Origin of the sequence: Botrimarina mediterranea (assembly GCF_007753265.1) — a bacterium.
Taxonomy (GTDB): Bacteria; Planctomycetota; Planctomycetia; order Pirellulales; family Lacipirellulaceae; genus Botrimarina; species Botrimarina mediterranea.
In genome coordinates this window covers 4,652,545-4,767,887 of sequence record NZ_CP036349.1, presented here as the reverse complement: position 1 = coordinate 4,767,887, position 115,343 = coordinate 4,652,545, and the positions used below count along the sequence as shown (strand labels likewise).

General features: G+C 65.7%; 88 protein-coding genes and 1 tRNA gene (2 of these 89 only partly in view). 43 read left to right on the top strand and 46 right to left on the bottom strand.

The features are described from left to right. On the bottom strand, positions 1-980 hold the 5' end (the start) of the coding sequence (glgP, locus tag Spa11_RS18335) for an alpha-glucan family phosphorylase (protein ID WP_145114949.1). 1,222 nt of this gene lie to the left of the window's left edge; only the first 980 of its 2,202 coding nucleotides appear in the window; it begins with the start codon at positions 978-980; the stop codon falls past the left edge of the window. 444 nt (positions 981-1,424) lie between these two features. Between glgP and Spa11_RS18330 the strand changes: the two genes are divergently transcribed. From Spa11_RS18330 to Spa11_RS18310, 6 genes are all read left to right on the top strand, one after another. Further along, the gene (locus tag Spa11_RS18330) at positions 1,425-2,387 is read left to right on the top strand and encodes an aminotransferase class IV (RefSeq protein WP_145114946.1); all 963 of its coding nucleotides are present in this window, start codon (positions 1,425-1,427) and stop codon (positions 2,385-2,387) included. Between the two features lie 225 nt (positions 2,388-2,612). Next, positions 2,613-3,479, top strand: a complete 867-nt coding sequence (metF, locus tag Spa11_RS18325; protein WP_145114942.1) for a methylenetetrahydrofolate reductase [NAD(P)H] — start codon at positions 2,613-2,615, stop codon at positions 3,477-3,479. 317 nt (positions 3,480-3,796) lie between these two features. Then, positions 3,797-5,308 (top strand): serine/threonine-protein kinase, encoded by a 1,512-nt coding sequence (locus Spa11_RS18320; RefSeq protein WP_145114938.1) that lies wholly within the window; start codon positions 3,797-3,799, stop codon positions 5,306-5,308. Between the two features lie 202 nt (positions 5,309-5,510). Beyond that, positions 5,511-5,651, top strand: a complete 141-nt coding sequence (locus Spa11_RS23075; protein WP_197529496.1) for a hypothetical protein — start codon at positions 5,511-5,513, stop codon at positions 5,649-5,651. A 138-nt stretch (positions 5,652-5,789) separates the two neighbouring features. Then, positions 5,790-6,077: a helix-turn-helix domain-containing protein gene (locus Spa11_RS18315; protein ID WP_145114935.1), complete on the top strand. Its 288-nt coding sequence runs from the start codon at positions 5,790-5,792 to the stop codon at positions 6,075-6,077. Between the two features lie 450 nt (positions 6,078-6,527). Further along, positions 6,528-7,811 carry a citrate synthase gene (locus tag Spa11_RS18310; protein WP_145114932.1) on the top strand — a complete coding sequence of 428 codons (1,284 nt, stop codon included), beginning with the start codon at positions 6,528-6,530 and terminating at the stop codon, positions 7,809-7,811. 331 nt (positions 7,812-8,142) lie between these two features. On the opposite strand, the gene Spa11_RS18305 is transcribed toward Spa11_RS18310, so the two are convergent. Next, a complete protein-coding gene (locus tag Spa11_RS18305) occupies positions 8,143-8,640 on the bottom strand; it encodes a c-type heme family protein (RefSeq protein ID WP_145114928.1) in 498 nt (165 codons plus the stop codon). Positions 8,641-8,651: 11 nt separating this feature from the next. Next, positions 8,652-9,089 (bottom strand): RrF2 family transcriptional regulator, encoded by a 438-nt coding sequence (locus Spa11_RS18300; RefSeq protein WP_145114925.1) that lies wholly within the window; start codon positions 9,087-9,089, stop codon positions 8,652-8,654. Positions 9,090-9,149: 60 nt separating this feature from the next. Here Spa11_RS18300 and Spa11_RS18295 point away from each other — a divergent pair, with 60 nt between their 5' ends. Then, positions 9,150-10,991 carry a DUF885 domain-containing protein gene (locus Spa11_RS18295; protein ID WP_197529495.1) on the top strand — a complete coding sequence of 614 codons (1,842 nt, stop codon included), beginning with the start codon at positions 9,150-9,152 and terminating at the stop codon, positions 10,989-10,991. A gap of 52 nt (positions 10,992-11,043) precedes the next feature. Here Spa11_RS18295 and Spa11_RS18290 read toward each other — a convergent pair whose 3' ends face one another. After that, a complete protein-coding gene (locus tag Spa11_RS18290; protein ID WP_145114923.1) occupies positions 11,044-11,802 on the bottom strand; it encodes a hypothetical protein in 759 nt (252 codons plus the stop codon). 135 nt (positions 11,803-11,937) lie between these two features. Between Spa11_RS18290 and Spa11_RS18285 the strand changes: the two genes are divergently transcribed. Beyond that, the gene (locus tag Spa11_RS18285) at positions 11,938-13,233 is read left to right on the top strand and encodes a glycosyltransferase (protein ID WP_145114920.1); all 1,296 of its coding nucleotides are present in this window, start codon (positions 11,938-11,940) and stop codon (positions 13,231-13,233) included. Between the two features lie 85 nt (positions 13,234-13,318). On the opposite strand, the gene Spa11_RS18280 is transcribed toward Spa11_RS18285, so the two are convergent. Next, positions 13,319-14,056 (bottom strand): tetratricopeptide repeat protein, encoded by a 738-nt coding sequence (locus Spa11_RS18280; RefSeq protein WP_145114917.1) that lies wholly within the window; start codon positions 14,054-14,056, stop codon positions 13,319-13,321. A 315-nt stretch (positions 14,057-14,371) separates the two neighbouring features. Here Spa11_RS18280 and Spa11_RS23070 point away from each other — a divergent pair, with 315 nt between their 5' ends. Beyond that, entirely contained in the window at positions 14,372-14,938 is a 567-nt protein-coding gene (locus tag Spa11_RS23070; RefSeq protein WP_197529988.1) for a hypothetical protein, read from the top strand. A gap of 325 nt (positions 14,939-15,263) precedes the next feature. Here the strand turns inward: Spa11_RS23070 and Spa11_RS18270 are convergent, their stop codons facing one another. The 10 genes from Spa11_RS18270 to rnr form a co-directional block, all read right to left on the bottom strand. Then, positions 15,264-15,542, bottom strand: a complete 279-nt coding sequence (locus Spa11_RS18270) for a hypothetical protein (protein ID WP_145114914.1) — start codon at positions 15,540-15,542, stop codon at positions 15,264-15,266. A 36-nt stretch (positions 15,543-15,578) separates the two neighbouring features. Then, positions 15,579-16,301 (bottom strand): FHA domain-containing protein, encoded by a 723-nt coding sequence (locus Spa11_RS18265; RefSeq protein WP_145114911.1) that lies wholly within the window; start codon positions 16,299-16,301, stop codon positions 15,579-15,581. Between the two features lie 415 nt (positions 16,302-16,716). After that, complete coding sequence (locus Spa11_RS18260) at positions 16,717-17,556, bottom strand: lipoate--protein ligase family protein (protein ID WP_145114908.1); 840 nt, start codon at positions 17,554-17,556, stop codon at positions 16,717-16,719. 93 nt (positions 17,557-17,649) lie between these two features. Then, positions 17,650-17,862, bottom strand: coding sequence for a hypothetical protein (locus Spa11_RS18255; protein WP_145114906.1), 213 nt, complete (start codon positions 17,860-17,862; stop codon positions 17,650-17,652). 165 nt (positions 17,863-18,027) lie between these two features. Beyond that, the gene (gene gcvPB, locus Spa11_RS18250) at positions 18,028-19,494 is read right to left on the bottom strand and encodes an aminomethyl-transferring glycine dehydrogenase subunit GcvPB (RefSeq protein ID WP_145114903.1); all 1,467 of its coding nucleotides are present in this window, start codon (positions 19,492-19,494) and stop codon (positions 18,028-18,030) included. A 295-nt stretch (positions 19,495-19,789) separates the two neighbouring features. Next, positions 19,790-20,395 carry a DUF1877 family protein gene (locus Spa11_RS18245; RefSeq protein WP_145114900.1) on the bottom strand — a complete coding sequence of 202 codons (606 nt, stop codon included), beginning with the start codon at positions 20,393-20,395 and terminating at the stop codon, positions 19,790-19,792. A 218-nt stretch (positions 20,396-20,613) separates the two neighbouring features. Further along, positions 20,614-22,038, bottom strand: a complete 1,425-nt coding sequence (gcvPA, locus tag Spa11_RS18240; RefSeq protein ID WP_145114897.1) for an aminomethyl-transferring glycine dehydrogenase subunit GcvPA — start codon at positions 22,036-22,038, stop codon at positions 20,614-20,616. 94 nt (positions 22,039-22,132) lie between these two features. After that, complete coding sequence (gene gcvH, locus Spa11_RS18235; RefSeq protein ID WP_145114894.1) at positions 22,133-22,528, bottom strand: glycine cleavage system protein GcvH; 396 nt, start codon at positions 22,526-22,528, stop codon at positions 22,133-22,135. A gap of 98 nt (positions 22,529-22,626) precedes the next feature. Next, complete coding sequence (gene gcvT / locus Spa11_RS18230; RefSeq protein WP_145114892.1) at positions 22,627-23,730, bottom strand: glycine cleavage system aminomethyltransferase GcvT; 1,104 nt, start codon at positions 23,728-23,730, stop codon at positions 22,627-22,629. 217 nt (positions 23,731-23,947) lie between these two features. After that, positions 23,948-26,452, bottom strand: a complete 2,505-nt coding sequence (gene rnr, locus Spa11_RS18225) for a ribonuclease R (RefSeq protein ID WP_145114888.1) — start codon at positions 26,450-26,452, stop codon at positions 23,948-23,950. Between the two features lie 363 nt (positions 26,453-26,815). Here rnr and Spa11_RS18220 point away from each other — a divergent pair, with 363 nt between their 5' ends. Further along, positions 26,816-27,175, top strand: a complete 360-nt coding sequence (locus Spa11_RS18220; RefSeq protein ID WP_145114885.1) for a hypothetical protein — start codon at positions 26,816-26,818, stop codon at positions 27,173-27,175. Positions 27,176-27,317: 142 nt separating this feature from the next. Here the strand turns inward: Spa11_RS18220 and Spa11_RS18215 are convergent, their stop codons facing one another. Further along, positions 27,318-28,289: a 3'-5' exoribonuclease YhaM family protein gene (locus tag Spa11_RS18215; RefSeq protein WP_145114882.1), complete on the bottom strand. Its 972-nt coding sequence runs from the start codon at positions 28,287-28,289 to the stop codon at positions 27,318-27,320. Between the two features lie 156 nt (positions 28,290-28,445). Between Spa11_RS18215 and proS the strand changes: the two genes are divergently transcribed. The 11 genes from proS (at position 28,446) to Spa11_RS18160 (ending at position 45,864) form a co-directional block, all read left to right on the top strand. Continuing rightward, a complete protein-coding gene (gene proS, locus Spa11_RS18210) occupies positions 28,446-29,948 on the top strand; it encodes a proline--tRNA ligase (RefSeq protein WP_145114879.1) in 1,503 nt (500 codons plus the stop codon). Positions 29,949-30,227: 279 nt separating this feature from the next. Further along, entirely contained in the window at positions 30,228-31,454 is a 1,227-nt protein-coding gene (locus Spa11_RS18205; protein ID WP_145114876.1) for a DUF1573 domain-containing protein, read from the top strand. A 103-nt stretch (positions 31,455-31,557) separates the two neighbouring features. Beyond that, complete coding sequence (locus Spa11_RS18200) at positions 31,558-33,315, top strand: cytochrome c family protein (protein ID WP_145114873.1); 1,758 nt, start codon at positions 31,558-31,560, stop codon at positions 33,313-33,315. Positions 33,316-33,701: 386 nt separating this feature from the next. Further along, a complete protein-coding gene (locus Spa11_RS18195; RefSeq protein ID WP_145114870.1) occupies positions 33,702-34,631 on the top strand; it encodes a PEP-CTERM sorting domain-containing protein in 930 nt (309 codons plus the stop codon). Positions 34,632-34,781: 150 nt separating this feature from the next. Continuing rightward, positions 34,782-35,489 (top strand): AIM24 family protein, encoded by a 708-nt coding sequence (locus tag Spa11_RS18190; RefSeq protein WP_145114867.1) that lies wholly within the window; start codon positions 34,782-34,784, stop codon positions 35,487-35,489. Between the two features lie 218 nt (positions 35,490-35,707). Further along, positions 35,708-36,751, top strand: coding sequence for a linear amide C-N hydrolase (locus Spa11_RS18185; RefSeq protein WP_145114864.1), 1,044 nt, complete (start codon positions 35,708-35,710; stop codon positions 36,749-36,751). Between the two features lie 376 nt (positions 36,752-37,127). Beyond that, positions 37,128-38,519 (top strand): transcription termination factor NusA, encoded by a 1,392-nt coding sequence (gene nusA / locus Spa11_RS18180; RefSeq protein ID WP_145114862.1) that lies wholly within the window; start codon positions 37,128-37,130, stop codon positions 38,517-38,519. 465 nt (positions 38,520-38,984) lie between these two features. Continuing rightward, positions 38,985-41,861 (top strand): translation initiation factor IF-2, encoded by a 2,877-nt coding sequence (infB, locus tag Spa11_RS18175; RefSeq protein ID WP_145114860.1) that lies wholly within the window; start codon positions 38,985-38,987, stop codon positions 41,859-41,861. A 120-nt stretch (positions 41,862-41,981) separates the two neighbouring features. Further along, entirely contained in the window at positions 41,982-42,443 is a 462-nt protein-coding gene (gene rbfA, locus Spa11_RS18170) for a 30S ribosome-binding factor RbfA (protein WP_145114858.1), read from the top strand. A gap of 89 nt (positions 42,444-42,532) precedes the next feature. After that, positions 42,533-43,621, top strand: a complete 1,089-nt coding sequence (locus tag Spa11_RS18165; RefSeq protein WP_145114856.1) for a hypothetical protein — start codon at positions 42,533-42,535, stop codon at positions 43,619-43,621. A gap of 53 nt (positions 43,622-43,674) precedes the next feature. Further along, a complete protein-coding gene (locus tag Spa11_RS18160) occupies positions 43,675-45,864 on the top strand; it encodes a tetratricopeptide repeat protein (protein ID WP_145114854.1) in 2,190 nt (729 codons plus the stop codon). 137 nt (positions 45,865-46,001) lie between these two features. Here the strand turns inward: Spa11_RS18160 and Spa11_RS18155 are convergent, their stop codons facing one another. Continuing rightward, positions 46,002-47,327, bottom strand: coding sequence for a serine hydrolase domain-containing protein (locus Spa11_RS18155; protein WP_145114852.1), 1,326 nt, complete (start codon positions 47,325-47,327; stop codon positions 46,002-46,004). A 204-nt stretch (positions 47,328-47,531) separates the two neighbouring features. Here Spa11_RS18155 and Spa11_RS18150 point away from each other — a divergent pair, with 204 nt between their 5' ends. From Spa11_RS18150 to Spa11_RS18135, 4 genes are all read left to right on the top strand, one after another. Then, entirely contained in the window at positions 47,532-48,878 is a 1,347-nt protein-coding gene (locus Spa11_RS18150) for a hypothetical protein (RefSeq protein WP_145114850.1), read from the top strand. 250 nt (positions 48,879-49,128) lie between these two features. After that, entirely contained in the window at positions 49,129-49,878 is a 750-nt protein-coding gene (locus Spa11_RS18145; protein ID WP_145114848.1) for a YebC/PmpR family DNA-binding transcriptional regulator, read from the top strand. Between the two features lie 109 nt (positions 49,879-49,987). Continuing rightward, positions 49,988-50,644 carry a hypothetical protein gene (locus Spa11_RS18140; protein WP_145114846.1) on the top strand — a complete coding sequence of 219 codons (657 nt, stop codon included), beginning with the start codon at positions 49,988-49,990 and terminating at the stop codon, positions 50,642-50,644. Between the two features lie 274 nt (positions 50,645-50,918). Continuing rightward, a complete protein-coding gene (locus Spa11_RS18135; protein WP_145114844.1) occupies positions 50,919-52,388 on the top strand; it encodes a hypothetical protein in 1,470 nt (489 codons plus the stop codon). Positions 52,389-52,546: 158 nt separating this feature from the next. On the opposite strand, the gene Spa11_RS18130 is transcribed toward Spa11_RS18135, so the two are convergent. Continuing rightward, entirely contained in the window at positions 52,547-53,857 is a 1,311-nt protein-coding gene (locus Spa11_RS18130) for an NAD(P)/FAD-dependent oxidoreductase (RefSeq protein ID WP_145114841.1), read from the bottom strand. 294 nt (positions 53,858-54,151) lie between these two features. On the opposite strand from Spa11_RS18130, the gene Spa11_RS18125 reads away from it, so the two are divergent. Further along, positions 54,152-55,075 carry a hypothetical protein gene (locus tag Spa11_RS18125; protein WP_145114839.1) on the top strand — a complete coding sequence of 308 codons (924 nt, stop codon included), beginning with the start codon at positions 54,152-54,154 and terminating at the stop codon, positions 55,073-55,075. Between the two features lie 60 nt (positions 55,076-55,135). Here the strand turns inward: Spa11_RS18125 and Spa11_RS18120 are convergent, their stop codons facing one another. The 9 genes from Spa11_RS18120 to rpmF form a co-directional block, all read right to left on the bottom strand. Continuing rightward, entirely contained in the window at positions 55,136-56,086 is a 951-nt protein-coding gene (locus tag Spa11_RS18120; RefSeq protein ID WP_197529494.1) for a diacylglycerol/lipid kinase family protein, read from the bottom strand. Positions 56,087-56,341: 255 nt separating this feature from the next. After that, positions 56,342-57,709, bottom strand: a complete 1,368-nt coding sequence (locus Spa11_RS18115; RefSeq protein WP_145114836.1) for a hypothetical protein — start codon at positions 57,707-57,709, stop codon at positions 56,342-56,344. Positions 57,710-58,114: 405 nt separating this feature from the next. Next, positions 58,115-59,278, bottom strand: coding sequence for a matrixin family metalloprotease (locus Spa11_RS18110; RefSeq protein ID WP_145114834.1), 1,164 nt, complete (start codon positions 59,276-59,278; stop codon positions 58,115-58,117). A gap of 150 nt (positions 59,279-59,428) precedes the next feature. Next, a complete protein-coding gene (locus Spa11_RS18105) occupies positions 59,429-61,000 on the bottom strand; it encodes a hypothetical protein (protein WP_145114832.1) in 1,572 nt (523 codons plus the stop codon). Between the two features lie 247 nt (positions 61,001-61,247). Next, positions 61,248-62,486: a beta-ketoacyl-ACP synthase II gene (gene fabF, locus Spa11_RS18100; RefSeq protein ID WP_145114830.1), complete on the bottom strand. Its 1,239-nt coding sequence runs from the start codon at positions 62,484-62,486 to the stop codon at positions 61,248-61,250. A 129-nt stretch (positions 62,487-62,615) separates the two neighbouring features. After that, complete coding sequence (locus Spa11_RS18095) at positions 62,616-62,858, bottom strand: acyl carrier protein (RefSeq protein WP_145114828.1); 243 nt, start codon at positions 62,856-62,858, stop codon at positions 62,616-62,618. Positions 62,859-63,189: 331 nt separating this feature from the next. Beyond that, a complete protein-coding gene (gene fabG / locus Spa11_RS18090; RefSeq protein WP_145114826.1) occupies positions 63,190-63,969 on the bottom strand; it encodes a 3-oxoacyl-[acyl-carrier-protein] reductase in 780 nt (259 codons plus the stop codon). A 114-nt stretch (positions 63,970-64,083) separates the two neighbouring features. Further along, entirely contained in the window at positions 64,084-64,992 is a 909-nt protein-coding gene (gene fabD, locus Spa11_RS18085) for an ACP S-malonyltransferase (protein ID WP_145114824.1), read from the bottom strand. Between the two features lie 232 nt (positions 64,993-65,224). After that, on the bottom strand, positions 65,225-65,401 hold the full coding sequence (gene rpmF, locus Spa11_RS18080; protein WP_145114822.1) for a 50S ribosomal protein L32: 177 nt from the start codon (positions 65,399-65,401) through the stop codon (positions 65,225-65,227). A gap of 427 nt (positions 65,402-65,828) precedes the next feature. Between rpmF and Spa11_RS18075 the strand changes: the two genes are divergently transcribed. Next, positions 65,829-66,158 (top strand): DUF6793 family protein, encoded by a 330-nt coding sequence (locus Spa11_RS18075; protein WP_145114820.1) that lies wholly within the window; start codon positions 65,829-65,831, stop codon positions 66,156-66,158. Between the two features lie 73 nt (positions 66,159-66,231). Here Spa11_RS18075 and Spa11_RS18070 read toward each other — a convergent pair whose 3' ends face one another. The 4 genes from Spa11_RS18070 to Spa11_RS18055 all read right to left on the bottom strand — a co-directional run bounded on the left by Spa11_RS18070 (position 66,232) and on the right by Spa11_RS18055 (position 71,072). Then, positions 66,232-67,299 carry a hypothetical protein gene (locus Spa11_RS18070; RefSeq protein WP_145114818.1) on the bottom strand — a complete coding sequence of 356 codons (1,068 nt, stop codon included), beginning with the start codon at positions 67,297-67,299 and terminating at the stop codon, positions 66,232-66,234. A 333-nt stretch (positions 67,300-67,632) separates the two neighbouring features. Continuing rightward, the gene (locus Spa11_RS18065) at positions 67,633-68,244 is read right to left on the bottom strand and encodes a superoxide dismutase (protein WP_145114816.1); all 612 of its coding nucleotides are present in this window, start codon (positions 68,242-68,244) and stop codon (positions 67,633-67,635) included. Positions 68,245-68,544: 300 nt separating this feature from the next. Further along, the gene (locus Spa11_RS18060; protein WP_145114814.1) at positions 68,545-68,796 is read right to left on the bottom strand and encodes a hypothetical protein; all 252 of its coding nucleotides are present in this window, start codon (positions 68,794-68,796) and stop codon (positions 68,545-68,547) included. 17 nt (positions 68,797-68,813) lie between these two features. Continuing rightward, positions 68,814-71,072, bottom strand: a complete 2,259-nt coding sequence (locus tag Spa11_RS18055; protein ID WP_145114812.1) for a diguanylate cyclase domain-containing protein — start codon at positions 71,070-71,072, stop codon at positions 68,814-68,816. Positions 71,073-71,375: 303 nt separating this feature from the next. Here Spa11_RS18055 and Spa11_RS18050 point away from each other — a divergent pair, with 303 nt between their 5' ends. From Spa11_RS18050 to Spa11_RS18040, 3 genes are all read left to right on the top strand, one after another. Then, positions 71,376-72,569 carry a hypothetical protein gene (locus Spa11_RS18050; RefSeq protein WP_145114810.1) on the top strand — a complete coding sequence of 398 codons (1,194 nt, stop codon included), beginning with the start codon at positions 71,376-71,378 and terminating at the stop codon, positions 72,567-72,569. Positions 72,570-72,667: 98 nt separating this feature from the next. Continuing rightward, positions 72,668-74,254: a glutamate--tRNA ligase gene (gltX, locus tag Spa11_RS18045; RefSeq protein ID WP_145114807.1), complete on the top strand. Its 1,587-nt coding sequence runs from the start codon at positions 72,668-72,670 to the stop codon at positions 74,252-74,254. Between the two features lie 240 nt (positions 74,255-74,494). After that, a complete protein-coding gene (locus tag Spa11_RS18040) occupies positions 74,495-76,078 on the top strand; it encodes a VWA domain-containing protein (RefSeq protein WP_145114805.1) in 1,584 nt (527 codons plus the stop codon). Between the two features lie 110 nt (positions 76,079-76,188). Here Spa11_RS18040 and Spa11_RS18035 read toward each other — a convergent pair whose 3' ends face one another. After that, the gene (locus Spa11_RS18035) at positions 76,189-79,143 is read right to left on the bottom strand and encodes a secretin N-terminal domain-containing protein (protein ID WP_145114803.1); all 2,955 of its coding nucleotides are present in this window, start codon (positions 79,141-79,143) and stop codon (positions 76,189-76,191) included. Between the two features lie 137 nt (positions 79,144-79,280). Further along, on the bottom strand, positions 79,281-79,700 hold the full coding sequence (locus Spa11_RS18030; protein WP_145114801.1) for a hypothetical protein: 420 nt from the start codon (positions 79,698-79,700) through the stop codon (positions 79,281-79,283). Between the two features lie 755 nt (positions 79,701-80,455). Between Spa11_RS18030 and Spa11_RS18025 the strand changes: the two genes are divergently transcribed. From Spa11_RS18025 to Spa11_RS18010, 4 genes are all read left to right on the top strand, one after another. Next, on the top strand, positions 80,456-81,895 hold the full coding sequence (locus Spa11_RS18025; RefSeq protein WP_145114799.1) for an RtcB family protein: 1,440 nt from the start codon (positions 80,456-80,458) through the stop codon (positions 81,893-81,895). A 96-nt stretch (positions 81,896-81,991) separates the two neighbouring features. Further along, positions 81,992-82,174: a CPXCG motif-containing cysteine-rich protein gene (locus Spa11_RS18020; protein WP_145114797.1), complete on the top strand. Its 183-nt coding sequence runs from the start codon at positions 81,992-81,994 to the stop codon at positions 82,172-82,174. Between the two features lie 97 nt (positions 82,175-82,271). Beyond that, positions 82,272-83,075, top strand: a complete 804-nt coding sequence (locus Spa11_RS18015) for a polyphosphate kinase 2 family protein (protein ID WP_145114794.1) — start codon at positions 82,272-82,274, stop codon at positions 83,073-83,075. 233 nt (positions 83,076-83,308) lie between these two features. Further along, entirely contained in the window at positions 83,309-84,031 is a 723-nt protein-coding gene (locus Spa11_RS18010) for a uracil-DNA glycosylase family protein (RefSeq protein WP_231933028.1), read from the top strand. A gap of 565 nt (positions 84,032-84,596) precedes the next feature. Here the strand turns inward: Spa11_RS18010 and Spa11_RS18005 are convergent. From Spa11_RS18005 to Spa11_RS17995, 3 genes are all read right to left on the bottom strand, one after another. Further along, complete coding sequence (locus Spa11_RS18005; RefSeq protein ID WP_145114792.1) at positions 84,597-85,205, bottom strand: DUF488 domain-containing protein; 609 nt, start codon at positions 85,203-85,205, stop codon at positions 84,597-84,599. A gap of 7 nt (positions 85,206-85,212) precedes the next feature. After that, positions 85,213-86,319: a protein arginine kinase gene (locus Spa11_RS18000; RefSeq protein WP_145114790.1), complete on the bottom strand. Its 1,107-nt coding sequence runs from the start codon at positions 86,317-86,319 to the stop codon at positions 85,213-85,215. A gap of 101 nt (positions 86,320-86,420) precedes the next feature. Then, positions 86,421-86,927: a UvrB/UvrC motif-containing protein gene (locus tag Spa11_RS17995; RefSeq protein WP_145114788.1), complete on the bottom strand. Its 507-nt coding sequence runs from the start codon at positions 86,925-86,927 to the stop codon at positions 86,421-86,423. A gap of 347 nt (positions 86,928-87,274) precedes the next feature. Here Spa11_RS17995 and trpE point away from each other — a divergent pair, with 347 nt between their 5' ends. The 6 genes from trpE (at position 87,275) to Spa11_RS17960 (ending at position 95,785) form a co-directional block, all read left to right on the top strand. Further along, complete coding sequence (trpE, locus tag Spa11_RS17990; protein ID WP_145114786.1) at positions 87,275-88,816, top strand: anthranilate synthase component I; 1,542 nt, start codon at positions 87,275-87,277, stop codon at positions 88,814-88,816. Between the two features lie 74 nt (positions 88,817-88,890). Next, entirely contained in the window at positions 88,891-89,439 is a 549-nt protein-coding gene (locus Spa11_RS17985; RefSeq protein ID WP_145114784.1) for a YqgE/AlgH family protein, read from the top strand. Positions 89,440-90,238: 799 nt separating this feature from the next. Further along, entirely contained in the window at positions 90,239-91,567 is a 1,329-nt protein-coding gene (locus Spa11_RS17975) for a serine/threonine-protein kinase (protein ID WP_197529493.1), read from the top strand. A gap of 51 nt (positions 91,568-91,618) precedes the next feature. Next, positions 91,619-92,401: a PP2C family protein-serine/threonine phosphatase gene (locus Spa11_RS17970; RefSeq protein WP_197529492.1), complete on the top strand. Its 783-nt coding sequence runs from the start codon at positions 91,619-91,621 to the stop codon at positions 92,399-92,401. 480 nt (positions 92,402-92,881) lie between these two features. Continuing rightward, on the top strand, positions 92,882-93,850 hold the full coding sequence (locus Spa11_RS17965; protein WP_145114778.1) for a serine O-acetyltransferase: 969 nt from the start codon (positions 92,882-92,884) through the stop codon (positions 93,848-93,850). Positions 93,851-93,958: 108 nt separating this feature from the next. Beyond that, on the top strand, positions 93,959-95,785 hold the full coding sequence (locus Spa11_RS17960) for an ABC transporter permease subunit (RefSeq protein ID WP_145114776.1): 1,827 nt from the start codon (positions 93,959-93,961) through the stop codon (positions 95,783-95,785). Here Spa11_RS17960 and Spa11_RS17955 read toward each other — a convergent pair. The 6 genes from Spa11_RS17955 to Spa11_RS17930 all read right to left on the bottom strand — a co-directional run bounded on the left by Spa11_RS17955 (position 95,749) and on the right by Spa11_RS17930 (position 104,447). Beyond that, positions 95,749-97,083, bottom strand: coding sequence for a LysM peptidoglycan-binding domain-containing protein (locus tag Spa11_RS17955; protein ID WP_145114774.1), 1,335 nt, complete (start codon positions 97,081-97,083; stop codon positions 95,749-95,751). The genes Spa11_RS17960 and Spa11_RS17955 overlap by 37 nt on opposite strands. Positions 97,084-97,653: 570 nt before the next feature. Beyond that, positions 97,654-100,992 (bottom strand): protein translocase subunit SecD, encoded by a 3,339-nt coding sequence (secD, locus tag Spa11_RS17950; protein ID WP_145114772.1) that lies wholly within the window; start codon positions 100,990-100,992, stop codon positions 97,654-97,656. Between the two features lie 104 nt (positions 100,993-101,096). Continuing rightward, positions 101,097-101,486 (bottom strand): preprotein translocase subunit YajC, encoded by a 390-nt coding sequence (yajC, locus tag Spa11_RS17945; protein ID WP_145114770.1) that lies wholly within the window; start codon positions 101,484-101,486, stop codon positions 101,097-101,099. A 180-nt stretch (positions 101,487-101,666) separates the two neighbouring features. After that, positions 101,667-102,812 (bottom strand): tRNA guanosine(34) transglycosylase Tgt, encoded by a 1,146-nt coding sequence (gene tgt, locus Spa11_RS17940; protein WP_145114768.1) that lies wholly within the window; start codon positions 102,810-102,812, stop codon positions 101,667-101,669. Positions 102,813-102,940: 128 nt separating this feature from the next. Beyond that, positions 102,941-104,266 carry a DNA-directed RNA polymerase subunit alpha C-terminal domain-containing protein gene (locus Spa11_RS17935; protein WP_145114766.1) on the bottom strand — a complete coding sequence of 442 codons (1,326 nt, stop codon included), beginning with the start codon at positions 104,264-104,266 and terminating at the stop codon, positions 102,941-102,943. 107 nt (positions 104,267-104,373) lie between these two features. Beyond that, positions 104,374-104,447, bottom strand: a tRNA-Thr gene (locus Spa11_RS17930). Positions 104,448-104,843: 396 nt separating this feature from the next. On the opposite strand from Spa11_RS17930, the gene metH reads away from it, so the two are divergent. After that, positions 104,844-108,611: a methionine synthase gene (gene metH / locus Spa11_RS17925; protein WP_145114764.1), complete on the top strand. Its 3,768-nt coding sequence runs from the start codon at positions 104,844-104,846 to the stop codon at positions 108,609-108,611. A 113-nt stretch (positions 108,612-108,724) separates the two neighbouring features. After that, positions 108,725-109,453, top strand: a complete 729-nt coding sequence (locus Spa11_RS17920) for a heme-binding protein (RefSeq protein WP_145114762.1) — start codon at positions 108,725-108,727, stop codon at positions 109,451-109,453. A gap of 9 nt (positions 109,454-109,462) precedes the next feature. Here the strand turns inward: Spa11_RS17920 and Spa11_RS17915 are convergent, their stop codons facing one another. The 3 genes from Spa11_RS17915 to msrA form a co-directional block, all read right to left on the bottom strand. Next, positions 109,463-110,374 carry an alpha/beta hydrolase gene (locus Spa11_RS17915; RefSeq protein ID WP_145114760.1) on the bottom strand — a complete coding sequence of 304 codons (912 nt, stop codon included), beginning with the start codon at positions 110,372-110,374 and terminating at the stop codon, positions 109,463-109,465. A gap of 180 nt (positions 110,375-110,554) precedes the next feature. Then, entirely contained in the window at positions 110,555-111,220 is a 666-nt protein-coding gene (gene msrB / locus Spa11_RS17910) for a peptide-methionine (R)-S-oxide reductase MsrB (protein ID WP_231933026.1), read from the bottom strand. After that, positions 111,217-111,861, bottom strand: a complete 645-nt coding sequence (gene msrA / locus Spa11_RS17905) for a peptide-methionine (S)-S-oxide reductase MsrA (RefSeq protein WP_231933024.1) — start codon at positions 111,859-111,861, stop codon at positions 111,217-111,219. The genes msrB and msrA overlap by 4 nt, the downstream gene beginning before the upstream one ends. A gap of 466 nt (positions 111,862-112,327) precedes the next feature. Here msrA and aroF point away from each other — a divergent pair, with 466 nt between their 5' ends. Continuing rightward, positions 112,328-113,329 (top strand): 3-deoxy-7-phosphoheptulonate synthase, encoded by a 1,002-nt coding sequence (aroF, locus tag Spa11_RS17900; RefSeq protein ID WP_231933023.1) that lies wholly within the window; start codon positions 112,328-112,330, stop codon positions 113,327-113,329. A 682-nt stretch (positions 113,330-114,011) separates the two neighbouring features. Here the strand turns inward: aroF and Spa11_RS17890 are convergent. After that, positions 114,012-115,343 carry the 3' portion of a hypothetical protein gene (locus Spa11_RS17890; protein ID WP_145114754.1) on the bottom strand. It continues 561 nt past the right edge of the window, so 1,332 of the gene's 1,893 nt are visible here — the last part of the coding sequence; the start codon falls outside the window, past its right edge; its stop codon occupies positions 114,012-114,014.

The following is a 115,343-nucleotide window of genomic DNA, read 5'->3' as shown; positions in this document are numbered from 1 at the left end:
GGGGTGTGCGTCGTGAAGACGGTCTGCTGGGCGACTTCACGCAGGGCGTCGTCGAACGACAGGCCGTCGTACTCCATCCGCTCGTGGATGACCTCTAGCGGCGCGAACGCGCTGTGGCCCTCGTTGAGGTGATACGCGCCCGGCGTGATGCCGAGGGCCTTGAGCGCCTTGACGCCGCCGATGCCGAGAACGAGTTCCTGGCGGATACGCGTGCGGGTGTCGCCGCCGTACAGCCGGCTGGTGAGCTCGCGGTCTTGCGGGCTATTGCCCTCGACGTCGCAGTCGAGCAGGTAGAGGCTGATGCGGCCGACGTGCATGAGCCACACCTTGGCGCACAGCGCGCCGTTGCGGGTGTCGATCTGCACGGTGATCGGCTTGCCGTCCGGGCCCGTGGCGGGCTCCATCGGCTGAACGGCGACCTTGGTGTCGACGTACTCTTCCTGCTGATAGCCTTCGCCGTCGAGGTGCTGACGGAAGTAGCCTTGGTCGTAGAACAAGCCGATAGCGATCAGCGGGATGCCCAGACCGCTGGCCGACTTGATGTGGTCGCCCGACAGCACGCCGAGGCCGCCGGAGTAGATCGGCACCGACTCGTGGATGCCGAACTCGGCGGAGAAGTAGGCGACGGGCTTTGATCCGAGGACGCCCGCCTCGCGAGCGCCCCAGGTGTGCTCGGTCTTAGTGAGGTAGTCGTGCAGGCGGCGATGGGCCTGGTTGATGCGGGTGATCATCGCCATCTCGCTGGCCCGCTCGGCGACCTGCTCGGGAGTCATCTCCGAGAGCAGGGCGATCGGGTTATGGTCCAGCTGGCGCCACCGCACCGGGTCGAGGTCGCGGAACAGCTGGCCGACTTCGGGCTTCCAGCTCCACCACAGGTTGCGCGCGATCGTCGTCAACTTGTGGTAGAGGGCCTGAGGCGTGACTTCGGTCCAGTTCTCGCGGGCGGCGGAGGCGAGGGGAGCGGCTTCGACTTTGCTCATATTCAGCTGCCTTCTTAATGGGTGTTCAGCTGTCGGACGACGCGGCGGGGCTCGGCTCGGGGTAGCGACTCAAGTTGTCGGCCCCTTCACAAGCGGTCGCCGTCCGGGGCGGGGACCGGAGTATAGCGGAAATCGCCGGGGCACTTTCCAGTCCTAAATCGTTGTAGGAAGAAAAGGGACGGGGGGCGAGGGACGGGGCAAAACGGAGGGGTACGCTTGCGCTTCCCCCGTCCCTAGACCCTCGTCCCTCCCCGTGTCGCCTACCGTAATGGGGGGGCGACAGTAGAATGCGGTTTCGGCACGCGGCTGCCCGCTGACGCAACGAAATTGCCCGTTTCGTCGGGAGCCTCTGCGCAGATTGCCGATCTTGCCACGCGAGCCGCCCCGCCTACCACGTCCCACCGCCGCGTCGCCACAACGACGCGCCTTGAAGAGGATTTCCGCATGTCTGTCGCCAGCTCGGTGACCGTCCGCTCGACCGCCAACATCGATGGCGTCGTCACGCCGCTGGAAGACGCCCGCATCCCGGTGCTCGACCGAGGGTTCTTATACGGCGACTCGGTCTACGAGGTCTTCCGAACCTACGACGGCGTGCCGCTGTTTTGGCGCGAGCACTTCGAGCGGATGGAGAACTCGGCCCGGCTGATCCACATGCCGATCACGCAGAGCCGCGACGAACTGATGGCCGAGATCCGCCGTGCCGTGGCCGCGGCGGGCGGCGGCGACTCGGCCGACGGCTCGGGCGAGGTTTATGTCCGCTGGCACGTCTCACGTGGCGTCGGGCCGGTGGACCTCTACCCGGACCCGAACCTCAAGACGAGCTACATGATCCTCGTGAAGGGCGTCCCGGTCTGGAAGCAGGAGCACCGAGAGGTCGGCATGAAACTGGCGGTCACCACCGTCCGCCGCAACGCCGACAACGCCCTCAGCCCCAACATTAAGAGCGGCAACTACCTGAACAACATCCTCGGCCTCGCCGAGGCCGTGGAACTGGGCGCCGACGATTGCCTGATGCTCAACGCCACCGGCTACGCCACCGAAGCGAGCAACAGCAACACGTTTTTTGTGATTGATGGTCGCGTCGTCACGCCGGCGGACTCGGACGGCAACCTCCGCGGCATCACGGGGGCGGCGCTGCGGAAGATCGGCGCGAAGGCGGGCTGGCCCGTGCACGAAGAGCACGTGTCGGTCGAGGACCTGGCCCGCGTCGAAGAGGCGTTCGTCACCAGCGCCACGCGCGAGGTGATGCCGGTTGCCGCCATACGACTGCCTGGCAGTACCGGGGCCGACGGCAATTGGCGTGAGCTCCCACCCGGCGGCGGCCCGACGACCCGCAAGATCGCCCAGGCGTACAAGGATTATGTCGCCGAGTACGTGGCGGAGAACGCGGCGGCTCGGTTGTGGTGAGGGGGCTGTCGGCTGTCGGCTGTCGGCTGTCGGCTGTCGGCTTATACTGACGCGGGCTTGGATGCGGTCATAGCATCGACACGATGCTGTGGGAGGGGTCTCCAGACCCCGATGACGCGCACCATGCCGTTTCGCGATGGATACCGTAATCGGGGTCTGGAGACCCCTCCCACAGATGTAAAACATCCGGCTTAACAAGCTGACAGCCGATAGCCCCTGTACTTCATGCGTCTTCCTGATATCTACGCCGCGAACAAGTTCGCCCTCTCGTTTGAGCTCTTCCCCCCCAAGACCGAGGCGGGGGTGGAGGCTCTGTTCGGGCACGCCCAGACGCTGGTGGGCTTCAAGCCGGCTTACATCACTTGCACGTATGGGGCGGGCGGCTCGACCCAGGACCGGACGCTCGAGATCGCCGCGCGGGTGCGCAAGGAGTTCGGCCTGCCGGTGGCGACACACCTCACGTGCGTCGGCCGGACGGCGGATCAGGTCCGCGACTACCTACGCCGCGCACTCGAGGCGGATGTGACCAACGTCGTCGCGCTGCGGGGTGATCCGCCGGCGGGCGAGAAGGTCTTCACTGTTACCGAAGGCGGCTATCGTTACGCCAACGAGCTGGTCGAAATGATCCACGCCGACTTCCCATCGATGGGCGTCGCGGTGGGCGGCTACCCCGAGGTGCACCAAGAGGCGCCGTCCCCGGAGGCGGACCTCGATAACCTCAAGAAGAAGATCGACGCCGGCGCGCACGCGATCATCACGCAGCTGTTCTATAACAACGAGGACTTTTATCGTTTCCGCGACAAGTGCGAGGCCGCCGGCATCCGTGTGCCGCTGATCCCGGGCCTGCTGCCGGTGACGAACGTCTCGCAGATCAAGCGGATCGCTTCACTGTGCGGCGCGAAGTTGCCGCAGGAGTTCCTGTCGCAACTGGAAGCCTGCGGTGAAGATGCCACCGCCCAGTTCGAGGTCGGCGTCGAGCAAGCGACGGCGCAAACGCAGGGCCTCGTGGATGCGGGCGTCCCGGGGATTCACTACTACGTGTTGAACAAGTCGGAAGCGGCGAGCCGGGTTCTGACGAACGTGACGTTGTAGAGGCTAGAGGACCGCGCGCGGTTGCATCCCAGCGATGTCGAAGCCGTCGCCTTTGTTCCCCTCCCTTTTTAGGGAGGTCATGTCTCAGGAAAGCGGGGGGAGGGTGAAACGCGTCCAAACATGGGTGCGGACTGTGTGCTAATTCTGCTTGGACCGTACTCGACAAGTTCGCGACATGGTTACGGAGAACTAAGACCCTCCCCTAACCCCTCCCTAAAAGGAGGGGGACAAAGGCGGGCGCTTTGCTTCCGATAAGTTTCCAACGTCGTCCCCTAGTCCCTCGCCCCTCAACCCCTAACCCCCGGGCGTAAGCCCCCGTGGACGACCTCACCGGCCATCGCCTTAACGATTACCAACTGCTGCGGCAGCTGGGGCGTGGGGCTATGGCGGCGGTTTATTTAGCGGAGCAGCAGTCGCTGGCCCGTCGGGTCGCGGTGAAGGTCTTGGCGGCCGAGTTGTGCCGCGATCAGGCGTACGTCGATCGCTTTCAGCACGAGGCCCGCTCGGCGGCGTCGCTGTCGCACCCGGGGATCGTGCAGGTCTACGAGGTCGGCTCGGCCGAGGCCGAGGGGGTCCGCCGCCACTATATCGCCCAGGAGTACGTCCCCGGCGGCACACTGGGACGCGAGATGCAGCGCCACGGCCTGCTGAGCCCGGGGCGGATGCTCGAGGTGCTCTGGCAGGTCGGTTCGGCGCTGGCGGCGGCGTCGGAGCGCGGCCTGGTGCATCGCGACATCAAGCCCGACAACCTGATGCTCGACCGCTCGGGCGCCGTGAAGGTCGCGGACTTCGGCCTTGCCAGACTCGTCGAGACCGACGGCCCGCGGATGACGCAGGTCGGCGTCGCGATGGGGACTCCGCTCTACATGAGCCCCGAGCAGATCGAAGGGCGCGAGGTCGATCCGCGGAGCGACCTCTACTCGCTTGGCGTGACGGCGTACCAGCTGCTGACGGGCGACCCGCCGTTCAAGGGCGACACGCCGCTGTCGGTCGCGGTGCAGCACCTCAACAACCCGCCCGAGCCCGTCGCCAGCCGACGCCCCGAGACGCCCGCAGCGCTGGCGGTGGTGATCGACCGGCTGATCGCCAAGAAGCCCGCCGATCGCTACCAGAACGCCGCCGAGCTGCTAGAGGCCCTCGCCGAGGCGGCCCGCATCGGGCAGTCGGAGGGCTGGGTCGCCCAGTCGGGTGGGCTTAGCTCGACGATCACCGGCGCGGGCTTCGCCAGCGCCTGGACGCCGCGCACCAGCGACGACGCGGCGGCGCTGGAACAGCTGACCAAGGCGATGCAGAGCGAGTCCCAGCGAGAGGCCGTCAGACGCTCCCGGTGGCGTCGTGTGGCGGCCGCGCTGCTGGTGGGGCTTTGTGTCGGCGGGGCGGTCGGAGGGGTGGTGGCGCCCCGTACGTTGCTCCAATCGGGCGTGAACGTCCCTCAGTACGACGACGTCAAGACGCAGCTCTTCCACGCCAAAATGGCCGACACGCCCGACGCCTGGCGGGCGGTGCTCGACAAGTTCCCCGAGGCCGACTCGACGTACCACCGCTTCGCCCTGCGGGGGCTGGCGCTGTGCCTCCTGCGGCGGGACGACCTGCGTGGCGCGGCCCAGGCGCTCGAGTCGCTGCCGCCGTCGGGGGACCTAGGGAGCGGCCCGGACCTCGTTGTGGCCGCGGCTCGGGTCGTCGTCTACGAACGGCTCGGCGAACGCGACCAAGCCCGCACCGCGGGCGCTACTCTCTCCGCCGCTTCTCAGGCGGAACTCGACCTGCTCCGCCAGTCGGCGCCGGAACTCATCGACGGGGCCGACGCGGCCCGCCAGCGGCTGCGGTGATTCGGGGCGGGGGGTCGCCTGGCTCCGCTTTTCTGACGGGGCTTCCTGACAGGCGCGGCTCGAGCGCCGTCGGCGTTGCCAACTTTTCTGGTAGGCATGAATAGCGCACAAAACGGCGCCTTTTTTGGTGGAAATTGGCCACTGCCTTTGCTACATTCGCGTCTGCGTGGAGTGATCAAAAGTTCACTATCTGGAGGCGGCCATGCGGGGACCAGGCATGCGGGGAATCGGGCGAGCGGTGGTGGCGTTGGGGGACGCGGACTGGGACTTCTTCTTGCTGGACGACGAGGAGACGTACCCCGAACCGGGGGATTTTTGGATGGAGCCCACAGCGGACGACTAGGGCGTCGGGAGGCTTAACGGCGTCGGGGGAGGACGTCGGGCAATTTGGCGAGGGAGGCCGGGGGGGAGGTGACGCTGGTGGTTTGAGGTTTGTCGTTCGTCTTTTTCGTAGGAGCCATTTTCGTAGGAGGAGGGGGTCGTGCTGACGATCGAGCAGGTGGTGGAGGTGAAGCGGTTGTTGGACGAGGGGCGCCTGTCGCGGCGGGGGATCGCTCGGGCGGTGGGGGTCAGCCGGGGGACGGTCGACAAGATCGCCAACGGCAAGCGAGGGCTGGTCGGAATACCGCCCGCGGAGGACCTGTTGGAGCGTTCGGCAATCGCCCAGCGCTGCCCGGGGTGTGGCGGGAGGGTTTTCATGCCGTGCGTCTATTGCGAGGCGGTCGCCCACCGCGGGGCGGTGGCGGGCGTTGAATCAAGGGCGGCGTAGCCCGCGCCATTTAGCCCCCGGTCAATGACCGGGGGCTAAGTGGGATGACCTTCGCGAAGTGGACCAAGTGGACCCAGTGGACAAGTAGAGAGGGACCCAATGAAACGCATGCGTAATCGGAGTGGACGGCCCAACCGGCAAGGCCGGCCTCACGCCGCGACGGCGTCCTGGAGAGAATCCCGCGCCGTGACGCCGGTTCGTCACGCATGCTTGGGCAGCCTTGCCACTTGGCTACCACGTCCGAGGGCCCCGCTCCGAGTTGCGCCGGAAATAGCGGGGCCCTCACTTTTTTCCCGCCGGCGCGGCGTAGGATCGGGAGTTGCCGCCGATTGGCAGCCCCAACCGAGGCCGGTAGACTGCGGTCTCGCCCCTTCGACGGTCTCGTCATTCGAGGGGGCGGCCGCGCACGCAAGCGCCCTTGTTGCACCCCAATTCGGAGAGAGGATGTCGATGGCCGACGCCAAGCTGACTGTTGGCGACAAGAACGTTTCGTTGCCGATGATTGTTGGCAGCGAGGACGAGGTCGGACTGGACGTCTCGAAGCTGCGCGCCGAGACCGGCGCGATCACTGTCGACGAGGGGTTCGTCAACACCGGCTCGACGCTCAGCGCGATCACCTTCCTCGACGGCGAGAAGGGGATCCTCCGCTACCGCGGCTACCCGATCGAGACGCTGGCCGAACACTGCGACTTCGTCGAGGTGTGCTACTTGCTGCTGCACGGCGAGCTGCCGACGGCGGACCAGATCGCCGCGTTCCGGACCGACCTCCGCCAGCACACGATGCTGCACGAGGACATGCGGAAGTTCTACGACGGCTTCCAGCACGACGCCCACCCGATGGCGATCCTCAGCTCGGTGATCCACGCGCTGTCGACGTTCTACGCCGACTCGCTCGACGTCACCGACGAGAAGGACGTGCAGCGCTGCACGATGCGGCTCTTGGCCAAGGCGCCGACCATCGCCGCCTACGCGCACAAGAAGTCGATCGGCCACCCGTTCGTCTACCCGAAGAACGACCAGGGCTACTGCGAGAACTTCCTGCACATGATGTTCTCGGTCCCGGCCGAGGATTACGTCGTCAACCCGATCCACGCCCAGGCGCTGAACCTGCTGCTGATCGTCCACGCCGACCACGAGCAGAACTGCTCCACCAGCACGGTGCGGATGGTCGGTTCGAGCGACGCGAACCTGTTCGCGTCGATCGCGGCGGGCGTCGCGGCATTGTCGGGCCCGCTGCACGGCGGCGCCAACGAGGCGTGCGTCTCGATGCTCGAGCGGATCCGCGAGGACGGTGGCGACGTCGACAAGTACGTCCGCATGGCCAAGGACAAGTCGAACGGCTTCCGCCTGATGGGCTTCGGCCACCGAGTCTACAAGAGCTTCGACCCGCGGGCGACGATCATCAAGAAGACCTGCCACGATTTGCTCGACTCGGGCCACATCGACGACCCGATCTTCGAGATCGCATTGAAGCTTGAAGAGGTCGCCCTCACCGACGAGTACTTCGTCGAGCGGCAGCTCTACCCGAACGTCGATTTCTACTCGGGCGTCATCTACCGCGCGCTGGGCATCCCGGTCGACATGTTCACGGTCCTCTTCGCGATGGGCCGCATGCCGGGCTGGATCGCCCATTGGCAAGAGATGCGTCAGAGCCCCGGCAAGCGCATCTACCGCCCGCGGCAGATTTACACCGGCCCGACCGAGCGCGAGTTCGTGCCGATGGAGAAGCGGTAGGGTCCGCTGGACGGACCGTGCGAACGACGTTGCCGTGCGACCAACGCCCCCGACCGTTTGCTGGGGAGCCGGAACGCGTCAGCGCCCGGAGTCGAAACACCGAGCGACTCAACCTTGGAGCAACTCGGGACGCTGACCAGCATCTGCATCCGAAGTCTCATCGGGCTTCGAAGAACCGGACGCTAAGACGTGCCGGCTGATCTTGCTGGCTAGCACGTCTTAGCCGCGGGGCCTTAGCCCCCGGTTCTTTGCCTCTCGAAAAGACTTTTCAAGTTGCTCCACGTGCGGGGTAACCCAACTCTCCGGTTCGCACAGCGGACCCTACGAAGGATCACTCGATCGGGATGCGGTAGCTCATCGCGCCGATGGCGGCGCCGGGCTTGGCGTCTTCGTAGTGGGGGTGGCACATCACGCACTTGGGCATCACGACGGGGATCGCCGTGGCGGCTTGGAGGTAGCGCTTGCCCTCTTCGGTGATCTCTTCGTCGTAATAGGCCTCGCCCTGCTTGAGCTGTTCAACGGCGCGGGTCTCGAAGCCTTCGGCGGGCGAGTTCTCGTCGTTGTAGGGTTCGCCGGTGACGTCGAGCAGCCGCACTTCGTGCCAGCCGTTCTTCTTCGCCGCCTCGAAGAGCTGCTTGAAGGCCACGCCCGCGGGGACATCCGAGTCCTCGGTCACGTAGTTCTTCGTGATCAGGACGATGCCGCCCTTGTAGAGATCATCGAGCATGCGGACCTGCTTGCGGGTGCGCTCGAGGGCGGCGTCTTCGGCGAGAGCCGGCCCGGCGACGGCGAGCAGTAACAGAGCAGCGGCAAAGCGATGGATCGACATGAGAGGGACGCCTATTCGGGTTCGAGAGGGAGGTTCGCCATCCCGCCGCGCCGTTGGTGGAGGCAGAGGTCCGCAACCGTCGTCCCCGCAAGCGTCTTGTAGAAGGCGTCTTCGGCGCGGATCAACAGTCGGCGGAGCCGGCAGCCGGGCTCCAGCGGGCAGGTTTCGGGATGGGTGACGCAGTCCAGCACCGTGTGACGCTGCTCGATCCGCTCGATCACCTCGCCGACGTCGATCTCGTCCGGCGGCATGGCCAACGAGACGCCGCCGCCGCGGCCGGGCGTGGTCCGCACGTACCCCAGCTTGGCGAGCAGTTGGATCACCTTCACGAGGTGGTCTTTCGAGATGACGAACTGATTGGCGATGTCCTCGGCGCGGGCCGACCGGCCCGTGTACCCGAGGTACATCAGCGTGCGCAGCGCGTAGTCGGTTTGGATGCGTAGCTTCATGGGTGAAACTGGAGTGAAATTTACCAGATAAATAGCGGGCGGTGAAAAGGTGGCGCCAGAATGCTACTTTGGCAAGGCGCCCGTCTTGCTAACGCCGCCGCCCACGGCGGCATGAGTCTCTCCCCGAGTCGCAACGTCATGCTCAAGAAGACCCTCGCCCTGCTGTTCGTGATCGCCCTCTCGACCGCCGCGCTGGCCGGGCCGAGCGAATCGCTCGAGAAATTGCTCGACGACGTTTGGCAGTGGCGGATGCAAGAGTGGCCGCAGTACGCGACACGCACGGGCGACCACCGCTACAACGACCGCCTTGGCAAAGTCTCGCTCGCCGACGCCGACCGTGCGGCGAAGCAAGACGCCGAGTTCCTCGAGCAACTGCGGGCCATCGACCGCGACGCGCTCTCTAAGGAGTTGCGACTCGAGCGCGACCTGCTCGAACGAGAGCTGACCGACTCGCTCGCCGATTACGCCGCGGGTCAGCATCTACTGCCGATCAACAACCGCAGCGGCTTCCACATCCAGTTCCCGGAGCTCCCGGACTGGTCGCCGTTCGACACGGTCAAGGACTACGAGAACTACATCGCGCGGCTGAGAGCGTTCGCCGCTTACACCGACGGCCACATCGAGCTGATGCGCGAAGGGGTCCAGCGCGGCCTGACCGTACCGGCCATCATCATGGAAGGGTACGAGTCGTCGATCGACTCGCATGTCGTCGATGATCCAACCGAGAGCCTGCTTTACAAACCGTTCAAGAAGTTTGCGGTCGGCGTTCCCGAGTCGGAGCACGAGCGCCTGCGCCGCGAGGCGCGCGAGGCGATCGCGCAGTCGGTCGTCCCGGCGTATCGGCGGTTCGGCGTCTTCATGGCGGACGAGTACGTCCCCAACTGCCGGTCGTCGATCGGCGCGTCGGCGCTGCCGGGTGGGAGGGACTTCTACCGCCACTGTGTCCGCAAGTTCACGACGCTCGACATGACGCCCGAAGAGGTGCACCGCGTGGGCCTGGCTGAGGTGGCGCGGATCCGACGAGAGATGGAGGACATCATCGACCGTAGCGGCTTCGAGACCGACGAGGAGGATCGCTTTGCCGCGTTCGTCGAGCACCTCCGCACCAGCCCGCAGTTCTACGCCGAGACCGACACAGAGCTGATGGCCTACACGGCGGCGATCCTCAAGCGGATCGACGGCGAGCTGCCTTCGCTGTTCGGCCGGCTGCCGCGGATGCCGTATGGCCTGAAGCCGGTGCCGGACTACATCGCGCCGAAGACGACGTTCGCCTACTACCAGAGCCCGCAAGGCGACGGCACGGTGGCGGGCTTCTTCTTCCTCAACACGTACGACCTCAAGGCGCGGCCCAAGTACATGATCGAGGCGCTGTCGATGCACGAGGCGGTGCCGGGGCATCACTTGCAGATCGCGCTGCAGCAAGAGCTCGATGGGCTCTCGCCGCTCCGCAAGTACGGCGGCTTCACGGCGTTCGTCGAGGGCTGGGCCCTGTATGCCGAGCGGCTCGGGCTGGAAGCGGGCTTCTACGAAGACCCGTACAGCGACTTCGGGCGGCTGACGATGGAGATATGGCGTGCGGCGCGACTCGTCGTCGATACCGGTATGCACTACAAGGGATGGAGCCGCCAGCAAGCGATCGACTACATGGCCGACAACTCGGCGATGTCGCTGCACGAGATCCGTTCGGAGGTCGATCGCTATATCGGCTGGCCGGGCCAAGCGCTGGCGTACAAGACGGGCGAGCTGAAGATCCGCGAGCTCCGCGAACTGGCGGAAGAGAAGCTCGGCGATCGCTTCGACGTCCGCGCGTTCCATGACGCGGTGCTGGTGAACGGCGCCGTGCCGCTGGTGACGCTCGAGGAGTTGATCCGTGAGTGGATTGATGAGCAAGCGGCTCTGTAGGAGGCGTCTCTAGGCGCCGATGACGCGCACGCTTCCGGCTCTCCTCGCTGCGCTAGAGGACAAACGACACGACGGTCAGCAGGCAGAAGCCCACGAGTGACAGCCAGAACGCCAGCACTAGCGGTCGGGGCACGTCGATCTCGGCGGCTTGCAGCGCGAGGCCGGTGATCGCCACCGCGCCGAGCGCCGCGGCGCCCTTGAGCGGCGACTCGGTGAACGCCAGCAGGGCGATGACAACGGTCGCCACGGCGGCGGCGAGGAGAAACTCGCCCAGGCCGAAGCGGAAGTACTCACGCAGCACTTCAGCGGGGCTGGGCATCGATCGGCTGGGGATCGGGATATCGTCCTCGTCGTCCTCAATATTGTCGCCTTCGACCCCCGACACGCGCCGCGCTTGACGCAGCTGGGCTTCGCGGAGAGCGACGAGCTCGGCGCGGCGCTTGCTCTCTTGGTAGCCCAGCCAGGCGTGGAGCGAGCCGAGCACCACCAGCGAGAGGCAGATAAACGCGGCGAACGTCGCCCCGTTGAAGAAGCCCATGGCGCCGAGCCCCAAGAGCACGGCGACCACAGTCGTTGCGATCAACAAGTGGCGGATGCTGAGGCGTCCCTTGATCGACTCGAACGCGGCGTCGAAGTCGTCGCGGCGGTTCATCTCGCGGTAGATCGAATCGACGTCGATCGCCTGCTCGGCGCGCTTCAGTTCTTCTCGCGCTCGCCGTGCTTGGCCCGCGATGACTTCTTCGTCGGCGGGTTCGACCTCGTACTCGAAGTCGTCGTCCTCTTCCGGCGGCGTTGTGGGGGGCGTTGGCATACGGCCATTCTCCGCTGGAGTGGTTCTATCTACAAGTTGGAACCGCCAGGACGCCAGGAGCGCCAAGGAACGCCAGGACCCGTCGATCTTGGCGATCCCTGGCGCTCTTGGCGTCTTGGCGGTTACAGTAGTCCGATGCACTGCCTGCTGACCGCGTTGGGGAGTTATGGCGACGTTTACCCGATGATCGGGCTCGGGGCGGCGCTGCGCGGGCGCGGGCATGACGTGACGCTGGTCACGAATCCGCACTTTGCGAGCGATGTCGCCGCGGCGGGGCTCGATCTGGTCGAGCTGGCCACGGCCGAAGAGTACGACCGGCTGACGCTGACGCGTGGCCTGTGGGGCGCGCGGTCGGGGCTGGCGGTCGTCTTTCGTGAGGCGGCGATCGGCTTGCTTCAGCGGCTCGACGGGGTGGTCCGCGCGAAGTCGCGCCCCGGCGAGACGCTGCTGGTGGCCCACGGGCTCGACCTGGCGAGCCGTGTCGCGGCCGAAGAGCTTGGCATGCCGGCCGTGTCGGTGGTCTACGCGCCGATGGCGCTGTGGAGCGACGAGACGCCGCCGCGGATGCCGGCCGGGTTCGCGCCGCCGGGGGCGCCGCGGTGGCTGCACAAGCTGCAGTTCGCGCTGGGTGACCGGACGTTTGTCGGCTCGATCGTGATGAAGCCGCTCAACGAGTTCCGCGCGTCGCACGGCCTGCCCCCGATCCGTGGGAGCTTCCTCGACTGGTATTACGGCGTCGCGCCGGCGCTGTGCCTGTTCCCCGATTGGTTCGCGTCGCCCGACGGCGAGGCGCCGGGCGACTGGCCTCACGGCACGGTAACGACGGGCTTTCCGCTCGGCGATGGCGCCGGGGGACGCGATGACGAACCGCTCAGCGACGCGCTCAACGCGTTTCTCGACGCGGACGACCCGCCGATCGTGTTCACGCCGGGGTCGGGGATGCGTTTCGGGCACAAGTTCTTTGAAGTCGCGATCGATGCCTGCCAGCGCTTGGGCCGGCGCGGCGTGTTGCTGACGAAGTACGCGGATCAATTGCCAGCACGATTGCCCTCAAGCATCATCGCGCCAGGCTTTACGCCGCTCGCGCAACTTCTGGAGCGGTCGGCCGCGTTCGTCCACCACGGCGGCGTCGGCAGCTCGGCCCGCGGCCTCGCGGCGGGCGTGCCGCAACTGGTGCAACCCAAGGCGTTCGATCAGTTCGACAACGCTTGGCGACTGCGACGGCTGGGCGTCGCGGAAGAGCTGACGACGTCGCGGTTCAAAGGGCGCCGCGTTGCGGAACGATTGGAGCGGTTGCTCACGTCATCGAAGGTCACCCAAGCCGTGAAACACTGGCAAGCGAAATGCGACTCGCAGGAAGCGTTGCGGCTCGCTTGTGAGGAGTTGGAGCGGCGGTTCGAGTCGTTTGGCGGTTCGACCCGCGGACCGTAGGGGCCGCTGTGCGGACCGTAGAAGGCGGCTTGAAGCCAACTCATCGCGGCCAATCAATCGAACGGTCCGCACAGCGGACCCTACCTTAGTACCGCGCTGGGCCCGAGGGCGCTTGCCACTGGTTGGCCATCCGCGTGCCGCCGGCGCCGGTGGCGAGGGTCGCGGCGGAGCCGCCAGCGGATTGGAGCGTGGCGACGCGCGCCGCGACTTGGGGCTGGTGACGGTTCACGTCGAGCGAACGCTGGTAGTTCTGGAGCGCCTGCAGGTGATCGCCTGCCTCGTCGCGGAGGCGGCCTAGGGCGGCCAGGGCGCGGGCGTCGCTGGGGTTGATCGTGAGGGCTTGGACGAGCTGCTGCTCGGCGTCCTGCGGGCGTGAGCTCTCTTCGAGCAGGCGGGCGAGCTCGATGTGGGGGTTCGGGTTCTGCGGGCTGGCGACGGCCCAGTTGTTCAACAAGCGGTACGACGCGTCGCGGCGGCCGGTCTCGTTGAGCAGCACGGCGAGGCCGCGGTAGCACTCGACGTGGTCGGGCGAGCGTTCGAGGGCCTGGTTGTAGAGGACCTCGGCCTGCTTGAGGTCGTCGGGGCGGTTGAACCGGACGCCCGACTGGTGCATCGCGGCGGCGAGGTTGTAGTAGCCGTCGCCGAGGTCGGGCCGCTTGGCGATCGCCTCTTGGAACTTGCCGGCAGCCTGCTGGTAGGCGCCCTGCTTGTAGTAGGCGACGCCCTCGGCGTTGAGCGTCTGGTGCTGCACCGAGTTGCAGCCAGCCAGGGCCAACGCCAGCAGGGCGGCCAGGGGCGTCAGCTTGTGGGTCGGTTGCGGCATGCCGAGTCTCGCGGTCGTCGCGGCGGCGGGGTGGTGCGGGTTGTGCCGGTAGGCGGGGAGGACCGTACCAGTCGGGACCGGTCACCGCAACACGAACGTGCGCGTGGCGCCGGTGTGAGTGGTACGAGTTGACTGGCCGGAAAAATCGCCCGATCGCGTTTGTTTACGCAGAGCGGAAATCTTTCCTAGCCGTTGCGTTTTGACAACACGTTCCGTCGATGCTAGCTCCTGTCCCCCAATGCGACGCCGGTCAGCCCTCCCCTGTGACCGACGCCCGTCCTGAAAGCTAACCCGCCGAGCCGAGGAAACCCCGCCGTGGCCCAGACCAAGACCGCTCCTTCGAAGGCTTCCAGCAAGACCCGCACCACGAAGGCCGGCGCCAAGCCCGCCGCGAAGAAGTCCGCGAAGGCTCCCGCTAAGTCCGCTAAGAAGCCCGCCGCCGCTTCCAAGTCCAAGCCAAAGGCAAAGGCCGGCGCCGAGGAGGTGACGCTCGACCGTCGCCGCGTCGCCGCCGACCGTCGCGCCGAAGAGGTCGCCGCCACGCAGCCCGTCGAGGCGCCCAAGCCGAAGCTCGAGCGTCGTGAGAAGGTGAACCGTCGCCGTCAGATCGACCCGACGACCTGCGAGCGCGACTACAGCGACGCCGAAGTCGATTTCATGAACGCCCTGGACGCCTACAAGCGTCGCAGCGGCCGGATGTTCCCCACGTGCAGCGAGGTGCTCGAGGTCATCCGCGACATGGGCTACGTGCAGCTGTCGCCGGCCGAGCTGGCGGCCCTGAAGGCGAACCGGGGCGAGTCGAGTGAGCCGTCGATCGAGGACGCCGCTGAGGCCGAGGCGCTCGAGGCGCTGGCCGAGTCGGACGAGATGTTTGGGGAGTGAGAATCAGGCGAAGGGGCTCCGAACCTCCATGGGAGCGGGGCCCCTCTCGCTTTTTGAGCTTCCCTTTGCCGCAGGTCTCGCGCAGAGACGCGGAGTCGCAGAGCTGGGTGCCATCAAGACTCGCGCAAAGGCGCGAAGTTGCAAAGATAAGCACTCCTGCGCGGTCGTTTGCGGTCACGTTCCTTCTTCCAACTCTTTTCTTCGCGGCTTTGCGTGAGTCTTCATTGCCTACCCTCTGCGTCTCCGCGTCTCTGCGCGAGACGTCGTCAAGTTGCGATAGGGGTCAGCGCGAGGCTAGAAGCACTATGGCTAAGCCGAGCAAGCTCTAGCTCGAAGCCTCGCCAATCAAATCCCGCAGCTCTTCGGGCGAGGCGTCGCGGATGCGCTTGCCGCGGTCGCCGAGCTTCTCGGTAACCTTGATCATGGTCTCTTGCATCCGTGAGTGGGTCTCTTCGGACCCGCCGGCGAGGAGGAAGTCCTGGCCGCGTGTGAGGCGCTTGTGGCCGTCGGTCGCGTCGAGGCCGACACCGAGAACGCCCGCCACCTGCGGCGTCACGTCTTTCTGTTCGGTGGGTTTCTTCTTGCGGGGGCCGTTCGACTTCATACGTTGAGCGCGTCTAATTCCTATCGCGGCAGGGTCCTAGCGACGCCGGGCCATATCGCGGAGGACCTGCATGGCCGCTTCGCGGCTGTCTTTGGCCTGCGGCTTGTGGGGTTGGAAGGGGAGTTTGCCGGGCCCCTTCTTTTTCTTCTTGTCGTCGCCTTCGGCTTCGGGCTCTTCAGCCGCGTCCTCAGCGGACTCCTCGGCAGACTTGGCTTCTTCGGGAGAGAGCTCCTTGGTCGGCGTTTCGGCGGCGATCTTGTCGGCGGTCTCCTGCGAGATGCGGGTCTCGTCGGACTTCATCATCAGCGTCTCGCCGATGGCGGGCGCCGCGCCGGTGGGGACCTCGCCGGCGATCAACCAGTCGCTGATGTCGTCTTCGAAGTTCTGGGGCTCTTTGGTGGCCTTCGCCGCGGTACGCGCGACGGCTTCTCCGACGCTCTTCACCTTCGGCGCCTTGGCTTGCTTGAGCTCGCCCTCGGCTTCGTAGCGGAACTCGAGCGGGCCGATCCGCAGCTTGTCACCGTTGGAGAGCGTCTTGACGCCTTCGATCTTCTCGTCGTTGACGTAGGTGCCGTTGCGGCTCCCCATGTCGCGGACGGTGACGCCCGACTCGGTCACGAGCAGCTCGCAATGGTTGCGGCTGATCGCTTCACTCCCTGCCCGCAGGGTGCAGTCCTTGCCCCGGCCGATGATAAATCGGTCTTTCTTGATCGGGACTGCCGCGCCCGTCTTGGCTCCAGCTAGCACCACCAACTTCATGTCGTGATTCCTCCAGTTCGAACACGCACGGCGGGCTGGGAGTCAGAGGAGGGCCTTGCGGCGGACTCTCAGCGAATAGTGCGGAGGTTCGGTCAACCGGCGCCTTACATGGCGACGGCTCGTTGGCATCGGGGGGTTCACCTCATCTCGTGTCGGCCACACGGTTCCGGCGTGTGGCCCGGTTCCCCGGTCCCTGGGAGGGGCCGGCACTGTTCCTCTCAACACCTATTTGTACGTAGCGACAGCAGCGATGGCTCGCGTCTGGCGAGGATTGCGGCAGAACCTACCGCCGGCACGCCCCCCGAGAGAGGGCTGCCGTGACGAGAAGTTTCCACCCAATTCCCAGCATAGCAGGAATGCTGCCTCTGTTAGCAAGCCGGGGACAGTGATTCTGCGTCGGTTTCTCTCGGTTTTTTTAGTGCCGCCGTAGCCAGGCATCGGCGCCGTACTTGTCCGCAACGATCCGCCGGGCAGTCGCGGCTTCGGTTGGCCGCAAGACTCCCAGCTGGCAGCTAAGGTCGAGGGCGACTTCCAGGCGCCCGGCTAGCACGGGCGCCAGCTCCGCCGGATTGACGGCGAGGACGCCCAACTCGGCCAGCCCAGGCAGTTCTGGCGCCGCGGGCGACTGGGCCAGCAGGACGCCGCCGTGTTGCAGCAGGGCCCCGCGGCGCTTCCGCTGGGCGCTGCCACAGACCTTGTATCGGCCCCGGATGGCCCCCGCCGCCATAGCACTGGGGCGGGGTTCGCCTATCGCGTCCTCCTGGGACTCCTGTTGGTCCGGGAAGGGGCCTTCCACCAGCAGGTCGCCGTCCGCCCGCCGCTGGAAGCAGAGGAAGGGCTCCCGTTCGGGCCGGGGCTGCTTCTCGGGGTCGCAGAGCGACAACCGCGAGGCGTCGCCCCCCAGTTCCGCGACCGCCGCGATCACTGCCTTGTGCGCCTGGCAGTAGAGGCTTCGCGTATCGACGCCCGTCAGCGCCGTCGCCGGTAGCGCGAGCGAGTAGGTCAACTCACGGTCATGCACCAGCGCCCCACCACCGCTCGACCGCCGCACGCACGGCAGGGCGGCGCTCGCGGCGTGCGACTCTCGCTCGGCGTACTTTTGGAAGTACCCTAGCGAGAGGGTGGGACGCCACTGATACAGCCGCAAGGTGGCCACGCCCTCGGCCACGGCGCTCTCAACGAGCGCCTCATCGACCGCCATGTTCCAGGCGCCGTCAGCGGGCTCGTCGATGATCAACCGGCAGTTGAGGGGCATCGTTTGAAGTCTCGCGCAGAGACGCGGAGACGCAGAGGGGGCGGGTATTAAGACTCACGCAAAGGCGCTAGGACGCAAAGGTGGGCAGCAGAGTCAGTTGACGCGTTCCAGGCCGTCATCGTTCAGCACGATGGTATGAGAGCCTTCTAAGTGCTCACAGTTCGGCTCGAACCAATCGGACCAAGGGTAGTCGATGCCGTCGATTGTGTCGTAGTGGTCTACAACCAGCACATGCTTGTGTTCGACCATCCACTCGTAGAGCCGACGAGTTTCTTCGGGAACGTACCCAACCAGTGTGGAGGGCATACGGAAAAATCGAACACGATCTCCCGGCTTCAGCTTCTTCCAAAGTTCAGGGTCTTCCTCCATATCCTTCGCGCCTTAGCGCCTTTGCGTGAGTTCACCGACCACTAACGTGGCCGGCTCGCCTACAGCACTTTGCGTCTCCGCGTCTCTGCGCGAGAATAATCGCTACCCGCAGTGGCAGAGCGTCGGCTGGCGGGCGGCGGTGACTTCGTCGGGGCGGCTAATCGCCGTGGTGTGGGGCGCTTCGTGGAGCAGCTCGGGCGACTCTTCGGTGATGCGGAAGAGGGTCTCGGCGAAGGCGTCGAGCGTCTCTTTGCTCTCGGTCTCGGTTGGCTCGCACATCAGCGCCTCGGGCACCGTCTGCGGGAAGTAGATCGTCGGGGCGTGGTAGCCGAAGTCGAGGAGCCGCTTGGCGATGTCCATCGCCGTGACGCCGCGCTCGGTCTTGAGCTTCTTCGCCGAGGCGACGAACTCGTGCATACAACGCTCGCCCTGCGGCACCGGCAAGAAGTGCTTCACCCGGCTCAGCAAGTAGTTGGCGTTCAGCACCGCCTGCTCGCTGACACGCCGCAGACCGTCGGGACCGTGCGAACGGATGTAACAATAAGCACGCACTAGCACGCCGACGTTGCCGAAGAACGACCGCACACGACCGATCGACTTGGTGGACGAATAATCGAGGTAGTATTCCGCACCCTCCGAAGCTGACCGCTTAGCGACGACAGGAGCGGGCAAGTACGGCCGCAGCTTCTCCGCCACACAGATTGGGCCCGCGCCGGGGCCGCCGCCGCCGTGGGGGCCGCTGAAAGTCTTGTGCGGGTTGTAGTGCTGCATGTCGGCGCCGAAGTCACCGGGGCGCGAGATGCCGAGGATCGCGTTCATGTTGGCGCCGTCGAGATACATCAAGCCGCCGCGGGCGTGGACCTCGGCGGCGATCTCACCGATCTGCGGCTCGAAGACGCCGACCGTGTTCGGGTTGGTGATCATGAAGACGGCGATGTTGTCGTCGAGCTTCTTGCGGAAGTCCTCCATATCGACGGCGCCGGTGATCAGCGTCTTGACGGTCACCGTGTCGAAGCCCGCCATCGCGGCGCTGGCGGGGTTGGTGCCGTGGGCGTTGTCGGGGACGAGCACCTTCGTGCGGTGAGCCTGCCCGTTGTCCTTGAAGTAGGCGTGCGCTACCCAGAGAGCGGTGAGCTCGCCGTGCGCGCCGGCGGCGGGTTGGAGGCTGCACGCGGGGAGGCCGGAGATCTCGCAGAGGTACTCTTGCACCTTGTAGAGCAATTGCAGCATCCCCTGGATCGACTCTTCGGGTTGGTACGGGTGCAGGTCCACAATCCCCGGCAACGACGCGGCGCGCTCGTTCCGCTTGGGGTTGTGCTTCATCGTGCACGAGCCGAGCGGGTAGAAGTGCGTGTCTACCGACATGTTGAGCGTCGACAGATTGGTGAAGTGCCGCACGACCTGCGGCTCGGCCAGCTCCGGCAACTCCGGCGTCGACGCCGCGAGCGATGCGGCCGGCAACAGCTCCGCTACCGGCTTAACGGGCACGTCACAAGCCGGCAACCGCGTCGCGCGACGGCCGGGCTTGGAGATGTCGAACAGCAGCTGGGAGTCGTTGTGGTTACGCATAGTCGATTCTTTGAATGGAGATTGGGGGGATTTTGGTGATCGGGGGGATCGTAGCCGCCGCGGGAGAAGCCTTCGAGTCGGCTAGTGGCCCGGTGGGCAACGCGTTTCTCGTCTCCTGTAGGAGGCGTCTCCGACGCCGATTCCGGTATCCATGCCGTTTAATGATGGTGCGCGTAATCGGCGTCGGAGACGCCTCCTACAGGTTTGATTGGGTTGGCGATTCGGGTCGGCCCCATTGGTTGCCATCTCCCTTATCTCCAATTCATCCCCCTATCTCCTTCTCCTGATTGCGGTCTCAACTAAGTTGAATCACCACCCCTAGGTCTTCGGACCGGGTAGCGGCGATGAAGTCTTTTAGTTTGTTGTAGTACTGCTGGACGTAATCGACCTCTCCCGAGTCGCCCCAGTTGTCGGGGTAGACCTGGGCGGAAGCGAGCGCGTCGGCGTCGAAACGGGACTCGAGTTCGGACCACGGCGTTCGCTTGAGCAGGTCGTCGAAAGCGGCAACCTCAGCGGGCGAGGCGGCGCGTTCGTCGCCGTAACCGTGGTCGCTGCCGACGATGGGTTCACCCGCGCCGAGCAGGAAGCCCTCGGGCGGCGGCACTTGCCACTCGTCCCCTTCGCTCATGCTCTTCGGCTGGGTCAACAGCCACTGCAACGCGTGCCACGCCTTGTCGAGGTCGAGCCTCTCGCCATTGCGGGCGAGCTCCTTGGGCGCCTCGGGCAGTTCCATCGGCGGCGTGTACCCGCCCAAGAGACGTGTCAGCCAGACGACGAAGCCGGACGGCTTTGCCGGCTTGAAGTCGGGGTTCATCCAGAACACAACCGCCAACTCGGGCCGCTGGACCAACAAGTCGAGCGTCGCCGCGGGCGCCTGTTTGAGCGAGAGGATCATGCTCATGTTGGACGCCTTTGATTAACCACAGAGGCACGAAGGGCACGGAGGACGCACAGAGACGAATTCATTCGTAAGATTGTGGGAGGGGTCTCCAGACCCCGATTTCGGTATCCAGGCCGTTTGATAGTGGTGCGCGTAATCGGGGTCTGGAGACCCCTCCCACAGCTACCGACTTCTCAGTGCTTCCTTAGCGCTCTCTGTGCCTCAGTGGTTAACTCTTTCTAAGCAATTGACGCCGGCTCGAAGTGGGGCGATTTTGCTCGATTGCCGCCGTTAGGGTGGGCGGCGTTTTGGGTCAGGACTTCGACGAAGCGGTCGAGCTCTTCGCGGGTGCGTTTCTCGGTGACGCAGACCAGCAGGCAGTCGTCGAGCTCGGGGTCGAACTGACCGAGGGGGAGGCCGGCTAGGATGTCGTTGGCTAAGCCGCAAGCGATCAGGTCGTCGATCTTGTTTTGGCGGTCGCGGAGGACGAACTCTTTGAATGTTGGCGCGGCGAACGCCAATTCAAAACGGTCCGTTTCGACGAGGCGCTCGGCCAGGTAGCGGCTCTTCTGGAGGCACAAGTGCGCCGTCTCTTTGAGGCCCTCGGGGCCGAGCAACGAGAGGTACACCGTCGCCCGCAGCGCGAACAAGGCTTGGTTGCTGCAGACGTTGCTGGTCGCCTTGTCGCGGCGGATGTGCTGCTCACGGGTTTGCATCGTCAGCACAAAACAGCGCTTGCCGCGGCGGTCGGTTGTTTGGCCGACGATGCGGCCCGGCATGCGGCGGACGAGCGACTCGCGGCACGCCAGGATGCCGAGGAACGGCCCGCCGTACTGCATCGGCGTGCCGAGTGATTGGCCTTCGCAGACGGCGATGTCGGCGCCCTCACCAACGCCGACCCAATCGCCGGGCCGCTTCATGAGACCCAGACTGATCGGGTCGAACGCGGCGATCATCAGCGCGCCGGCGGCGTGCGTGATGCGGGTCGCTTCGTCGGCGTCTTCGACACAGCCGAAGAAGTTCGGTTGCTGGAGCACGACGCACGCCGTCTGGTCGTTGACGACCGAACGCAACTCGTCGAGATCGACCACGCCGTTCGGCGCGGCTACGGTGACGACCTCGGCGTCGAGGCACGAGACGTAGGTCGTGATCGTCTGGCGGTACTCGGGGTGAACGCTCGCCGGCAGGACGACGCGCGTGCGGCCTTTGCCCGAGGCGAGCGCCATCATCACCGCCTCGGCCGCGGCGCTGGCGCCGTCGTAGAGGCTGCAGTTGGAGACATCGAGCCCCGTCAGCCGTGTGATCAACGTCTGGTACTCGAACATCGCCTGCAGGTTGCCCTGCGCGACCTCGGCCTGATAAGGCGTGTAGCTGGTGTAGAACTCGCCGCGGCTGGCGATCGTGTCGACCACCGCCGGGATGAAGTGGTCGTACGTCCCGCCGCCCAGATACGACACCGCCCCCGACGCGGCGCCGACGTTCTTGCCGGCGAGTTCGCGCATGTGGCGGTCGAGCTCCATCTCCCCCATCGCCTGCGGCAGGTCGAGCGTCCGCTGCAACCGGAAGTCGGCGGGCACCTGCTCGAGCAGCTCTTCGATCGACGCCACGCCGATCGCCTGGAGCATCGCGGCGACGTCTTCTTCGGTGTTGTAAGTGAAAGGCATGTCGAAGTGGGAAGTAGGAAGTCGGAAGTTGGAAGAAGCACGTTGGAGTTAGCGAAAGGGATTTCCCACTTCCCACTTCGCACTTCCAACTTCGTCACGCCTCTTCCGCACACATTTTCTCATACGCCTCGTAGTCCATCAGGCCGGCGAGCGAAGTCTCGTCGGTGATCTTGACCTTGGCGATCCAGCCCTTGCCGTAGGGGTCGTCGCTGAGGACTTCGAGCTGGTCGGCGAGCGGCTCGTTGACCTCGACGACCTCGCCGGTCACCGGGCTGTAGACATCGCTAACCGCCTTGACGGACTCGACTTCACAGAACGACTCCTCGGCGTCGACGGAGCGGCCCACTTTCGGCAGCTCGATGAAGACGAGGTCCGTCAGCGCTTCGACGGCGTGCTTGGAGATGCCGATGGTGGCGACCTTCTCGCCGCCAGTCTCGGCGACGGCGACCCACTCGTGCGTCTTGGCGAACAGCAAGGATTCAGGGTTCATGAGGGAGTTGTACGTTTTGAGTCGTGAGTTTCGAGTTTTGAAAGCGAGCCGTCGCACGAGAGCCGCGTCGTCCCCGACCGCGGTCGAGCCACGAACGACTACGACCTCTTATAAAACGGCAACGGAACGACCATCGCGGGCGTCTCCGTTCCGCGGATGTCGATGGCGACGCGCGTCCCTTCTTGGGTTAGCTCCGGCTCGATGTAAGCCATTGCGATCGGATACCCGAGCGTCGGCGAGTGCGTCCCGCTGGTGACGACGCCGCACGGCCGGCCATCGACCAGCACGCGGTACTCCTCGCGCGGCGGGCGCTTGCCTTCGACCCTGAGACCGACGCGCCGGGCCACCGAGCCGTCCTCTCTTGCCTTCAGCAGTGCGTCGCTGCCGACGAACGTCCGCCGACCGCCATCGGCGTCCTCAAAGTCAACGGCGAAGCCGAGCCCGGCATGGAGCGGATTGAGTCTTTCGCGGAGCTCGTGGCCGTAGAGGGGCATGCCGGCTTCAAGACGGAGCGTGTCGCGCGACGCTAAGCCGCAAGCGGCTGCCCCGAGGTTGATTAGGGCCTTCCAAATGGCTTCGGCTTGGTTGGCGTTGGCGATCAGTTCAAAGCCGTCTTCGCCGGTGTAGCCGGTGCGGCTGACGACACACGGGGCGCCGGCGATGTTGGCTTCGCCCGAACGGTAGTAGCGGATCGACGCGACATCGGCGTCGGCGAGCGAAGCGACCATCTCCACCGCGCCGGGGCCTTGGACGGCGATCATCGCGGTCGCCTCGGTGCGGTCGATGAGGTCGGCGTCCGCCATGGCGTGCTCGGCGAACCAGTCGAGCAACTTCGCGCGGTTCGACGCGTTCACAACGAGGTCGAAACGATTTTCGGTGACGCGGGTGAAGAGGATGTCATCGAGGACGCCTCCCGACTCGTTGCAGATGAGCGAGTACCGCACGCGTCCGACCGGCGTGCCGGCGGCGCGGCGGGTGGCGAGGCCGTCGAGCCACATCTCTGCCGCGGCGCCCTGGACGGTGAGCCGGCCCATATGCGACACGTCGAACAGGCCGACACGCTGGCGTGTGGCGTTGTGCTCCTCGACGATCGACCTGTACTGTACCGGCATCGCCCAGCCGGCGAAGTCGACAAGCCGACCCCCATTGGCCGCGTGCCAATCGTAGAGCGGCGTTCGTAAGAGCTCTGCGGTGGACGACATCCGTTACGTCGCGGTGGGGGAGGGGGCGGGCGAGGTCTCCTAGGACCGTCAGCTTATCGGACAGCGCCGGCGGTTGAAGGGGCGCCGTGATGGCAATCGCACCATTCCGATGGGCCACAGCCGGAGGCGGCAGCCAACGGTGGACGCCATGTTCCCGCTGCGCGCCGCGGGCTTCCGCCTACGGCTGTGAGCACTCGAAGTGGTTCGTCTGCCAGCGCTACCGGCGCTTCTTGCCGGGCTTTTTGCCGCGGGGCGGCTTGTTTCCGGAAGCGGGGGATTGGCTATCCATGTTGCCGCCCGCGCCGGCGGATCGCTCCCGTGCCTGGCGGTTCTTGCCTTGCGAGGGTCGTCGTTTCTTCTCAGGAGGCAGCGGCCGGCCCTTGCGACCGCCAGCGGATTTTTCCTGCGCGTGTTTCCCCGCGCCGGGGCCCTTGGCCCGGCCGAGGTAACGGAAATCGAGCTCACGGGCGTCGACATCCACATTGGCGACGGCGACCCGCACCGCGTCGCCGAGGCGGAACGTGTTCCCTTCGCGCTTGCCGGCGATCGAGTGGCTGGCGCGGTCGAACTGGTAGAAGTCGTCGCCGAGAGCGGTGATGTGGATGAAGCCCTCGGCCGGCATGTCGCGGCCCATGATGAAGACGCCGAACTTCTCGACGCCGGTGATGACGCCGTCCATCTCCGTGCCGACCTTGTCGCTCAGGTAGTTGAGCAACTTCATCTTCTTCAGCTCACGCTCGGCGCCGGACGCGCGTTGCTCACGCTCGCTGCAGTGGTCGCCTTCGAGCAAGAGCTGGCTCATCTCGTTGACGGGTTTCGGCCCGGTCCCCGCTTGATGATGGTTCAGCGCGTCGATCAGGCGGTGGATCGTCAGGTCGGGGTAACGACGGATCGGCGACGTGAAGTGGCAGTAGCAATCGGCGGCGAGGGCGTAGTGGCCCTCTTCCTCGGGGCTGTAGATCGCCTTCTGCATCGAACGCAGCGTCGAGAAGTTGACGGCGTGCTGTCGCGGGTCTCCCTTCACACGGTCGAGCACCTGTTGCAACTCGAAGCGGTCTTGCAGGTTCTCGACCGGGATGCCGAGCGAACGGATGAACTCCGTGAGGGCGCGGGACTTTCGTGGATCGGGCGAGCCGTGGATACGCCGCAGGAAGAGGAGTCCTGAGTCGGCGAGCTTCGTCGCCACGGCGATGTTGGCCGCCAGCATGAACTCTTCGATGACCTGATGGCTCTCGGTGTTCTTCTCGACGTGCGCGCCGGAGACGCGGCCGTCCTTGTCGAGGTCGATCTGGACCTCGGGCATGCTGAGCTCGAGCGCCCCGCGGTCGAAGCGGCGCTTACGCAGCTTCATGGCGAGCTCGAACATGTCGGCGAGGAGGCGATCGACTTCGGGGGAGAGGGTCGACACGACATCGGCCGCGGTCGGGGACGACGTGGCTCGCGACGGGTCAGCGCTTACCAAACCCTTCGCCAGCAGATACAGATCGACTTCCTCGTAGGTGAACCGCCGGCGGCTCTTGATTGCGCTCTTGAACACCTCGCAGTTGATCGGCATCCCCTCGGGGCTCATTTCCAGCAGCGCCGTCACGGCGTAGCGGACGCGGTCGGGCTGGAGGCTCGCCAGGTTGTTGCTGATGATCTCCGGCAGCATCGGGATCACTTCGTCGGGCAGGTAGACGCTCGTCGCGCGATCGTAAGCCTCGCGGTCGAGCGCCGACTTGGGGACGACGAAGTGCGAGACGTCGGCGATGTGGACGCCCAGTTCCCAGTGGCCGTTGTCGAGCTTCTTCAGCGAGATCGCGTCGTCGAAGTCCCGCGCGGTGAGCGGGTCGATCGTGACGATCACCTCGCCGGTCAGGTCGCGACGGCCCTCCGGGATCGACTCGTCGAACTTGGCCGCTTGCTGGCGGGCGTCTTCGAGGACTTCCTCGGGGAAATCACCCGGCAGGTTGAACTCGTACTTGATCGACAGGGTGTCGACGCCCGGCGCGCTGCGGTCGCCGAGGATACGGGAGATGACGCCCTCGCCGTCGCGGACCTGCGACGGGAAGCGGACCATCTCGATGACGACCTTGTCGCTTTCCTTAGCGCCCTTCGCGCCGGGGTCGCCGACGTAGATCGGCTGGCCGAAGACCTTGCCATCGACTTCGACGAGGGCCGAGCCCGCCTCTTCGAGATACGTGCCGACGAAGACATTGGTGGCCCGCTCGACGATGTCGACCACCTTGCCGGTCGGTTTGCCGTAGGCGCCGGGGCGGCTGGAGACGGCCAGTCGCACCACGTCGCCGCTGGCGGCGTCGCCCGATTGCCGACCGGGGACGAAGATGTCGAGGTCGCGCTCGGCCGAGGCGGGCGTCCCTTCGGGACGGACGAAGGCGTCGCCCGAGCTGATGCGCCGCAGCGTGCCGACGACGTAGTTGCCGCGGTCGCGACGGCTGTCGCTTGTCGCCTGTCCACTGTCGGCGACGGGATGGCCACTTTCACCGGTGACCGCGGGCATCAGGTTCGTGCGCGCGGGGTGCTCGGGATCGATTGGTATGACGAGGTGGTTGGGACCGTACTCGAGTTCGCCTTCGCGGATGAGCTTCTTGACGAGCTTCTTGCAGTTCACCGCCGCGTCGCCCTCGAGCCCGAGCCGCTCGGCGATGACCTTCGGCTTAACCGCGCGGTAGGCGGGGTTGCTGGTGTAGGAGAGGATGGCAGAGCGGAGTTCGTCGTCCATGGTGGAATTGGTTCTCGTTGTTGGCGCGCTTGGAGACGCTTAGTTGTGACCACGGATGACACGGATTCCACGGATCGCTATCGCAGCGTCTCTCCGTGACATCCGTGTAATCCGTGGTCCTTTACCGAAAGTGGGGGTCGCTGTTCGGAGGCCCGGCCGGGCGCGACTCGCATAAGTCCCTAACTATAGCGGATTTAGGGAGCGGAGTTGGCGGTCTTTGCGGGTTCTGCCGTGGAAGGCTCCATGGGCGGCGGCTTGCCGAACGCCGTCGTGGGAACCCCGCGGGGACCAGCCGCGTAGAATTGATAGGGCCGTCGCTGGATTGGCGGGGCCCTGCTTTTCACCGTGATTAGGAGGCATGTGATGCAAGTTTCGGTGTTCTCGAAGTCGGCGTCGAAAGTTTCCCTCCCCTCTATCAAGCAGCGTTTCGAGGAAGGGCTCGAGCGCTACGCGTCGCTGGTGGACAACGTGCTCGTCCGCCTGCGTGACGAGAACGGCCCCCGCGGCGGACGCGATCAGGCGTGCCTCGTGCAGGTGTCGCTACGCAACGGGCAGACCTTTGTTGTGAAAGAACTGAGCGAGTCCGTCGCCACCGCGATTGGTGGCGCGCTCACCCGCGCAAAACGCGTCGCCGGTGAACGCATCAATGCGCTCGCCAAAAAGCGCCGGCGTCAGGAGTCCGCGCGGCGTAGCGCGGAGCCGATTCCGGAGCAGGCAATCTAGCCTCGACCTAAACAAAAATTTTCATGTGGGAGGCGTCTCCAGACGCCGATTACGGTTTCCATTCCGAAACGGCATGGTGCGCGTAATCGGCGTCTGGAGACGCCTCCCACAATTTTCTTGCTTCCGCTCGTATGGGCGAGCCTCAGTCGCCCTTCACGCCCTTCCACAGCTTGCGGTCGATGTTGGGGAAGTACTGCGTCCAGCGGCTGTCGGCGTTGGGGCATTCTTTGATCAGGCCCGTGAAGCTGGCGAGCTTCGCGTCCATGTCGTCGATCGCGGAAAGGACCACCGCTTCGAGTGTCATCGGCAGCTTGGGGCTGCCGAACGCCAAGTGGCCGTGGTGGCTGAGCACCATGTGCTTGAGTTCCATGAGGAGCATCGGCGGGAAGGCGAGCTGCGCGCGCCCCTCGGCCTCGCGCGCCTTGCGGTCGAGCAGGCAGGCGGCTTGGACGATGTGGCCGATCATCTGGCCCTCGTCGGTGTAAGCGAGGTCGCGCTCGTACTCCAGCTCATCGACCTTGCCCGAGTCGTGAAGGAAGACGCCCACGAGCAGCTTCTCGACGTCCACCTGCGGGTACTTCGGCGCGACGGCCTGGGCGACGTCCATCAGGTTCACCACGTGGTCGAGCAGGCCGCCCTTGTAGGCGTGGTGGTTCTTGATCCCCGCCGGCGCGCGGCAGAACTTGTCCATGAAGACGTCGTCGGTGAGGTAGGCCTCGACGAGCGCCGCCAGGGGCTTCGACTTGATCCCCCGCAGCGTCTTCAGGAGGCGTTCCTTGAGCTCTTGCACCTCGCTGGTTTGCAGGGTCATGAAGTCCGACTCGTCGACATCCCCCGGTTCGGCCCGCTTGATCGACTGGGCGATCAGCTGCATCGACCCCTGGAAGAGCTGCGCGGTTCCCTCGACATAGACATAGTCGCCGTTCTCGATCGCGGCGTAGTCCCGCTCGGTCGCGTTCCACATCCGGCAGGGCATCGAGCCGGAGCGGTCCGAGAGGTCGATCTGCAGGAACAAGTTTCCCTGCCGATTGGGCCGCAGCTGCTTGTTGCTAGCGAGGAAGACTTGGTCGACCTGCTGGTTGTGTTGCAGCTGCGAGACGAAGAAGCGGGACATTGGATTGGGGATTGGGGATTTCGGATTGCGGATTGGGTATGAGCCTATCAGATAGGGCTCGCCGGGACCCGGGGGGCAGCTCCATTCCCGAGCGAGGCAGGCGGCGCCTAGAATGCCCCGCTTCAAGAATCCGCAATCCACAATCCCCAATCCGCAATGGCCAAGACTGCCATCTCCCCCACCCGCTCCGAAAACTACCCCGAGTGGTACCAGCAGGTCGTTAAGGCGGCCGACCTGGCTGAGAACTCGGACGTGCGGGGCTGCATGGTCATCAAGCCGTGGGGGTACGCCCTGTGGGAGAACATCCAGCGGCGGCTCGACACGCGCTTCAAGGAGACGGGGCACGACAACGCCTACTTCCCGCTCTTCATCCCGATGAGCTTCCTGGAGAAGGAGGCCGAGCACGTCGAGGGGTTCGCCAAGGAGTGCGCCGTCGTGACGCACCACCGCCTCGAGCCGAACGGCAAGGGCGGCTTGCAGCCGGCGCCGAGCGCGAAGCTTGAGGAGCCGCTGATCGTCCGGCCCACCAGCGAGACGATCATCGGCGCAACGTTCGCGCGGTGGGTGCAGAGCTACCGCGACCTGCCGATCCTCATCAACCAATGGGCGAACGTCGTGCGCTGGGAGCTGCGGACGCGGATGTTCCTCCGCACGGCCGAGTTCCTTTGGCAAGAAGGCCACACGGTCCACGCGACCGCTGAGGAGGCGCAGGAAGAGACGCGCAAGATGCTCGACGTGTACGCCGAGTTCGCCGAGGGGGCGATGGCGATGCCGGTCATCAAAGGCGAGAAGACGGCCGGCGAGCGGTTCCCCGGCGCGGCGGCGACCTACTCGATCGAGGCGATGATGCAGGACCGCAAAGCCCTGCAAGCGGGCACGAGCCACTTCCTCGGCCAGAACTTCGCCAAGGCGCAAGAGATCAAATTCCAGAACCAGGCCGGTGAGTTCCAATACGCCTGGACCACCAGCTGGGGTGTTAGCACGCGGCTCGTTGGCGGCCTGATCATGTCGCACGCCGATGACGATGGTTTGATCTGCCCGCCGAAGCTCGCGCCGGCGCACGCCGTGATTCTGCCGATCTTCAAGAACGATGAGGAGCGCGCCGCGGTGCTGCCTTACTGCGAGTCGCTCAAGAACGAACTGTCCACCCAGGAGTACGACGGCGAAAAGTTGCGGGTGCGGATCGATACCCGCGACCTACGTGGCGGCGAGAAGAAGTGGCAGTGGGTGAAGCGTGGCGTGCCGCTGCGCGTCGAGGTCGGCCCGCGCGACGTGGCCTCGGCGAGCGTCTTCGCCGCCTCACGGCTGATGGAGAAGGGTGTCGGCGTCGAGCGGGCCAAGTTCGTCGCCGACGCGCCGAAGATGCTCGGCGAGTTGCAGCAGCAGCTGTTCGATCGGGCGAAGCGGGCCCGCGACGAGGCGTCGGTCGTGATCGACACGCTGGCCGACTTCGAAGCGTTTTTCGCCGAGGGCCAGCCGGGCGGCCTCGCCTACGCCCACTTCACCGACGGCCCCGAGATGGAAGCCAAGTGCAAAGCGCTGAAGGTGACGCCGCGCTGCGTGCCGCTGGAGCCGCTGCTGGGGGACGACGGCGCGGGCGAGTGCCTCTTCACCGGCGGGCGGAGCGAGCGGCGGGCGGTGTTCGCGCGGGCTTATTGATCTTCGCTCCCACTCCTATTTAGCCCCCGGTCATTGACCGGGGGCTAAATGATAAATCCCAATGACCAAGCCCCAATGACCAATGGCGGAGGGCTAGGGGCTGAAGGGGAGGGCCTTCGCGGTTTCATGGCATTAGTCATTGGGATTTGATCATTGGTCATTCCACTTGGAGGTGGCCAAAAACGCCGCGATTTTAGCCACTAGATCGGCTATAATGTGGCTTCTGGAATCGATCCCTGGGTCGTGCTTTGTCCGTCTTGGGTTGGGGGAGCCGCACTGATGAAGTTGTTGCCGATTGCCGTGGTGTCGCTTGCGCTTGGTGCCGGGATCGGCGTTGCGCTGGCCTATGTCGAGGTCGGCAAGGTCGAGACCGCCTTCGCGCCGCCGCCGCGCGAGGGGGAGCTGCCGCCGACCGCGTTGTCGGGGCCGCTGAAGGTGTACGACGGGCCGGTCGCGACGGTCGATAAGGAGCTCTACGACTTCGGCACGATGCAGCGTGGCGTCACCAAGTCGCACGAGTTCGTCTTCACCAACACGGGCACGGCGCCGCTGACGCTCGAGGTGGGCCGCACGACGTGCAAGTGCACGCTCGGCGAGGTTTCGGACAAGCCGCTGGCGCCGGGCGAGTCGTCGCCGGTGCGGCTGGAGTGGGTCGCTAAGTCGCTCCCCGGGGAGTTCCGCCAAGAGGCGACGATCCTCACCAATGACCCCCGCAAGCCGACCGTGAATCTGTCGGTCGTCGGTCTGATCACCGAGACCTCGGGCCTGACGCCCGAAGAGTTCTTGCTGGGGCGGGTCTCGGCCGACCAAGAGTCCACCGCGGCGGTCTACCTGACGACCTACGAGAAGGACAGCGATCCGATCCTCGTCGAAGCGGCGGCGGACCCGCAATCGCCGCAGGCCGACAAGTACGAGTTCGAGGTGGTGCCGGTCGAGGCCGAGGACCTGCCGCTCGAACGCGCCGTGGCGGGCGTCAAGTTGGTGGTTAAGGCGAAGCCGGGCCTGCCGATCGGCCACATCACCGAGTGGGTGTCGGTGAAGACCAACCTGCACGACGGCGTCCCCAAGGGGGACAAGCTCGACGGCGACACGCTGCAGGTGCCGCTGTTTGCGGTCGTCGAGGGGGACGTCTCGGTGCGCGGCGCCCACTGGTCGAAGGAACGAGATTTCCTGAACTTCGGAACGGTCGCTAGCCGGGATGGCGCGGAAGAGAACCTGTTTTTGTCGTTCAAGGGAAACAACGCCGCGACAACCCGCGCCGAGGTGGCGTCGACCGACCCCGAATGGCTCGAAGTGGAGTTGGGCGAGCCGAAAGTGATTCGTGAGGGGGTCGCCCATCAGCCGATGAAAGTGCGTATCCCCCCGCACCGTCCGGCCGAGGTCCGCAGCGGCGCCGGCGCCGACGACGGGGGGCAGGGCGAGGGAGACGCCCACATCCGCCTCAAGACCAACAACCCCAGCACGCCTGAGCTCGACGTTAGGGTCCGCTTTGTGATAGCGCAGTAGGGACGAGGGGCTAGGGGCGGGGGACGAGGGAAAACCCAAGACGTTCGAGGCCGGTAGACGGTAGCGGCTCGTGTTTTTTACCTGTGATGGAACGACTCTCGCCGTGCTTGCTCGCAACGCTCTTATCCTTTCCAAGAAAACGGTGTGGTCCGCCGCCACGATTGCTATCGGCGCGCTGGTGATGCTAGCGGGGGGCGCCGCCCCGCCGCTGTCCGAGCAGCCCGGCGGCGCCAACCCGCCAAAGTACCTCGTTGACGAGAAAGACCTGCCGGCGGTCGCGGAGAAGTTCGGCCTCGACGAAGAGGGCCTCGCCCGGCTGCGCAAGGCGCACCACGCGCTCGCAGAGCACCAAGCCCATCCGAAGCCCGACCCGGTGAAGGCCAACGGCGAGGTTTTTACCCAGGCCAACGGCGAGCCGTGGCCCAAGCCCGACGCGGCGATCATCTTCACCGGCGAGCAGATCGGCTACCTTGAGCCCTGCGGCTGTGCGGGACTCGAAAATCAGAAGGGCGGACTCAAGCGGCGCCACACGCTGGTCCGCATCCTCAGAGACCAATGGGGCTGGCCGCTAGCGCTGTTCGACGCCGGCGAGCAGGTGCGCTACTTCGGCCCGCAGGCCGACATCAAGCACCGCCGGACGATCGAAGCGCTGATCGAGATCGGTTACCAAGCGGTCGGCTTCGGCGTGAAGGACCTGCGGACCGAGGTCTTGGGCATGGCGCTCAATCTCGATGAAGCGGAGAACCCGCTGACGTCGGCGAACGTCGGCCTGCTCGATTTCGACAGCGGCTTCTCGAAGCGTTGGCGCGTTGTTGAACTGAGAGCCGCGTCGTCCTCCCCGACCGCGGCCCCCGTCCGAATCGGAGTGACGCAAGTCTTGGCCAAGAGCGCGCTGGGCGAGGTCTCGCCGAGCGATGATTTCGTGACGATGGACCCGGTCGATGCGCTCAAGGAGATCGAGCCGCAGATCGAGCAGGACGCGTGCGATCAGAACGTGCTGATGGTCTACGGCACGCCGGACGAGGCGAGGGAGTTGGCGCGTCGGTTCGACCACTTCGACTGGGTCGTCGCGGCGCGCGGCGCCGACGAGCCGCCGCATATCGCCCAACGCATCGAGGGGACGAAGCGGGGCGGCGGGGCGTATCTCGTCGAGGTGGGCCATAAAGGGATGTACGCGGTGGTCGTCGGGCTATACCGCAAGCAGGAGGCGTCGAAACCCGGCGAAGGCTGGGAGGCTCGCTACCAAAAGACACCGCTCGACCACCGCTGGGCCGACTCGCCCGAGATGGTCGAGCGGCTCACCGCGTACCAGGCGGAGCTGGAGCAGCTCGGCTGGGAAGGCCTCGGCCTCAAGCCCGCCGAGCACCCGACGACGCGCGACTTTGCCGGCTCCAATGCGTGTCGCGACTGCCACACGGAGGCGTGGGAGGTGTTCGAGAAGACGCCCCACTTCCACACGACCGAGACGCTCGTCGCGCTGCAACCGGCGCGGCACTTCGACCCGGAGTGCATCGCTTGCCACGCGGTCGGCTGGGAGCCTCAGAAGTACTACCCGTTCAAGACGGGCTGGCTCAGCTACAGCGAGACCCCCGAGATGTACGGCCAGGGATGTGAGAACTGCCACGGCCCCGCCGCACGGCACGTCGCAGTCGAGAATGGCGACATCGAAGTGGACGAAGAAGAAGAGACAGCGCTTCGCGCGGCGCTGCACCTGGAGATCGGCGAGAATGAAGGCAACATGAAGGGGCAGAAGCTCGGCCAAGTCGTGAACAACTGCTTGGGCTGTCACGACCTCGACAACTCGCCCGACTTCGATTTCCAGAAGTACTGGCCCGAAGTGGCGCACGAAGGTTTGTATTAAGACGTATCGCGCCGCCCTGCGAGCGTAGGCGAGCCGTCAGCGTCAGTGCCTGGAGTGCGCCGGACGCCATGACAGTTCCGGGCGTTGAGGCTTAGGGTTCGCCGTTGGGAGATTCGCACTGCGAATTTTGGTGCGTAGTATGTAGCCGGCGTGCGAAGTTTCGTCCCACCCGCTGATATCATTAGCGGGGTGCTCGTCATTTGTCGTGACAAACACTTGTCGCTTCGGCCGCTCGCTCTATTTGTTGAAACCCCGGTGAAGCCGGCGGTTTTTGCTTGACCGGTGGCGGATGAGCAGCGGATAACGTCTGCGGCGTACTGCCCCGACGCCGGTCTCATCGCTTTCCATCCACTTTTCAGGGGCCGTCACACTTTGAGGAGCGTCTAATGAAGCGGACATTTTTGCTGTGCGCCGCGGTTTTTGCGGCAGCCAGCTTGTCGCCTGTCTGGGCGGCGCCGATGTTGAACTTCGTTGATAATAACAACGGTAGCGTAACGCTGCAGGTCACGCCGGACGCGGCATTGCTGCCGGGATCTCTCGGGGCGGAGACGGCGCTGACGGTTCAGGGCGTTGGCGTGGACTTCATTGGTGTGTCGATCGCTGACCCGGCTGTCTGGGACTTTGCAAACCCAGGCAGCAATCCCTTCACCGGCACAACGACCGACGGTCTCTACTTGAACTTGCCGCTAAATCAGATATTCGCTTCGTACGGATCGGCCGTGCTCAATTCGCCGGCGCCGACCGACTTTCTGACGATCAACTACACCGGCGCCGGCTCCATCCTTGCCAACGGCGTGGTGGCGCAAGACGGTCAGAATTTTTCCAACCTCGCCACGAGCATCGTGGTTGGGGATGCGTTGCTGCCGACCATCCAGTTTGTTAACAACGGGAACGGTACGGTGACGTTGCAGATCGTCGCTTACGAGACGGGATCGACCGGTTCGGAGCTGGCTTTTTCTGTACAGGTTGGAGACGGCTTGTCGATTGAGAGCGCCATGATTGTCGATTCAGTCTTTGACACTCCCAACCCAGGCGACAATCCGTTCACTGGGACCGTGACGAATGGGCTTTACACGAACTTCGCGGCGAACCAAGTATTCGCATCGTACGGTTCGGACACCTTGTCACCGGGGATTTATGACTTCTTGACGCTCGGCGTTTCTGGCTACGGAACACTTGAGGCGACGGGCTTGGTCGCTCAACTCGGATCGCTCAATCCGGGCCTGACCGCGAGCATCACCCTGGTGCCCGAGCCGACGACCGCCGTGCTAGTCGGCCTGGCGACGCTTGCGGCCTTCGCGCGCCGCGCCGCCTGAACAATTGAGTGTGATTGCACTTCAACGCCCCGGTAGCGCGAGTCGCTGCCGGGGCGTTTTCGTTGACTTATCAGCAAGATCACTTGCGGAGCGGCGAACTTAGCGGATAGTTCCGTCTGCCATTTCGTTGTCACCAGCAGGGGCTTGCCCATGTCGCGCTACACGCTCGAGGAGTTTCTCGAGGCCACCCGTCAGACCGACCGCCAGCAGGGGTTCTTTGAGCTGGAAAACTCACGGTTGCTGGAGTTGAATCTCGGCGCGCCGTCGATGCCGAGCGAGGCGTGGATCAAGGCCGGGGCGATGGTCGGTTACACCGGGCAGGTGCGATTCACGCGCGAGGGGCTGTTGGAGCAGGGCGTCGGCAATCTGCTCAAGAAAGCGGTTAGCGGCGAGGGCGCGCGGCTCACCAAGGCGCAAGGGGTGGGGCGTGTTTACTTGGCGGACGCCGCGAAGAAGGTGACGATCCTGCGTCTGGAGGGCGAGGCGATCTACGTCAACGGCAACGACTTGCTGGCGTTCGAGACGCCGATCCGCAACGAGATCAAGATGATGAAGCGGATCTCGGGCCTGCTCGCAGGCGGACTCTTTAACGTGCGGTTGCAAGGGAGCGGCCTCGTGGCGATCACGACGCACTACGACCCGGTGACCCTGTGCGTCACACCCGGCTGCCCTGTCCACACCGACCCGAACGCAACGGTCGCTTGGTCGGGCACGCTCGAGCCGACGCTCCGCACCGACGTCTCCCTCAAGACGTTCTTCGGTCGCGGCAGCGGCGACTCGATCCAGATGGAGTTCGACGGCGAGGGGTTTGTGGTGATCCAGCCGATGGAAGAGGTGTACTTCCAGAGCGGTGCGTGACACTACCTTGAGCAAACGGGCTTATTGTGAGGGAGCATGAATGCGTCAGCGCCGGAGTTGAAGCGCCGAGCGACTCACCCGTGGCGCAACCCCGGGCGCTAACGAATTCCGGCTCTCAACTAATGCCTTGCGGCTGTCAAAACGCCGCCTCTTGATGGCGGCGCGTAAGCTAGACTTTCCACTGTCGTAATTTACTGGGCAGTTGAAAGGGGATCGAAATGCTACGGACAAAGCAGCGGTGGATGGTTGTGGTGGTTGGCGCCATGATCGTCGCGGCCTCTCAATCGCCGGCGTGTACGCGCGTGCTCTGGAACAAGACGGAGCCGGTCGTCGCTTCGCGGACGATGGACTGGCCCGAATGGACCGAGCCCGTGCTGACGGTCTTCCCGCGCGGACTGGAGCGCGACGGCGGCGTCGCCGGCGGCGAAGTGATGGTCGCGGAGAACGCCGCCAAATGGACTAGCAAGTACGGCAGCCTCGTCACGACGATCTATGGGATCGGGACCGCCGACGGCCTCAATGAGAAGGGCCTCGCCGCCCACATGCTGTACCTCAACGCAACCGACTTCGGCTCGCGCGACACGGCGAAGCCGGGCCTCCACGCCGGTCTTTGGGCACAGTACCTGCTCGACAACGCCGCAACGGTCGAAGAGGCGCTGAAGCTCCATGAAGGGATTCAAGTCGTAATGGCCAGCGCGCGGGGGCACAAGACGTTCGTCCACCTAGCGATCGAAGACGCCAGCGGCGACTCGGCCATCATCGAGTACATCGACGGCAAGCCGGTCATCCATCGCGGCCGTGAGTACCGGGTGATGACCAACGATCCGACGTACGACGAGCAGCTTGCGCTACTCAAGGAGTGGGATTTCACGAACCCCACCAGCGACACGCCGCTGCCGGGCAACGTCCGGCCGACGGACCGCTTCGCGCGGGCGTCGTACTACTCGGCGTTGTTGCCCGACCCCAAGGACGAGCGGGAAGCGGTCGCCGGCGTGCTGGCGATCGCGCGGAACGTGTCGGTGCCATTCGGCGCGCCGTACAAGGGCTTTGGCATCTACAACACCGAGTACCGGACGGTGGTGAACCTGTCGGACCTGCGCTACTACTTCGAGCTGACCACGGCGCCGAATGTGATCTGGGCGGACCTGTCGAAGTTCGACCTCGAGGCGGGGGCGCCCGTGCAGACGCTCGACCCCGATGACATCGGCTTGTCGGGCAACGTGACGCCGCAGTTCAAGGTGGCGGAGAAGGCGCCGTTCTGAGGCATGGCTTCGTCTCGCGATTGGCAGGCGAGCCGGGAGCGTCAGCGACCGGAGTGAAGTGGTCACCCGCTTCAACTCCCGACGCAGTCGCTTAGGGCTTCCCGTTTCGCAAGAGAGTCGTTGGGTTGACACTGGCAGGCGCGCGACCTACCTTTCGGGATGAAGCCGGCGCGTCTCGTCGGTGGATAGCGGAGAAGCCGGCCCCGTGGCCGGCTTTTTCTGTCAATGGTTTTTATCAACGGCGTGGCGGCTGCGGCCTATGGACGGGCCTGCGCCGGCCGTGTTGCGACAATCCAGACAATCCGACAACCCGAAAGGCCGCTCGGCCAAGCCCGCCCCTCGTGTCGAGGGAGGGGGGACGCCGAGGATCCCCGCCATGAACGCCGCCGAAATCCTCCGGATCGTTGACGCGATCCACCGCGACAAGAACATCGACCAAGAGATCGTCTTCGAGGGGATCGAGGCGGCCCTCACGTCGGCCCTCGCCAAGTACTACGGCGAAGAGGCGGAGATCACCTGCGTCATCGACCGCAAGACGGGCGAAGTCGCCGCTACCTGCGACGGCGAGCAGCTCGACAGCGAGGAGGTCGTGGGCCGTATCGGCGCCCAAACGGCCAAACAAGTGATGATCCAGAAGATCCGCGAGGCGGAGCGGGACGCCCTGTACGACGAGTACAACGAGCTCGTCGGCCAGATGGTCAGCGGCGTGATCCACCGCAACGAGGGCGCCGCCGCGACGGTCGCTCTGCACAACGTCGAGGCCCTGTTGCCGCGGAGCGAGCAGATCCCCGGCGAGACGCACCACGTCAACGAGCGCGTGCGGGCGACGGTCTACGAGGCCCGTAAGGCCGGCAGCCGCGTGAAGGTGATTCTCAGCCGCAAGATGCCGGCGCTCGTGCAGCGGCTGTTCGAGCAGGAGATCCCCGAGATCGCCGACGGCGTCATCGAGATCCGCGCCATGGCCCGCGAGCCGGGCTACCGCTCGAAGGTCGCCGTCATCAGCAGCGACAACCGCATCGACTGCGTCGGCGCCTGCGTCGGCGTCCGCGGCAACCGCATCAAGAACATCGTCGATGAGCTCTCCGGCGAGCGGATCGACATCGTCCGCTGGGACGAGGACCTCGAGGTGCTGATCCCCAACGCCCTGCAGCCGGCAGAGGTCGATCAAGTCATCCTCTGTAAGATGCTCGGCCGGGCGATCGCCCTGGTGCAGGAGGACAACCTGTCGCTGGCGATTGGCCGCCGCGGCCAGAACGTCCGCCTCGCTAGCAAGCTGTCGGGCTGGGACATCGAGATCATGACCCAGGAGGAGCTGGCCGAGAACATCGACCGGGCGATCGAGGGCTTCAGCCGCATCGAGGGGCTGGAAATGGAAGTCGCCGAGAAGCTGGTCGAAGAAGGCTTCTTGAGCTACGACGACCTCTCGATTATCGAGCCGGACGACCTGATGGCGATGGGCGGCCTGACCGAAGAGCAGGCCGACGCGATCGTGATGCAGGCCGAGGAACTGGCCGAGGAGGCCGAAAAGGCCGCTTCGGAAGCCCGCCGGGCGAAGCGCGAGCAGGACAAGCTCGCGGAAGTCCAGGGCAGCCCGGAAGATGCGGATGAAACCGCCGAGGAGTCCGGCGAAACCGTATCAGAAGACGTGACGGAGTCAGACGAAGCCGTTGCACAGACGGAATCGGAAGAAGCCGCCGAGGAGTCGGGAGAACCCGGAGCAGCGGAGGCGGACGCCGAAGAGTCCAAGCCAGCCGACGAGCCGGCGTGAAGGTATGATTTGGGAGCCCCCGATCGGGTCGCGTTGAGGGGGTGAAGCGTTGGAGAGGATCGAAGGGGGGCTGGTTAGCCGGATTTCACCGGTTTTCTTGGCGCCCCCCTCCCCACGCGGCTCAATCGGATGGCATACTGTTGGGTCTACGATGCAACTTTGAAGCTGAAACAATTAGGGGCTTGGGTGAGGAGTTCTCACCCAAGCGGCTCCCTTCAACCGGAGGCGTGCGGAATGGTCTCGTGATCCTCGTTCGGAAATACGCTCTCGCTGGTCCCGTGGCTTCGTAGCCCAGAGGCTTGTGAGAGCGGCGCGAACCGTCCCGCTAGCGCCGTTGCCTTGTTGAAGGCCCGCTGGCCCGCCCCGGCTCAATTACTAGGTCGCCGACGATCGGGCCCGCAAGGCGCCCCCGGATTAGCCGGGTGCGCAGCGGCTTGGATGGCGGTTTTAACGAGGTGGTGAGACTTGGCGGTACGCATTTACGCACTCGCGAAAGAACTCGATGTCGACAGCAAAGATCTGGTCGATATCTGCACCCGTGCCGGTGTGACGGGCAAAGGGTCCGCTCTCGCTAGCCTGAACGAAGACGAAGTCGTCAAGGTCAAGGAGTACCTGCGTGGCGGCAGCGGCGGCGGACCCGCCACCGCGACCGCCCCGGCGAGTTCCTCGGGCCCGGCGCCAATGCGTCGCCCCGGCTCCGACGCCCGCGAAAACAAGTTGCGGACAATCCAGGCCCCGAAGGCGGGGCGTTCGGCGCTGCGGCGTGAGCCCGGCGATACGGGCGAGAGCCGTCCGCTCGACATCATTCCGACCGAGGACGAAACGCCGGCCGTCGAAGAGACGACCCCCGTCGAGGTCGCCAACGACCCAGTCCCCGAGGCCCCCGCTCCGACGTCGGACGTTGCCGACGAAGCCGCCAATGCAGCGGCAGTGGTTGAAGCAGCCGAGGCGGCTGAGGCCGCCGAAGCCGCCGAAGCCGCCAAGGCGGAAGCCGACGAAAACCGTAAAGCCGAATTGGCGCAGCCCGGCCCGCTCGCCCGGATGATGGGGGGCGGTCGCGGCGCGACCGGCAAGATGCCCGTCATCGGCGGCAACCAGGGGAGCAGTAACCAGGGCGAGGGCGCCGCGAAAAAGCGTCCCGGCGAGACGGCTCGGCCGCGGCCGGTGGTGAAGCTCGCGGCCATCCCCGCGCAGACGCAGCGTCGCGAGGACCCTCGCGCCAAGGCCAAGGACGATACGCCCACACAGAAGCCCGACATGAAGCTGCCGGCCGACGTGCTCGGCGTCAGCAAGGGGGGCGCCAAGCCGCTCGCCCAGCAGCTCAAGCGGGCCGAGCGGACGCTCGAAGCCGCCAAGCTCAAAGAGAAGGAAGAGGCCGAGAGCAAAGGCCGCGGTCGCCGCGGCGCGACGCCGGGCCAGGGCGACGGCGCCCCGATGCTCGGCGGTCGCGAGCAGCGTCAGCTCACCCGCAACCGCGCCAGCGGCAAGGGGGGCATGCGTCCCCGCCGGATGCTTGGCCGCCGCCGCAAGACGGGCGTCAACACCGCCGCTCCGCGTAAGGACCGCGTCTCGGTTCAACTCCCATGCACGGTCAAGGAACTGTCCGAAGCGGCGGGCGTTCCCGCGGTCTCGATCCTCCGAATCCTGATGGAGGAGGGGGTCATGACCAACATCAACGCGGTGATGGACCCCGAGCTCACCGAGCTGGTGGCGGCCGACCTGGGCGTCGATATCGACTTCGTCGACGCGCAGACACTCGAGGACCAGCTCCTTGCGACGATCGACGAAATCGAGGACCCCGAAGAGTCGCTCAAACCCCGCGCGCCGGTCGTTACGTTCCTGGGCCACGTCGACCACGGCAAGACGTCGCTCCTCGACAAGCTGATCGGCATCGAAGTCGCAAAGGGCGAGGAAGGCGGCATCACGCAGCACATCCGCGCCTACCAGATGGAGAACGACGGTCGGCCGATCTCGTTTGTCGACACGCCGGGCCACGAGGCGTTCACCGAAATGCGCGCCCGCGGCGCCGGGGTGACCGACATCGTCGTGCTGGTCGTGGCGGCTGACGACGGCGTGATGCCACAGACCGAGGAAGCAATCGCCCACGCCAAGGCCTCTGGGGCGCCGATCATCGTGGCGCTCAACAAGATCGACCTGCCTGGCGTTGATCCGTTGCGGGTGCTGCAGGACTTGGCGGCGAACGACCTCTTGCCGAGCGAGTGGGGCGGCGACATCGAAGTCGTGAAGACCAGCGCCATGACCGGTGAGGGCCTCGACACGCTCCGCGAGACGATCCTCACCGTCGCCGAGCTGAACGAGTACAAGGCGAACCCCGACCGCCCGGCGATCGGCGCCTGCCTCGAGAGTCAGCAAGACGCCGATCGCGGTGTTGTCACCAAGGTCCTCGTGCAGAACGGCACCCTGCGTGTAGGCGACATCGTCGTCTGCGGCGACGGTTACGGCAAAATCAAGGCGATGACCAACCCGCTGCAACCGTCGCAGCGGTTGCAAGAGGCAGGCCCCAGCGTTCCCGTGAACCTGATCGGCCTCAACCGCGCGCCTTCGGCGGGTGAGCGGCTCTATGTGCTGGAGGACATCGCCCAGGCCCGCGAGATCGCCGACACTCGCGCCGTTCAAGAGCGGGCCGATTTCCTCGGCTCGACAGGCTTCCAGGCGGCGACGCTGGAGAACCTGTTTGACCGGCTCGACGGCGTCAACGAGGTGCAGACCCTCAACCTCATCCTGCGGGCCGATGTCCGTGGTTCGATCGAGGCGCTCGAGAAAGAGCTCACCAAGCTGGAGCACCCGGAGGTCCGCCTCCGCATCCTGCAGAAGAGCGTCGGCGGCGTCACCGAGGGCGACGTGGTGCTGGCGGACGCTTCCGAAGCGGTCATCATTGCCTTCAACGTGGTCCCCGACGACAAGGCCCGCGCCAAGGCGGACCAACTGGGCGTCGAGATCCGCCGTTACGGCATCATCTACAAGGTCGCCGACGATCTGAAGCTTGCGCTGGAAGGGATGCTCAAGCCCGAGCAGCGCGAGGTCGAGTTGGGCCGGGTGTTGGTGCAGATGGTCTTCAAGATCAGCCGAGTCGGCGCCATCGCCGGCTGCCGTGTGCTGCAAGGCGTCGTCGAGCGTAACGCCCGCGCCCGGGTCATCCGCGAGAACACGGTGATCGGCGATTACGCGATCGACACGCTCCGCCGCGAGAAGGACGACGCGAAGGAAGTGCGCGAGGGCTACGAGTGCGGCATCAAGCTCGCCGGCTTCAACGACGTGAAGGAAGCGGACTTGCTAGAGGTCTACAAGGTCGAAGAAGTCTCCCGGAGCTTTGACGATTGACAGGCATGTGTTGTGCGGCGTGATTCCTCAGGGTTTCGGCCCGAGGGTTGACGCGTCCCGCCCCTCGGAGGGCCACCCCACCTGTCCCCAAGCCCGACCCCAAGCCTCAAGCCTCCTGCGATGTCTTCCCGCCGAGTCCTTAAAGCCGCCGAAGCGATCCGCGAAGTCGTCAGCATGACGATCCTAACTGGCCTGCGCGACCCGCGGGTGGCGAACGTCACGGTCACGCGCGTCGAGGTTTCGCCCGATATGCGTAACGCCAAGGTGCACGTCTCAGTGATGGGGAGCGAGGCGAAGCAGAATCTGGCGATCAAGGGGCTCGAAAGCTCTGCCGGCTACCTGCAAAGCAAGATCGGCGACCGGATCGACACCCGCTACACCCCCAAGCTGGTCTTCAAGTTAGACGACGGCGTCAAGAAGTCGATCGCCATCGCGAAGATGCTGGCCGAGGTCCTTCCCCAAGACGAACCCGCAGCGGCGGGGGCCGACGCCCCCTCTGGCGACGCGGTCCCCGACGATCTGTCAGAAGACATTGGGGGGGAAGACCCGCAAGAGGCTTCCCCCGGCGATTCCCGTGATTAGCCTGTCGAAAGCCGCCTCTTCAGAGACCCCGCCACGCGTCGCGTGGCCGACGAACAACTCCCGCTGAAAACGCTCAATACCGACCGCCAATGGCCGCCGCTTCCAACCGCGCCGCTCGACTGACGAAGCTCGTCTCGGACCTCAAGAAACGCTACAAGCCGACGGCTCCGCCGCAGCGGGCGTTGTTTGAGACGATCCTGTTCGCGACGCTGCTGGAGAACTCACCCCCCGATGTTGCGGACAAGGTGTTTTCGGAGATCGAGTCGTCCTACTACGACTGGAACGAGGTCCGCGTCAGTTCCCGCTCGGAACTCGCCGAGCACATGAAGGTGCTGAGCGACCCGAACGGGTCGGCCGACCGCCTGAAGCGGACGGTGCAGAGCATCTTCGAGACCTTCTACAAGTTCGATCTCGAAGAGCTCAAGAAGCAAAACCTCGGTCAAGCGGTGAAGACGCTCGAGGGCTTCGACGGCGTGACGCCGTTCGTGGTCAGCTACGCGACGCAGAACGGCCTCTCCGGGCACGCGATCGCTTGTAATGGTGGCGTTCTCATCGCGATGCAGGTGATGGAAATCATCACCGAGGCCGAAGCGAAGAAGGGCATTGTCCCCGGCCTTGAGCGGGCAATCCCGAAGAGCAAGGGGGTCGAGGCGATGCTCGTGCTCCATGAGATGGGCGTCGAAGTCGGCCGCAATCCCTACGGCGCGGCGGCGAAGAAGCTGCTGACCGAACTCGACCCGTCGTGCAAGGACCGCTTGCCGAAGAGGCCCAAGCCCCCAGAGCCGGCGCCGGCCGAGGAGGCTCCCGCCGCGAAGGCTCCCGTCACTGACAAGAAGGGCCCGAAGGAATCGGACGACAAGAAGGCGCCGCCGAAGAAAGCCGCCACCCCTGCTGTCGATTCCAAAGCGAAGGCGACGCCAACCAAGCCGGCAGCGCCGGCCAAGAAAGCTCCGGACAAGGCGCCCGAAAAGAAACCCGCCGCCAAGGCGCCCGCGAAGAAGGTTGAGACGAAGAAGCCAGCGCCCAAGAAAGCCGCGCAGGCCGCGAAGAAGCCGGCCTCCAAGAAACCCGCCGCGGCGTCGTCCACCGCGAAGAAAAAGCCCGCCACGAAGGCGTCGGCTAAACCCGCCGCCAAGAAAGCCGCCGACAAGAAGCCGGCCAAGCGGAAGCCAAAGTGAACCCGGCGAGGGGCAGGCGGAGCGGTTGGCGAAGGGTTGTCGCCCGGCTCTTGATGATGTCGCTATCGGCGGCGTTAGCAGCAGCGGCGCCTCCGCAAGCCGATCTCCCGGCCGTCTCGGAGGCCGATCGTGCCGTTGCGGAAGGGTGGGCGTCGCAGGTCGATGACGACCTCAAAAGCAACGATCCCGCCGAGGCGGCGAGGCTCTTGTTGCGCGTGGTCCGATGGGACCCCTCACGATGGGACGACTACCGCTCTGCGATCGACCTCTTGGAATCGGTCGATCCCGAGGCGGCCGCTCGGCACGCAGTCGCTGAACTGCGCGGGCGGGCACGATTCGTCGGGGCAGATGCGGCGTTGTTGAGCCGGCTGGCCAAAGCGGCGGACGAGTCCGATGATGACGCCACTTGGCAAGACGCCGCCGAACTAACCCGTGCGGCAGCCGAACTGACAGCGAAGCTCGGTCCCGAACAAGCCTTGCAGGCGGCTCAGCTGTGGGCGGACGCCGGCAGCGCCTACGCCTCGCGTGGCGACCTGTCGGCGGCCTCTGGCGCGTACGATCTGATGCAGCGGGTTGTCGCGGCTACCGAAGGCGAAGAACTGAAACAAGCCTATCGCTGGGACCTGATCGCAGGCTTCCACCTCGACGCCGCTCAGCCGACACGCGCTGGGTCCGCCATTGAGTTGATGCGAGATCGAGAGGGCGAGACGCCACGTGTCCTTGTGCTGCAATCAAGGCTAGCGCTGGCGCTCGACGAGCCCCTCGTGGCGATCGATCATGCGGAGCGGGCGATCGGCAAGCTCTCAGGAGCTGCCGATGAAGCGGCCGAAGGCGCGTACTCGGTGTATGTCGACGCGATGCACACGATCAACCAGTCCGACCGCGCCGCCGATCAACTCGCCAAGGACGCGACAGCGGCGCCCGACAATGTCGCGCTCGCGCTAGCAGTGATCGACGCGAGGGTGGATGCGGGGCAGCTCGAACCAGCCTGGAACGCATGCGGCGCGTTGATCGAAGAGTTGTCGGCCGGGCTATCACCGGTAGAAGGGCACCTGAGCGCCTACTCGTCCGCCGACCCGGTCCAACTCGACCGGTTCGCCGACGCCGCGACGAGGCGGTTGAGACTGGCGACGCGCATGGGGCGGGTTCGCGAAGTGCTCAGCGATAGTGTGGAATGGACCGAGCGGCTCGGCAGTCTCGATCTTGTCTGGGACGAACTCGCCGCGCTGTGCCGCGAGGACGGCTTCGGATCGGAGGCCTCCCAATGGCTCGACGAGCACCGAGCCGACCCGGAAGCGCCCGCGGCAGAGAACTTGGCGCCGGCGACAATCGCATACCTTATCGGTCGTCCGGAGGAAGTCGCGGTCTACATCTTGGCCTTGCTCGAACAGGCCTGGGAGCAAGACGTTCAAGCAGGGGCGATCGCGGACGAGTGCGCGAGTTGGGCGGACTACCTGCTCAACGATCGCCACGACGCCGCCGCGCGGGCGTTGCTCGAAGCGGCGATCGATCGGCTTGAAGGCAAGCCAAACGCGACGGTAACCGCAGGCCTGCGGACAAGGCTGGCGCGCGCGATCATCAACCAGCAGGTCAAGGCGGGTCAGATCGACGACGCCGTTGCCGATGAAGCGCAGCGGATACTCACCGCGGCTCGAGGCCAGTCGCCCGACAACGGACTCATTGCGTACCGCGTCGTGTTCGATTTGCTGTATATGGGCCGGACAGCGGAAGCCATCGCTGTTTGCGAGCAGGTCTTCAAACGCTGGCCGGCGCCGGACAAAGAAAGCCTGTTCGGCTCCCAGCGATTCCATCAAGCCAGCGAGCTCTTCGCCGCGGCGCTGTTGCAGCGGAACGAACCGGGCGACGCCGATCGCGCCGCCGAACTTTTGGAAGCGTCGCTCGATGCTTGGCCGCAAAGTGCGACGGCGATGACTTATCTGGCGTGGCATGACAGCCGCTCGCCTGATCGACTCGGCCGCGCGCTGCGGCTCGTCGGAGACGCGGTGCGGACCCGCCCCGGCGCAGGCGAATCACGCGGCTATCTCGGCGTCGTGCAGTTGCGTGCGGGGCGAGTTGAGAAAGGAATCGAATCCCTCCGTCAGGCGATCGCGATGTCCGACGAGCAGCGACTCTCACTCTGGGAACGCGACTTCTTCCGCAACGAACTCGCCGAAGCCCTCCGCGCCAACGGCCGCGCCGAAGAGGCCGAAGTCGTCGAGTCCGCCACGGCCCCCGCCAACTGAGTTCGCGGGGCAATTTTAGCGAACCGCGAAGGCACGAAGGACACAAAGGAAAGATTCTTGAGCCCGGTCAGTCTTGAATTGGCGACCTTCCTGCTCTTCGTGCCATAATGGTTCCCTTCCTTCTTCGTAGCGGGTGGCTATTCCCCCAGTACAACCTGCATCACGCGCTCGCCGAGGGCTTCGATCAGCGCGTCGTCCCACGACTCGGGCCCTTCGGGACCGGGTGGGACGCTGTTCATCAGGACGACGACCGCGCGATCATTTTCGGGGAGCCACTGGATCGTTTGCCGAAAGCCCTTGGTGGCGCCGCGGTGCGAGTAACGCGGCTCGCCCAGCCTTTCATCGACCATCCAACCGCAGGCGTACGTCCGGCCGCGGCGTGAGTCGCCGAAGCCGTCGTTCTCGGGCGGCGAGACGCGGGGCGTCATCCACAGGTCGTAACCAGCCTCAGAGAGTGGGACCTTGCGATCGCGCACCGCGTGGAGGAAGGCTTCGAGGTCGTTGAGGGACGTGTAGAGGGCGCCGTCGCCGCCGAGCCTCGTGTAAGGTCCTTGGTCCTCTTCGTGCCAGTCCGCATTGTCGGGAACGGCCGCAAGTTGCCGCTGGGCCATGAGGATCTGCTGTTCGATCGCCGCGTTGGGTTGCGCCTGTTGCTGGGCGATCCGCTCGCGTAGGGCGATCATTTGCTGGAGCCGCTGCCGCGTCTGCTGGACGACGATGTCGGGGCCGGGCTGGTGACCGAAGGCGCGGTTGGGCGGCGAGTTGAGGCCCTCGACGAAAAGCAGGCTGCCCTCCATGCCCGCCGGGTGGAGCACCTCGTCGCGCAGGTAGTCGGCGAAGGGTTGGCCGCTCGCTTGTTGCACGACGAGCCCTAGCAGGACGTAGGCGGTGTTGTTGTAGGTCGTGCGCGGATGCATCGACGTCAGCGCGGCGTCCGGCAGCCGGCTAAGTGTCCGCAGCACGTTCAGGTCGGTTGCCTCGGGAAGTTGCTGGATGTTCAGCAATCCGTGGTAGGGCGGCAGGCCCGACGTGTGGTCGAGCATCATGCCGATTGTCACGGGGCGAAACGTCTCGGGAAGGCCGGGCAGCCATTTCAACGCGGAGTCTTCGAGCAACAGCTTCTCATCGTCGACGAGCTTAAGCACGGCGGCGGCGGTCAGCACCTTGGTGAACGACGCGACGCGGAAGGTGGTCGCCGGCGTAATCGGCTCGGGCTTGGAGCCGTCTTCGATCTGGTAGCGACAGGCGCCATAACCGTGCTTGAAGACGATCGGCTTCCCGCTGGCGCCCTTGCCGAACACCATCACGGCGCAGCCCACATGCGGCGGCAGCATCTGCTTCACGCGCTGGTAGACGGTGCCGCCGGGCGGTTCGGGCGGGATCGAAATGGTGTTCTCGTCACCACGCAGCGCTGCCGCTGTTGCAACGAGCCCGATCGTGATCAGTGTGCGAATCGTCTGCATCCGAGTTCCTACAACGAATTCTTCAAAGCCGCTACAGTCATCGTACCACGCCCACGGGTTGGCGCAGTGTTTGCTGACTGAGCACGCGACACCCCTCTTTTGCCGAAGCAAGATCGCCGAGGCGTGAACATTCTCGAACCAGGCAGCTTGCCGTTCGAGCGGTTTGGAACCGCACCGGTCACACGACCATCAGGAGTTAGTTCGATGAAGATGACAATTGGAGTCGCCATGGCGACCGCGCTGATGCTGGCGCTCCCCGCCACCACCTTCGCACAACTTGACCCGCCAGCGCCGGCGACCGACGCTACCGACGCCTCGTCCGGCGCCGTGGATACGGCCGCTCAGGAGGCTAACGACGCGACCGCCACGGCGATCGACGCCGCGGACAATGCTTCGGACACCGCCGGCGACGCCGTTGAAAGCTCGACCGACCAAGCCATCGACACGGCGGATGACGCCGCGGATCGAGCACAGAACGAAGCCGACGACCGCGCCGACGAAGCGCAGCAAGCCGGCGACGATGTCGCGAATCGTGCTGACGACGAGTTGGACACGGACCTGGCGGCGGAAGCCGATCGCGACAATGAAGCGAACCGTGACAACGAAGCGCCGCAGCTCGACGCCGAAGCTCAGCTGGACGATGAGGCTCAATTGCGTGCCGACGCCGCTGTTGGATCGCAGTCGAATACTCGCTTCACCGACGAGGACCGCAACGCGTCGTGGCGCTTTGTCGAGCGTAATGGCGTCTGGTGGTACCGCACGCCGATGAACACGTGGATGATCCACCAAGGCGGGCAGTGGCAGGCCCAGCCGTATTCGGTTGGTTACCGTGGCGCACAGCGTGGGCAGTACTACAACAACCAGCCGGGCCAGCCCGTTTACCAGGGCCAGCAGCAGGCCTATTACAACGACGGCTACCAAGGCCAGCGTGGCCAGCAACAGGCCTATTACAATGAGGGTCGCCAAGGCCAGAATGTCCGCCAGACCTCGCACCACGAGGGCGCTAATCACGGCTGGGGCGAAGAGCACCCGAGCGTCGGTCAGCAAGAGTGGATGTGCATCGATGGTCGCCGCACGCTCGTGACGGTTGTCTCCGTGACGCCGGTAACGGCGGGAGAGGGCGGTCAGTACTACCCCGAACGCGCCGCTCAGAACGACGGCAATCAGCAGCCGATGCCCGCCGCCCCGCAGGACGAGTGGCAGAACGACCGCAATCGTGACCAAGACCAACAGGATCGCGATCGCAACGAATCGGATAGCGACCGGATGACCCCGCCGCCCGTGCCGCAGCCCAACGACAGCGCTAGCAACGAGTCGGCAGACCGCCCCGAGGCGCCCTCGGCGGAGAGCCTTCAGTCGGCGACGACTTCGAGCAACCAGTCGTACTCGGCCGCGAAGCCGGTGACCGATACCCAGCAGCAGGTCCCGGCAACGCCTCAGCCGGCTTACCGGTCGGGCCAAGCGACCCAAGCTGGCCCCGCGGATGGCTCGTATGAGACGGCCGCCGACCGCAACGCCGGCCGCATCGAGGCGACCGACATCCGCGACTGATTTGGCTTGCCATCGGCAAGAGGGCCGCTCTCCCGCCGGATAGCGGCCACCGCCCCGCCACGCCCCTGCCGGCGTGGCGGGGTTTTTTCGTTGGGGCTGTCCGTTGGGCGTCGTGGCCGTCTTGCCGCAGTCCGACTTGCGGGCTGGACGCCGGGCGGCGAAACTACGCGGTTCGCCGCCCCAGCGCGGCTCACGCCCTCAACGAAGGGGCGTCCTCCCTAGCCTGCCGAATCCAACCGACGATCCCCCCATGGCCGGACACTCCCACTGGGCAAACATCGCGCACAAGAAAGCCGCCATCGACGCCAAGCGCGGCAAGGTGTGGAGCAAGCTCAGCCGCGCGATCATCGTCGCGGCGAAGGCCGGTGGATCGGACCCGGACACCAACCTCAAGCTCCGCTACGCGATCAACGACGCCAAAGCGATCTCGATGCCCAAGGACAACATCGAGCGTGCGATCGCCAAGGGCTCGGGCGAGGCGGGCGGCGACAACTATGAAGAGGTCGTCTACGAAGGGCAGGGCCCCTCGGGCGTGATGGTGATGGTCGAGATCCTCACCGACAACCGCAACCGCACCGCCCCTGAGATCCGCAAGGTCTTCGAGAAGGCCGGCGGCAAGCTCGGCGCTACGGGCTGCGCGGCCTGGATGTTCACCCGCAAGGGGATCATCACGATCCCCGCCGACCAGACCGACGAAGAGTCGCTGATGGACATCGTCCTCGAGGCGGGCGCCGACGACGTCTCGCTGCAAGGCGACTTCTTCCATGTGACGTGCCCCGTCGAGTCGTTCAACGACCTCTGCGCCGCGGTCGATAAGGCCGAGGGCCTCACGCCCGACAGCCAGTCGCTCGGCTACGTCCCCAACGACACGGTGACGCTCTCCGGCGACGACGCCCAAAAGGCGATCAAGCTGATGGAAGCCCTCGACGACCACGACGACGTGCAAAAGGCCGCGGCGAACTTCGAGGTGGACGAGGCGACGCTGGCGGCGATGGGGTGAACAGGCTTCGCTTGAGGCGTGAGGCGTGTGCTGCGGACCGATTTGAGAACACTCGCGGTCCTATTCTTTCGGCGACGAACGCCTACGAGCCGCTAGCCCCCAGGCCCCGATGACCGTACTCGCCGCTAGGGCCGCTCCGGCTGTTTCGGATGTTGTCGCTGAGCGTCAGCGCCATCTCGGCCGCGAGCGGACGTTGAAGGCGATCGCGGCGCTGATGGGCTTGTCTAGTATCGCCGGGCTGCTGAGTGGAGTGGTGACGCTGGTGCTCTACTTCGCTGGCTCATTTGAGTTCGAAGAGTATGCTTTGCCCACCTTTGTGTACGGCCAAGTGCTGTCCGCCGTGATGCTCTGGGGCAGTTGGCGGCTGTGGCGTCTGGATCGTTGGGGGCGCCTAGCGATTGGCCTCTGGGCGGCCTCGCTGACCCTTACGTCCCTTACGGTGGTCTGGACGGTGGTCGGGACGGCCCGGGGAGCCGCCGCGGTGGCCCCAACGGAGAATGAGAGTCTGGCCGCTTTTGTTGGCAACTTGATTTTAACGATGGCGATCGGCTTCGGCCTCCTCGCTGCCTACTTGTGGTGGCTCACGTTCGCCCGCAAGACACGCCGCGTGGTGTCCCCGCAGTACCAGGCCGAGGTAATCGCAGAGACTCCACAGATCAGCAACCGCCTGGCGACGACGACAATCGTCGCGTTAGTCATCTTGGCCGTCTTCACTCTCTTTTCAGTCGTCGCACCGGTCTTTGGAGTCTTCAAGCCAGCCGCATAGAGCTGAGGCATGAGGCTCGAGACCCGAGGGTTGCGCAGCGGACCGGAACAGGATGGCGGCGCAACCCTCAGGCCTTAAGCCTCACGCTGCTAGCAGCCCCGCCCTGGCAAGCCGCGTTATCCGGGTAACTCGGCTAGGTCGGTTCCAGCCGGGGGGATAGAATCGCCGCCGGCGCCAGCTTGTCGCCCCCGGGTGTGGGGCGGCGTACCATAGCTAGGCGGCGCTGTGTTGATGCGATGACTTCCCTTTTGGGCCCCTGCGAGCGAGACCCTCCGTGACGACCATCTCGACCTACCTGGCGGCCTCGCTGGTCGCCGTCACGTTTGGCTGGGTCCCTTCCGAGCGCGCCAGCGAGTCGCAGCCGGCCGAGGGCTACGACTACCTCGTCAAGCTTTCGCCCGAGGACCTCGAAGCGATGCGTGACGGCCGCGCGGTGGACCTCGTGAGCGAGTTGCCCGACGACGTCGGCCCGATCGAGCGCGTGCGCGTCTACGTCGGCGAGGGCGAGGCGCCGCGGCAGCTCCGCGATCGCGACCGGCTGTCGCCGCAACGGATCTTCGCCGAGTCACAGGCGAAGCGGTACGAGGTCAAGAAACCCGTGACGCCCGAGTGGAAGGACGCCGCGCTGCTCGATGCGGACGACGCCAACGTTGGCGAGACCGCCGAGCGCCGGACGGCTTACCAGAACCCCCCGACCTTGCAGGACGGCTTCGCGGAAGCGACGCGGCCTTTGGCGGAGGTCGGCCAAGCGATCGACAGCCAGACACGCAACCTCGCCGACGGGACGGCGCGACTCTTCGAACAAAGTGGCGACCAGCTCCGCCGCGGCGCGGAAAGCCTGCTCAATGGCGCCGGCGAGACTCTTGAGAGGATCGTCCCGAACAACACGACGACGCCTTACGCCAGTCGTCCACAGTACGACGAGCCGTCGCGCCTGGCGGCGCCCGATACCTCGACCGGCGCCGACGCGCCCCAACAGGCGCAGTTCACGACGCCTCCTTACTCCAACCAGCAGCCGCGGTATCCGTCGGAGAGCTACCCGCCCCAGAACTACCCCGCCCAGACCTCACCGCAGAGCAATGCGAGCAATCCCCCACGGGACGACTTTGGCAGCCCTTCACGAGTAAATAGCTACGATCGGGATTCACGAGACGACCTTGTTCAACGATTCACCGACGACCCCTACGCCGCCACGTCTCGCAGCGTGCTGACGCCCGTGCAGCGCCGCGAAAGCGCCGCCGAAAGCGACAACAGCGCCAGCGCGCCCTCGTCATCGCAATCGAATGTTTGGGACCCCAACTACAACGCCTCGAACGACCCGTCCCGTTCACAAGCTGGCACGTCGCAAGGCGCGCAGCGTGACGGCTCGGCGTTTGCGGACTTGCAACCGCGCGCTAATAGCGGCCCGAACACTCCGCCCCCCCGCTCGTCGTTCTACGACGACGACTTCGCCGCCAGCCGGCCCCCCGCCAACACGACGTCCAACACTGGGGGCGCCGAGGCGAACAACACCCCTTCCACCGGTTGGACCGGCCGCGAGTTCGCCGACCCGGGCGCCGCTGCGGACCCGAGCACGGTCGTGGTGAACGAGCGCTCCGACAGCTCGGTGGTCATCGACCGGCTGCTGATGCTGATCCTCGGCGGCGCGACGTGTTTCACCTGGATCGCGTACATCGACGTGCGGAACAAGTACCTCTCAGTGCTCCGCGCGGCGCCGGGCAGCGGGTACTCGAACGCGGCATAGGCGCAGCGTAGTCTTCTTTCGGCAGAACCGGACGCTAAGGTGTGCCGGCTGATATGGCTGGCAAAGGCTTATCAGCCGCGGGGCCTTAGCCCCCGGTTTGTGCCAACAAGTCGAATGTCAGGCACAACTTGGCGCTACCCGCGGCTAGCGCCGACTGCTCATTTGATGTGCTCGCGTTCTTCTGGCACGGCGGTGATCAGCCGGGCTGAGCGGTCGCGTGTGACGTAGTTCCACGCCCACTGCGTCAGCACCAGGACGCGGTTCTGGAACGTCACTAGCTGCATCAGATGGATGAAGAGCCAGATCAGCCACGCCAGGTAACCCGTGAAGCGGAATCGCCCCAACTCGGCCACCGCGGCGGAGCGGCCGATCGTCGCCATCGAGCCGTAGTCGCGGTACTCGAACGGCTTGTCGGGCTTGCCGTGCAATCGATTGGCGATCGTCCGCGCGACATGCTGGCCCTGCTGGATCGCGACCGGCGCGACGCCCGGCAGTGGCTTGCCGTCGGCGCCCGCGCAGTTGGCCATGTCGCCGATCGCGAACACGTCGGGGCGGTTCGGCAGGTGCAGCGTCGGCGTCACGGTGACGCGGCCCGCGCGATCGACCTCCGCGCCGCTTGCTTCGCCGAGCATCTTCGCCAGCGGCGAGGCGTGGACGCCCGCGGCCCACAGCACCGTCTCGGTCGGCAGCGTCTGGCTCCCCTGCGGGCCCTCGATCGTCACGTCGGTCGGCGTGATCGCCGTCACCCGTTCGCCGTTGCGGACGATGACCCCGCGACGCTCGAGCGATTTCAGCGCGTTCGCCGACAGCGACTCATCGAAGTTGGACAACACCCGATCTCCGGCGTCGATTAGGTAGATGTGGGCGTCGCCGGGTTCGATGCGGCGGAAGTCGTGCCGCAGCGCATGACGTGACAGCTCGGACAACGCGCCGGCGAGCTCGACACCGGTCGGCCCACCGCCGACGATGACGAACGTCAGCAACCGCTGGCGTTCCGTGGGGTCGTCGGTCCGCTCGGCGCGCTCGAACGCCAACAGGATGTCCGAGCGGATCCGCGTGGCGTCCTCGACGGTCTTCAGGCCCGGCGCGAGCCGTTCCCACTCGTCGCGGCCGAAGTAGCTGTGCTTGGCGCCGGCGGCGACGACGAGCGTATCGAAGGGGAACGCGTCCCCTTCGTCGAGCAAGACCCGCTTCGCGTCGAGGTCGAAGCCGACGACGGCGGCTTGCAGGACGGTCGTGTTCTGCTGGCGATCGACGATCGCCCGCAGCGGCGCCGCGATGTTGGCGGGCGACAGCGCGCCGGTCGCCACTTGATAGAGCAGCGGCTGGAAGAGGTGGTAGTTCGTGCGATCGACGAGCGTCACCTCCACCGCCGCCCGACGCAGCGCCTTGGCGGCGTGCAAGCCGCCGAAGCCGCCACCGACGATGACGACGCAGGGGCGGTCGGGGGTAGGCGTCGGGGGAGTCATCGGCACAGTTGACGAAGGGGGCGGCACGCGAAGGCATCAGGGTACCGTCCCCGCCCGGGGCGTCGCGAGAGGCCTGCCCTAGACGGCCTATCGGGGCGGAGAAATCACCCTCTGGCGCAGAAAACCCCCAGAATACGGCCCAATAATTTGTACGAGGGAGGGATGTTGGGTAGGGTGCCCGTATGTGTCCCGGCCGAAAATCCCGACGGTGGCCGACGGGCGGGACTCACCCACTGCAAGCATCCTTTGATTCGGAAGCTAGTGACGCCACACCCCCAATTTGCTGTGAGGTTCATGATGAAGCGATGTCTCCTGTTTGCTACGGCCGCTCTAGGCTGTGGAATGCTGTTCTCCGGCGCCGCTCAAGGCGCCGAGCTGTTCCGTGACGAAATGGCCAGCGGCGCAGGCTGGGGCGTCAACGCCAATAACGCCGACTCCGCCGCGACTTTCGGCTACGACTACAGCGCCGATGGCATCCCCGAGGCGCCGAATAGCCGAGGCGGCGACACCGCGACAAGCGGTGTGAAACTCGAAGCCAACATCTCGACGGGAACACTATCGGTCTTCACCCTGTACCCGACCGGTCAGAACTTCACGGGGGCGTACCAGCTCCGCTTCGATGTCTGGACCAACTACGACGTCAACGAGCGGGTCAACGGTGCGTCGGCCGGCACGACCGAGTTCATCGGCGGCGGGATCGGCTACAACGGCACCAACGCCGACGTCGGCAGCGGCGCGCAGATTCTAGCCACCAACGAAGGCGGTTCGGCAAGCGATTGGCGCGCCTTCGCCGATACCACCTTCCTTGCCGCAACCGAAATGACGGCCGGCACTCGCAACGGCGAAGACGCTTACTACGCCGATTTCTTGACGGGGGTCGCGCCTCCTGCCTCCCAGTCCCAAGTTGCCTTTCCTCCTGGCATCGCCGGCACTCCTGGCTTCCAGTGGGTCACCTTTGAGGTCACCACCGACGGGTCCGTAGCCGATATCTGGATCGAGAAGCCCTCGGGCGACCGTCTCCAGATCGTCACGATCGACGAGCCCTTCTCGTCGGACGGCAACATCAGCCTGGTCTACGCCGACTTCTTCACGTCGGTGACGTCGCGTCCCGACCTGACGTTCGGCGTGATCGACAACGTCGAGGTGTCCCAGATCCCCGAGCCGACCGCGATCGCCCTCTGCCTCCTTGGGGCCGGGGTAATGCTGCGTCGCCGTTGATGAATCGGCGGGCGGCTTGAGACGCCGCCCCATGGACTTGCGTCCCGCCGACCGCCGCATCTAGCGGCGGTCGGCGTCGTCGTTTATCGGTCGGAATGAGTAGCGCGGAACCAGTACCTGCAAAGCGCCGGGCAGGGCTTCGAAGCGGAACGCCTGGCCTTCGAGGGGCTCGCCGTCGGCGATGAAACAAAGCCCGCCGGGTGCGCGGATGTCGATTCGCTGGGCCTGACGGAAAGTGACCCGTTCGTGCTCGAGGTAATCGCCGAGCAAGAAGCCCGAGGCGAGCGACGCCAAGTCGATCCCCTCGCCCTCGCCGATGAGCACCAGGTCGAGCAGCCCGTCGTCGAGCCGCGCTCGCGACGCCACATCGAGCCCGCCGCCGGCGTAGCGACCATTGGCGACAATCAGGTTCCATAGCGGGAGCATCTCGACGGGGCCGCCATCCACCGCGACCTCGACCTCGTAACTCTGGAGGTCGGTCATCACGGGCAGCGCGGCGCGGAGGTAGCACCAGGCCCCCCAGCTCTGCTTGTCCTGATCTTCCAGTGCGTCGATGACGCGGTCGGCGTTGCCGGCGGTGGCGACGGTCGCACAGTAACGCACCCTGTCATCAATCGTGATGCGGATCAGATCAACGGGGGTAGGGACGCCGTCCCGCAATACCGCGAGCGCTTCGTCCACCTCGAGCGGCAGCCCGAGGTCGCGGCAGAAGTTATTGGAGGTCCCCATCGGCGCCAGTCCGAGCACCGCGGGTGACGCAGCGGTCATCAACGCGTTGATGACGCCGTGTACGGTCCCATCCCCACCGGCGGCGACGACGACGCCCCCCTCGTCGCAGACGCGGTGGATCTCGTGGGTCGTATCGTCGCTGGAGGTGGTTTCGATCACCTCAGCCTGATCGCCCAGCGCGCGGCGGGCGGCGTCACGCAACCGATCAACGGCGCCGTCGCGGGCGTTGGGGTTGAGAAACAGGCGGATCGGGGTCGACTTCGAAATCGGGCTAGCGTCCATGCCCAGCCTTGGATGCGAAGCGCATGCCGTAGGCGCCCCCATCAACGTATAGGAGGCGCCCCCATCAACTTGTGGGAGGGGTCTCTAACAACTTGTGGGAGGGGTCTCCAGACCCCGATTACGGTTTCTTGGCCGAACACGGCATGGTGCGCGTCATCGGCGTCTGGAGACGCCTCCCACAACACAAGTTGTCGGGAGACCCCTCCCATATTCAACCGTAGTCATATCCGTGCTTAAGTTCTTAAGGACGAATGCTCAATACCGCCCATGAAACGTTGGCGTCGGCCGGACGGCGGTTTGAATGCGGTCGCCGGTTGGGGCGGCGCTGGGCGCCGCGGTGGGGATCGCCGAGCTCCGCGCTTCGACGAACAATAGCGCGTCGGCGCGTGGCGGGCTCTTCATCATGTCGGGCAGCATCTCGCTGAACGCGCCGCCCGTTTCGGGGCCCGGTGTGGCGACCATCCCCAGCGACAGGACGAGCACCTGGTTCGCCGGCCAGCGGAAGCGTTCGTGGAGGTCGGCGCTGGTGACCTGCGGCACCTCGACCTGCAAACGCTGCCCCGGCGTGGCGCCTGCGTTGACGCCGGGGGTGGGCAGGTCGAGCGAGACGCGTCGCATCTTCTCGATCTGGTTGAGTCGCAGCTTGATCACCGCTTCGGCCGACTCGAGGTTGAGCGACAGCAGCGGGCTGAACTCTAGCGACGCGCCCTCGTCGATCTGCGCCGTCTCGGGTTGGTAGCCGGGCCAAACGTTCTGCGTAGGGACGATCCCCTTCACGTACCCGCGCGGACGCATCGTGCTGAAGTGGACCGACTGACCGTTGGGGACCAGCTGCCCCGCGGCGTTGTACTCACGCACGTCGCCGCGGCGCCCGAGTTCGGCCGAGAGCAACGCGTAGTTCTCTTTGGGCATGACCCAACCTTGCAGGCCGGGCGACTGCACGCTGATCGGCGTCATCAAGCCGAGGGCCCGCACGCGCCAGTCGGGGTTGCGGACCGTGACGATCCGCATCGAGAACGCCTGCTCGGCCGCCTTGCTGTTGACGAAGCGGTCGACAATGTCAGTGACGATCGCCTGCATCGCGGGCGTGTGATAGACGGTGAGCGTTTCGCGCGTGGCGTTGAGAATGCCGACGGTCTCGCCGTGCCACGCCTCGTAGCCGGTCTCGCGCAGGACCCAATCGACGACGCGTTGCTGCGGCTTGGCGTCGGCGGCGAGCCGCTGCGTGTAGGGACGGATGTCGTACTCACGCCATACCTGGCCGGCATCGTTGGGGAGTTTGCCCGAGCCCTTGGAGACTTGCGCCCGACTGACGCTCGGGGACCCGACGGGCGTGAGGCCGCCGTCGGTTGTTGCCGCGCGACCCTGCCCGGAAGTGGCGGCTGGCCGCGACGGAACGGACGCGCCCGAATAAGCGCCGCCGCCGTTGTTCGTGGGCGGCGTCGGCTCGGGTTCGCCGTAACGCACCGGGGTGATCTCGCCGCGGGGTTGCTCGAGCTGCAGCGCGTCGCCGCCGCCCGCAAACGGGGCAGGGGGGCTGACGGACTGCGCCCTAGCGCCCGGGGCAATCGCAAGGGTAACGCCAAGGGCGAGGCAGAGCGTGGCGCCGATCCGTCGGTCCATCCGCAGGTCTCCCGGTACGCAAGCGGGCGGAGCGCGGGTGGCTTCGTGCCACGAGCAACGCGGGGCCCACAGTGAGGGGCCGGATCGTAGGCGCCGGGGCCGGATGGCGGAAGACGGATTGCCCGCGGCGCGTGCTGGCGGCACGGGGCAAGGAGCGACGGCACCGCCGCGGCATTTCCCGGGGTTTTTGGGGGCGCCTTCTGAGAGCCCCAAAAAGGGCCCTAGAACGCGTTCAATCGCCAACTCGACACTCAGGTTGGAGGGACCCCCAAGGTGCGTTGGAAGGGCCCTTTTTGAGCGTCTGGACGGGTGTTCATGACCACGAGGGTTGGGCCGCCCCAAATCGACACGCCATCGCACTTAGGCCCCGGTCAATGACCGGGGGCTAAATGGCGGGTCCGGGGGCTAAATGACCGACTTTCTCCGCATCCCAACGGCGCCCCAGCACGCCCCGATAATCAGCAGCACGCCGGTTGTCGGCTCGGGGACCGCCAGACCGCTAGCGGCGGCGGAGCGGCCGTAGTTGACGGACCACTCGGCGTAACTGCCAATGACGCCGCCGCTGGCGACGCTGTCACGCCACACGGTGTAGTCGGCGGCGTCGACGAGGTTGTCGGAGTTGTAATCGCCCGGAAGGCCGGGGGCCTCGACGTCCCAGCCGATGTCCGCCAGGCCAGCGGCGTCGAGCGTCGTCCAGAACTTCCGGGTGCCGGTGGTGATGGTAGGGTCCATCGCCGCCTCTTGGCTGGTGGAGCTGCCGAAGACGGTGCTCGTGGTGCCGTTGGCCCAGTGGCCCCCCGTGACGGAAGGTTGCGAGTTGCCGTTGGCGGCGTAGGCGTTCGGGCCGGTGAACTTCCCCCCCGACACCAACGCGTTCCATTCGTTCGACGTCCCCATTCCCAGGGCGTGAGCGATCTCGTGCAGCGCCACGGAGTAGAGGTCGTTCTGCCCACCGGTGGGGGAAATCGTGTGGTCGTAGTTCCAGTTGGAAGTGGTGTCGAACGAGAGCATTCCGCCCCAGGCTCCGAAATTGCCAGCGCCCTGGCTGCGGTTGTTGAGGAGCTCGGAGAAGTCGGCGCTGATCGCTTGGATTTCGGCCTGTTGTTCGGGCGTGTACAAGCTGCCCCCGCTGCTGGAGGTAAAGTCGCCGGGGCCGCCGACGCCGAGCGTTGAGCCCGGCAAGTCGCGGGCGCCGACGTACACTCGGAACTCATCGGCCGGGATGGTCGGGTTCGAGATTAGGACCTCGTTCCCGGAGGACGGGTTATCGAAGCGGGCTTGCCAGGTCCAGCTGTAGGTCAGCGGCGTCCCGCCGCCCGGAGGGGTGCTGATGTAGTTGCTGGGCCTGCTGACCTGCGGGAGCGAATCGGTGAGGATCGTCGAGAAGTAGTCCGCCGCGGCTTGCACCGACGAGCGGGCCTTCACGCCGTTGGCGGTAGCGGTGCTGAAGAACGACCCACCCGCGTAGGTGTAGTCGAGCACGATGCTGGCCGCCGGGGCCGCCGCGGCGACCAAGAGCACCGCGGCGAGCGTCGTCGCGCTCGCAAAGGACCGAAGTAGGGGCTTCATCCGCCTGTTCCCGCTGACGAGTAGCGACGCCGATTTGCCGGCATCGAACAAGTATCAGGCTACGGTCCGGGTCGAGATTCAGCAACTAACTCCCTTAATCGGTTGGCGCCACCATAGGTTGGCGCCACCATCGATTAGCGCCACCATCGATTAGCGCAGCCGCCGGCGGACCGCCCCCCCGAGGAGGGCCACGGCGACCGCTGATAGGCCGGGCTCTGGCACGGAGACAACGGCCCCGGCAGCGGTCGCCCCGTAATTGGCGGCCCACTCGGCGTGCGAGCCGACCGGCGCGCCCGCGGCGACGCTGTCCCGCCAGACGGTGTAATCCGCGGCGTTGACGAGGCCATCGTCGTTGTAATCACCGTCGAGTGGGGCAGCGATCACTGTCGCCACCAGCGAGGTCGGGGTCTGCTCGAAGCTCCAATCAAGCCCGCTAGCGAGCGCCGGTCCCATTAAGGCGTCGAACTCGCCGATGAGCGAGCTGGCGGTTAGCAGCGGGAGGCTGACGCCTTCCTCGAGGTCGATTGCCATCGAACCGAGCGACTCGAAGTCGAGCGTCCCGCCAAGCGAGGCGACGCCGTTGACGTAAAGAGCGGCGACCTCTTCGCCGGAGTCGAAATCAACGACGAGTCGCGCCTCGCTCTCCCAAGAGACGTCGCCGATCACCGACGCGCCGGCGCCGATGGCAAGGGCACCGCCTTCGATCGAGATACCGCCCGACGATCGGAGGACTCCGTCGAGCACCGTGACGGTCTGATGGGCAGGGATGGTGAGCGGCGCGCCGGCCAGCGACATCTCGCCGCCCGCTTCGATGCGTAGGTTCGTCGCCGCAGTGAAGTTGCGCATCGCGGCGCCGCTCTCGACGTACTTGCCGCCGTGGACGGTGAAGCTCGGGCCGGCGACGCTCAGCGAGCTGCGGTCGTTAATCAACAGACCTGTGGGGTTCACCACGACAGACCCGAGCTGCATCACGCCCCCCGTCGAAACGGTGAGCGCTCCGCGCGCGTCGGTGACGCTGTTGACCGCGCCGACGGTGGTCGTGCTCGCAGCGGGTTGCGTCAGCGTCGAGCCTTTGACGTTGAGTTCGCCCACGCCCGACGCGGCGGCGGCGGCGATCGACAAACCGTGCACCGTGGCGCTCGAACCGTCGTAAAGATCCAGGCCCGCTCGGCTGATGAGGCTTCCCGAGGGAGCGATCACTAGTGAGCCGAAGTCGCCCGTTGCGCCATCGTCGAGGACAACGACGGTCGAGTCGGTGGCCGTTCCACCGGCGATTGTCGTGGACGACGCCGCAAGGGAACCGCCCTCGACATCGACCTGCGTGCCTGCCACCACCGACAGGGCGCCCTGGGCCTGGAGGTGGAGGTGTGTGCCGACGATTTCCGCCAGTGTCACGTCTCCAGCGAGCGAAACGTTCCCCACGGCGGAGATGGTCGCGTCGGCGAGGCCGTTGGGCCGTAGCGTCACGCCGCCGCGGACGACGTTCAGGTGGTTGATCGCCACCGGGCCGGTCGAGCCGTCGAGCGTGACGGTGTAGGTCCCGAAGAGGTCGAACGTCGCCGACTCGGCGGCCGTGTCCGGCACGTCGGCCGGCGACCAACTGGCGGGCGTGTTCCAGAGGCCATTGGCGACCGCATCCCAGGAACGCGTCTGGGCGCTAGCCGCCGCGGCGATGAGGGATACCGATAGCGAGGCGAAGGCAAACAACCAAGATCGCGACATGGGTGGTTTGCGGGGTTTGGGTGCTTAGGGCTGGCAGGCCCTGCACTCTAATTACCCATCAAACCGAATCCCAACCATTCATGCGGCATTTTCACGGGACGCCGCCACTGTCGGTGACAGCCTTCTGTCACCGTCACGCCCCTAGTGAACCTCTGAGCCGGGGGCGCGAGCCCTCGGTGTGAGGCGCGGGTTGCGCTGCCCACCGAGGGCTAACGCCCCCGGCTCAGACGCTGCGGCGACGCCCGCTCTACGGGGCTTGGCCGAAGATGATCGTCGCGTTGTGGCCGCCGAAGCCGAAGCTGTTGCTCATCGCGGCGCGGATCGGGCGCTGCTTGGGGACATTGGGCGTGTAGTCGAGATCGCACGCCGGGTCAGGGTTTTCGAGATTGATCGTCGGCGGGCAGACGCTGTTCTGGATCGCCTTGAGCGACGCGACCGCCTCGATGCCGCCACTCGCGCCCAGGGAGTGGCCGAGTTGGCTCTTGGTGCTCGAGACGCTGAGCTTGTAGGCGTGGTCGCCGAAGACGCGCTTGATGGCGACGGTCTCGGCCTTGTCGCCGAGCGGCGTGCTGGTGCCGTGGGCGTTGATGTAATCGATGGCGTCGGGGTTGAGGCCGCCGTCCTTGAGGGCCTCGGACATCGCGCGGCCGGCGCCCTCGCCCTCGGGATTGGGCTGCGTGATATGGCCGCCGTCGCCCGACGCGCCGTAGCCGAGCACCTCGCCATAGATCCGCGCGCCGCGGGCCTTGGCGTGCTCGTACTCTTCGAACACCAACGCGCCGGCGCCCTCGGAAAGGACGAAGCCGTCACGGTCGGTGTCGAACGGGCGGCTCGCCTTGGTGGGAGCGTCGTTGCGTTCGCTGAGGGCCCGCATGTTGGCGAAGCCCGCCAGCGCCATCCGCGAGCACGCCGCCTCGGCGCCGCCGGTAATCACCATGTCGGCCGCGCCGCGTTGGATGAGCTTGAAGGCGCTCCCCATTGCGTTGGTGGCGCTGGCGCACGCGGTCGCGACGGCGAAGTTCGGGCCCTTTAGGCCGTAGTGGATCGACACGTGGCCGCTGGCCGCGTTGAGCATCAGCTTGGGGATCGTGAAGGCCGAGACCTTGTCGGGGCCCTTGAGCAGCAGGCGGCCGGTCTGGAGCTCGATCTCGTTGATGCCGCCGACGCCCGAGCCGATCACGACGCCGCAGCGGAAGGGGTCTTCCTTCGCGAAGTCGAGGCCCGAGTCGGTCACCGCGTCGATCGCCGCGACCATCGCGAACTGCGTGAACAGCTCGATCCGGCCGGCGTCCTTGCGGCTGACGTAGCCCTCCATGTCCCAGTCTTGGATCTCGCCAGCGAAGGTGACCTTCATGTCGCTGACGTCGATGTTCTTGAAGGGGTGGATGCCGCTCTGCCCCTCGAGCAGGCCGGACCACAGGGCCTCGACCTTGCGCGCGAGTGAAGTGACGACTCCCAGTCCGGTGACGACGACGCGGCGACTCATTCTTCGCATAGCTCCTCTGGCGTACCCACCGCAATCGGCGGTCGCCAACGACGATCTCACTAGAGAAACCGCCCGCGAGCGGCGTGGCGCGCGGGCGGCGTGGTTCTCAATAATACGCAGCGGGCGAGATCACTCGCCGCCCTGTTCCTTTTCGATGAACGCCACCGCTTGACCCACGGTCTGGATCTTCTCGGCGGCGTCGTCGGGGATGTTGATGTCGAACTCTTCCTCGAGTTCCATGACCAACTCGACCGTGTCGAGCGAGTCGGCGCCCAGGTCGGTCACGAACGAGGTCTCTGGCGTGATCTTGTCCTTATCGACGCCGAGTTGCTCGGACACGATCTCCGTCACGCGTTCCAGCACGCTTGCCACGGTCACTCTCCTTACTGTCGCCTGGTTGTCAGATTTCCCCATGGGGCGAGGCGGACGCCGCCAGCCATGGTGGGGGTGGGCCTATTTGAGGGGCGTTCTCTAAGCCGCTGCCGGGGGGGCAGCGACCTATGCATCGCACCGACGCTGTCAAAGCCTTCGCAGTCATGCGAAGCGTCACAAAATAGAAGGTCTCCGCAAAGCGGGTCAAGGTGGGATGGGGCTTATGCCCAGGGGTTAGGGGCTAGGGACGGGGGACGAGGGGAAGCAGGATGCTTCAATTTTTCCCTCGTCCCTCGTCCCTAACCCCTCGTCCCTGCCGCAGTCAGGCGGCCTAGCAGGTCATTCCTCCGTCGATCACCAGGGTTTGGCCCGTGATGTAGGCGGCGGAGTCGCTGGCGAGGAACAGGACCGCGTCGGCGACTTCTTCGGCTTCGCCCTGGCGTTGCAGCGGGACGACGGCCTTGATCCGCTCCATGACGGCCTCTTCGCCGGCGGCCTCTTTGAGGGCGGCCGTCATGTCCGTGGCGATAAAGCCTGGGCAGATCGCGTTGACGGTAATCTGACGCCGCTTGCTGGCGAGTTCGCGGGCTACGGTCTGCGTGAAGCCGATGACGCCCGCCTTCGACGCGGAGTAGTTGCACTGGGCCTCATTGCCGCGGAGGCCCGACGTGCTGCTGATATTGATGATGCGCCCCTTCTTAGCCCGCATCATCGGGCCCGTGGCGGCGCGGGTGAACAGGAAGACGCTCCGCAGGTTGGTGGCGATGACCGAGTCCCAGTCGTCGTCGCTCATCCGCGGCAGCAGCGTGTCGCGGGTGATGCCGGCGTTGTTGACCATCACATCGACGCGGCCCCACTTCTCGGCGACGCCCTCCACGAGCTTCGTGGCGGCGTCCGAGTCGGCTACGTCGCAGGGAATCGCCTCGGCTGTGCCGCCGCCGGCGGTGATCTCTGCGACCGTCTCGGCGAGCTTGTCGGCGCTGCGGGCGACGCAGGCGACCTTGGCCCCCGCGGCCGCCAGCCGCAGGGCGATCGCCTTGCCGATGCCGCGCGAGGCGCCGGTGACGATGGCGACTTGGTCGGTGAGATCGGCGTTGATGCGGCTGGGCATTGGGGAGGGGACAGGGGTTAGGGGCTTATGGGGGCGCTAGTTGGGAGGCGCTGGGCGCTAGTTGTTGGAGTCCAAGCGAGAACCAGCGTCTAGCGACTCAAAACTAGCGCCTCTTTATGCTTCTACTCCCTCACTCGGGAACTTCCGGTCGATCCGCTTCAGCAGGCCCCGCAGCACGCGGCCTGGGCCGATCTCATAGAAGCTGTCTACGCCGCCGTCGATCATCTGGCGGAGGCTCTTCTCCCAGAGAACGGGGCTCACCACCTGCTTCACCAGCAGCGAGCGGATCTCGTTGGGATCGTTGTGGGCCCGGGCGTCGACGTTCGACACCACCGGCACGCGGGGCGTCACCAGCTCGACTTCGTCGAGCACGGCCGACAGGCGTTCGACGGCGGGCTGCATCAGCGGCGTGTGGAACGCCCCGGCAACGGCTAGGGGAATCACTTTCATGGCGCCCGCCTTCTCGGCCGCCTCGGCGATCCGCTCGCAAGCTGCCGTAGTGCCGGACACAACCGTGTTGCCGGGGCAGAGCAAGTTGGCGACTTGCAGCGTCTCGCCGCCGCGGCATTGGTCGCACAGCTCCTCGACTTGCGGAACCTCCAGGCCCAGGACGCTCACCATGCCGCTAGGAACGGCCTCAGCAGCGTCCTGCATCGCGGCGCCGCGTTCGGCGACCACTTTCAAGCCATCCTCGAACGACAACGCCTCGGCGAAGCAGAGGGCCGTGTACTCGCCGAGGCTTAGGCCCGCGGTGGCGACACAGGCTTCGACGGTCGCCGGGTCGTCCCGCTTGAGCTTCTCGAGGGCCGCCAGGCTCGCCACGTAGAGGGCCGGCTGGCTGTTGACGGTGGCGTCGAGCTGCTCGGCGGGGCCTTCGACGCAGAGCTTCAGCAGGTCGAAGCCGAGCTGCTCCGCAGCGCGGTCGAAGAGCTCACGGGCCGCGGGGACCTCGTCACAGAGGGCGCCCGCCATGCCGACGCTCTGGGCGCCTTGACCGGGAAACAAAAAGGCAGGCTGGGCCATCGGAACGCCTCACGGGGGGCGCCGCTAGAGGACACGGCGCCTCCGACTCGACCGCTTGCGGCTTAGCCCGACAGGGCGAGACGGTTATTGGCTGCCGTTGGGGGGGATCGACTGGAACTCTTCGCGTATTAACGTGGGTCACGACCGACGCGGGCCCAAGCAGGGCCCAACGGCTAGCCGCAGCGTCGCCCGGCGGGGACGCTCGACGGACGGTCAACGATCGCTGGGGCGATCACTCGACCTCGACGACCGTCCGGCCCATGTAGTGGCCGCAGTTGCCGCAGACGACGTGCGAGGGCTTGGCGGCGCCGCAACGCGGGCAGGCCTGCAGCTCACGGGCCTTGAGGAAGTCGTGCGCGCGGCGCTTGCCGGTGCGGGAGTTGGACTGCTTACGCTTGGGAACGGCCATCGGATTCGCCCGGCGATTCGGGGGTGGGAGCCCGCCAGAGGCGGAGGACCCAGTATTTGAGGGGGTGGTTGGTTGCGAGCCCCATAAGGTAAGGGGGCAGGCGGTGGGGTGTCAACGAGTGAAAGTGCGGGGTGGTTGGCGGTATTGGCGGCGTGAGGGGCGGTTCTCTTGGGATGGCGGGCGGTTTGGTGAGGCAACTCCGGGCGCCAACGCGTTCCGGCTCCTTGCCCCTCTTTTGGCGAGCCATGCGTTGGGCGGTGAGCTGGAACGCGTTAGCGCCCGGAGTTGCCCCAGAACACGCTTACGCCCGCAATCCAACCTCTATTGCAACCCCCGCGCGTTGACGCCCCCTCCGCCGGTTCCCTACGATCGCTCGTAGGAACAATCAGGCGTCAGGCCCCACCGCAGCCGAGGAGCGACCCGCGAAATGCCCCTGTACGAAGTCGAGACCCGTGGCCACATCATGATCATGTGGGCCGAGGACACCGACGCGGCCCGTGCGGTCGTCGCCGAGAGTTATCCCAACGAAGAGATCCTCCGGCTCATCAAGCGGCCCCGCGACACCTGGGTGATCTCGAAGGCCGCCCTAGGCATAACGACCAAAGGGAAGCTCGACCCGTGCACGACCGCGCGCGAATGTCTCGCCAAGGCCGAGGGGGACAAGGTCCACGCCATCCGCCTCTTCATGCACGAGAAGGGCGTCGACCTCGATCAAGCCCGCAAGGCCATCGAGTCCAACATGGTGATGGGCTGGTAATCCAGCTGCTTGAGCCGCGCCCGTAAGGAAAGCGGAGCAAGGAAGCGGAGCGGCCCGCGCCACCCAAGCACTCTCAATACCGCGAAGGCGTCGTCGAAGCCGGCGCCTCGGGCTTGGTTGTCGATTCGGTCGGCCGCGTCGCCACGCTCACCGAGGTCGGGTAGGTGCTGGTGCCGCCGGGACGGTATCCACCGGGCGCCGAGGTCAGCTTGATCACCGAACCATTCTCGGCTGGCGTCGTCGAGGCGATCGGCGTCGTCGCAGGCGGCAGGGCCCCGACCGTCGTCGGGTACGGCGACGCCGCCGATGACGTGGACGGGTAGGGGCTCGCCGCCGGGGCCGCCGTGGCGACGCTTCCTGTTGAGGGGTACGTCGACGTTGCGGTCGGCGCCGTGCTGGTCGGCGAAGTCGTCGGGAACGGAGACGCAGCGGTCGGCGATTTCTCCGCCGCGGAAGCCATCGCCTTCGCCGGAGCGGACGAATCGACCGCGTCGAACCAGTTCGACGCAGCCGCCGCGGTCGAAGCCGCGTAACGATCCGCCGCCTGCTGAGCGGTCTGAGCCGTCGTGGTTGCGTTGGACTTCAGGTCCGGGAGGGGCGTCGTCGGCGTGATGCCGTAGCGGTCCTCCCCGGCGGCGGTCGTAGCGGCGGCGACTTGCGGCTTGTAGCCATTAGGGTTGTACGGGCCGGAAGTCCCGGCGGGCGCGGCGCTCTTGGCCGCGGCGGGCGTTACGGGCGTCGAGGCAATCGTCTTTGCAGCAGCGCCTGCCGGGTTCGACGACGGCGAGGTTGGGTACGGCGACCAGTTCGGCGAAGTTGGCGCCGGCTTATTGATGGTCGGCGTCGGCGCAGCGGCGGCGACGGCCTCGAACTTCGGCGCGACGCCCTCAAGCGCCGGCGGTGTTGTCTTGGTGGACGTTGCGACGGCGGTCGGTGCGGCCTTGGCGCCGAGCGTCTCGACCTGCGGCGTCGCGCCACTGGATGGGAGCTGGGCGTCGGTTGCGGCGAGAGCCTCGGCCTCGGCGGCGGGCTTCGACCACGGGTTCCAGGCCCAACGCGAACCACCACCCGACTTGCATCCGGTGCTAGCGGCGGCGAGGACGGCCAGGGCCACGGGGGCGAAACGTGCGATGGTGTTCATAGCTGGCGGTGGAAAGCGGCCAGGTGGGTCGTAACGGCGGCGCGCGGGTACGCGGCTTATCCTTGTTCGCTCGGCAGTTCGGGGCGTAGCGATTGAGCCAAACCCGCCGACTGGAGCGAAAAAACCGCGCACGCTTGCGCGGCGGGACCTTAGTGAGAGGCCGCGGGGGGAGTCAACGGCGGATTACTGTGGGCAAAAAATTAGCCCCCGGTCGAATGACCGGGGGCTAAATGCGTGTTGATAACCAATACAAGGCAAAGAACTGCGTAGAGATCGAGCCCCGCTTGCGCGTTCCCTAGTGCCCCGTCCCTATGCCCCTAACCCCTCAGCAACTCAGCCCTTCGCCGCCTTGTATAGCTCCGCGACCTTCGCCCAATCCACCACGTTCCAGAACGCGGTGATGTAGTCGGGGCGCTTGTTTTGGTACTTCAGGTAGTAGGCGTGCTCCCACACGTCCAGGCCCAGGATCGGCGTGCGGCCGTCCATGTAGGGGTTGTCCTGGTTCGGGGTGCTTTCGACTTGGAGCTTGCCGTCCTTCGCGACGCTCAGCCAAGCCCAGCCGCTGCCGAAGCGGTTGGCGGCGGCGGCGGCGAAGTCTTCCTTGAACTTGTCGAAGCCGCCCAGCTCGGCGTCGATCGCCGAGGCAAGGTCGCCCGAGGGCTTGCCGCCGCCCGAGCCGCTGAGCGTGACCCAGAACAGCGAGTGGTTGGCGTGGCCGCCGCCGTTGTTGCGGACCGCGGTGCGGATGTTCTCGGGAACCGAGTTGATGTTGCGGCAGAGGTCCTCGATCGACTGCTCGGCAACGCCGGCGCCTTCGAGGGCGGCGTTGACCTTCGTCACGTAAGCGGCGTGGTGCTTGTCGTGATGGATCTCCATCGTCTTCGCGTCGATGTGGGGCTCGAGCGCGTCGAAGGCGTACGGCAGGTCCGGGAGGGTGTAAGCCATAGTGGCGAGACTCCTATGATCGGGATGGTTGCAGGCCGGGCGCCCTGAGCGAGCGGCGGCCAGTTGGGGGCGAGTAAAGAACCCCCGCCAGAGCGTGGGGCCATGTCCCTGAGCCTAACGCAATCCCCGCGCCAGCGCGTAGGGTCCGCTGTGCGGACCGTGGGTATGAGTTTGGCCCCGACAGCCGAGCTCACTTAGCGATAGACGGCGAGCCGGGAGCGTCAGCGACCGGAGTTGAACGACCGGGCGACTCAACTGTGGCGCAACTCCAGTCGCGGACGCTCCCAGCTCGCCTGAAGATTACGCGCCCATTCCCTCAAGCAACTGGGCCAGATGCCGGCGCTGGGCGTCGAGCGAGGAGAGTTGCTCGCGCAGGGTTTCGGCTAGCTGGGCCGTCTCCGTGAGCGTTTCCCGAGTGGCGTGTCCCGCATCGCGGCGCCGTTCGGGGACGGACACCGTTGCGAACGCCTCGTCGAGCGCGGCCTCAGCGACAGCCGCAAGCGTCGATTGCCGGGCGAGGCGCAGTCCAGTGGGTTCCGTCGTGTAGGGCATCGTGCTCGATGGGGCGGCTAGGTCGTGGGCTCGGACTCGACGGTCGCTTCCTTCGCCATCAGGTACGCCTGCAGGCTGCTGAGCAGCTTGCGGGCGCGGTCGACAACCTTGGCCTTTGAGCGATCGCGGTCGCGGCGGGGTTGGATTTTTACATTGGCGTAAGTGTGGACGTACTTGCCCGCGGCGAGGCCCGAGTTGTTCACACGCTCGATGTGGGTCTGCGTGAGCTCGATCTCGACGACGAAGCTGATCGCCTGGTCGGCGTCGCGGCGGTTGCCGCCGGCGGCGGCCTCTTCCGTGATAAGACGGATGTAGTTCTCGCTCGTCTTGACGATCTCGGCGTCACGGTCGGCGATGAAGCCGCGGAGCTTATCGACGGCGAGTTCGATCGGCACGTTGGTCACGAGGCGCGTCTCGATCAGGGCGCCGCTGCCTCCGGTGATCGAGCCGAGAAACCATTTGCCGATTCCCCCCCAACCCGCCTTGGACGCATTGTCGGTCTGCATGCCGTCACCCAGTTGAACGACTTGATTGCGCCCCTGATCCTTGGCCTGCAGCAGGGCCCGATCGGAGCGGCGGAGGAGGGTTTCGGGCGTGTCGCCCGGCTGCAACTCGGTGACGCCAAAGCTGGCGGTGATCTGCTTGCCCCCGAGATACGAGTGGGGCGTCTCGGAGAGTTTCTTGCGGATCGCGTCGGCGCGTTTGGCGGCGGTGGCGTTATTGCAGTCCGCGCAGAGGATCGCGAACTCCTCGCCGCCGTAGCGCGCCACGAGGTCGCCCGCGCGGCACATCGACTTCATCAGGTTGGCGAACGTCATGATCGCCTCGTCGCCCGCCTGATGGCCGAACGTGTCGTTGATGCTCTTGAAGTGGTCGATGTCGGCCATGATCAGGCTGCACCGCAAGTCGGTGTCGAGGTGCGCCTCGACGAACGCGGCCAGCATCCGATCGAACTCGCCCCGGTTGGCGACTTGCGTCATCGGGTCTTTGGTCATCTCGGCGTGCAACGCTTGGCAACGCTCTTCGAGCGACGCCTCGCTCGACACGTCATGCATCATCACCGCCGCGCCGACAAAGTGTCCGGGCCGACCCGTGCTGCTCACCGGGATGATGTGCATATCGACCGTGACACTCTGGCCGTTGCGGCCCATCACACTGATCCGTTCCAGCGCCTGGAGGCCGTCGCTGAGGGCCTTCTTGATGGGGCAGGCGATGTCGTCGATCAGGTTGCCGCTCGAGCTGGCCATGTCCAAGAGCGACGGCGTCAGGGCTTTGCCCAAAGCGGCCGACGCGCCGACGCCGGTGAGTTTCTCGGCGCCCGTGTTCCATTGGGTGATCACCCGCTGGCTGTCGATGAACACGACCGCGTCGTGCATGTTGTCGATCAGCTTCGCGGTGAACAGGTCTCCCTCGCCCACGGGCGCGGCTTCGGTCGGAGTTACCGATTCGCGGTGCGTGTGCTTCCACGGCATGCGGATGCCGGAGACACTCCCAAGCCAGCGGGCGGAAACGTCGGCCTCCAGTTGGCTCTGGTCCTGCGTGAACAGGTCGCAGAAGCTCTGCACGAGGTCGGGGTCGAACTGCGTGCCAGCTTGTTCGTAGAGGGTGGCGATCGCCCGTTCCCGCGACCGCGCGGGGCGATAGACCTGGTCGGTCGTCATCGAATCGAACGCGTCGACAATGGCGATCATCCGCGCGACGAACGGCGTCTGGTCGCCCTTTAGCGAGACGCTGCGGTGCGTGCCATCGAACCAGGCCGACGCCGCGGCGACGCCCTCGACGATCTCGTCCGGCGCGCCGGCCGCCCAGAGGATGTGCCGCGAGGCTTCGCGGCTGGAATCGATGATCTCAAGCTCGATGTCGGTGAGCCGGCCGGGTTTATTGAGGACGATGTCGGGGACGCCGATCTTGCCGACGTCGTGCAGCAGGGCCGCCGCTTCGAGGTGCGTGCGGAGCTTGTCGGGCATCTCCAGCGCCGCGGCCCAGGCGCTACAGCTGATGGCGACTCGCAGGCTGTGGTCGGCCGTACTCGGGTGCTTGCAGCGCAGCGCAGTAAACAGAGACGAGGCCATGCCGAGCCGGCCTTCAACGAGGCGGTGCTGCTCGGCGGCGCCAGCGGCGCGTTGCTCGGGACTGCTCTTGCCGTGCGAGACGGCCGCGGCATCGACGGACCGCAACAGCGAGCCGATGTCGGGGCCCGCGGGCGAATGCTCGCTGGCGCCCTGGCCCACGCTAGCAGCGGGAGCGTTATCGATGGGCAGGGCGGTGGAAGACATTGGGGACCGAGCTAGCGCAGGGATCGGGACGCTAAAGGCTAGGTCACGCTCTCGGGGGGTCTCGGTTCGTTACGCCTCTTGCGAAGGATCGTCGCGCCGATCCGCAACCAAGCCCGGCCTAATCGGCACAACCGGACCGCGTAGGACTCGCTGGCGCCGGCGTCGAGGGATCGCCTCACGCCGCCGCCGCCGCTGACCGAAAATCCAATTGCCGGGCAGGGAGCCCGTCCTTCCTATTCCGCCACGGCGCCGTCTTGTGCGTCGCCAAGGCCTTGATTGCCGTCACGTGCGAGGGATCGCCGCATGACCTCTTCGACCCGCACCGGTCGACGTCGCCGCTTGCTCCATGAAGGGGCCTCCGCCCCAACAACCGTCGTCGACGGTGACCAGCCCGCCGGCGTCCAAGTCCGATACACGCCCCCATCCGACAGCGCAAGCTTCGCGTTGGCGTCACGGGTGCTGCCCCGCACGCCGATGGCGCTCACCACCCTGATGGCCGGACTGCTCGGCGCGACGGCTCTGGTGGGTTGGATGAGCGGCGTCGGCGCGACGACAGCGGCGGCTGATTCCTCGCTCGCCTTGCTGCTGAACCCCGAACGCCCCGGCTCGCTCGCCGCTTGGTGGGAGGCGTGCCTGTGGCTCGCCGTCGCCGGGCAGTGCGTGGTGCTGTTCGGCATGCGTCGGCACCGGACCAGCGACCTGCGCGGCTCGTACCGCTGGTGGCTGTTCGCCGCCGCCGTCGCGACAGGCATGAGTCTCTGCTCGGCGACGCACGCCGGGACCGCCTTTGCTTCGCAGGCCGCTTCGGTCACCGGGTTCTCGCCGATCGGCGGCGACCTGATGTGGAAACTGATCCCCGGCGGACTGCTCGCTTTGGGCGCCGCGGTCTGGACCGTGATGGAAGTCCGCGAATGCCCCGCCGCCGCGACGTTCGCCGGCGCCACGGGCGGGGCGGTCGTTGTCGCGTTGGCTTCGTCAGCGGGCTTTGTGCCCTCGCTCGGCCCCGCGCTGACGCCAACGGTGATCGGCGCCATCTCCACGACCGCGGCCGCGGTGACGACGCTAGGCATGCTGCTCGCTTACGCGCGGCGCATCGTCCGTGAGACCCACGGCGAAGTCGCGCCACCGGTCGTCGTCAAGAAGCCCAGCGAGGCCGTGAAGGCCTCTGCCTTGGAACTCGACGACACTCCCGAACAAGAAGCATCCCACGACGAGCCGGTCCGCCAATCGGCCGCCCTGAAGAAGCATTCGACAGCTGTTTACAAATCCGAAAACGAAGAGGAACCGGCGTCCGGCAAGGGTAGCGCCATGAGGAAATCCAAACGCGAATTGTCCCGCCCCAAGCTGGCGGAAGAAACGGCCCCCGATTCCAGCCGCTGGGTCAGCGGCGCCGAGGACTTCGAAGAGAGCTACGACGACGAAGCCCCGCAGATGCGCAAGCGCACCAAGGCCGAACGCAAGGCCCTGCGGCGTGAGAAGCAGCGTCGGGCTGCGTGACCGGGTTGGAGGTCGTCGGTGGGTAGGAGCCGGGCCGGTCCGCCGGGTACCTTAGCGGCTTGCCGCTTCGCGCCCGTCCGACCCTCTCTCCGATGCCGATGACCGTCCGCACCCGCTTCGCCCCCAGCCCGACCGGCTTCCTGCACATCGGCGGCGTCCGCACGGCGCTGTTCAACTGGCTGTTCGCCCGTCAGCACGGGGGCCAGTTCCTGCTCCGCGTCGACGACACCGACCAGCAGCGCAACGTCGAGGCGGCGCTCGCGCCGATCCTGCACGGCTTCGAGTGGCTCGGCCTCGATTGGGACGAAGGGCCCGTTGAAGGCGCCGACAAAGCGTCCAAGGGCGATCACGGCCCCTACTTCCAGTCGCAGCGCTTCGAGCATTACACCGACGCTGTCGAGCGGCTGATCGCCTCGGGCGCCGCGTACCGCGACTACGCCCGCCCCGAAGAGGTCCAGGCCGAGCGCGAAGCCGCCGAGAAGGCGGGCGAGGCGTTCGTCTACAGTCGTAAGTGGCGGGCCGAGACCGACGCCGACCGCGCACGCTTCGAGGCCGAAGGCCGTGAGGCGGTGGTGCGACTCCTGATGCCGCGCGAGGGGACGCTCGTCCTCAAGGACCTGGTGCGCGGCGAGGTCCGCTTCGACTGGGCCCGCGAACAGGACCACGTTATCCAGCGCGCGGACGGCTCGCCTATCTATCACTTGGCGTCGGTGGTCGACGACGAGCTGATGCGCATCAGCCACGTGATCCGCGCCGAGGAGCACCTCTCCAACACGCCGCGGCAGGTGTTCATCGCCCAGTCGCTCGGCTACACGCCGCCGGAGTTTGCGCACCTGCCGTACGTCGCCGAGCCGGGGAGCAAGAACAAGCTCAGCAAGCGGAAGCTCGACAAGTACCTGAAGAACCGCGACTTCGCCGCCCTCAACGAGAAGGGCCAGCAGATCGCGGGACGCCTCGGGCTAGAAACGTCGGCCGAGACGTTCAACCCGGTGATCGTCGATTTCTACGAACAGATCGGGTTCCTCCCCGACGCGATCCTCAACTACCTCTTGCTCTTGGGTTGGTCGCTCGATGATTCGCGCGAAGAGTTCACCCGCGCCGAGATGATTGAGCATTTCACGCTCGACCGCGTCAACAAGGCGCCGGCGAGCTTCGACCCAGCGAAGCTGACGGCCTTCCAAGACCGCGCGATGCAGCAGGTCCCCGCGAAGCAGAAGACGGCGCGCTCTGTCGAGATGCTCAAGACGGCGCGGCTGGTGACCGACCCGCCGGCGTGCGACGTCGGGCCTGTGGTGGCGGGGATCGTCGCGGCCGCCGGCGACCGCATTAAGGTCTACGGCGACATCCTCGACTACGACGACTTCTTCACCGCCGACGACCAGCTCACCTACGACGAGAAGGCGTGGCAGAAGCGGCTGGTGAAAGACGCCGCCGCCGGGCCGCTGCTCGCCAAGTACCGCGACGAATTGGCAAAGACCCCCGACGCCAGCGCCGCCGACCTCGAAGCGGGCCTCAAGGCGTTCTGCGAAGCCCAGGGCATCGGCATCGGCCAGATCATCCACGCCCTCCGCGTCGCGACGACCGGCAAAGCGGTCGGCTTCGGCATGTTCGAGACGCTCGAGCTGCTCGGCCACGACCGCCGCCTGGCGCGCATCGATCGGGCCCTCGCCAAGCTCGGCAACTGAGTAGGCGTTAGCCGTGGGCGGTAGCCCTCGGTAGAGCCCTGATACCCGCCGTCCACCGAGGGCTTCCGCCCACGGCTAAGACCCGGCGATAACGGAGTCTGTCGCTTGGGTGACAAACTGCTGTCACTCCCCCAAACCCGGCTTTCGCCCTTTTTTCTGGAGCAGGCCCCTGCGGCAAATTAGCGTGCCACGCGGAACTGAGGAGGTCGTTGCAACGAACCCTTCCGCGCGCTCAACGCCATGCCTACCCGATCGCCGTCAGGCAAAACCCCGACACGACTCGACGAAGCCCGCCGGCTCGAAAAGCTCTCGCAAGCCGAGTGGCGTCGCCGCCGTGCGGAGGTCGCCCGCCTGATCGCCGCCGGCGAAGAAGCGGCGGCCCGGCGGCTGCTAGCCGAGATCGGTGAGAGCCCGCCGGAAGACCGGACGAAAGAGCAGCCTAAAGCGGCGGCGCAGCCGCTGTGGGAGGGGTCTCCTGACCCCGATGACGCGCTGCCAACCGTAGCGGCCAAGAAGCTGAAATCGGCGTCGGGAGACGCCTCCCACAAACCGACACTATCGCCGAGTCTTGCGTCACGAAAGACGCCCCCGCCCAAACCAACTTCATGCGAGCCGGGAAGCGTCAGCCCCCGGAGCAAACCGCCGAAACGTATCGCTTCAAAAAGCACCGCCCCCAAGCAAGCGGCCCCCAAGAGCGTCACCGCGAAGCTCAAATCGGCCCGCCGTCCCAAACGCCGCCGCCGGCCCAAGACTTGGCTCGCCTGGGTCCAGAGCCGCCCGCCGTGGGCGACGAGCCTGGCGGCTCACAGCGCGATGCTAACCCTCTTCGCGATGTTCACGTTCGCCACCTTCGGCGAGCAAGGCTTCACCCTCACCGCCACGTTCGACGACAGCGACTCGTGGGAAGATATCTCTAGCGAGGTGACGCTTACGAGTTTTGAGGCGCCGACCGAAGCGGAGGCCGAAGCTCCCGCCGAGCAGGTCGCCGACCTCTCAGCGAATCTTGAGCTGGAGTCGCTCGTCGAACCCGCCCAGTTCTCGGCTGAGTTATCGAACGTCAGCCTGCTCGGGCAAACGCTGAGCGTCTCCGCCGAGAGCCTGATGGCCGCCGTCCCCGGCGGCGGCGATTCCACCGACACAGGCCAGGCCGATGGGGAGGGCGAGGCTGAAGCCTCAGCCGCGGGCGGCAGCCCCCGCCCCGGCGGCGGCCCCGGCAAGGTCAGCTTCTTCGGCGCCGAAGCCGAGGCCCAGCGCATCGTCTTCGTCGTCGATAACTCCGGCAGCATGCAGCACGGCCGCATGCAGATGACGATCCTCGAGCTGGCCGCGTCCATCCGTCGGCTCTCACAGAGCCAGGAGTTCTACGTCGTGTTCTTCAGCGACCAAGCGTACCCGATGTTCTACCCCAAGAGCGTCATGGAGACCCTGCCAGCAACGCAGGAGAACAAGAAGGCGGCGATGAAGTGGCTCCGCACTGTCGAGATGTGCCTCGGCGGGCGCCTCCTCGACGCGATGGACTTCGCGGTGGGTCTGAAGCCCGACGTGGTCTTCTTGCTTACCGACGGCGATATCCGCAGCCCGCGCGTCATCGAACGGATGACCGCCGCGGAGTCGTGGGACTTCCCGATCCACACGCTCGGCATGGGCGCAAGGACGCCGCAGCACGCCCAGGTCCTGCAAGCGATCGCCGACGCCAGCGGCGGCACGGCACGGCCGGTCCTGGCCGACCCGCGGGCGGTCGCGCAAGCCCGGGCCCGGCCGATCCCCTACCACAACAAGCCGGGAACTGTGTGGGGGAGTGCGGTGCGGCCGTGGGAGCCGTGATCGAGCTCTGCAAGAAGTGAACCACGACGGACACGACGTACTCTTCGACGGGGCAACACTGTCCCGCTATTGATCCGTCGTGGTCGTCGATTCCGTTGTGGTGATTAACCTCAATCTCGACCGCGGCCGCGACCGCGGCCACGATCACGCCCCCGACGGCTATCGCCCCCTCGGCGGTCGCGGTCATTGTTGTTCCCCGCCGACGCGGCGCCTTCGCCGGTGAGCGCGCGAGAGAGCGCTTGCCGCAGTTCGTTGCTGGCGAGCCCCCCTTCGAGCTGGACCACCTGGACGGTCGTCGTCGGTCGCGCCTGTTGGTCGATGTCCTCGATCGTCTCCAGCACGCTGTCGAAGACCTCGCTCCGCGCCGAGACGATCACCACGTTCGCCGCGTCGTCCGAACCGAGCGACAAGACGCCGCCGAAGGGGATGCCGGCCGGCTCGGTGGGGTCGCCCGCTGCATGCTGGATCCGCGTCAGGTAACGCAGGCTCGTGCCGCTAGCCTTTTCCTCCTCGGTGTCGAACTCGCGGTCGCCCTTGCTGAGGAGGTCGCGATAGACGTCCTTCAACGCCGAGACCACCACCGACGCTTTAGAGAACCGCAGCTTCACCGTCGCGGTGCGGCGGGTGAGGATGCGGTCGTTCACTGGCTGGCGGTCCCAAGCATTGATCAGCCGTTCCATCTCTTCCAGCTGCGCCGCGGTGGCGTTAGCCACCAGGATCGAACTGCTCCAGTCATCCGCCAGGAACCGCAGCGGCTTCCGCCGCGAGAGTCGCACAGGCTCGGGTTCTTTGTCGCTGTTGCCGCCGCGCATGCGTCCCCACCAGTCAAGGATCGGCTCGTCATCGTCCTCGGCGAGAAAGTCTTTGAAGTAGGTCTCGAGGTTGTAGACGATGTCGTCCGGGGTGCGGTTCTTGACGTGGAACACCTCGTACTTCGCGGGCTCCGGCGCCAAGTCTTCGACGAGCTCCTGCAACCGGTCCAGCGCCGCGGTGTCGTCCGATGCGATTACCAGTCGGCCCCGCTGATCGACTTGCACGGTGACCGGCGATGAATCGTCAGACGCTTCGGCGTCACGCTTGGATTGCTGCGTTGGCTCGGCGTCCGTAGGTTTGCTCCCGGTCGTTGTGGTGAGCAGACGGAAGGGGGTCGGGTTGGTCACGACGGCAACCGTACCGCGCGTCGGCTCCTCCTTGTCATCGTCGTCATCGTCGTCATCACCGTCGTTATCGTCATCGGCCGGTGCGTCTTCTTCCGGCGCCGGTGGGATGACGAGTTCCGTGCCGCCGCCGACGGCGGGCCACGCCGCTTTGATCTGATCCAGGAGGCGTTGTGTCTCGTCGGGGTCCAGCGCGTCAAACACGCGGACCCGGCGGTTGTCGCCCCCTTCGCCGAGCGGTTCGCCGAGCTTGACCAGGAGGTCGCGCACCTCATCAAGTTGCTGCGGCGTGCCACGGGCGATGAGCCGGTTGTTCTCGATGTCGGCGTCGACACGGAGCAGCGTCTCGGGCTCCTCGGGCTCTTGGTTGCGGCGGCCGCCAAAGACATAGAACGGGTAATCGTTGTTGTTGTCTTTCTTCTTCGGCTTCTCGATGATCAATGACTGGATGGACCCTGCGACCGCCTCGGCCGGCAAGCGGCGGAGCCAGAAGACTTCGACTTGCGTCTCGGATCCGTCCAGCTGTTCGATCAGTTCTGCGATCTTCTCGTGGTCCGCGTCTGATGCACGGGCGAAGATCGTCTTGCTGTCGGAGTCGCCGCGTAGCTCGGCGCGGGGGCTGAGGTTGCCGATCTCTTCGAGTGTGGTGATCACGGCGTCGGGGCTGATCGTCTTGAGGCGGTACTGCTCGAGCGTCCGCACCATCGGGCCGTCGTCGTCTGCCGCGGCGGCGCCGCCGACGGGGATGTCGAGCGCCTTGATGGTGCGTTCGATGACCCGCATCTCGGCTTCGGGGGCGTTGACGAGGACGCTGTTCCGCTGGCGGTTGTAAGCGAGGTAGACCGGCGGCCCATCCTTCTTGAGCATCTGCGTCACGTCCTTGCCGCGCTGCGCTAACTGCTGCATCAGCTGCATCTTCTGCTGCTGCATCTGCAACTCCATCTGGCTCGGCCGGCTGTTGGGGTCGAGTCCCAGCACCACATACAGCGTGTCGATCACCGACGCCGCTTGGACGTACTGCAGCACGAACTCCCGCGGCACAGCGCGCCCCTCGACCGCCAGCCGCTCGGCGTTGAGCAGCGCGCTGACCATCCGCAGGTTGGCCACGGTGTCGATCATCAGCAGCCGCTTCGTCGCGGCGAGCGGCAGCACCTTGGCGTTGGGGCTCAGCGCCTGCTTTACGTCCTCGACGGCCTTCGTGACGTCGAGGCCCTCGGGGAGCTCGATCGACAGCTTCACCAAGTCGTGCGGCAACAGGTCGTAGAGGTCTTCCTCGGTGACGCGGGGCACGAGGCTCGGATCGACCGCGTCGAGCTTCACGACGCTGAGCACCTCGCCCGATAAGAGCAGCGCGTAGCCGCGTGCTTGCAGGTGGCGGTTGATCAGGTCCCGCGCCTCGTCGAGCGTATACGAGCGCTGCGTCGTGAGGTTGAGGTAATCGCTCGGCAGCTCGCGCCAGTCGAGCGACAACTCGCTAACGTTCGCCAGCCATTGCAGCACGTCGGCCCACGACTGGCCGTTGAACGAGAACGTGATCCGGCCGCTGGCGTCGGGCTTGGCGTCGAGCTCGCGCGGGTCGGCGGGCTTGGGCGGCTCGTCGGGGCGTTTGACGGCGCCGTCCTTCTTTTCTTCGTCTTTCTTATCTTTGTCGTCGTCCTTCTTCTCCCCTTCTTCCTTCTTGTCCTTGTCGTCGGACTTCGATTGATCGCCGGGGGGCTGGCCGGGTTGAGCGCCGGATGGCATGGCCATGCCCGGGGGGCGACCGCCACGGAACGGTTGCCCCTGAATCACCACCCCCGGCGGCTGCGCCAAAGCACGATCGTCGGCGAACAGCCCCAAGGCGATCACCGCGATAAACCCCGTCGTGGCGACGAGTAGGTTCTTGTAACAGGGACGCGCAGCCGGCATGCCTTTCTCCGTTCCGTACCCGTGGGGGGGCTGAGGCGACAAACCTCTAGCTTAACGAGAGAGCGCGTCCGACCCCAAACGATGTCTAGGAAAATGCCCAGCAAAGAGGGGGTAAAGGGCCGCCAGCGTGGGCCGCTTTACGGCCGGGCGTCCCAAGGCGCCGTCAAGGCCGAGGCCCCACCAGCGGTGACGCCCACCACGAAAACCCCATCCTCTGGGGGCCTGCCGTCGAGAATCGGCTTCAAATACGGGAAAGCCGCCGCCAAGTCATCGCGGGCGTCGTCCCAGGCGATCGCCCTAGCGAAAACGGTCGTCGGGTCGCCTTCGTCCGGCGCATCCTCGGAGGCAACCTGCGCAGCGATGGCGTCGTCGATGGCGTCATCGCCGAGCCAACCGCGGGCGATCTCGCCGCCCAGCTCGTCTTCGCAATCGACCAGCACAACAATCGGCGCGGCGACGCCCGCCTCCACGGCCTCGTCGTAGGCTTCAAACACCAGGGGGAGCGCGCTCTCAACGAGCGACTGCTGCAACTCTAGCGGATCGTCTGCGGGGCTCATGCGCCGCAAGAGACTCGAACAGCAGGCCCTACGCAAGTGGGTGTAGCGCCTACGAACGCGTAGCAAGCCTAATCGCCGCTAAGCTGCGGTGATCCAACAGCGGCGCTAGGCGTAGCGAGATCGTGGCGTAGCCACGTCGAGACCGCCAAAAAACAAGCCCGGCCCCGTCACGGCGACGGGGCCGGGCTTTTTCAATTACATGCTTTGAGCACACATGGGGTGATCAAGTCCCTAGTGTGTCGAAGCAGGTGGTGGTCGCATCAGCGACCCGCCGGTCGCTTCAGGCCAGACCACCGGGCTGGCTAGGGAAACAGTCGGTCAAGGTACCACCTCCTTCTTACTGGTGCCGGCCGAGCGGGCGTGAATGCCAGAGACACTCCCGCGGGGCCCTTTCGTTTGTCGCGCCGCGTTAGCACGACCTCGATGCCTCTAGCTTAATCGGCGTCCCCTTCGGAGGCATCAGAGATTTCTCCGGAAGAAACGTCGATCCACAGAGTTTCTGACGCTGCTATCGCCAAAAAGTTCGCGCAAAAGCTCAGGATTTCGGCGCCGGCTGCTTGAGTTCGCGGCGCCGGCAACTCTCAGCGGTCGCACTAGCAGGGTTGGCGAACCCTCGGTAGTTGGTGGGGGTCTTCACCCGTTCCACACAATTCTCGATCACGCCGGTGAATCGGTTGGCGGGTCGCTAGGGGCGCGGAGGCTTATCAGCCGCGGGGCCTCAGCCCCCGGTTCGGGACCTTCCTTATCATTCCATTATGAACCGCAAGCAACTCGAAAAACTCGGCGTCCCGCCGGCGTGCGTGCCCGTCGCCATCCGCTGTCTCTCGACCGCGGCGGAGAAGGGAACCGGCTTCGGCCTCAAGGGGAAACGCGCGAAGGAGTCGATCACGGCGCTGCTTGCGGACGCCGACGCGTTCGCGGCCGACCCCGTGTGGGCCGACTTCGCCGCGGCGCTGAAGGAGCACCACGACGAACGCGTGGGCGAACCCGATCGGCCGCCGGTTCACTACACGGCTTGGGAGTGCCCAACGGCGGAAGACGCCATCGATCCCGGCGCGCACGACCAGATGCGCGCGGCGTGTCGGGTCCCGTCGGCGGTCGGCGCTGCGCTGATGCCCGACGCGCATATCGGCTACGGCCTGCCGATCGGCGGCGTGCTCGCTTGCGAGAACGCGGTCATCCCCTACGCGGTCGGCGTGGACATCGCTTGTCGCATGAAGCTGTCGGTGCTCGACATGCCGGTCGAGTCGCTTGCGACGCGTCGCAACGCCTACCGCGAATCGCTTGAGAAGGGGACGCGCTTCGGCGTCGGCGTCGAGCACACGCCGCGGCAGCAGCACGACGTGATGGACCTCGACTGGAATGTCACCCGCATTACGCGCGAGAAGAAGGACACTGCCTGGAAACAGCTCGGCACGAGCGGCTCGGGCAATCACTTCGTTGAGTTCGGCGAGCTGGTCGTTGACGAACGCTCGGATGACCTTGGACTCGACCCGGGACGCTACGTCGCGCTGCTCAGCCACAGCGGCAGCCGCGGCGCCGGGGCGGCCGTGTGCAGCACGTACAGCCAGATCGCGCAGCGCCTGTTGCCGAAACGTTACGCGGAGTTTGGTCGCTTGGGTTGGCTGTCGCTCGACTCCGAAGAGGGGCAGGCTTACTGGGCGGCGATGAACCTGATGGGCGAGTACGCCGCGGCGAACCACGCGGTGATCCATCGCCTCGTCGCCAAGCTCCTCGGCGCCCACGTCGTCGGCGGCGTGGAGAACCACCACAACTTTGCCTGGAAAGAGACGCACAACCCCGATGGCCGTGGCGAACGCGAGGTGATCGTGCATCGCAAGGGCGCCACCCCGGCGGCGGCGGGCGAACTCGGCGTGATCCCCGGCTCGATGGGGACGCCGGCGTTCGTTGTCCGTGGCCGCGGCGTGGCGGCGAGCCTCAAGAGCGCGTCGCACGGGGCCGGACGTCGCATGAGCCGCCGCCAGGCGAACGACACCTTCCGCTTCGGCGCCGAGCAGAAGCGGCTCGCTGCCGACGGCGTCGAGGTCCTCGCCGCCGGCGCCGACGAAGTGCCGGGCGTCTACAAAGACATCCACGCCGTAATGGCCGCGCAGCAAGACCTTGTCGATGTGCTCGCCCGCTTCGAGCCCCGCCTGGTAAAGATGTGCGGCGACGGCAGCCGGGCGGAGGACTGAGGCTAGAGGCTAGAGGCTAGAATGCGGTTGGCGATCGCTCGTCGTGCTTCCTACAAACCTCCAGCCTTAAGTCGCTAGCCTCTAGCCTCTCCACTTATGACCCCCGAAACCTCCTACATCTGCGGCGAGTGCGGCGAAGAAATCGTCGTGCCGATCGACCTCTCCGCCGGGCGGGTACAGGAGTACGTCGAAGACTGCCCTGTCTGCTGCCGACCCAACGTGATCCGGGTCGAGATCGGTCCGGAGGGGGAGACGCGGGTTTGGTCGGAGTTGGAGTGAGGAAAAGAGGGTAGAGCTTGGAGGCGAGAGGCTAGGGATGCGCCGCCAACCCGATTACCCTAGCCTCTAGCCTCTTACCTCTAGCCTCTCCTTGCTCATGCCCAAGCCCATCACCTTCAAGCCCGGCTCGAAGATCAAACTTGCCGATATCGATCCGCGCCACGTCGAGGGCGATTGGACCAAGGAGTCGGCGCACGAGCGGATCAAAGAGAACACCGAGCGCTCGCGCGACTTGGCTTACCGGCTCTACGCCGAGAACCGGCGGGCGCTGCTCTTGGTGCTGCAAGGGATGGACACGGCGGGCAAGGACGGCACCATCCGCACCGTGATGACGGGGATCAACCCGCAGAGCTTCCATATCCAGTCGTTCAAGCAGCCTAGCCCCGAAGAGCTCGACCATGACTTTCTGTGGCGAATTCACAAGTCGGTCCCGCGGCGCGGCGAGATCGGCATCTTCAATCGTTCTCACTACGAAGACGTGCTCGTGGTGCGGGTCCACAACCTCGTTCCGGAGGATGAATGGAAGGGGCGCTATGAGCGGATCAACGAGTTCGAAAGGCTGTTGGTTGAGGGTCGAGTGACCATGGTGAAGTGCTTCCTGCATGTCAGCAAGGAGGAGCAACGCGAGCGGCTGCAGGCGCGGCTCGACAACCCTGACAAGCGTTGGAAGTTCAGCTCGGGCGACCTCGCCGAACGGAAGCTGTGGGGAAAGTACCAGGAGGCTTACGAGGACGCCCTCGAGAAGTGCAACACCGAGCACGCCCCGTGGCGCATCATCCCCTCGGACCGCAAATGGTACCGCAATCTCATCGTGAGCGAGCTCGTCAAAGACACGCTCGAAGCGATGGACCCGCAGTTCCCACCCAGCGAACCGGGCCTCGACGGCGTCGTCGTTGAGTGAAGCCGCCTTACCTCTCCTTGTGGGAGGCGTCTCCAGACGCCGATGACGCGCACCACGCCGACTACGGCCTGTCTTCAAGTAGAATCAAAAAGAAGAAGAGAACCACGGATGACACGGATAGCACGGATGATGCGGCGTCCAACCCATCCGTGAAATCCGTGAAATCCGTGTCATCCGTGGTTCAATAATTCCGATTGCTAGTCCGTCAGACTTCGCCGCCAAGGAGGGCGATCGTGTCCATCGTTGAAGAAGCGATTCGTTCGGCGAAGCGATTGTCGAAGGCCGCCAGCGCTTTGTCGTTCGACGCGCCGGTGACGCATGTCTACAACCCGCTCGCTTACGCTTGGAAGCCGCACGAGGCCTACTTGCGGCGGCTGAACCCCAAGGGTGTGCGGGTGTTGTTCCTCGGGATGAACCCTGGGCCGTGGGGCATGGCGCAGACGGGCGTCCCCTTTGGCGAGGTCGCGTCGGTGCGCGATTGGATCGGCATCGAAGAGACCGTGAAGCGGCCCGCCGCTGAACACCCCAAGCGCCCCATCGAGGGCTTTGCTTGCCAGCGCAGCGAGGTCTCGGGCCAGCGACTGTGGGGACTCTTCCGCGAGCGCTTCGGGACCTCCGCCAAGTTCTTCAAAGAACACTTCGTCGCCAACTACTGCCCGCTGGTCTTCATGACCGAAAGCGGCAAGAACCACACGCCCGACCATCTTCCGAAGTCGGAGCGCAAGCCGCTCGACGCGGCATGCGACAAGCACTTGGCCGAACTGCTACAGGTCACCAACCCCGAGTGGGCGGTCGGCGTCGGCAAGTACGCCGAGGCGTGCCTCAAGCGCGTCGCGGGCGACTCGGTGCGGGTGACGACGGTCCTCCATCCGAGCCCGGCGAGCCCGGCCGCCAACCGCGGTTGGGCCCCGGCGGCGACCCGGCAGCTGGTCGAATCGGGGGTGTGGGAGGCGTAAGCCACAGCATCGATTCTAAGGGCCCTAGCGTCCACGCCTGTGGCGCCTTGCGGGGCATGCGAGTCTACCCCGGGGTCGGGCCTCTGACGCACAGAAGGGCCCTTTTTGCGGGGCCTGCGGGGTGGCCGCTTTTGTCGGCTTTTTGTGGCCTTTCCGCTTGTTTTTAGCCACTCACTGTCCGTAGTGCCGACGATGTGAAACCGACCCTCGGTGACGTCGGTGACAGCGATTCGCTGATCCCCGCGCGTTCAGTGGCGAGCCGGGAGCGTGAGAGCATATTGCATCCATCGTCGTAAGTCGAAGAACCGGACGCTAAGGCGTGCCGGCTGATCTTGGTGGCTAGCCCTTATTAGCCGCGGGGCCTTAGCCCCCGGCTCGTTGCCTATCGTTTGACGTGACGTCTTGATCGCCAAGCCTTTGATTAACACTGGCAGAATGCTCGTGAGCGACCGGCATTGTAGCGGGTACCCGGCGAAACTCTGGTCGCTCACGCTCCCGGCTCGCCGATCGATTGGTGGTTTTTTTCGGGGGTTGGACCCCCAAGCCGTGGTCCGCACAGCGGACCCTACCCATCGGCGTCTTGGGGCGGCTTGTAGGTCATCGCGCGGCCTAGCTCTCGATACGCTCGCTCGACGAGCGTCTCGTGTTCGACTCCCGCATCGAGCAGTGGGTCGATGCCGACGCGCTGGACCATCCGCCGCTCGGTCTCGTCGTGCTCTTCGATGGAACCATCCGCGCGGAGATGCCGCACGCGCCAGCCCCCGGCTTTCAAGACACGCGCGATGAGCACGCCCCGATGACAGTCGAGCGGTTCGCGCTCGGCGCACATCAGCGTGACCGTGTGATCGACGACGCCCTTCTCAAGTCGAGCAAGCCCCGCGCGGAAGTTCGGCAGAGTGGCGACGAGCTCGTAATCGACTTGCCCGTTGACGTAACACTCACGCTCGTCACGCCGCGCGCCGAGCTCCTTGCCAAGCCAGACGTAAGCGATACCCTCAGCACGCAGCCCCGGCGCCAGATTCTCTTGCCGATACTGCGGCAGCCGCGCTTGGGGATTCGAGCGGACGTCCGCCAGGGCGGTAATCCCGGCGCCGCGTAGCAAAGCGACGAACGCGGGCCACTCGTGGGTCGAGTAGCCGACGGTGTAGATCGTGCGAAGTGCGGGCGAAGACACGGCCGCCTCAGTTCGCCCCCGTCGTCGACGTACCGCCGTTCAGGTGGCGGCGTAGGTAGCTGGCGCGTTCGATGTTGCGGTCGGATTGGTCGAGCTCCATGCCGGCGAGCTTTTGCAAGTGCGCGGGCTGGGTGTGGACGAACAGCTTGTTGACCGTCGGGATGCCGACATCGCCGATCAGGCCGAGGTTCACGCCCATGCGGACGCTCGACAGCAGGTGCAGCGTCTCTTCGCTCGAGATCGTCTGCGCGGTCCGCAGGATGCCGAACGCCCGGCTGACGCGGTCGTGCAGCGTCTCTTGGCTTTCGCGGATCAAGAAGTCCCGCGCCTGCCGTTCGTACTCCAGCAGCACCGGCACCACGTCGGCGACCTTCTTCAATAACTCTTCCTCGGGCATGCCGAGGGTGACCTGGTTCGAGATCTGATAGAAGTCGCCCATCGCTTGCGAGCCCTCGCCGTACAGGCCGCGGACGGCGAGGTTGATCTTCTGCAGGCTGCGGAAGACCTTGTCGATCTGCCGCGTGATCACCAGCGCGGGCAGGTGGAGCATCACGCTGACGCGGATGCCGGTGCCGACATTGGTGGGGCACGCCGTCAGGTAGCCGAGGCGGTCGTTGTAGGCGTAGTTGATCTGCTCTTCGAGCAGGTCGTCGATCTCGTTGATCTCTCGCCAAGCGGTCTCGAGGTCGAGGCCCGAGTGCATCACTTGCAGACGCAGGTGATCCTCTTCGTTGATCATCACGCTGAAGCGCTCGCCGCCATCGATCACCACGGCCCGCGCGCCCTCGGCGTCGGCCAGCTCGCGGCTGATCAGCTGCCGTTCCATCAGGAACTGGCGGTCGATCTCGGGAAGCTGGCTGACGTTGACGTAGTGCAGCTCGTTGCTGGGCTGGGCGGGGGGGAGCTTGCCGGCCGCCTGGAGCGCCTCGATCCGGGCGTGCAGGATCTGCTCGATCTGTTCACGGTCCGACTCGGTCGCCCGGGCGATGAACGGGAAGTCGGTCAGGTTGCGCGCCAGACGCACGCGGCTGCTGATGACGATGTCCGACTCGGGGCCCGACGCGCGGAGCCACTCCCCGCAGTGGTGGGCCATCGATTCGAAGTCGAGAGACATAGGGGAGGCGCTGGGCGCTAGTTTCTAGGCGCTAGTTGATGGGTAGATTTCGGCTTTGATTGCGTTTCGTTGCCTAGCGCCTAGCGCCCAGCAACTAGCGCCTAACTTGCTTGCTCAATCTCACGGATCTGATCGCGCAACTGTGACGCGCGCTCGTAGTTCTCTTTCGTCACCGCTTCTTTCATCTCGCGGCGGAGGCGGATGAGCTGGGTCTGCTGCTCGGCGTTGGCGCCGCCGCGGCGGGGCGTCTTGCCGACGTGCTGCGTCTCGCCGTGGATGTTCACCAGCAGCGGCTCCAGCTCCTTGGCGAAGTGGACGTAGTCGTGCGGGCACCCCAAGCGGCCTTGCTTGCGGAACTCGAGGAAGCTGATGCCGCACACGGGGCACACCCGTTGATCCAGCTCGGCGAGCTCCTCGGCCGTCTGGCCGATCGCCAGCTGCTGCGCGAGCAGGCCCGCCATCTCCGGCATGGCCGAGTCCGAGTCCTGCGTGATCGGCGACAGAAACTCCTTGGCGCAGACCTCGCAGAGGTGGACCTCCTTCGGCTCACCATCGACGAGGTCGGTGATGTGGAAGGTCGCCGGTCGGTCGCACTTCTGGCACTTCATCGAAGTCGCGGGGCGTAAGGGGCTTGTGTTGCGGAGGGGCTGGCTAGCGGTGAGGCTGGCCTAGTCGAGAAAGCTAGGGGGTCTGCAAAAGGAGTCTATCGGCGCCCGTGGGGGGCGGCAAGAACGGTGACGATCAGGGCCTCGTGCGTAACGTGTTGCCTCTGCACGGGATACGCCCGGCCCGACGGCCGCGGGGCGTGCGTTGTCGGGCCCAGCGCCCACTGGTAGAGTGGCCGCGAACCCCGGCGGATCGTCAGCGGTCTGGCGTCAGCAGCTGTGTTTTGTGGTTCTTGTAGGAGGCGTCGGAGACGCCTCCTACAAGGATTGTCATGTCAGGGAGCTAACTCGTGTCAGCGTCATCGCCTCACCGTCCTACGTACGCCGAGTTCGCCGAGTTGGCGAAAGACGCGGATCGCGTGCCGGTGTGGCGGCGGCTGGTGAGCGACGCGCTGACGCCCGTGTCGGCGTTCCACCGGCTCGAGGCGACCGGCGACGGGCCCGTGGCGTGCCTCTTCGAAAGCGTCATCGGCGGCGAGAAGGTGGGGCGTTACAGCTTCTTGGCGACCGACCCCTTTCTGCTGCTCGAGGCTAGCGGCACAAAGGTCACACGCACCGAATTCGGCGCCGGCGCCAGCAAGCCACAGTCGTTCGAGTCGGACAACCCGCTGGAAACGCTCCGCGAAGAGGTGGGCAAGGTCCGCGTCGCTAAGCCGCCCGGCCTGCCGCCGTTCGTCGGCGGCGCCATCGGCTATGCGGGTTACGACACGGTGCGCTACGTCGAGCACCTGCCGAACGCGCCCGAGGACGACCGCCAGCTGCCGGACCTAGCATTCGGCTTCTTCGATCACCTGCTAGTGTTCGATAACGTCGATAAGACGCTGACGGTCCTCGTTTTGGCGAAGACCGACGCGTCTATTGGAAAGGGGGGTTCCGATCTGAAAGCGGCGTATGCCGAGGCGTGCGAGCGCGTCGACGAACTCGTCGCGCGGATCTCACAGCCGATCGACGAACTCGTGCCGACCGACATCGACACCACCGGCGACGTCACGCTCGACTTCGAGTCGAACTTCACGAAGAAAGGTTTTGAAGACGCGGTAGAGAAATGCGTCGAGTACATCCGCGCCGGGGATATCTTTCAGGTGGTGCTCAGCCAGCGGTTGGTGACGCCTTGGGAGCATGACCCGCTGGAGATCTACCGCACGCTGCGGGTGGTGAACCCGAGCCCCTTCATGTTCTTCGTGCGGATGCCCGGCTGCACGCTGGTCGGCAGCTCGCCGGAGATCATGGTCCGCGTCGTCGATGGCCACGTCACGGTCAGGCCGCTCGCCGGCACGCGCCGCCGCGGCAAGGACGAGGCCGAGGATCAGGCCCTCGCCGAGGAGCTGCTCGCCGACCCCAAGGAACGGGCCGAGCACGTGATGCTCGTCGACCTCGGCCGCAACGACGTCGGCCGCGTCGCCCAGTACGGCTCGGTGCAGATCTCCGACGTGATGGTCATCGAACGTTACAGCCACGTGATGCACATCACGTCGAACGTCACCGGCCAACTCACCAAGGACCGCGACGCGTTCGACGCCCTCGCCGCCTGCCTGCCGGCGGGCACCGTGAGTGGCGCCCCGAAGGTCCGGGCGATGGAGATCATCGACGAGCTCGAACCTCACCGCCGCGGGCCGTACGCGGGGGCCGTCGGCTACCTCGACTTCGCCGGCGACATGGACACCTGCATCGCCCTGCGAACAATCGTCGTCGCGAACGGCAAAGCCTACGTCCAAGCCGGCGCCGGCATCGTCGCTGACAGCGTCCCCGAGAGCGAGCACCAAGAGACGCTGAGCAAGGCGCGAGGGCTCTTGAAGGCGATCGAGATTACGAGAGAGAGGCTGGGTGGCTAGATGATCAAGGCAAGAGGCAAGTAGCCTGTAGGGATTCCCAAACCCCTCAGCCCCTCAGCCCCTAACCCCTCCCCTTGTCCCTCTCCAGCCATCTTCTCGTCGCCTCGCGGAAGCTTCGGGACCCGAACTTCCAGCGGACTGTCGTGCTGCTCTTGGAGCACAACGACGACGGCGCGCTCGGGGTGGTGCTCAATCGGGTGGTGGACCGGACGATCGAGCAGGTTTGGGAAGCGGTCGAGTTCGATCCCTGCGATTGCCAGCAGCAGCTCAACCAGGGGGGCCCGGTGCCGGGGCCGCTGATCGCGCTGCACACGTCGAAGAAGCTCAGCGAGAAGCAGATCCTCCCCGGCCTCTACATGTCGATGCAGAAGCACACCGTCGACCCGCTGGTGCGGCAATCCAAACACCCCTTCCGTCTCTACACGGGGAACAGCGGCTGGGGCGGCGGCCAACTCGAAGGCGAGCTCCAACAGGGCGGCTGGCTAACGACCCAAGCCCAAGTCGACGACGTCTTCGCCGAACCCGACGAAGTCTGGGACGAAGTCACGAAACGCATCGCGCTGGGGGTGCTGCTGCCGGGTAGAGACCCGAAGTCGGCGCCGGATGACCCGTCGTTGAATTGAATCGTAGGGTGCGATGCAGCGTAGCGGAATCGCACCTTCCCGGTATCGATTGGTCGGCGTTATGCCCTCCGCTCGACGCCGTGGCGGTGCGATTCCGCTGCGCTGCATCGCACCCTACCTACTTGTTCTCCGCGGAGTTCGCAGAGGACGCGGAGGAGTCTTAACGATGAAAGTTCTCTGGTGCTGGCAATGCAAAACCTACATGCCGATGCTTGACGAAGAAGAGTGGGCGCGCGTGCACCCAGTCACTGGCTATACACGGCGTGAAGGAAGTAGTACCGAGCCATACGCCCAAATGCTTGAACACTACAAAGAAATCACCGGCTTTCACGAAACGAACATCAACGCAGTATTCCACCACAGGATTTCGCTTTACGGACCACCATGCGCCGCATGTGGAAAAGCCCTCCGCACACCTGAATCGACAAAGTGCTTTGAGTGCGGTCAGACGAGGTAGCGGTGGGTGGCGGGGGCGCTCCCGCTTAGGGAAGCCCCCGTTGCAGTGGCGTCTGGGTCTCCACTTCTTAGGGGCTTCCTGACGGAGCGCCCTCGCCACCCGATTGCGCCGCAGCCTGTAGGAGGCGTCTCCAGACGCCGATTACGGTCTCCATTCCATAACGGCATGGTGCGCGTAATCGGGGTCTGGAGACCCCTCCTACAATTTCACCTGCTGCCCCCCGCGGTAGCGGTTATTCCAGTCGATCCAGTCAATCCTGTCTAAAAGCCCTTCCGGGGCGATCTTGGCGCTCAGGGCGTCTCCGCGGTTTACTCTGTCAGTCTTCCGCCGAGAATGCACCGCATGCCTGCCGATAAACGCCTCCGACCCCGCAGCCGCCTCGGCAAGTACGTCATTGAGAAGCGGCTTGCCGAGGGGGGGTTCGCCACCGTCTACCAGGCCCGCGACACGATCGAGGGCGTGCGGGTCGCGATCAAGGCGCCGCACACGCACCTGATGGACGACGCAGCGACTGAGCAGTTCCGCCGCGAGGTGCGGATGATCGCGTCGCTCGACCACCCGAACGTCTTGCCACTGAAGTCGGCGGACGTGATCGACGGGCTGTTTGTGATCGTCACGTCGCTGGCGGTCGAGTCGCTCGGCGACCGGCTGGAGCGCCGCCTCGCCACGAAGACGGCGATCACCTACGCCGACCAGATGCTCGCCGGCCTGGCGTACGCCCACGAGCTATCGATCGCGCATTGCGACGTGAAGCCCGACAACTTCCTGTTGTTCGCCGGCGGCCGGGTGCGGCTGGGGGACTTCGGCATCGCGCGGATCGCGCAGCGGACGCTGCGCGGCTCCGGCGCCGGGACGGTCGGCTACGTGGCGCCGGAGCAGGCGCTCGGGTCGCCGTCGCTGCGGTCGGACGTCTTCTCGATGGGGCTGACGCTGTGGCGGATGTTCTCGGGGCAGTTGCCGACGTATCCGTACCGCTGGCCGCTGCTGGGGCACGAACGGCTCAAGCGTGTGCTCAAGGAAGAGGCGATCGCCGTGTTGCGTCGGGCGATCGAGATCGAGCCCGGTGGTCGTTACGCCACGGCCGAAGCGATGCGCGGGGCGTGGAAGCGGGTCGGCGCCAAGGCGCTGTCCGACGCCGGCGCGTCGCGCGGCAATCGCAAGCGCCCGGTCGCTTCGACACAGAACTGGCGGACGATCCAACGGGTCGAGTTCAAACGCCGCTTCGGCGCCCAACTCGATACGCGCTACACGTGCGAGCGCTGCGACGGCCCGGTGTCCGAGGCGATGGCGTTCTGCCCCTGGTGCCGGGCGGACCGCTCGCGCTTCGCGGACGAGACGAAGTTCCCGCAGGCGTGCCCCCGTTGCCACCGCGGGATGAAGCTCGACTGGCACTACTGCCCCTGGTGCTACGGCCCGGGGTTCGAGGTCACCACCAGCCGCGAGTTTACCGACAAGCGTTACTCGGCCCGCTGCGGCAACAAGGCGTGCGAGCGTAAGCTGCTGATGCCCTGGATGCGTTACTGCCCGTGGTGCCACACCAAGGTCAAACGCAAGTGGAAGGTCGAGGGCGTCAGCGACAACTGCGCGGCGTGCGGTTGGGGCGTCGTCAGAGAGTTCTGGAGCTGTTGTCCGTGGTGTCGGAAGGGGCTGCGTAGCCTCACCGGTGGTTAACCTTGGCGTCCGAGACGCACGATGCAGGCGACATGCTTCCACGAATCCGAGATGACGACCCCCACCGAGATCGGTCGGCTGGGTCGCCGCGCGATCGCCGCGTTCTCGACGCGCTCGCCCGGCAAGGAGACGCCTAACGAAGACTCCGCCGCGCTGTTGCCGTGGGACGACTACTCGGCCGTGCTGGTGGTGGCGGACGGCGTGGGCGGGCAGTCGCTCGGCGAGGTCGCGTCACGCAAAGCGGTGCAGGCGCTCGAGCGTTCGCTCGCGCTGGCCGACCGTGAGACCTACCAACTCCGCACCGCGATCATCGACGGCATCGAAGCGGCGAACCAGGCCGTCCTCGCGATCGGCGGCGGGGCGGCGACGACGCTGGCGATCGTCGAGTTCTCAATCGGCGGGCCCGACGGCGACTTTGCACGCACGTACCACGTCGGCGACGCCGGCGTCCTGGTGTGCGGCGGGCGCGGCAAGCTCAAGCTGCTGACCACCGCCCACGCCCCGGTCGCCTACGGAGTCGAGGCGGGGCTGATCGGGAACGATGAAGCGATGCACCACGAGGACCGCCACGTGGTGTCGAACGTGATCGGCGCGGCCGACTCACGCATCGAGCTGGGGCCCGCGGTCAAGCTGTCGCAGCACGACACGGTGCTCGTCGCCAGCGACGGGTTGTTCGACAACCTCACCACCGACGAGCTGATCCAGCTCAGCCGCCGGGGCACGGCGATGGACGCCGCCCGCCGCCTCGCCGACGCGGCCCACGAACGGATGATCTCGACCTTGCCTGGCGTGCCGTCGAAGCCGGATGACTTGACGCTGTTGGTGGTGCGGTAGCGTCTCGGCTTGGTGGGTTTTTTGTCGCGTCGACTCCGAACGCTAACGCATACCGGCTCCCTGGCTGTGGGAGGGATAGCAACGAGTTGGGGCATTACCGGCGCCGATGGCTCGCGAACCCGTCGGCAGTTCACGGCGTCTTGATGATCAGCTAGCAGATTCTGAGGAGCCCTCAGCGTCAGCGCCGGGAGTCGCCCCGCCGAGAATCGCTGCATTCGACCCCGGCCGACCGCCGAATACTCCCCCTGGCGAGTTGATATCCGGTCGCGGTACGCCTACGATTCGCGCTATGAGCAAGCACAGCCCTAACTGCCTCGGCTGCCTGTGTAGCGGCCCCGCCCAGTTCTAAGCAGGACTGAGCGGGTCTCCGCCGCGTGCGTCGCCGCTAGCGTCCGCTAGTTGGCCGACGCTTCCCTCCCTTTGCTTGCCCCGCCGCTCGCCCCCGCCTTTTGCGAGCCGCCACCCGACGGAAGCCCTGCGATGGCCACCGACCCCCGCGTCAAAGACTGCGACCTGCCCCGGCTCACCGAGCGCATCGTCGCCACGTATGACAGCGTCGGCACGCTGAACCACCTCGACCACTGCCCGCTGCCGAAGTACTGCGACATCGTCTCGGCGGTGCAGGACTTGATGGAGATCCTCTACCCCGGCTACCGCCAGCGGGAGGGGCTCCACCGCGGCAACATCGGCTACTACATCGGCGACCTCCTCGACCGCTTGCACGACAAGCTCACCAAGCAGATCGGCCGCGCGCTGCAGCACGAGGCGCAGCGTTTCTATGAGGAAGGGGGCGACGGAGTCGTCGGCCCGTGCGAGTCGCCCGAGGACTACGAGGCCCTCGGTCAGGCGAAGACGATGCTGTTCCTCGACCGCCTCCCCGAGCTGCGCGAGACGCTCGCCACCGACGTGAAGGCCGCCTACCTCGGCGACCCGGCGTGCAAAGGGCCCGATGAAGTCATCTTCTGCTACCCGGGCCTCGAGGCGATAACCGTCTATCGACTTGCGCACCTGTTGTACGAACTCGATATCCCGTTTGTCCCGCGGATGATGACCGAGTGGGCCCACGGCCGCACCGGCATCGACATCCACCCGGGCGCGACAATCGGGCCGTACTTCTTCATCGACCACGGCACGGGCGTCGTGATCGGCGAGACGTGCCACATTGGCGAGCACGTGAAGCTCTACCAAGGCGTGACGCTCGGCGCGCTGTCGTTCCCGACCGACGACGACGGCAACCTGGTGCGCAACACCAAGCGGCACCCGACGATCGAGGACCGCGTCGTGATCTACGCCAACGCGACAATCCTCGGCGGCGACACGACCGTCGGCCACGACTCGGTGATCGGTTCGAGCGTCTGGCTCACCAAGAGCGTCGGCCCCCACTCAACGATCGTGATCGAAAAGCCTAAGCTCCGCGTCCGCTCCGACGACGCAGCGGCGAGCGCCTGACGGCGAGAGACGAGGGGTTAGGGACGAGGGGTTAGGGACGGGGGACGAGGGGACCAGTATGCTTATACTTCCCTCGTCCCCCATCCCTAGCCCCTAGCCCCTCCCCCCATGCCCCTCGGCCCCGTCTTTCGCCATGAGATGCTCGCCGCCGGGCGGAAGCGGCGGTACTTCTGGGTTCGCGTCCTGGTGGGCGTCGGGATGCTGTTGCTCTTGGCGATGGGCTATCTGTCGGTCTACGAGCAGACCCGGTTCCAACAGGGCTACAATGCCGTCGATGGCGCCGGGCGGATGTCGATCTCTGGCGCGGCGATGCTGTCATCGACGTTTTACGTCATGTTCGCCTGGGCGACGATGCTCGGCGTGCTGTTGATCACCCCCGCCATTGTCGCGGGGGCGATCGCCACCGAGCGTGAGCGGCGCACGATCGAATACCTCTTCGCCACCGATCTGTCGAACGCGGAGATCGTGCTCGACAAGATCGTCGCGCGGCTGCTGGTGGTCGCGAAGTTGGTGCTCGCCACGCTGCCGGTGCTCGCCATCTTCCGCCTGCTGGGGGGCGTGCCCGGCGCGCTGTTGCTGACGCACTTCGCGATGCTCGCCAGCACCGCAACGCTCACCGCCGCGATTGCGCTGACGGTCGGCGTGTGGTGCGAGCGGGCGCGCGACGCCGTGCCCCGCGCCATCGGGGCGGTGTTTGCTTGGATCGTCGCGCTGCCGATGGCGTTCTTTATTAGCTCCTTGCTGATGTTCCGGCAGACGCCGTGGGCGGACTGGTTCAACACCAGCGTCCTGATGCCGACGATCCAGGCGATGGCGGCCGTCCATCCGCTGATGATGCTCTTCCAATCGTCCGGCGTGTTGGGGTCGGTGCTGGGCATCGACCTCGACCGCTGGGCGATCGCGCGGATGGTCCTGCTTCACTTCGTCGCGGCGACGGTGCTGCTGGGGGTGTGCGTCGCCATGGTGCGGAAGGTCCACCTGCGAGCGGCCGCGAAGCCGGGCGTCAGGCTCAAGGCCACGACGGGCTCGGCCGCTTCGCGTTCGCCCTACGAGAATCGCCCGATGCTGTGGAAGGAGATGTTCGCCGCGTCGGTCCGCAAGTCGGGCACGAAGAAGTGGGTGGCGAGGTTGGGCGTGGCGGTGCTGCTGATCGCCGCGGGTTCTCCGTTCGCGGTGATGCTCTACGGCGTCATTACGGGCGAGTGGCGGGTGGATTTCGAGACGTACATGGGCGTCGCCACCGGGATCGTCACGACGTGCGGCTCGATCCTCGTGCTACTGATCGGCAGCCGTGCGGCGGGGCTGGTGACCTACGAGCACGAACGCGACACGCTCGTGTCGTTGCTCTCGACCCCGCTGGACAGCACAGCGATCGTCTCCGCGAAGACGTGGGGCAACCTCTACGCCTACCGCTGGCCGCTGATCGGATTGGCGCTGATCCCGTTGCTAGGCGCCATGATCGAGATCCAGGCGTTGCTCTCAACCCTCGGCGTCATCACTTCGCTCGCGCTGCTGTCGTGGGCGGCGACGGCCATCGGGCTGGCGGTCTCGATGCGGATGAAGAACTCCATCAAGGCGATCGCGGCGACGATGTTTGTCTTGCTGGCGATCGGCGTCTTCTATTCACTCCTCGGGTTTACTTTCGCGGCGGTCGGAGGGTGGAGCGATAACGACTTTGCGATCTTCGTCGCCCCTCCGCTTGCGCCGTTCCTAATCGCATTCCCCATGCTCGTGGGCGCCGAGTCGTCCGGACCGCCCGACGAAGTCGTCGCCTCGTACGCGCTTGGTCTGGGTTTCTACGCGGTCATCGGGTTCTTCGTGACGGTAAGCAACAAGCGGCAATTCGACCGCATCAACGGCCGCAGCCCCGAAGCGGTCCCACTACCCGTTTCGGCGAATCACCAGCCGTTGGCGTCCCAGGCGAACTCTTGTTGATACAGCGCATCGACGGGGCCGCGGCGCTGTTCATCCGTCAGCGGGCGGTCTTCGGCCGAGCCGACCGGCTTCAGCGGCCGGCGCTGAGCGGTCGCTGCCGGCGGCAGGTAGGCCTCCGACGCCGACACGGTCGAGAAGTCGCCGGGCCGTTCGAGGTGCGGGTAGCCAACGCCGGTGGCGCTGACGGCGGGCGCCGCGGCTCGGGCCGGGCGGTCCTTCGGCGCCTTGAGGACCATGCCGATCGGTAAGACGTCGGGGTGCTGGAGCCGGTCGCGGTTCAACTCGAAGAGCTCTTGCGATCGGTCCGAGTCGCCGAGGTAGCGATCGGCGATCGAGGCGAGCGTGTCGCCGTCGGTGACGATGTGCTGGACGAACGACTCGCTGGCGGCGGCCGGTTGCCGCTCGATCGGGTCGAACGATTGCCCCGCCGACGCGTCGTAGCGGAGCGGGTTGCGATCGGAGTCGAACCCCGTCGAGGCGGCGTCGAACCGCGGACGGGCTCCATACGGGTTGGGCTCGTTGAATTCGGCCTCGTACGGGCTGGCGTCGAGCATGGGCTTGGCCACGGTGACTTCTTGCGGGACGTTCGGCTCGAAGCCTTCCTGAACCCCTTCCTGAACCCCTTGCTGGGCCCCCTGCTGGGCCACCGGCGGCAGTGGGGCGCGGAGCTCGGGCCAGCCGTCCGACGGGGGCGCCTCCCGCTCGGCCGACTCGGGCGCCTCGACGCCGAGGGCCGGCCTGGCGTCGTCGGTCGCGTTGCCGCGGGGGACGGGCGTCAGGGGACGCCCAGAAGGGCCCCTGTGAGGCTCCTGGAGGCCCGTTGACGCGAGGTTTTGGCTGGTAAGCCAATCCTGCGAGGGAGCCTCGACATCGAGCCTAGAGGCCCCTGTGGACGCCTCAGAGGGTGGTCCCCAGGGAGACTCCGGCGCCACGTTCGACATCGGCGCCTCGTCGGACCACGAACCGGTCGGCATCATCGCCGCCACGGAGGCGACTTGATTGGTTGGCGACGAGGGATTGGTTGGCGATGAAGGGTTGGTTGGCGATGAAGGGTTGCCCAGCGATGAGGCCGCCGCCGACGGCGCCGGGGCCGACCACGGGTCGGCGCCGCCGATGCCGTTCCGACGGTCCAAGGTGTTGGCGGCGAGCGGTCGCAGCCCTTCGGACTCGTCGAAGCCCGACGGCTGCAAGTACCGCGACAGGCGGTCGATCACCTCGGGGGGGCCGACCAGCGACGCGGCGAAGAAGCCGCCGCCCAAGAGAATCAGCGAAGTGAGAAGCTTGTTGAGTTCGGTCACGGCGCACCTCAGCCCTAACGCCCCGCCAAGCCTGTAGCTTGCGCGGCGTCACTAGGGGGAATGAAAGGCTCGTCCGTGAACACCAGAAAGCGGCCCGGCAACATCCGGTCCGGGCTCGCATTGGTCTCCGTACCCAATGGCATCGGCCATCAAGCACCGGCGCCGCTAGCAGAGGCGTCAGAACGCGTTCGGCGCCGGTTAGGCAAAGCCTGCGGCCCACCTCCGGCTCCCGTTGCGATCGACTCTCCGCTCGCAGCGCCCACAGATACGCGGCCGCCGGAAAAGAGTTCTTCTCAAGTCTCGCGCAGAGACGCGGAGACGCCGAGAGTTCTTGGCGAGCCGGCGACGTAAGTCGTCGGAGTTACCCGAAAATAGTTAACCACAGAGCCACCGAGGTCTCGGAGTTAAACACGGAGGAAAAACCTCTGTGCCAATCTCCGTGCTCTCGGTGGCTCTGTGGTTGAGTGCGCTGCTTGCAAGGCTGTCCGTGAGGCGTCTCCGACGACTTGCGTCGCCGGCTCGCCGCTGGTTTCTCTGCTGTCTCCGCGTCTCTGCGCGAGACCTTGCCGGTTACGCCGCCTTGCGGGGGGAGTTGCCGGCGGCGGTCTTTGTGCCGTCGCCGCCGCCGATCATCCACAGCAGCGCCGGCGTCGCGATGAACACCGTGCTGTACGTGCCGGCGATGACGCCGATCACCATCGCGAACGCGAATGCGTGGATGCCCGCGCCGCCGAAGAAGTACAGGATCACCACCACGATCAACGTGGTCACGGCGGTGAGGATGGTCCGGCTGAGCGTCTGGTTGATGGCCTTGTTGATTATGTCCTTCGTGACCCGCGGGCTCTTGCCTTTGATCTCACGGATGCGGTCGAAGATCACGATCGTGTCGTTCAGGGAGTAGCCGATGATCGTGATGAACGCCGCCAGGATCGTCAGGCTGATCTGGAACGAGTCGACCTGCAGCGCGGTCGCCAGGGCGGGGACGCTTTGGACCACCCACGACGAGAGCGCGATCGCCCCAAGCGTGACGAGCACGTCGTGCACCAGCGCGAGCGCCGCGGCCAAGCCGTAGGCGACGCTCTGGAAGCGGAACCACAGGTAGGCGGTGATGCCGATCAGGGTTAGCACGGTCGACCAGATCGCCTTCGACTGGAGGTCCGAGGCGACGCGCCCGCCGATCTTGCTGGTGAGCGGGAAGAGCGGCTCGTCGGCGAGGTCGCTTTGCAGCGTCTGGGCGACGGCTGTGGTCTCTTCTTCCGAGAGGGGTAGACGCAGCGTCCAGTCCTTGAAGCGTTGGCCGCTTCCGGACGTGTAGTCGTCGTTCTCGACCTGCGGCGCGATCCCGCTGCGGCCTTGCGCGGCGAGGATGTCCTTCAGCTGGGCGACGAGCGCGTCGTGGGCCAATCCGTCGTTCTCGCCGAAGCCCTGTCCTTCGTTGAACACCAGCGGCAGCAGCGTGCCGGTCGAGCCGCCGGCCTCTGTGTAGGCCTCGGGCTCGCCGAGCTGGACGTCGAACGTCTGGAGCTTGTCGCCGAACAGTTCGACGATCAACGCCTCGACGGCGTCAACATCGTCAACGTTGGTGCTGATCGTGTAGCGATTTTGCGGCGCCGCTTCGACGTTGTCGTCGTCGGTCCGTGCGACCACGAGCAGGTTCTTGTCGCCAAGCTCGGGGGTGAGGGCCTCGGTGACTTCGGCGATGGACATCGCCTCGTCTTGCTTGAGGACCATCGTGACGCTCGACCCGCCGGTGAAGTCGATGTCGAGCAGGTTCGTGCCGCGGCCGAAGACGCCCGCTAGGCCGATGCCGATCACCACCAACGACAGGACCATCGCCGGGATCGCCTTGCCGATGAAGTCGAAGTTGGTCTCGCCGATCATCGAGCCGAACGACAGCTTCTTGATCCAGCGGCGGCGTTCGGCGATGTCGAAGAACGTCCGGCTGCAGAAAACTGCCGTAAACATCGACATCAAGATGCCGAGGAACATCGTGACGCCGAAGCCCTTGATGGGGCCGGTGCCGACGCTGTAGAGGACGACCGCCGCGATCAACGACGTGACGTTGGCGTCGAAGATCGAAGAGAAAGCCTTGTCGAAACCGTTGCGGATCGCCATGCGGAGGCTGGCGCCCTTCTTCATCTCCTCACGCATGCGCTCGTAGATGAGGACGTTGGCGTCGACCGCCATACCGATCGTGAGCACGATGCCGGCGATGCCAGGCAGCGTGAACGCCGCCTGCATAAGCACCATCGAGGCGAGAACCAGCAGCAGCATCCCCAACAGCGCAAAGCAGGCCATCACGCCCGCGAAGCGGTAGTACAGCACCATGAAAACCAGGATGCCGACCAGCGAAACCGTGATCGCGTACTTGCCCTTCTGGATCGTCGTGGCGCCGAGGGTCGGGCTGATCGTCTCTTCGCTGATGGGGGTCTTGTTGAGCGCGGCCGGCAGGCTGCCCGCGTTGAGGATGCCGACGATGTAGTCGACTTCCTTCTCCGCGTCGGCGCCGCTGCCAATCGAGATCTGGCCGCTCGAGGTAATGCGGTCGTTGAGGCTCGGCGCCGACAACAGGTTCTTGTCGAGCAGGATGCCGAGGAACCGCTTCACCCCCGTGGAGGGGTTCTCGAGGTTCTCGCCCGTGAACCGGCCGAACTTGCGCGAGCCGATCGTGTCAAAATTGAAGATGACGATCGGGGCGCCGATCTCGTCGTAGCTCTTCGAGGCGTTGCGGAGAAACTCGCCCGTCACATTGTGGCGGTCGAGCAGCACCAGGGCCTCTTTGCGGCTGCCGGCGGTGCGCTGCACCAATCGACTGTCGTCTTCGCCGAATTCCTTCTCGTTGTACTCCACCCACTCAGCGACCGGCTTATCGTTCAGCACGACAAGCTTCTCGCTCGGTCCGAGCAGCTGGGCCTTCTCAATGATCGAGCGGTCTTCGGTCCAACGCGGATCGGCGACGATACGGAACTCGAGCTGGCCGAGGTCGGTGATCCGCCGCTTGATGTACTCCAGGTCGCTATCGCCCGCTTTGGGGATGATGATCTCGATAGCGCCGCCGTAGTTGCGGATCGAGACTTCCTTGGTGCCCGCGGGGTCGATGCGTTGGGCGAGGGCGTCGATCAGCTTGTCGATGTCGACCTTGCGTTGGGGCGAAGTCTCGGTCGATTCAGCCTCGGCGTCGTCGGTGTCGGTCTCGCCGCGCGTCTCTTCGTCGGCCTCGGTATCGAGCGCGTTGGCCTCGACAGGGGCTACGTCTCCTGAAGCCGGAGCTGCGCCGCTGGTGTCGGCGAGCTCGTAGACGAGCGTGATGCCGCCGGCGAGGTCGGGGCCGCCCTTGAACTGGCCCGTCGCAACGGTCAACGCCGCCACCGAGAAGACCGTGAAGATGATCGCCAGCCGCCAGGCCTGCTCGGGCATCCGCCATTTCTTCGCCAGCCAGTTACCTAGCACGATCGGCACAATGATCGCCGCCAGCGTGGCGAGGACGCCAAGAATCCGCTCGGTCGAGGCGGCGGCCGCGGCGTCGCTGGCGACCTCGTCGATCGCGCCGGCGGCGGGAGAGTCGTCCGAGTTGGCGCTCGGCGATGACGGCACGCCTTTACCGGCAGGCGCTGGCTCGGCGCCGTCCGGGACAGCCGAGATCGCGGCGTCGCCGGCTTCCATCTCTTCTTCGCTAGTGACCTCCGCGTCAGGGGCCAGGGCGTCGTCAGCGGTCGGGGCTTCCGCCGCTTCTTCTGCGGGAGCCTCCGCTTCCTGCGCGGCCGGGGCCGCGGGGGTTTCGGACTCTTGAGCGACAACCGGCGCCATGGCCACGAGGGCCAGCGTCAGCGAGGCGAGAAGCCAACCGAGGGACCCTGTCCGACGAGTCAATTGGTTCCGTCCGGTCAGGTCGTGGGTGGGGATCGACATCGGTCGAATGACCCTTGCTATGAGTGGTTTGCCAAAGGGCCGAGCCGTTGAGGCGTCGGCGGCTCTGTCGGTGGATTGGGTGGTTGTTTGTCTTGGTGACGAAATTACTTGTCGTCGGTGACGATGCTATCGACGGCCCACAGCGAGACGCGGACCTTGGCGCCCGTCGTGTCATCGACCCGCAGGGTCAGCCGGCCGGCGTCGCGCTGAACGCTTGTGATCACGCCGTGAAGCCCGCCGGTGGTGACGATCCGATCGTTCTCTTTGAGGTTGTCGATCATCGTCTGGAACTGCTTCTGCTTCGTCCGCTGGGGGACGATGAACAGGAAGTAGGCCAACAGACCCATCGCCAACAGCGGCAACATGGTCAGCAGCGGGTTCGGCGCTGCCGCGCCACCGCCGCCATCCTGGGCGAGTAAAAGCCACGGGGGAACCACCACCGAACTAACGGCGTTTGTGGCGGATGCGATCAACGGCGGAAAGAGCGGCGACACGGAACCTCACGGCGGCCAGCCTCGAGCGGCTAGCCCCCTGCCTGGCGGTAACGATTGGATCGAAACCGCGAATGGTAAAGCCTTATGGGAAAAGGGGAAAGGGGAGACAGCACGAAGGGGGAATGCGGAAAGCGGAATGCGGAATAACGCGCGAGGCGATCCCTAAGCTCCGCTTGCGCTTCATTCCGCATTCCGCATTCCGCTCTCCGCATTTGGCTTTTTCGCCCACCCGGCCTGACACGCCCGCTTGTACTCGGCGTAGCTTTCCGCTTCGATGGCGGCTCGGGCGCCGGCCATGAGGCGTTGGTAGAAGGTCAGGTTGTGGATCGACAGCAGGATGCCGCCGAGCATTTCGCCCGCCATAAACAGGTGTCGCAGGTAGCCCCGGCTGTGGCGGCGGCAGCCGACGCAGGGGCAGTCCGCCTCCAGTGGCCGCTGGTCGTGCTGGTGAACGGCGTTCTTGAGCCGCACCGGGCCCCTGTAGGTGAACGCCAAGCCGTTGCGCCCGTTGCGCGTCGGCATCACGCAGTCGAACATATCGACGCCCCGCTGGACCGACTCGAGGAGGTCGTCTGGCGTCCCGACGCCCATCAGGTAGCGGGGTTTTTCCTTAGGGAGCAGCGGCTCGGTGAACTCGATCGTCCGGTACATGTCGGCCGCTGGTTCGCCGACGCTCAGGCCGCCAATGGCGTAGCCCGCCATGTCGAGCGCCACCAGCCCCTCGGCCGAGAGCCGCCGCATTTCGGGGTCGAGGCCCCCCTGGACAATGCCGAACAGCGACTGATCTTGTCTGGTTTTTGCGGCGATGCAGCGCTCGGCCCAGCGGATGCTGCGGTCCATGGCCGAGCGGACCACCTCGGGCGGCGAGGGGAGCTGCACGACCTCGTCGAGCTGCATCGCCACGTCCGCGCCGAGCTGCTCTTGGATCTGGACCGACCGCTCGGGCGTCAGGTCGATGATGTCGCCGTTGACGTGCGACTTGAACCGCACGCCGCGTTCGTCCACCTTGCGGGCGTCGGCGAGGCTGAAGACTTGGAAGCCCCCCGAATCGGTGAGCATCGGGCCCTGCCATCCTGAGATGGCGTGCAGGCCGCCGAGCTTCTCGACCGTGTCGCCGCCGGGCCGTAGCGCGAGGTGGAACGTGTTCCCCAGCACCATCTGGGCGCCGGTCCCTTCAAGCCGCTCGACATCCACACACTTCACCCCGCCAACAGTGCCGACGGGCATAAACGTCGGCAGCTCGACCGTCCCATGCGGCGTGTGGAGCCGTCCCCGTCGCGCGCCGGTGGGATCGACGCCTAGGGGTTCGTAGCGGACGGAGTGCATCGCGGCTCGTCAACAAATGGGTGGCGAGCCGGCGACGTTAGTCGTCGGAGGGAACCCGGAACACACTGCAATCCGGTCCCCCGACTAACGTCGGGGGCTAGCCAATGGACGGCCTGTCGGCCGGCTTATTAGGCCTCGCCGCGGAGCTTTAGGCCGTGGGCGGTGAGCTTTTCGCGGACCTCGTTGAGGCTCGTGACGCCGAAGTTCTTGCACTCCAGCAGGTCGTCGGGCGTGCGGCGGAGCAGCTCGCCAACGGTCGTCAGGCCGAGGCGGACCATGCACTTGCGGGCACGGACCGAGAGGCTGAGGTCGGAGATCGGGCGGTCCAAGAGGGCCCGCTCGTCCGGCGACATGTCCTCGGCGCGGAAAGAAGGCTCTTGCTCGCGCTTCTGGTGGGCGAACTGGCCGAGCTCCAGACCCTTCGAGTTGAGCATCTCGCGGATTTCGATTAGCGAGGTCTCGCCGAAGTTCTTGCTGGAGAGCAACTCTTGCTCGGTCGTCTCGGTCAGGTCGCCGAGGGTCATCACGCCCATCCGCTGCAGGCAGTTGCGGCTGCGGACCGAGAGTTCGAAGTCGGTGACCGGGATCGACAGCACCTGCGACATGCGGTCCTGCTGACGACGGGCCTCCTCGTCGTAGAACATGTCGCGGCTGCCGTCGGCGTCCTTGAAGAACAGCCGGGCGCGCTCGTGGGCGGGGTAAACGTCGAGGATCCGCTGGTAGCAGCCCTTGGCCCGCTCGTACTGCTCGACGTCCTCGTAGAGGATACCGAGATTCAGCAGCGTGCCGACGTGCGTGGGGAACTGCTGGGCGGCCTTCTCGTAGAGGTTGCGTGCGTAATCGTCGTTGCCACGGCGGTCGTTCTCGAGCGCCAGGCCGAATAGCGAGCCGGCGTGGGTCGAGTCGGCGGCGACGGCGCGTTCCAGCAGGGCGACCACCTCTTCGGGGTTGCCGGCCAGGGCCTGGACCGTGGCCGAACGCTGGTAGAGGTACTCGGCGGTCTGCTCCACGGCGCCGGAGAGGCCGTCAAGAACCGCCAGGGCGCCCTTGGCGTCGCCCGAGTAGCGGAGGGCCTCGGCCTTGGCGAGGTTGACGATGTCCTTGTCGTAACCCGCCCGCCCAGCGGACTCGTAGGCGGAGACGGCTTCCTCGTACTTGTCGAGGGCGAGCTTGGACTTGCCCAGGTAGAAGTGCGTCAGGGCGCCGCCGTCGGCCTTCGTGAGCACCTCGATCGCCTGCGAATAGCGGCCGAGCATATAGAGGCAGACGCCGAGCTTCGCCGAGGCGGCCGGCGTGCGGCTGGGCTGGGACTCAAGCTCCTGAACGGCCTCTTTCAGTTCGCCGTACTTGCTGTAGTTGGCGGCGATTGTCGCGGTGATCTGCTCGATCTCACGTGGCCCGAAGGCGGCGGTGGAGACGATAGCCTGCTTGATATCCGTGTCGAGAGCCGTCATGTGCAAAGTGGGCAGAGGGCAGTAGGCAGTGGGCAGGAAGAGCGGGGCAATTCGGTCTGGCGCGCAGTACTGCCGTCTGCTCGCTGCCTGCTGCCCTCTCCTCGAAAAGCCGGTGGTCGGAGTCGAACCGACAACCCCCGCATTACGAATGCGGTGCTCTGCCAATTGAAGCTACACCGGCGTACCGACCAGGGAACGCGGACGCTCCGCTGGCCGGTAGCCCCGCAGTTTAGCGACCGACCCGACAGCTGCCAAGCCGGTCCAACAGGTCGCTCCAACCCAACATCTAGTGGCGTCTGAGCCGTGGGCGCGAGCCTTCGGTGGGGGCCCTCGGTGGGGGCCCTCGGTGGGGGCCCGGCGCCAGGGTTCCACCGAGGGCTCGCGCCCACGGCTCAGGCGTTTTTTAATGGGTTGCTGGCTGACGGGGTGGCGGTTGCCGAACCCTTTGCCGCCAATGTTGTGTCTTTTGCGGGTGGGAATGCGGTCCGGAGTCGGGATAATGGCCGATTCTAGACCGCTCGGGCGCCGCCATACGCCCCTCTCTCCCTTCGCTTTCCACCGACCGCAGCCCCTCTCCATGCCGCTCGACGCCGTTAAGGACCAAACCGACCTGCTCCGTTCGCTGATGGCCGAGCGGGTGCTGTTGCTCGACGGCGCCACGGGGACGCAGACCCAGGCCCTAGGGATTGGCGAGGCCGAGGTCCGTGGCGAACGGTTTGCGGAACACCACAAGGACCTCAAGAACTTCGGCGACCTGCTCTGCATCACCAAGCCCGAGGCCGTCCTGACGATCCACCGCCGTTACCTGGAGGCGGGCTCCGATATCGTCGAGACGAACACGTTCGGCGCGAGCCCCGTCGGCATGCTCGACTTCGAGTTTGCTGAAGCCGGGCACGACAACCTCGCCCTCTGCCGCGAAATCAACACGGCCGCCATCCGTCTGGCGAAACAGGCATGCGCCGAGTTCACGGAGAAGAACCCGGACAAGCCGCGGTTCGTCGCCGGCTCGATCGGGCCCACCTCCAAGCAGATGGCGATCTCGACCCAGGTCGAGGACGCCAGCTTCCGCGGCACGACCTTCGATGAGATGGTCCAGTCGTACTACGTCCAGACCCAAGCGATGGTCGAGGCGGGCGTCGATATCCTGCTTGCCGAGACGGCGATCGACACGCTCAACCTCAAGGCGTGCCTGTTCGCGTTCAAGAAGTATTTCGAAGACGCCGGCGTCCGCGTGCCGGTGATGGTGTCGGGCTCGTTCGATAAGGCGGGCGGCACGTTCGTTTCGGGCCAGACAGTCGAGGCCTTCTGGAACTCGCTGTCGCACTTCCCGATGCTCTCGATCGGCATGAACTGCGCGCTGGGGCCGGACGTGATGCGGCCGCACTTAGAAGAGTTGCAGCGCGTAGCGACGGTGCCGATCAGTTGCCACCCGAACGCCGGCCTCCCCAACGAGATGGGCCAGTTCGACATGACGCCGGCGATCATGGCGAAGCTCGTGGGCGACTTCGCCGACCAGGGTTGGGTCAACATCGTCGGCGGCTGCTGCGGCTCGGGCCCCGAGCACATCGCCGCGATCGCCGCGCGCGTGAAGGATTCCAAACCGCACAAGCGAACGGTCGTCCCCGCCCGCTTGCGGCTTAGCGGCACCCAACCGATGGAGCTGCGCCCCGATTCAACGTTCCTGATGATCGGCGAGCGCACCAACGTCACCGGCAGCAAGAAGTTCGCCCGCCTCATCAAGGAAGAGAACTACGACGAGGCCATCGAAGTCGCGCGCGAGCAGGTCGCCAACGGCGCCAACATCGTTGACGTCAACATGGACGAGGGCCTGCTCGACTCCGAAGCCGTGATGACGAAGTTCCTCCGCCTGATTGCGGGCGAGGGGGACATCGCCGCGGTGCCGGTAATGATCGACTCCAGCAAGTGGTCGGTCCTCGAAGCGGGCCTCCAGGCGGTGCAGGGCAAAGCGATCGTCAACTCGATCAGCCTCAAGGACGGCGAGCAGGAGTTCCTGCGCCGCGCGGGGCTCTGTCGTTCGTACGGCGCCGCGGCGGTGGTGATGGCGTTTGATGAAGAGGGCCAGGCCGCCGACGAGGACAACAAGGTCCGCATCTGCAAGCGCGCCTACGACCTGCTCACCAAGCCCGTCGAAGAGGGGGGCGCCGGCTTCCCGGCCGAAGACATCATCTTCGACCCCAACATCCTCACCGTCGCCACGGGCATTGAGGAGCACAACAACTACGCCGTCGATTTCATCAACGCCACGCGCCGTATTAAGCAGGAGTGCCCCGGCGCCAAGGTTTCCGGCGGCGTGTCGAACATCAGCTTCTCGTTCCGCGGCAACGACGTGGTGCGCGAGGCGATGCACTCGGCGTTCCTGTACCACGCGATCGCCGCGGGCCTCGACATGGGCATCGTCAACGCGGGGCAGCTCGCCGTTTACGATGAGATCGACCCCAAGCTCAAAGAGCTCGTCGAGGACGTGCTGCTCAACCGCCGACCCGACGCGACCGAGCGGTTGGTCGACTTCGCCGAGAGCGTCAAAGGCCAAGGGGGCGCGAAGGCCGTCGAGGACGAGTCGTGGCGTCAAGAACCCGTCGAAGAGCGGCTCAAGCACGCCCTCATCAAGGGCATCGTCAAGTACGTCGAAGAGGACACCGAAGAGGCCCGCCAGAAGTACCCCAAGTGCCTGAACGTCATCGAAGGCCCGCTGATGGACGGCATGAGCGTCGTCGGCGACTTGTTCGGCGCCGGCAAGATGTTCCTGCCGCAGGTGGTGAAGTCGGCGCGGGTGATGAAGAAGTCGGTCGCCTACCTGCTCCCCTTCATGGAGGCGGAGAAGGAAGAGGGCGACACCTCCAGCACGCGCGGCAAGGTCCTCATGGCCACCGTCAAGGGCGACGTCCACGACATCGGCAAGAACATCGTCGGCGTCGTGCTCGGCTGCAACAACTTCGAAGTCATCGACTTGGGCGTGATGTGCTCGGCCGAGAAGATTCTTGAAGTGGCGCAACAAGAGCAGGTCGATGTGGTCGGCCTCTCGGGCCTGATCACACCGAGCCTCGACGAGATGGTGCACGTCGCGCGCGAGATGCAGCGTCTGGGGATGAAGACGCCGCTGCTCATCGGAGGCGCCACCACCAGCGCCAAGCACACGGCCGTCAAGATCGCCCCGCATTACAACACGGACAACGGCGGCGGCGTCGTGCACGTGCTCGACGCGTCGCGCTCGGTAGGGGTTGTCGAGAAGCTGCTCAGCGCCGAAGCGAAGTCGGCCTTCCAAGCAGATAACACCAAGCTGCAAGTCGACTTGGTGGCGAGCTACAACAAGCGCCAACAAGTGTCGCTCGTGCCGTACGCCCAGGCGAAGGCGAAACGCTTGGAGACCGACTGGGCGACCGTCGATATCCCGACGCCGGAGTTCGTCGGCGTGCGGAAGCTCGAGGACTTCCCGCTCACCGAGCTGCGTGAGTTCATCGACTGGAGCCCGTTCTTCCAGACGTGGGAGCTGCGCGGCAAGTACCCGCGTATCTTCGAGGACGAGGTAGTCGGCGTCGAGGCGAAGAAGCTCTTTAAGGACGCCAACGAGCTCCTTGATAAAGTCATCGCCGAGAGCCTGCTCACCGCCCGTGGCGTCTACGGGTTCTTCCCCGCCAATGCCGACGGCGAGGACATCGTCATCTACTCGGACAACTCAAGGACGACGGAGCGCTGCCGGTTCCACTGCCTGCGTCAGCAATGGGAGCGGAAAGGCCAGACGGACTTCCGTTCGCTGGTCGATTACATCGCCCCGATCGGCAGTGTCGATTCGAAAGGCGAGGCTCGCCAGGACTACCTCGGCGCCTTCGCAGTGACGGCGGGCCTCGGTTGCGACAAGCTCGCCGCCGAGTTCAACGCCGACCACGACGACTACAACTCGATCATGATCAAGGCGATCGCCGACCGGCTCGCCGAGGCCTTCGCCGAGTGCCTGCATCGCCGCGCGCGTGTCGAATGGGGGTACGGCAAGGACGAGTCCCTCTCCAACGAAGACCTCATCAAAGAGCGCTACCGCGGCATCCGCCCGGCGCCCGGCTACCCGTCGCAGCCGGACCACACCGAGAAGCCGACTCTGTTCAATCTGTTGGACGCCACGGCGGCGACCGGCATTGAACTCACCGAGAGCTACGCGATGTTCCCCGCCGCGAGCGTCAGCGGACTCTACTTCGCCCACCCCGAGGCGCGGTACTTCGCCGTCGATCGGCTGACGCGCGATCAGGTCGAGGACTACGCCAAACGCAAGGGCATGAAGCTGGCCGAGGTCGAGCGCTGGTTATCGCCGAATCTGGGTTACGACCCGCAGTAGGCCCTGCTGACTAGCCGGGCTAGGAGCGTGAAATAAAACGCGAGCCGATTTGAGGGGTCGCGCCTACGATTACGGCAAGCCCACAAGGGTCTCTCGGAATCGGAGGGGTACACATGCGTACGCTTAGCGACTGGTCACTGTCCATCTTGGTAGGGACCGCGGCGATAGCCTTGTTTGCGAGTGTCGGCCAAGCGGCGGAGAAAGTTGAGCGCCGATCGACCTCAGAGAAGGTCTCAGCCTGGCTGGCCGACCTTCCCGCTGCCGCTGCCGAACTCGAGCCGTACAGCCCGGCCCGCGAAGTGATCGAGGCGGGTGAACTCGATAAGGCGAGAGCGATGCTCTCTTTCCGGCCTCGCGCCGAGGCGCCACTGCCAGAGGGGTTCCCGTCCTTCACGCCAGTTGGCGTGATCGAGGTGAAAGAGTATCCGGCGTACCGTAGAGCGGTTGGTCCTTCTTTCTGGACGCTCTTCCAACACATCCAGAAGCAGCAGATTCCGATGACCGCGCCGGTCGAGATGAACCGAGCGCCGGGCGCCAACGGCGATGGCGCCATGGCGTTTCTCTACCAAAACACTGGCGTCGGAGAACGCGGTGAAATCGATGGTGTTGAAATCGAAGATGTCCCAGCAACGACCGTCGTCTCGCTTGGATTCCGCGGCGGCTTGAACGATCGGCAGGTCGCCGAGTCCGCGCAACGCCTAAAGGATTGGCTCGCAGGCCAGTCCAAGTACCGCGCGGCGAAGGAACCCGAGATGCGCGTGTTCGGCTACAACGGTCCGCAGGTCCCAGAGCGAGATCGCTACGGAGAGGTGCAGATTCTGCTCAAGCCGGCGGCTCCGTGAACGAAACTTCTACTCAGTTGGTAGTTTATAGTCTCGCCACAGCCACCGCAGCGATTCCGGAAAGATCGCCCCGCCATGCCGCCCGTCGTGGCCGCCGTCGCCGGTGACGAACTTGTAGTCGTATCCCTTGAAGGCAAGCGAAGAGGCCATCTGTTGATTGCCGAGCCACCAATTGCCGTGCACGTTGTCGAGGTCGTTCGAGCCGTCTTGCAAGAAGACGCGTAGCGGCTTGTCTTCGCCCCGCGGCGGCTTGCGGATGAGGGCGGGATAGACGTGCCCGCCGCGGATGTTGGTGAAGCTGCCGATGTGCGACATCACCTTGCGAAAAGCGTCGGGCCGCTCCCACGCCGCGGTGAAGGCGCAGATGCCCCCACTGGAAAGGCCGCAAATCGCGTGGCCCTCGGGGTCGTCAGTGATCTTGTACGTCTTGCGTAGCTCGGGGATCAACTCGGTGAGCAAGAAATCCGCATAAGCGGGCGACAGCGAGTCGTACTCGAAGCTGCGGTTCTCCGGCTGCGGGTTCCAGCCGGGCTTCTCCGGCAGCGCGTCCTTCTTGTGACCCGGATCGACGAACAGGCCGATCGTCACCGGCATCGCGCCTTCGTGGATCAGGTTGTCGAAGACAAGCGGCGCGCGGAAGTCGGCATCCTCGCTGACGTAGGCGTGCCCGTCCTGAAACACCATCAGCGCCGCGGGCCTTGAGTCGCTGCCGTCGTACTGCGCGGGGACGTAGACGTAGTAACGCCGCAACGTGCCGGGGAAGACCTTGCTATCACGCCACTCGTGCGTCGTGACTTTGCCCTGCGGAACGCCCTCCTGCCGTGAAGACTCGGGGCCGTACTCGTAGACGGTTTGCGCGTCGACTGCCGTGGCAACGAAGGCGATTGCGATGGCGATGGCGAGAACAACGGGGCGAAGCATGGCGTCGGCTCGGACAAGAATAGGGCAGGGACGAGGCCGACACTGTAACCCATCACGATTGCGCCGTCACGAAACCAAGAATGTGGGAGGCGTCTCCAGACGCCGATGACGCGCACCATGCCGTTTGCGGTATGGAGACCGTATTCGGGGTCTGGAGACCCCTCCCACAAAATTGTGGAGTCAGCGAGACTTAACGGGCGCCGCCTTCTCGATTGCTCCTGACGCATCGCCTTTCGCCGCTTTCACGTCCTTGGCGGATACAAATCGCAGCGACGCCGAGTTGATGCAGTAGCGCAAACCCGTCGGACGGGGGCCGTCGTTGAAGACATGCCCCAGGTGCGCCGCGCAGCGGGCGCAGCGCGTCTCGATGCGCTGCATGTTCAGGGTGTAATCGGGGTGCTCGGTGATGACGTCGTCGGTGACCGGCAGCCAGAAGCTCGGCCAGCCACAGCCCGACTCGAACTTGGTCTTCGAGGTGAACAGCAACTGGTCGCAATTCACACAGCGGTACTCGCCTGGCTTCTTGTTGTTCCAGAACTCATTGCGGAAGGGTTGCTCGGTGTGCGCTTGGCGGGTGACGCGGAACTGCATCGGCGTCAGTCGCGACACCCAATCCACCTTCTCCCAGTCGGTGTCGGGCGGCAGCGGCTCGAGGGCCATCGACTTCCTCGAGCGGCGCGCCGGTTTCTCTTCAACCGCCGCCGAGGGCGCCGCCTCAGCCGCGGCGGACTCGGCCGTCGCCGCGGGCTTCGCGCCTTGTTCTTCACTCGCCGCGTTGTCGGCAAACACGGCGACCACAGCAAACGACGCCAGCGCGGCGCCGATCAGTACCAAGAGCGATTTCATTGCGACAACCCTCCTTCGGGCTTGAGCAGATCGGCAAACGCCTTGCGGTACTTCTCGACCTTGGGGCTGACGACCGCACGGCAGTAGCCTTGATTGGGGTTCTTGGCGAAGAAGTCCTGGTGGTACGCCTCGGCGGGGTAGAACCTTTCGAGCGGCGCCACCTCGGTGACGATCGGCTTGCCGTAGGCCCGCGACTCGTTGAGAGCGGCGATCACCCGTTCGGCCGTCTCGCGCTGCTCGTCGTCGTGGTAAAAGATCGCCGAGCGGTACTGGGTGCCGTGATCGGGTCCCTGGCGATTGAGCGTGGTCGGGTCGTGTGTGCGGAAGAAGACCTCCAGCACTTTCTCGTACGAGATCACACTCGGGTCGTACTCGATCTGCACCACCTCGGCGTGGCCTGTCTGGCCCGTGCTGACCGCTTCGTAGGTCGGGTTGACGAAGCGCCCGCCCGCGTAGCCCGACACGGCCGAGTGGACGCCGTTAGTGACTTCGTAAACCGCCTCGGTGCACCAGAAGCACCCGCCGCCCAGGGTGGCGAGGGCCTTCTTCGGCGACGCGGCTTCTTCAGCGGCTGCTTCCATCGTGAATAACACTCCCAGCGCCGTCAGGACGGCGAGCATCGAGAAGGGATGGCGTGACATGGCGGGTTCCAATAACACGGACGATCGGGGCCTTCGTCGCTTTCACAGCATTCTAGGGCGGCGCCCAACGAGGGGGAATTCTGCACGGGTGGGAAATCTCGGCCCGCTCGGCTCGGGAGACGAAAGGCGGCAAACCGATCGGAGCCGAAAATACGCTTGCTTTCCTGAAAATCCGTGCCGATACTCAAGCACATGCTCACCTGGCGAAGCGACTACCGGTTTACCTACTTCTTTGGCTTCTTTTACGGAGCCAAGGGCCCGGGGGTCGTGCGTAACGCCGCGTAATGCGAGCTGCAACACACGAGTGAGCAAAAAACTCAGCCCCGAGGCCCCCGCGGCCCCGGGGCTGAGTTTTTTTGTGCGCTACGGGCTCACTAGTAAGCGCACCGTCAGAAAAAGGCATTCCAGCAAATCCCTCACCCCCTGAACCCCTCAGCCCCCAGCCCCTCCCAAAATGATCGTTGTCATGAAAACCACGGCCACCGAAGCCGACCTCCAGCACCTTGTGAAGCACGTCGAGTCCCTCGGCCTCAAGGCGAACGTCCTCCGCGGCACCGAGCGGACGGTGGTCGCCGCAATCGGTGATGAACGCGTCATCGGCGTCACGGCTCTCGAAAGCTCGCCGGGCGTCGACAACGTGATGCGGGTGCTCGCCCCCTACAAGCTGGCGAGCCGCGAGGCGCACACGGAGACTTCCGTGATCCGTGCCGGTTCGCTCGAAGTCGGCGGCAAGCCAATCGGCGTGATCGCCGGGCCGTGCAGTGTCGAGAGCGAAGAGCAGATCGTCGCCACCGCCAAGGCGGTCAAGGCGGCGGGCGCCACGGCCCTCCGCGGCGGCGCGTTCAAGCCCCGCACCAGCCCCTACAGCTTCCAGGGCATGAAGGAAGACGGCCTCAAGCTGCTCGCCACGGCGCGCGACGAGACGGGCCTGGCGATCGTCACCGAGGTCGTCTCGCCCGAGGACGTGGACCTCGTCGCCGGCTACGCCGAGGTCTTGCAGATCGGCGCCCGCAACATGCAGAACTACCGCCTGCTCGAAGCGTGTGGCCGCGCCGACGCCGCCGTGCTGCTCAAACGCGGCCCGAGCGCCACAATGGAAGAACTGCTGCTCGCGGCCGAGTACATCCTCGACGGCGGCAACTCACGGGTCATGCTCTGCGAGCGCGGCATCCGCACGTTCGAGTCGCACACCCGCTTCACGCTGCCGCTGGCGAGCATCCCCTACTTACAGCAGAAGACCCACCTACCGGTGGTGATCGACCCCAGCCACGGCACAGGCCACACCTACATGGTTTCCGCCCTAGCGAAGGGCGCGATCGCTGCGGGCGCCGACGGCGTCATCGTCGAGGTCCACCCCGACCCCGAGCACGCCAAGAGCGACGGCTACCAAACGCTCAGCTGCGACGCGTTCACCACCATGATGGCCGAGTGCCGCCGCATCGCCGACGCGGTGGACCGGACGTTGTAGCGGACAAACCGGACGCTAACGCGTGCCGGTTGATCGGACGGCCCCGCGGCAAGAAAAAATCAGCCGCGGGGCCTTAGCCCCCGGTTCCGCCAGCAGACTAAACTGGCCGGATGCTCAATGACGAACCACTCGCGTACTTCATCACCTGGACGGTCTACGGCACATTTCTACAGGGCGACGAACGAGGCTGGCGCAAGCGGGGAAGGGGGGAACAGAACGCTCAACCAAAGTTGGCGGAATGGCGTCGCGAGCGATTGAAGCACCCCATCGAGCTACTGAACGAGCCGCAAAGGCGAGTGGTAGAGTCAGAGATCGAACGCCTAGCCGAGTATCGAGGTTGGCGCGTATGGGCAAAGAGCGCGCGTTCTAACCACGTCCATACAGTGATTTCGGCGCACGGGGTCGCCGGTAGCGTAGTGCGCGACCAACTCAAGGCGAACTGTACTCGCGAGTTGAGGACACATTGGGACCAATTCATTGATCGTCCCGTTTGGACGACAGGCGGCGACTGGCAATGCGTCAACACGGAAGACGAGTTAGAGCAAGTCGTGGTCTATGTCACAGTAGCGCAGGATCGAAAAGAGTTTGATGCTCTCCAGAGGGGCAGAACCGGACGCTAACGCGTGCCGGCTGATGACCAACACGAGTGACCAAATATCAGCCGCGGGGCCTTAGCCCCCGGTTACTTTTGCTGCGCCAAATCCTCGCTGATTCCCCGCTGTTCGATCACCGCCGCCCGCACAAAAACGTGGCCCGATGCGGGATCGACCTCGGCGATAACGTCGGCGGGCGCCGTCGTGCCGGGCGGGTAGAACTCGATCGTCTCGGGCTGTCGCGCGGCGTCGCTAGTCGTCAGCCAAAGCGTGCGGCCATCGACCGCGCCCCAGGTGAGGCCCAAGCCGCCGAGCACGCCGTCGAGCGCTACCCCGAAAGGCCGGTTGGTGACCGAGCACTCGACCGTCGATCGCGGCCCATAACCGATGTCCGCGAGCGCCCGCCAATCGACGAGGATCGACAGCCCCGTGACGCGGCGCCAATGACAGAACACCTCCGTCAGCGGCGTCGGCTCGACAAAGCTGAACGTCGTCCGGCGGTCGAGCACCGGCGCGAGCGTCGCCAGCGACGGCTCGGCCGATAACAGCGAGCGCGGGTACTTCGTCTTCAGCGGCAGACCCCGTACGATCCGCAGGCGTTCACAGAGCACGACGAGGCCGTACTGCGTGGCGAGCGATGCGGTGACGCCGAGCTTGCCGTCGCTGAATTGTGAATCGGCGGGCAGTTTCCCCAGTCGTCGCAACAGGGCGACCATCTCCGCCTCGTCTGCCTCGACGAGGTCGGCGACCGGGTGCTGGATCGTGCGGGGTTTGTCGGCGTCGATGCGGACGACGGTGACAGACGATCCCTCGGCGTCAAACCCCAGCCGCAACGGCTGGAGCGATGTCTCGAGAAGTTCCGCCAGCGTGACGCCCTCACCGACCAAGTCGATCGGCTTGGCGGCCGACACACCCGCGAGCCGCAAGGCCACCGGGTCGATCGTGATCGGCACGCCCGCGACGTCACCCACAACACGCAGCGCCTCGTCGAGCGGGATGTCACGCAGGTTGACCGAGGGGACCGCGTACGTCAGCGCTGTTAGCGACGAGCCGGTGAAGGGGCCGTTCGCTTCGTTGGTCGGGCCACGACGGACATAGACGCCGGCGTGCTGGGCCACGGCCGCAAGCTCGTCGTCGAGCGACGGCTCGGTTGGCTTGCGGGTCGTTGGCTTCGACGGTTCATCCGCCGGCGCCGTCGCCGGAGCGGCGCCGTGGCCCTTGCGAAGCACGATCTCGACCTCATTGAAGTCGATCGACAGCGGGTCGATCTCCGACGGCGTCTCTTCAACCGGCGGCGCTTCCTCGACGGGTGCCGTACTCGCTAGTGCGACGCGCTCGACACCGTTCTCGTCGTTATCCCCATCGTCCTCCGCGGCGTCATCCGCAACGGCGTCCGGCGGCAACGCCAGCAGCGCCTCATC

Coding starts and splice junctions, on each gene's coding strand:
- Spa11_RS18055 (WP_145114812.1), bottom strand. CDS start 71,072: ATGTCTTCCACCGCCCTGCCCATCGATAACGCTCCCGCTGCTAGCGTG.
- fabG (WP_145114826.1), bottom strand. CDS start 63,969: ATGCCCAGCCGCATCAACGCCGATCTCACCGACCAAGTCGCCATCGTC.
- Spa11_RS18105 (WP_145114832.1), bottom strand. CDS start 61,000: ATGTCGCGATCTTGGTTGTTTGCCTTCGCCTCGCTATCGGTATCCCTC.
- secD (WP_145114772.1), bottom strand. CDS start 100,992: ATGTCGATCCCCACCCACGACCTGACCGGACGGAACCAATTGACTCGT.
- Spa11_RS18060 (WP_145114814.1), bottom strand. CDS start 68,796: ATGCCCTACACGACGGAACCCACTGGACTGCGCCTCGCCCGGCAATCG.
- Spa11_RS18075 (WP_145114820.1), top strand. CDS start 65,829: ATGCCCCTGTACGAAGTCGAGACCCGTGGCCACATCATGATCATGTGG.
- Spa11_RS17935 (WP_145114766.1), bottom strand. CDS start 104,266: ATGACGGCTCTCGACACGGATATCAAGCAGGCTATCGTCTCCACCGCC.
- Spa11_RS18030 (WP_145114801.1), bottom strand. CDS start 79,700: ATGAGCCCCGCAGACGATCCGCTAGAGTTGCAGCAGTCGCTCGTTGAG.
- Spa11_RS18015 (WP_145114794.1), top strand. CDS start 82,272: ATGCCCAAGCCCATCACCTTCAAGCCCGGCTCGAAGATCAAACTTGCC.
- rpmF (WP_145114822.1), bottom strand. CDS start 65,401: ATGGCCGTTCCCAAGCGTAAGCAGTCCAACTCCCGCACCGGCAAGCGC.
- Spa11_RS18000 (WP_145114790.1), bottom strand. CDS start 86,319: ATGTCTCTCGACTTCGAATCGATGGCCCACCACTGCGGGGAGTGGCTC.
- Spa11_RS18185 (WP_145114864.1), top strand. CDS start 35,708: ATGCTACGGACAAAGCAGCGGTGGATGGTTGTGGTGGTTGGCGCCATG.
- gcvH (WP_145114894.1), bottom strand. CDS start 22,528: ATGAACCCTGAATCCTTGCTGTTCGCCAAGACGCACGAGTGGGTCGCC.
- Spa11_RS18160 (WP_145114854.1), top strand. CDS start 43,675: ATGATGTCGCTATCGGCGGCGTTAGCAGCAGCGGCGCCTCCGCAAGCC.
- metF (WP_145114942.1), top strand. CDS start 2,613: ATGCGTCTTCCTGATATCTACGCCGCGAACAAGTTCGCCCTCTCGTTT.
- Spa11_RS18025 (WP_145114799.1), top strand. CDS start 80,456: ATGAACCGCAAGCAACTCGAAAAACTCGGCGTCCCGCCGGCGTGCGTG.
- Spa11_RS17975 (WP_197529493.1), top strand. CDS start 90,239: ATGCCTGCCGATAAACGCCTCCGACCCCGCAGCCGCCTCGGCAAGTAC.
- metH (WP_145114764.1), top strand. CDS start 104,844: ATGCCGCTCGACGCCGTTAAGGACCAAACCGACCTGCTCCGTTCGCTG.
- Spa11_RS18265 (WP_145114911.1), bottom strand. CDS start 16,301: ATGAAGTTGGTGGTGCTAGCTGGAGCCAAGACGGGCGCGGCAGTCCCG.
- Spa11_RS18330 (WP_145114946.1), top strand. CDS start 1,425: ATGTCTGTCGCCAGCTCGGTGACCGTCCGCTCGACCGCCAACATCGAT.
- Spa11_RS18310 (WP_145114932.1), top strand. CDS start 6,528: ATGGCCGACGCCAAGCTGACTGTTGGCGACAAGAACGTTTCGTTGCCG.
- msrA (WP_231933024.1), bottom strand. CDS start 111,861: ATGTCACGCCATCCCTTCTCGATGCTCGCCGTCCTGACGGCGCTGGGA.
- gcvT (WP_145114892.1), bottom strand. CDS start 23,730: ATGTCGTCCACCGCAGAGCTCTTACGAACGCCGCTCTACGATTGGCAC.
- Spa11_RS18190 (WP_145114867.1), top strand. CDS start 34,782: ATGTCGCGCTACACGCTCGAGGAGTTTCTCGAGGCCACCCGTCAGACC.
- gcvPA (WP_145114897.1), bottom strand. CDS start 22,038: ATGCCTTTCACTTACAACACCGAAGAAGACGTCGCCGCGATGCTCCAG.
- Spa11_RS17960 (WP_145114776.1), top strand. CDS start 93,959: ATGCCCCTCGGCCCCGTCTTTCGCCATGAGATGCTCGCCGCCGGGCGG.
- tgt (WP_145114768.1), bottom strand. CDS start 102,812: ATGCACTCCGTCCGCTACGAACCCCTAGGCGTCGATCCCACCGGCGCG.
- Spa11_RS18150 (WP_145114850.1), top strand. CDS start 47,532: ATGAAGATGACAATTGGAGTCGCCATGGCGACCGCGCTGATGCTGGCG.
- Spa11_RS18290 (WP_145114923.1), bottom strand. CDS start 11,802: ATGCCAACGCCCCCCACAACGCCGCCGGAAGAGGACGACGACTTCGAG.
- Spa11_RS18245 (WP_145114900.1), bottom strand. CDS start 20,395: ATGAGCATGATCCTCTCGCTCAAACAGGCGCCCGCGGCGACGCTCGAC.
- Spa11_RS18280 (WP_145114917.1), bottom strand. CDS start 14,056: ATGCCGCAACCGACCCACAAGCTGACGCCCCTGGCCGCCCTGCTGGCG.
- Spa11_RS18215 (WP_145114882.1), bottom strand. CDS start 28,289: ATGTCCCGCTTCTTCGTCTCGCAGCTGCAACACAACCAGCAGGTCGAC.
- rnr (WP_145114888.1), bottom strand. CDS start 26,452: ATGGACGACGAACTCCGCTCTGCCATCCTCTCCTACACCAGCAACCCC.
- Spa11_RS18295 (WP_197529495.1), top strand. CDS start 9,150: ATGCTACTTTGGCAAGGCGCCCGTCTTGCTAACGCCGCCGCCCACGGC.
- fabF (WP_145114830.1), bottom strand. CDS start 62,486: ATGAGTCGCCGCGTCGTCGTCACCGGACTGGGAGTCGTCACTTCACTC.
- Spa11_RS18195 (WP_145114870.1), top strand. CDS start 33,702: ATGAAGCGGACATTTTTGCTGTGCGCCGCGGTTTTTGCGGCAGCCAGC.
- aroF (WP_231933023.1), top strand. CDS start 112,328: ATGAAAACCACGGCCACCGAAGCCGACCTCCAGCACCTTGTGAAGCAC.
- Spa11_RS18285 (WP_145114920.1), top strand. CDS start 11,938: ATGCACTGCCTGCTGACCGCGTTGGGGAGTTATGGCGACGTTTACCCG.
- Spa11_RS17920 (WP_145114762.1), top strand. CDS start 108,725: ATGCGTACGCTTAGCGACTGGTCACTGTCCATCTTGGTAGGGACCGCG.
- Spa11_RS18140 (WP_145114846.1), top strand. CDS start 49,988: ATGACCGTACTCGCCGCTAGGGCCGCTCCGGCTGTTTCGGATGTTGTC.
- rbfA (WP_145114858.1), top strand. CDS start 41,982: ATGTCTTCCCGCCGAGTCCTTAAAGCCGCCGAAGCGATCCGCGAAGTC.
- Spa11_RS18040 (WP_145114805.1), top strand. CDS start 74,495: ATGCCTACCCGATCGCCGTCAGGCAAAACCCCGACACGACTCGACGAA.
- Spa11_RS18305 (WP_145114928.1), bottom strand. CDS start 8,640: ATGTCGATCCATCGCTTTGCCGCTGCTCTGTTACTGCTCGCCGTCGCC.
- msrB (WP_231933026.1), bottom strand. CDS start 111,220: ATGAAATCGCTCTTGGTACTGATCGGCGCCGCGCTGGCGTCGTTTGCT.
- Spa11_RS18145 (WP_145114848.1), top strand. CDS start 49,129: ATGGCCGGACACTCCCACTGGGCAAACATCGCGCACAAGAAAGCCGCC.
- Spa11_RS18035 (WP_145114803.1), bottom strand. CDS start 79,143: ATGCCGGCTGCGCGTCCCTGTTACAAGAACCTACTCGTCGCCACGACG.
- Spa11_RS18020 (WP_145114797.1), top strand. CDS start 81,992: ATGACCCCCGAAACCTCCTACATCTGCGGCGAGTGCGGCGAAGAAATC.
- Spa11_RS18065 (WP_145114816.1), bottom strand. CDS start 68,244: ATGGCTTACACCCTCCCGGACCTGCCGTACGCCTTCGACGCGCTCGAG.
- Spa11_RS18155 (WP_145114852.1), bottom strand. CDS start 47,327: ATGCAGACGATTCGCACACTGATCACGATCGGGCTCGTTGCAACAGCG.
- Spa11_RS18270 (WP_145114914.1), bottom strand. CDS start 15,542: ATGAAGTCGAACGGCCCCCGCAAGAAGAAACCCACCGAACAGAAAGAC.
- nusA (WP_145114862.1), top strand. CDS start 37,128: ATGAACGCCGCCGAAATCCTCCGGATCGTTGACGCGATCCACCGCGAC.
- Spa11_RS17970 (WP_197529492.1), top strand. CDS start 91,619: ATGACGACCCCCACCGAGATCGGTCGGCTGGGTCGCCGCGCGATCGCC.
- Spa11_RS18260 (WP_145114908.1), bottom strand. CDS start 17,556: ATGCCCCTCAACTGCCGGTTGATCATCGACGAGCCCGCTGACGGCGCC.
- gltX (WP_145114807.1), top strand. CDS start 72,668: ATGACCGTCCGCACCCGCTTCGCCCCCAGCCCGACCGGCTTCCTGCAC.
- Spa11_RS18220 (WP_145114885.1), top strand. CDS start 26,816: ATGCAAGTTTCGGTGTTCTCGAAGTCGGCGTCGAAAGTTTCCCTCCCC.
- Spa11_RS18120 (WP_197529494.1), bottom strand. CDS start 56,086: ATGGACGCTAGCCCGATTTCGAAGTCGACCCCGATCCGCCTGTTTCTC.
- Spa11_RS17965 (WP_145114778.1), top strand. CDS start 92,882: ATGGCCACCGACCCCCGCGTCAAAGACTGCGACCTGCCCCGGCTCACC.
- Spa11_RS18300 (WP_145114925.1), bottom strand. CDS start 9,089: ATGAAGCTACGCATCCAAACCGACTACGCGCTGCGCACGCTGATGTAC.
- Spa11_RS18205 (WP_145114876.1), top strand. CDS start 30,228: ATGAAGTTGTTGCCGATTGCCGTGGTGTCGCTTGCGCTTGGTGCCGGG.
- proS (WP_145114879.1), top strand. CDS start 28,446: ATGGCCAAGACTGCCATCTCCCCCACCCGCTCCGAAAACTACCCCGAG.
- fabD (WP_145114824.1), bottom strand. CDS start 64,992: ATGGCCCAGCCTGCCTTTTTGTTTCCCGGTCAAGGCGCCCAGAGCGTC.
- gcvPB (WP_145114903.1), bottom strand. CDS start 19,494: ATGCGTAACCACAACGACTCCCAGCTGCTGTTCGACATCTCCAAGCCC.
- Spa11_RS18255 (WP_145114906.1), bottom strand. CDS start 17,862: ATGCCCTCCACACTGGTTGGGTACGTTCCCGAAGAAACTCGTCGGCTC.
- Spa11_RS18130 (WP_145114841.1), bottom strand. CDS start 53,857: ATGACTCCCCCGACGCCTACCCCCGACCGCCCCTGCGTCGTCATCGTC.
- Spa11_RS18115 (WP_145114836.1), bottom strand. CDS start 57,709: ATGGACCGACGGATCGGCGCCACGCTCTGCCTCGCCCTTGGCGTTACC.
- Spa11_RS17995 (WP_145114788.1), bottom strand. CDS start 86,927: ATGAAGTGCCAGAAGTGCGACCGACCGGCGACCTTCCACATCACCGAC.
- Spa11_RS18070 (WP_145114818.1), bottom strand. CDS start 67,299: ATGAACACCATCGCACGTTTCGCCCCCGTGGCCCTGGCCGTCCTCGCC.
- Spa11_RS18050 (WP_145114810.1), top strand. CDS start 71,376: ATGACCTCTTCGACCCGCACCGGTCGACGTCGCCGCTTGCTCCATGAA.
- Spa11_RS18110 (WP_145114834.1), bottom strand. CDS start 59,278: ATGAAGCCCCTACTTCGGTCCTTTGCGAGCGCGACGACGCTCGCCGCG.
- Spa11_RS18125 (WP_145114839.1), top strand. CDS start 54,152: ATGATGAAGCGATGTCTCCTGTTTGCTACGGCCGCTCTAGGCTGTGGA.
- Spa11_RS23075 (WP_197529496.1), top strand. CDS start 5,511: ATGCGGGGACCAGGCATGCGGGGAATCGGGCGAGCGGTGGTGGCGTTG.
- Spa11_RS18165 (WP_145114856.1), top strand. CDS start 42,533: ATGGCCGCCGCTTCCAACCGCGCCGCTCGACTGACGAAGCTCGTCTCG.
- Spa11_RS17915 (WP_145114760.1), bottom strand. CDS start 110,374: ATGCTTCGCCCCGTTGTTCTCGCCATCGCCATCGCAATCGCCTTCGTT.